Origin of the sequence: Streptomyces sp. NPDC014991, assembly GCF_043080665.1 — a bacterium.
In the GTDB taxonomy this organism is placed as follows: domain Bacteria; phylum Actinomycetota; class Actinomycetes; order Streptomycetales; family Streptomycetaceae; genus Streptomyces.
The window spans coordinates 55,242-166,670 of the sequence record NZ_JBIBVY010000018.1; the positions used below are offsets into that span (position 1 = coordinate 55,242).

Consider the following 111,429-nt stretch of genomic DNA (forward strand, 5'->3'; position numbering starts at 1 on the left):
CGACGCTCACGGCTCCCGCGGTCCGCCTGCCGGTAACGGGGCGGCCGGCAGCGTCCAGGGCAGTTCGATGCAGACCGTCTTGCCGCCCTCACGGGTGGGGCGGACACGGAGTCTGCCGCCGTGCTCCGCGGTGAGCCAGCGGATGATGACCATGCCGCGGCCGTTGTCCTGCTGCACGGCGGCGGGCAGTCTCTTCGGGAAGCGGGGATGACTGTCCGTTACGCCGATGCGCAGGTGCTCGTCCCGGTCGAGTGCGAGGGCGACCGTGAAGGTGGGTGACTGGCCGAGGGTGTGCTGCACGGCGTTGGTGGCCAGCTCCGAGACGATGAGCCGCACGGTGTCGGCCGTCTCGGTGTCCGAGGGCAGGCCCCACTCCGCGAGGGTGCCCACGACATAGGAGCGGGCGGCGGAGACCGAGGCGGGATCGCTCGGCAGAGTGACGGATGCTTCCAGATGGTCTGCCATGGCGACGTCGTCCCTTTCCCGCGGGACCGCGGTCCGACATACAGCGAATGCTTCGAGTACGGTCCCGGAACTGGTGCTTGTTCGCCAGACTGCCACCAACGGGTGGGTCAGGGGGAGCGATCCACCGGGATATGCATATATCTGTCGCTCGAAGCGGTGAACTCTGCGCTGCGAAACCGTATGTGGGCGGCCCGGAAGGAGTAAGGAGGAGCCCATGCAGAACGGTCCGGCAGTGCGCCGTCGCAAACTCGGCGCGGAACTGCGCAGGCTGCGAACCGGCGCCGGGTTCACGAGCGGCGAGGCGGCCCGGCTCGTCGGCTGGCACCAGTCGAAGGTGAGCCGCATCGAGACCGGCGCCAGCGGTGTGAAACCGGCCGATCTGCGGTTACTGCTGGACGCCTACGGCGTCCTCGACGGACACCTGCGCGAGTTGCTGCTGATGCTGGCGGGGTCGCAGGACGCGGGCGGGCGGCACCGCTGGTGGCACGCCTACCGCGGGGAACTGCCGCCCACGTACCGCGATTTCATCAGCCTGGAGTCGCAGGCGAGCGCCATGCGCACCCTGGAGACCACGGTCGTGCCCGGTCTGCTCCAGACCGCCGAGTACGCCCGCGCGGTGACCCGGGCGGCCGTGAAGGACCTGGACGAGGACCGGCTGGACACGCTGGTGGAGGTGCGTCTGGCCAGGCAGGACGTGTTGCGCGCGGATCCGCCGCTGACGCTGAGCGCCGTACTGGACGAGGCGGTGCTGCGCCGCGAGGTCGGTGGCCCCGGGGTGATGTCCCGTCAGCTGGAGCGGTTGATGGAGGCCGCCTCCCTGCCCCAGGTACGACTCCAGATCCTGCCCTTCACGGCCGGGGCGCATATCGGCCTCACCGGGCCTTTCGTTATCTTCTCATTTCCGAGCACTTCCGATCTGGATGTAGTCGTTCTCGACCAGTTGACGAGTAGCCTCTACCTGGAACGGAAAGAAGACCTGGTGGCCTACACCGAGGCCTTCCACACCCTTCAGTTCCACGCCCTTTCCCCCGAGGACTCGTTGGACTACATCGCCGCAATAGGTGATGGCGCGTAAGGAGGCACCATGCCCGCATCGCCTCGGAACGTCCCTGCCAGTACCGACCTGCACGACGTGCGCTGGCTGCGCAGCAGCTACAGCACGGGCGCCAACAACTGCGTGGAGACGGCCCGGCCGCGCTCCGGCCCCGGAGCCGGGCTGCTCGCCGTGCGCGACTCGAAGAACCCGGCCGGACCGGCGCTGCTCTTCTCCGTCGGCAGCTGGGCGGGATTCATCACCGCACTCTGATCGGAACCGGTCGCTTCCTCATCGTTCTCCGGCGGCACACGGCCGTGTCACGCCGACTCATGGTCGCGTCTCGCCGATGACTCGTACAGCGCGGTCGATCTCGGCCCCGGACAGGTCCGCGCGGGCGGTCAGCCGGAGCCGTGAGATGCCGTCGGGCACGGAGGGAGGACGGAAACAGCCCACGGACAGGCCCGCCGTACGGCAGTCGGCCGCCCAGCGCACCGCCTGCTCCGGGGACGGAGCCCGCACGGAGACCACCGCGGCGTCCGGACGTACCGCCTCCAGACCCGCGGCGGTCAGCCGTGCGTGCAGTTCCGCGGCCACCTCACGGGCTCGCCCCGCCCGTTCCGGCTCGCGTTCCAGCAGCCGCAGCGCGGCCAGCGCGGCACCGGCCGCCGCGGGCGCCAGACCCGTGTCGAAGATGAACGTGCGGGCCGCGTTGACCAGGTGGTCGATCACCCGGGCCGGCCCGAGCACCACCCCGCCCTGGCTGCCCAGCGACTTGGACAGGGTCGCCGTGACGACCACGTCACCGGCGCCGGCGAGCCCGGCCGCGTACGGCGCGCCCCGGCCGCCGTCGCCCAGCACACCGAGCCCGTGGGCGTCGTCCACGACCAGCCCGGCGCCGAACTCCCGGCACGCGGCGGCCAGCGCGGCCAGCGGCGCCCGGTCCCCGTCGACCGAGAACACCGTGTCGGAGACGACGATCGCCGCTCCCCCGTGCGTGCCGAGCGCCTTGCGCACGGCCTCCGGGTCGGCGTGCCCGACGACCTGCGTGCCGCCCCGGGCGAGCCGGCAGCCGTCGATGAGCGAGGCGTGGTTGCCCGCGTCGGAGACGATCAGCGAACCGTGCGGGCCGAGGGCGGTGACCGCGGCCAGGTTCGCGGCGTAGCCGGAGGAGAAGACCAGGGCCGCCTCGAACCCGCAGAACGCGGCCAGCGCGCGCTCCAGCTCGGTGTGCAGCTCGGTGGTGCCGGTCACCAGCCGGGACCCGGTGGAGCCGCCGCCCCAGGTCCGGGCGGCCCGGGCCGCTCCCTCGGTGACCTCCGGATGGTGGGCCAGACCCAGGTAGTCGTTGCTCGCCAGGTCCAGCAGCGGGGAATCGGCGGGGCGCGGGCGCAGGGTGCGGACGAGTCCGGCGCGGCGACGCGCCTCGGCCTGCTCGTCGATCCAGCCGAACGCCATGGGTCCTCCGGTGCTTTTGTAGGTAGCGGACAGACCTTAGCGGCACGACCAGCCGCCCAGTGTGTGGCAATACCCACACGGTGAACCGTCTCCGTTGTGCAAACTCTCCTTGGCCCCGGGCGGTCCCGTAGGACAGGATCGGGCCTCATGGACCTGCTGAACACGCTGGTGGACAAGGGGCTTCGGCGCGAGCTGCCGACCCGCGAGGAAGCGCTCGCCGTTCTGGCCACCTCCGACGACGACCTGCTCGATGTGGTGGCCGCGGCCGGCAAGGTGCGCCGGCACTGGTTCGGGCGACGGGTGAAACTCAACTACCTGGTGAACCTCAAGTCGGGCCTGTGCCCGGAGGACTGCTCGTACTGCTCCCAGCGGCTCGGCTCCGAGGCCGGCATCCTGAAGTACACCTGGCTCAAGCCGGACGAGGCCTCCGAGGCCGCCGCCGCCGGCCTCGCCGGCGGCGCCAAGCGGGTCTGCCTGGTGGCCAGCGGGCGGGGTCCGACGGACCGGGACGTGGACCGCGTCTCGGACACCATCAAGGCGATCAAGGAGCAGAACCAGGGCGTCGAGGTGTGCGCCTGCCTGGGCCTGCTCTCCGACGGTCAGGCCGAGCGGCTGCGCGAAGCCGGCGCGGACGCCTACAACCACAACCTGAACACCTCGGAGTCGACCTACGCGGACATCACCACCACCCACACGTACGCCGATCGAGTGGAAACGGTGCAGAAGGCGCACGCCGCCGGACTGTCCGCCTGCTCGGGTCTCATCGCGGGCATGGGCGAGACCGACGAGGACCTCGTCGACGTCGTCTTCTCGCTGCGCGAGCTGGACCCCGACTCCGTTCCGGTGAACTTCCTCATCCCGTTCGAGGGCACCCCGCTGGCCAAGGAGTGGAACCTCACCCCGCAGCGCTGCCTGCGCATCCTCGCGATGGTCCGGTTCGTCTGCCCGGACGTGGAGGTCCGCATCGCGGGCGGCCGCGAGGTGCATCTGCGCACGATGCAGCCGCTCGCGCTGCACCTGGCCAACTCCATCTTCCTCGGTGACTACCTGACCAGCGAGGGACAGGCCGGCAAGGCCGACCTGGAGATGATCGCGGATGCCGGGTTCGAGGTGGAGGGCGCCGACGAGGTGACGCTGCCGGAGCACCGGTCGGACGCCGGGGGCTGCCACGAGGGCGGCGGGGGCTGCCACGAGGGCGGCGTCTGCGGGCCGGCCACGGCCGCCGCTCCGGCGGCGCGGGAGCCGCGGACCGATCTCGTCGCCGTCCGCCGCCGGGGCGCCGGGACGGACCTCGCGCCCAATGCCTGACCTCGGCGTGGCGGAACTGCTGGAGCTGGACCGGCGGCATGTGTGGCATCCGTACGGACCGATGCCCGGACGTGCCGAGCCGCTCGTGGTGGAGGCCGCGAGCGGGGTCCGGCTGCGGCTGGCCGACGGCTCCGGCGAGCTGGTCGACGGCATGTCGTCGTGGTGGTCGGCCATCCACGGCTACAACCACCCGGTGCTGAACGAGGCCGCGCGCGAGCAGCTCGGCCGGATGAGCCACGTCATGTTCGGCGGGCTCACCCACGAGCCCGCCGTCCGGCTCGCGAAGCTCCTTGTCGACATGTCGCCGGACGGCCTGGAGCACGTGTTCCTGGCCGACTCGGGGTCCGTGTCGGTCGAGGTCGCGGTGAAGATGTGCCTCCAGTACTGGCGTTCGCTCGGCCGGCCGGGCAAACAGCGCCTGATGACCTGGCGGGGCGGCTACCACGGGGACACCTGGCAGCCGATGTCGGTGTGCGACCCGGAGGGCGGCATGCACGAGCTGTGGACCGGCGTGCTCCCGCGCCAGGTGTTCGCGGACGCGCCGCCCGCGGAGTACGACGAGTCCTACGCCGAGCAGCTGCGCGAGCTGGTCGCCCGGCACGCGGACGAGCTGGCCGCGGTGATCGTGGAGCCGGTGGTGCAGGGCGCGGGCGGCATGCGCTTCCACTCCCCCGCCTACCTGCGGGTGCTGCGCGAGGCGTGCGACGCCCACGACGTACTGCTCGTGTTCGACGAGATCGCCACCGGATTCGGGCGCACCGGCGCGCTGTTCGCGGCCGGCCACGCGGGCGTCAGCCCGGACGTGATGTGCGTCGGCAAGGCACTGACCGGCGGCTATCTGACGATGGCGGCCACCCTGTGCACCGCGCGGATCGCCGACGGCATCTCACGCGGCGAGGTGCCGGTGCTCGCGCACGGCCCGACGTTCATGGGCAACCCGCTGGCGGCGGCCGTGGCCTGCGCCTCCGTGGAGCTGCTGCTGCGGCAGGACTGGCTGTCGGAGGTCAGGCGCATCGAGGCGGGCCTGCGGGCGGGCCTGGCGCCGGCGCGCGAGCTGCCCGGGGTGCGGGACGTCCGCGTCCTCGGCGCCATCGGCGTCGTCCAGCTCGACCACTCGGTCGACATGCGGGCCGCCACCGACGCCGCCGTGCGGGAGGGCGTGTGGCTGCGCCCGTTCCGCGACCTGGTCTACACGATGCCGCCGTACGTCACCTCGGACGAGGACGTGGCACGGATCGCGCGCGCGGTGTGCGCCGCGGCGCGGGAGGGTTGAGATGCCGGTACTGGTGATCACGGGGACGGGCACGGAGGTCGGCAAGACCGTCACCACCGCCGCCGTCGCCGCCGCGGCGCTCGCGGCCGGGCGCTCGGTGGCCGTGCTGAAGGCCGCCCAGACGGGCGTACGGCCCGACGAGCGCGGGGACGCCGACGAGGTCGCGCGACTCGCCGGTCCCGTCACGGCCGCCGAACTAGCCCGCTACCCCGACCCGTTGGCACCGGGCACGGCGGCCCGGCGGGCCGGGAGGGCGCCGGTGCATCCGCACGAGGTCGCCGAGCGGGCCGCCAAACTGGCCACCGAGCACGATCTGGTGCTGGTCGAGGGGGCGGGTGGGCTGCTCGTCCGGTTCGACGCGGCCGGCGGCACGCTGGCCGACGCGGCCCGGCTGCTGGGCGCGCCGGTGCTGATCGTGGCGCAGGCCGGGCTCGGCACGCTCAACGCGACGGAGCTGACGGTGCGCGAACTGCGGCGCCGGGAACTGGAGCCGGCCGGCGTGGTGATCGGCAGCTGGCCCCGCTCCCCCGACCTGGCCACCCGCTGCAACGTGGCCGACCTGCCGGAGGTCGCCGGCGCCCCGCTCCTCGGCGCCCTGCCCGCCGGGGCCGGATCCCTGCCGCCCGCCGAGTTCCGCACGGCAGCACCGGCCTGGCTGGCTCCCCGGCTCGACGGCACGTGGGACGCGGAGGCGTTCCAGATCCGCGAGGCACCGTAACGGGGCCGGTGCTACGGGAGCGGCGGCCCCCGCAGACCCGGATGCGATGTGGATGCCGGTCGGCGGGATGCGCGGTGGGTTCCGGGGGAGACTTCCCCTGGGTTCGTCCCGTCCGGGAGGTTGCCATGCGGTTGCTGTCCACCCGTTCCGGCCAGGTGGCCCGGGGTGACGTCCGCCATCCGCTGTTCGCCCGTTGCTACGCCCGGGTCAGTGTGGGTGCCGAGACCCGGCTCGGGCTCGCCGGCGTGCGGGAGCGGCTGCTCGCCGGGCTGTCCGGCCGGGTGATCGAGGTCGGCGCCGGCAACGGACTGAGCTTCCGGCACTATCCCGGTACCGTCGCGGAGGTCGTCGCGGTGGAACCGGAGCCGCTGCTGAGGCGGTTGGCGCTGGAGGCCGCGCTGCGCGCCCGGGTCCCGGTCGACGTGGTCCCCGGCGTGGCGGAGGCCCTGCCGGCCGGGAGCGAGGCGTTCGACGCCGCGGTGCTGTCGCTGGTGCTGTGCAGCGTGCGGGACGTCGCGCGGGCGCTCGACGAGGTACGGCGGGTCCTCCGGCCCGGCGGCGAGGTGCGGTTCCTCGAGCACGGGCGGGGCGGCGGCCGGGCGGTGACCCTGAGCCAGCAGGCCCTGGACCGCACCGTGTGGCCCGCCCTGACGGGTGGCTGCCATCTGGCCCGGGAACCGGTCGCCGCCCTCCGCGCGGCAGGTCTCGAACTCGGCCCGTACCGGCGGCTGTCCCTGCCGCAGCACGGGCCGAGACTGCCGGTCCCGTACGGGGTGCTGGGTGTCGCCTGGCGGCCGGCCGAGCCGGACACACGCTGACGGGCAACCCCGCCAGGCGCTCGGCCGGCGGCCTCAGGCGTGTGCTCACCGGCAAGCCCCACGAGCGTCTCCCGACCGAGCCGCCCCGCCAGGCGCGCGGTCACCGGCAACCCCGCGGGCACCCCCGGACCGAGCCGCCCCACCGGGCGCACGCTGACCGGCGCCCCGCCAGGCGCTCGGCCGGCAGCCCCGCCAGGCGCGCGGTCACCGGCAGCCCCACCGGTGCCTGCTGCCGAGCCACTCCGCCAGGCACCCCCTGACCGACCTCCCCGCGAGGCGCGTTGTCATCGCAGCCCCGCCTGGCGCACGCTCACCGGCAGCCCACGAGTGCCTCCTGACCGGGCCGCCCGCCAGGCGCACGCTCACCGGCCGCCCCACCGGGCGCGCGGTGACCGTCACCCCCTCGGGTGCCCCCTCAGGGAGCCGCCCCACCGATGCCTGCTGCCGAGCCGCCCCGCCGGCCGCCTCCTGACCGGCCGCCGTCAGGCGCACGCTCACCGGCGCACGCCAGGCGCACGATCACCGGGAACTCCGCCGGTACCCCCGGACCGAGCCGCCGCACCAGTGCCCCTGACCGGCCTCCGTCAGGCGCCCGGACACCGGCCGCCCCACCGGGCGCGCGGTGACCGTCACCCCCCCCAACGGGTGCCCCCTCAGGAGCTGCCCCGCCAGGCGCCCCCGACCGGCCGCCCCGCCGGGCGCACGCTCACCGCGCCCCACCGCCGCGCCACGACCGAGCCCCACCTCAACCGGCACCCCCTGACCGGCTGCCCCACGGTGAGCCCCTGTCCGCGTCACCCCCGGGCACGCCCTGACCGGCCGCCCCGCCGGTGCGTCCCGACCTCCGTCCCACCGGCGGCTACCGACTGGCCGCCCGCCAGGCGCCCGCGCACCTTCGCGGCCCCCCTGACCGAGCCGCCCCACCGGGCGCACGCCCACCGGCCGCCCCGCCGGTGCCCCCTGACCGAGCCGCCCGCGCCGTGGGCCGGTCAGCCGCTCCAGCGGCGGAGTTGCCGCGCGATGTCGTCGACGCTCGCCGTGCCGTCCTTGACCAGCCGGGCGAGGTCTCTTACCTGCTCGGGTGTGGTGACGACCTTGACCCCGCTGGCCACCAGGTAGCCGTAGGCGACCGCCGAGGCGAACAGGGCGTTGGACCGCTCCAGGGCCGGGACGTGGATGAGCAGCTGGAGCAGCGACGCGGCCCGCGCGTGCGGGGTGTCGTAGACCGGTATGCCGAATATCTCGGCCCGGTGCCGGGCGACGGCGGCGACGAGGGCGCCCCAGTCGGTGACCTGCGGGTCCCCGGGGGTCTGCCGTTCGGCGAGCATGAGGAGCCAGGCCAGGTCGATGCGGAGATCGTTCAAGGGATCGGCGCCAGGATCAGTCGCGGTCTTCGCGGGTGCCGGTGCCGCGGGGTTCGGCGCACTCCTCGGCGAACGCGGACTCGTACTGCCTCATGAAGTCGGCGGCGGCCTCCACGAACGTACGGCCGGCCTCGCCGGTGTCCTGTCTGACCAGCTCTTCGATGTAGCGGTTCACGCTCATGCCGCGGGCCAGGGCGCGCTCACGGGCCGCGCGGGCGGTGCCCTCGTCCACGCGCACGTTCAGCTGGGTCTTCGCCATCCCTCGACGCTAGCGCCGGGACGCTAGCGCCGGCAAGGGGCGCACGGAAGCGCTGCGCCGGCCCGGCGAGTCCCTTACGCTCGCCCGGAACGGACGGTTCGGCGACCGGGAGGCGCTCGTGTCGACACCTGCTGCGCAGCACGCCGCCCCGGACGGCGGGGTCGCGGCCCGCGCCCGGGGGCTGACCAAGGTCTACGGCTCCGGCGAGACGGCCGTGCTCGCCCTGGACGCGGTGGACGTGGACATCGCGCGGGGCCGCTTCACCGCCGTGATGGGCCCCTCGGGCTCCGGGAAGTCCACGCTGATGCACTGCCTCGCCGGCCTCGACACCGTCTCGGCCGGCCGGGTGTGGCTGGGCGCCACCGAGATCACGGGGCTGAAGGAGCGGGAGCTGACCCGGCTGCGCCGGGACCGGATCGGGTTCATGTTCCAGTCCTTCAACCTCATCCCCACGCTGACCGCCGCCGAGAACATCACCCTGCCGATGGACATCGCGGGCCGTGAGCCCGACGCGCGGTGGCTGGACCAGGTCATCGACACCCTCGGGCTGCGGGACCGTCTCACGCACCGGCCGGCGGAGCTGTCGGGCGGTCAGCAGCAGCGGGTCGCGTGCGCGCGGGCGCTGGCCTCGCGACCCGAGCTGATCTTCGCCGACGAGCCGACCGGCAACCTGGACTCGCAGGCCGGCCGGGAGGTACTGGGCTTCCTGCGCGGCGCCGTGGACGACCTCGGGCAGACGGTCGTCATGGTCACCCATGACCCGGGCGCCGCCGCCCGCGCCGATCTCGTGCTCTTCCTCGCCGACGGGCGGATCGTGGACCAGATGGCCCGGCCGACGGCGGAGAACGTGCTGGAGCGGATGCGCGTCCTGTCCACGGGAGGTCCGCGGGCCGCCGACTCCTGCGGGGCCACGGGCCGGTCCGGCGCCGGCGGCACGGCCACGGAGGGCTGACCGGTGCTCAGGGCGACTCTGCGGAGCTTCCTCGCGCACAAGGGGCGGCTGGCGCTGTCCGCGCTGGCGGTGGTCCTGTCCGTGGCGTTCGTCGCGGGCAGTCTGATCTTCTCGGACACCGTCACCCGCACGTTCGACCGGCTGTTCGCCTCCACCGCCACCGATGTGACGGTCCAGCCGAGGGGGGACCTGCGGTCGGCCCGGGCGAGCGGGGCGGTGCAGACCGTGCCGGCCGCGCTGCGGGACCGGGTGGCGAGGGTCGCCGGTGTCGCGGCGGCCCGCGCGGACGTGTCGGTGCAGAACGTCGTGGTGGTCGACCGCCACGACAGGTCCGTCGGCCCGACCACCGGCGCGCCCACCGTGGCCGGCGCCTGGTACGCGACCGGCCGCAGCCCGGTGCGGCTGACCTCCGGCCATGCGCCGCGCGGGGCCGGGGAGGCGCTGCTGGACGCGGACACGGCCGGCCGGCGGCACGTGCGGATCGGGGACACGCTGACGGTGCAGGCGCAGCCGGGGACCTTCCGGGTCCGGGTCGTCGGCGTCGCCACCTTCACCACGACCAATCCGGGCGCGGCGCGGGTCTACCTGGACCCCGCGGTGGCGGGCCGGGAACTGCTCGGCTCGTCCGCGCGGGCGACCGGTATCTCGGTGGACGCTGCCGAGGGCGTGTCCGACGCGGACCTCGCACGGCGGGTCGGTGCGGCGATCGGCACCAGGACGTACGCGCTGAGGACCGCCGGTGAGCAGGCCAGATCGGCCGCGGCGGACCTCGGCACCTTCCTCGACGTGATCAAGTACGTGATGCTGGGGTTCGCCGGTGTCGCCCTGCTCGTCGGCGTGTTCCTGATCGTCAACACGTTCTCCATGCTGATCGCGCAGCGCACCCGCGAACTGGGGCTCCTGCGGGCGCTGGGCGCGGACCGGCGGCAGGTGCGGCGCTCGGTGCTCACCGAGGCACTGCTGCTGGGGCTGTTCGGCTCGACGCTCGGTCTCGCCGCCGGGATCGGACTGGCGTTCGGGCTGTTCCGGCTGATCAGCGCGGTCGGGATGAACCTGAGGAGCACCGAGATGGTGATCGGCTGGGGTACGCCCGTCGTCGCCTACGTGGTCGGTCTGGGCGTGACCTTCGTGGCCGCCTATCTGCCGGCGCGGCGCGCCGCGGCCGTCTCGCCGATGGCGGCGCTCGCGGATGCCGAGGTCGCCGGCGTGGGCAGGCCGTTGCGGGGCCGGGCGATCGCCGGGGCGGTGGTCGGCGCGGCCGGCGCGGCGGCGCTGGCCGGGTGCGCGGCGGCCACGCGGACCGCGCAGGCGGCCGCCCTGCTGGGACTCGGTGTGGTGCTTACCCTCGTCGCGACGGTGGTCGCCGGGCCGCTGCTGGTGCGGCCGGTGATCCGGGTGCTGGGCTCGGCCTTCCCCGCGCTGTTCGGCCCGGTCGGCCGGATGAGCCAGCGCAACGCGCTGCGCAATCCGCGCCGTACCGGTGCCACGGCCGCGGCCCTCATGGTGGGCTTGGCCCTGGTCGGCGGGATGTCGGTGGCGAGCGCCTCGATGTCGGCGTCCTTCGACCGGCAGATCGACCGGACCCTGGGCGCCGATTTCGTCGTCCAGAACGGCAACTTCACTCCGTTCACCGGGGCGATCGGGAACCGGGTGGCCGCGACGCCGGGTGTCGGGCTGGTCGTGGCCCAGCGGCTCACCCCCGTCGCCGTACGGCTGCCGGACGGCGAGCGGGTGAAGACGACCGCCGCCGGGTACGGCCCCGGCCTGGACGACGTCGCGCATGTCACCTACGCGCGGGGCGGTTCGGCGGCGGCCCTGGCCGACGGGCACCTCGCGATGGACGCCGACTACGCCCGGGACCACGGCGTGCGGGTCGGCGGTGTGCTGCCGGTGGAGTTCCCGGGCGGGCGCCGGGCGGAGCTGACCGTCGGCGCGCTGACCGACCAGCAGTCGGCCGAGTCCTTCGGCACCCAGGGCGGCGTCTTCTTCGGCCTGGGAACGCTGCGGACGTACCTGCCGAACGGGCAGGACTCCGCGCTCTACGTGAACGCGGCCCCCGGTACGAAGCCGGCGGACCTGCGGCCCCGGCTGGAGCGGGCACTCAGGACGTTCCCGCAGGTGCAGGTGCGTAACCAGGCCGACTACAAGGAGCTGGTGCACGACCAGATCGCCGTGCTGCTGTACCTCGTGTACGCGCTGCTGGGACTGGCGATCGTCATCGCCGTGCTCGGCGTGGTGAACACCCTCGCCCTGTCGGTGGTGGAGCGGACCCGGGAGATCGGACTGTTGCGGGCGATCGGGCTGGGCCGGCGGCAGCTGCGCCGGATGATCCGGCTGGAGTCGGTGGTCATCGCGGTGTTCGGCGCGGTCCTGGGGCTGACGCTGGGGCTCGTGTGGGGCGTGTGCATGCAGCAGGTGCTGGCGCTGCGCGGGCTGACGGCGCTGGCGATCCCCTGGGGCACGATCGTCACGGTCGTGGTCGGCTCGGCGGTGGTGGGGGTCGTGGCGGCCCTGCTGCCGGCGTTGCGGGCGTCGCGGATGAACGTGCTGGCGGCGATCGCCCACGAATGATCAGGTGACCTCGACTGATCACTTCCGCGTGTACGTGATGGAATCGTGCCCGGCTCGAGTCGTCTTCCGCTGAGGAGAGTTCATGCCGCGCCCGTTCCGGTTCGGAGTCAACCTGCTCACGCCCGCGCCCGCCGCCGAGTGGCGCGCCAAGTGCCGGCGGGCCGAGGAGCTGGGGTACGACGTGATCCTCGTCCCGGACCACCTCGGCATGACCGCCCCGTTCCCGGCCCTGGTGGCGGCGGCCGAGGCGACCGTGCGGCCCCGGCTCGGCACGTTCGTGCTGAACGCCGGCTTCTGGAACCCGGCGTTGCTGGCCCGCGAGGTGGCGACCACGGACGCGCTGACCGGCGGCCGGCTCGAACTCGGCCTCGGTACCGGATATGTGCAGGCGGAGCACGAGGCGGCCGGGCTGCCTTACGGTTCGCCGCGCGAACGGGTGGACCACCTGCGGCACACCGTGGAGGAGCTGCGGCGACTGCTCGGCTCCCCGGAGCACCAGCCACGGCCCGCCCGGTCCCGGGTGCCGGTGCTGATCGGCGCCAACGGCGACCGGATGCTGCGTCTGACCGCCGAGCACGCCGACATCGCGGCCTTCACCGGAGCCCGGCCCGGGAAGACGCCCGGCGCGCCGGTACCGCTCGGCGCCGGTGAGCTGGACGAGCGCGTGGCCCGCTACCTCGAACTGGCCGCGGACCGCCCGGCGCCCGCCGAGCTGAACCTGCTGGTCCAGCAGGTGGCCGTCACCGACGACCCCGAACCCGCGCTGAGGCCACTGCTGGAGCGGCGGCCCGGGCTGAGTCTCGACGACGCACTGGCCCTGCCCGTCGTGCTGGCCGGTCCGCTGGAGGACGTGGTCGCGAAGGTGCGGGCGCAGCGTGAGCGGTTCGGCTTCTCGTACGTGACCGTCCTGGAACCGGGCATGGAGGCGTTCGCACCGGTGCTGGCCCGGCTGCGCGAGGAGGAGTCCGCATGATGGAAACCCCGGTGCCGCGCGTTCGGTGACGCTCACGATGATCGTATGAACGATCCGCGTATACGCGCCGCCTCGCCCGACGACCTCGGCTCCGTCCTGGCCTTCTGGAGGACGGCCGCCGAGGGTACGAGCATCAGCGACGACCCCGCCGGCGTGGAGCGGCTGGTCGGCCGCGACCCCGGGGCACTCCTCGTCGCCGAGCTGGACGGAGAGCTGGTCGGCACGGTGATCGCCGGTTTCGACGGCTGGCGGTGCCATCTGTACCGGCTCGCGGTGCACCCGCGGTGGCGGCGGCAGGGCATCGGCTCGGCGCTGCTGGCCGCCGCCGAGGAGCGCTTCGTACGGCTCGGCGGCCGTCGCGCGGACGCCATGGTGCTGGTACGCAACGAGACCGCGCAGCACGCCTGGCAGGCAGCCGGATACGGGCCGGAGGAACGGTGGCGGCGCTGGGTGAAGCCGCTCGTCCACTGACCCCCGACGCTTTTTTGCCCATCCTTTACCCTGGAGGGAGCACTCGGCCCTCTATGAAAGGTTGTGAGCGTCCGCCCATGGGCGACCCTCCCCGTGCGCGACACCGCGCGTCCTCCCCTGCCCTGTCCGACCATGGGACGGGGGTGACCCGATGACCGAAGTGCTCCTCCTACTGGTGGCGATCGCGCTGTCGGTCGCCTGTGGCGCCTTCGTGGCGGCGGAGTTCTCGCTGACCACGGTCGAACGGGGCGAGCTGGAGCGGGCCGCCGCCCGCGGCGAGCGCGGCGCCGCGGGCGCCCTGAAGGCCGTACGGAACCTGACCTTCCAGCTCTCCGGTGCCCAGCTCGGCATCACCGTCACCAACCTGGTGGTCGGCATGCTCGCCGAGCCGTCCATCGCCAAGCTGCTCGCCGGCCCGTTCCGGGCGATGGGCCTGTCCGCCGGCGCGGCGAGTTCCGCGGCTCTGGTGCTGGGCACGGCCCTGTCCACGGTGTTCCTGATGGTCGTCGGCGAGCTGGTGCCGAAGAACTGGGCGATCTCCTCACCCCTGGCCGTGGTGCTGCGCGTGGGGAACGCACAGCGCTGGTTCAGCGCGGCCTTCCGGCCCTTCATCACCCACTTGAACAACACCGCGAACCATCTCGTACGGCGGTTCGGCGTCGAGCCCGCCGAGGAGCTGGCCTCCGCACGCGGGCCGCAGGAGCTGGCCGCCCTCGCCCGGCACTCCGCCAAGGAGGGCTTCCTGGAGGCGGACACGGCCGAGCTGTTCGTCCGCACACTGAACCTGGCCGACCTGACCGCGGAGAACGTGATGACACCGCGCGTCCAGGTCATCGCCCTGGAACTCCAGGCGACCTGCGAGGACGTGGCGAACGCGACCCGGGCCACCGGCCTGTCCCGGTTCCCGGTCTACCGGGGCGGCCTGGACTCCGTCGTCGGCACCGCCCACATCAAGGACGTGCTGGCCGTCCCCGCGGACCAGCGGCGGCACCGCACGGTCGCCCAGGTGATGCGCGAGCCGCTGCTGGTGCCCGAGTCCCTGACCGTCGACCGGCTGCTGGACCGGCTCGGCGGCCGGCGCACCATGGCCGTCGTCATCGACGAGTACGGCGGCACGGCCGGTGTGGCGACGCTGGAGGACATCGTCGAGGAGGTCGTCGGCGAGGTACGGGACGAGCACGACCCGCACGAGACGTCCGGTCTCGTCCCCGCCGGCGCCGACGACGAGGGCCGGGCCCTGTACCTGGTCGACGGTGCCGCCCGCGCCGACCAGCTCGCGCGCGTGGGACTGCGGCTGCCGGAGGGGCCGTACGAGACGCTGGCCGGCCTGGTCGCCACCGAGCTGGGCCGGATACCCGCGACCGGTGACAGCGTGCACGTCGCCGGCTGGCGGCTGGACGTGGCCGACGCCTCCGGCCGCCGGGCCGCCAGGGTGCTGCTGCACGCACCTCTGGACGACGAGAGCGCCGCCGGGAGCGCCGGTGGGAGAGCGGGCGCGCGGGCCGACGCGCGAAACGACGCAGGGGCCGACGCACGAGCAGGCGAGAGGGCCGGCGGGCGGACCGAGAAGAGGGTCGGCGGACGGACCGACGACAGGCCGGAGGGGACCCGATGACCGCGCTGCAACTGCTGATCGGCCTGGCGACCCTCGTCGTCAACGCCTTCTTCGTCGGCGCCGAGTTCGCGCTCATCTCCGTGCGCCGCTCACAGGTCGAGCCGCTCGCCCAGGAGGGCGACCGGCGGGCGCGGAGCGTGCTGTGGGGTCTGGAGCACGTGTCGGCCCTGCTGGCCGCCACCCAGCTCGGCATCACGCTGTGCACACTGGTGCTCGGTGTGGTCGCCGAGCCGGCGATCGCGCATCTGCTGGAGCCGGTGTTCCACGCGGCCGGCGTGCCGACGGGCGTCGGTCACGCCGTGTCCTTCGTCATCGCGCTGGCCCTCGCGACCTACCTGCACATGTTGCTCGGCGAGATGGTGCCCAAGAACATCGCGCTCGCCGAACCGGTGCGCAGCGCGCTGGTTCTCGGTCCTCCCCTGGTCGCGCTGTCCCGGGCACTCCGTCCGGTGATCTTCACGGTCAACGCCTTCGCCAACGGTCTGCTGAAACTGCTCCGGGTGGAGGCGAGGGGCGAGGTCGCGGCGACCTTCACCGACTCCGAACTGGCGGAGATCGTGAAGGACGCCAGCGAGGCGGGCCTGATCGACTACCGGGCGCAGGAACGCCTGCACGACGCACTGGAGCTGGGCAGCCGCCCGGTACGGGACGTGGTGGTACCGCTGGCACGCGTCGTCTACGCGCGCGTGGGCGTCACCCCGGAGCAGTTGGAGCGGCTGTCGGCCGAGTCGGGCTTCTCCCGCTTCCCGGTGGTCGACGCGGGCCGCCGCATCGTGGGCTACCTGCATGTGAAGGACGCGCTGGACACGACACCGCGGGACCTGCCGTTCCGGCTGAGCGACATGCGGTCCATCGCGCGCGTACGGGAGCGGACGCCGCTGGACGACGTGCTCACCGCGATGCGGCGCAGCCGCACGCACGTCGCGGCCGTACTCGGCGACGACGGCCGGCTGGCCGGCCTGGTGACCATGGAGGACGTACTGCGCCAGCTGTTCGGCCAGCCCGCCCAGACCTGACCCCGGCCCCGCGCCAGGGGCGGGGCCCCGGGGCGGCTGGGACGGACCCGACCGACCGGCAGGTATGGGGCCGGGATAGCATCGCCTCGCCATGCAGACGAATCCCGCTCCTCGCCCCTGTACCAGTCTGGTCGCCGTCGGTGACTCGTTCACCGAGGGCATGTCGGACCTGCTGCCCGACGGCTCCTACCGGGGCTGGGCCGACCTGCTCGCCGCGCGGATGGCCGCCCGCACCCCCGGGTTCCGGTATGCCAACCTCGCCGTACGGGGGAAGCTGATCGGGCAGATCGTCGCCGAGCAGGTGCCCCTGGCGGCGGCCATGAAGCCCGACGTCATCACCCTGGTCGGCGGGCTCAACGACACCCTGCGCCCCAAGTGCGACATGAACCGGGTCCGGGATCTGCTCACCGAGGCCGTGGAACGACTGGCGCCCTCCTGCGAGCAGCTGGTGCTGATGCGCAGCCCCGGTCGCCAGGGCCCGGTGCTGGAACGGTTCCGGCCGCGCATGGAGGAACTGTTCGCCTGTGTGGAGGAGCTGGCGGACAAGCACGGCGCCCGGGTGGTCGACCTGTACGGGGCGCCCGCGCTGGCCGACCCGCGGATGTGGGACGTGGACCGGCTGCACCTGACGGCGGAGGGCCACCGCCGGGTCGCCGAGGCGGTGTGGCAGACGCTCGGCCACGAGGCGGAGGACGCCGAGTGGCATGTGCCGATGGCGCAGACGCTCCCGCCCGGCTGGGTGTCCCGCCGGGTCGCCGACGCCCGCTTCGCCCGGCAGCATCTGCTCCCGTGGATAGGCCGCCGCCTGACCGGCCGCTCGTCGGGGGACGGCCGCCCGCCCAAGCGCCCGGAGCTGCTGCCGTACGAGGCACAGGCGTAGCTTCCTGCCGTCGCTCTCCAGGACGTGACGCGGGTCTCGTAGCTTCCGCCGAACACCCCCGTGGCGCTGGCCTGCACGAACCGCCAGTAGACTCTGGTCACGTGACTTCTGCGCCCGCCAAGCCCCGCATCCCGAACGTCCTCGCCGGACGCTACGCCTCCGCCCAGCTCGCCACGCTCTGGTCCCCCGAGCAGAAGGTGAGACTGGAGCGGCAGCTCTGGCTCGCCGTGCTGCGGGCCCAGAAGGACCTCGGCATCGAGGTGCCGGAAGAGGCGATCGCCGACTACGAGCGCGTCCTCGACACCGTCGACCTGGCCTCGATCGCCGAGCGCGAGAAGGTCACCCGGCACGACGTGAAGGCGCGGATCGAGGAGTTCAACGACCTCGCCGGGCACGAGCACGTGCACAAGGGCATGACCTCCCGCGACCTCACCGAGAACGTCGAGCAGCTGCAGATCCGGCTCTCGCTGGAGCTGATGCGCGACCGTACGGTGGCCGTGCTGGCGCGCCTCGGCAAGCTGGCCGGTGAGTACGCCGAGCTGGTCGTGGCCGGCCGCTCGCACAACGTCGCCGCGCAGGCCACGACCCTGGGCAAGCGTTTCGCGACCGCGGCCGACGAGCTGCTCGTGGCCCACGGGCGCGTGGAGGAGCTGCTGGCCCGCTACCCGCTGCGCGGCATCAAGGGGCCGGTCGGCACCGCGCAGGACATGCTGGACCTGCTGGGCGGCGACGCCGGCAAGCTCGCCGAGCTGGAGACCCGCATCGCCCGGCACCTCGGTTTCTCGCAGGCCTTCACCTCGGTCGGCCAGGTCTACCCGCGCTCGCTGGACTACGAGGTGGTCACCGCGCTGGTGCAGCTGGCGGCGGCGCCGTCGTCGCTGGCCAAGACGGTGCGGCTGATGGCCGGGCACGAGCTGGTCACCGAGGGCTTCAAGCCGGGCCAGGTCGGCTCCTCGGCGATGCCGCACAAGATGAACACCCGCTCCTGCGAACGCGTCAACGGCCTGATGGTCGTCCTGCGCGGCTACGCCTCCATGACGGGCGAGCTGGCGGGCGACCAGTGGAACGAGGGCGACGTGTCCTGCTCGGTGGTGCGCCGGGTCGCGCTGCCGGACGCCTTCTTCGCGTTGGACGGCCTGCTGGAGACCTTCCTGACCGTCCTCGACGAGTTCGGCGCCTTCCCGGCCGTCGTCGGCCGTGAGCTGGACCGCTACCTGCCGTTCCTGGCCACCACCAAGGTGCTCATGGGCGCGGTGCGGGCCGGTGTCGGCCGCGAGGTGGCGCACGAGGCGATCAAGGAGAACGCCGTGGCCACCGCGCTCGCCATGCGCGAGCAGGGCGCCGAGCGCAACGACCTGCTGGACAAGCTCGCCGCGGACGAGCGGCTGCCGCTCGACCGCGAGCAGCTGGCCGCGCTGATGGCCGACAAGCTGTCCTTCACCGGTGCCGCCGCCGACCAGGTCGCTCTGGTCGCCGGCCGGATCGAGGAGATCGTCGAGCGGCACCCGGAGGCCGCCGGATACACCCCCGGAGCGATCCTCTGACCCCCGCACCCCGCCCGTCGCGCGCTCCCCGCTTCACCCAGGCGGAACTGGAGGCCGCCCGCGACCGTCTCGTCCCGGACCTGGTCGCGGACGGTCTGCGGGTGCTGTTCTGCGGCATAAACCCGGGTCTGATGACGGCTGCGACCGGCCACCACTTCGCCCGGCCCGGCAACCGGTTCTGGCCGGTGCTGCACCTGTCGGGGTTCACCCCCCGGCTGCTGAAGCCGGCCGAGCAGCGGGAGCTGCTGTCGTACGGACTCGGCATCACCAACATGGTGGCGCGGGCGTCCGCCCGGGCGGACGAGCTGACCGCCGAGGAGTACGCCGAGGGCGGACGGCTGCTGACCGAGAAGGTGACACGGCTGAGGCCGAGGTGGCTGGCCGTCGTCGGAGTGACCGCGTACCGGTCCGCCTTCGGTGACCGTACGGCCCGGGTGGGCCCGCAGGAGCGGACGATCGGCGGCACCCGGGTGTGGGTGCTGCCCAACCCCAGCGGGCTGAACGCGCACTGGACGGCGGCCACGATGGCGGAGGAGTTCGCCCGGCTGCGGGAGGCGGCGGACGCGGACGGTCACGGCGGGTCGGCCTCCGTCACTATCCCTAGCAGCTGACAGGGCAGTTCCCTGTCCCAGCGGGACACCCCGAGGGCGACCCAGCGGTCCGCCCTCGGGGCCCGCCACAGCTGGACGTCCGGGACGTGTCCGCTCAGGCCGGCCCACGGCTCGGCGATGTCCTCGCCCGCCACGGTCCGATCGAACACGCTGTACAGGCTGAGGTGCTGCGGCTGTCCCCAGCGCTCGCCGAGCCGCTCGGCGAGACCGTCCCGGTCGGCCTCGTACTGCGCCTCCGTCTCCTCCCGCTCGCTGCCGTCGCCGTCCCCTCCGCCGAGGAGGTCCCCGCTCGTCCTCAAGGCGGCTATGTGGTAGCCGGGCCCGCTCTCGCCGTGCTCCGTCCTGCCGCGCGCCGCCGGGAACTCCCGGGCGCACAGCACGTCGATGAGGTTCAGACACGTCGCGATGTCCATGCCGTCCAGTAAAGCGGGCACCACTGACAATTGGCGGTCTGTCAGGTGTAGCCGCCCGCCGTCAGGCGTCCCGGCGCCGCAGGCTCCATCCGCCCGCCACCAGGGCCGTCGCCGTGAGCCCGCTCCACGGGCCGAGGGCGCCGTCCCAGGCGCTGTGCAGGGCCACTTGGCCGGCCCGGTCGGGGGGCAGGCCGGCGACGCCGCCGGACAGGTCGCCGACGACGAACAACACGACCAGCGGGAACGGGCTCGGCATCAGCCGCGGCGCGCCGCCGCGGAACTCCGCCGAGACGGCCGTCGTACCGAGGGCGGCCGCGGCGATCTGCCCGAAGCTGATGCCGAAGACCCAGTACAGCGGGTCGGAGTCGTCGGCGTCGGCCGGTCAGGCCGCCTCCTGCGGTGGTGCGGTGAACTCGGCGCCGGCCGCGGTCAGATCGGGGCAGGCCTCCTCCAGGACGGCCTTCCGGGCGGCGAGTTCGAGGACGGGCACGCCCGCCCCGGACATCAGCCGGCCGAGGTCGTCCACGCGCGCGTGCCGCACGGTCCGAGGGGACCGGCAGGTGCGCGCGGAGCTGCCGTTCGGCTGATCTACGCTGGCCGGGTGCCGGTCACCGTACTCCTCGTCGACGACGAACCCCTGGTCCGTGCGGGTCTGCGGGCCGAGTTGACGGCGCAGCCCGACTTCGAGGTGGTGGGTGAGGCGGCCGACGGCGCGGCGGTCGTCCCGCTGGACCGGCAACCGCGGCCGGACGTGGTCGCCACGTACGTACGGATGCCGCTGCCGGACGGGACCGAGGCCACGCGCGCGGTACTGCGCACGGTGGCCGAACCGCCGAAGATCCTCGTGGTGACCACGTTCGAGGACGACGAGTACGCGTACGAAGCGCTCCGCGCGGGCGCCGACGGGTTCCTGCTGGAGCGGGCCCGGCCGGCCGAGCGGGAGGCGGAGGTGCTGCGGCTGACGGCGCGGGGACCGTCGGACGCGGAGATCACCGCCCGGCTGTTCGTCGGCACCGAGACGGTGAAGTCACATGTGAGTGCCGTCCTGGCCGAGCCGGCAGCGCGCGACCGCACCCGGGCGGTGATCGCGGCCTACGAGTCGGACTTCGTGGAGCCGGGGTGAGCGAGTGGCGCCTGCCGTGGGCGGAACCGGGGACTCGCCGGGGCGGACCGGGCCGAGTACGATCCGGCCAACACGGCCGCGAGCTGGGAGGACGGACGGTGGGGCAGCTGACCGGCGGCGATCCTTCGCTGCTGCGACGGATCAATTCCGCGGTGGTGCTGCACGCGCTGCGGGCGACGGACTGCGCGACGCTCACCGAGATCACCCGCGTCACCGGGCTGTCCCGGCCGACCGTCGAGGGCGTCGTGGAGGGGCTCGTCGAGGGCGGCCTCGTCGTGGAGACGGTGGCCGACGAGGGCGGCGCGCGCCGGCAGGGCCGGCCCGCCCGCCGGTTCCGGTTCCGGGCCGAGGCGGGACACCTGCTGGGCCTGGAGATCGGGCCGCACCGGGTCGCCGCGGTGCTGTCCGCGCTGGACGGACGGGTGCTGGGCGCGCAGGCCAAGGACGTCGACGAGACCGCCCCGGCGGACGAGCGGCTCGACCGGCTGCGCGGGACGGTCGCCGAACTGCTGCGCCGGGCCGGCGTCGCGCGCGGTTCGCTGCGGGCGGTGGGCGTCGGCACGCCGGGCATCGTGGACGCGGACGGCACGGTACGGCTGAGCACGGCCCTGCCGCAGTGGACCGGCCTGAGGCTCGGTGAGCGGCTGAGCCGGTCGTTCAAGTGCCCGGTGCTGGTGGAGAACGACGCCAACGCGGCGGCCGTCGCCGAGCACTGGAAGGGCGCGGCGAGCGAGTCGGACGACGTGGTGTTCGTGCTGGCCGGGCTGAGCCCGGGGGCGGGTTCGCTGATCGGCGGGCGGCTGCACCGGGGGTACGGCGGGGCGGCCGGGGAGATCGGGGCGTTGCATCTGCTGGGGCGGGAGGTGACGCCGGAGACGCTGCTGTCCACCACCGACGAACCGCTGCACCCGCTGGACGAGCAGGCCGTCGCCGAGGTGTTCGCACTGGCCCGCGAGGGCGACCAGCGGGCGCGGGCGGCCGTCGAACGGTTCATCCAGCGGCTCGTGCACGACGTGGCCGCGCTGGTGCTGGCGCTCGATCCCGAACTGGTCGTGATCGGCGGCTGGGCGGCCGGCCTGGACGGTGTCCTGGAGCCGCTGCGCCGCGAACTGGCCCGCTACTGTCTGCGCCCGCCCCAGGTGGCGCTGTCCCTGTTGGGCGAGGCGGCCGTCGCCACCGGGGCGCTGCGCCTGGCCATGGACCATGTGGAGGAGCAACTGTTCGCGGTGGACGCCACGGTGACGGCCCGCCGCTGACCGACGGGCGGGCGCGGGCTGCGGGGATACCGGGTGCGCAGGGCGGGGCCGACGCATACGGTGACGCGGGGCAGCGAGCACGGTGGTCCGGCCGGCGTGCCGCTGCGCCCCGCCGGGTGCGGCGGCCCGGCCGTCGGGACGACAGGCGCGGTGATGGTGGTGCTGGGTGCGGCAGCCGACGACCGCGGCCCGCCGGGCTGGGCGGCGGGGCCGCCACGACGCCGGGCGCGGGACTGTCCTCGCCTGGCGCGCCGGATGCCGCCGGGACGCGGCGCGGGCGGTTACACGCAGCCGTGCGGGGGTTGTGGCCCCGGGCTGTGTGGGTTCGTGGGCCCGGGGTGGGGTCCGGGTGCGGGCCGGGTCAGGACGCCTGCCGCTCCGGGTCGTGGTGTATCTCCACGCCCGCCGACTCGCCGAAGGTCAGCCGGCAGGTGTCGGCGCGGTAGGTCGCGACCGACAGCGCGGCGGTACGGCCCTGGGTGAAGAAGCGGGTGGTGACGACCAGGACGGGCGAGCCGGGGAGCCGGTCGAGTTCCCTGGCGTCCTCCGCGCGCGCGGAGCCCAGCTCGACGGCCCGGTCCTCCCCCTCCAGCGACAGGTGCTGCAACTCCCGCAGCACCGCACGCGCGCGTGCCGTGCCGGACGGGGCGTCGATGGCGGTGAGGTCGGGCAGGGAGGCCGCCGGGATGTAGAGCAGCTCGGTGGCGACCTGCTGGCCATGGGACATGCGGGAGCGGCGGACGGTGTGGACGACCTCGTCCGGGCCTGTCTCCAGGGCCGCGGCGACGGCGGCGGGCGGCGGCGCCTGCACGCTGTCCAGGGGCTGCCAGTCGTCTCCGGCGGCGCCGGGCCAGGTGTGCTGTTCGGTGCCGACGGCCACGCCCACGCGCGGGGGCGCGACGGTCGTGCCCACCCCGCGGCGGCGTTGCAGCCGGCCCTCCAGCTCCAGCTGTTCGAGGGCCTGGCGGAGCGTCGCGCGGGCCACGCCGAAGCGGGCCGCGAGATCACGCTCGTTGGGCAGGATCTCGCCGACCGAGAACTCGGAGTCCAGTGCCTCGGTGAGCACGGTCTTGAGATGCCAGTACTTCGGCTCCGGCACCGTTTCCAGCTGCGTGGTCCCCACCCTGTCCTCCGCAAGAGCCGTGGTCCGGCGGCTTTTTAGCGCCCTTGTTTATTAAAGGTTGTTGCACTTCTCTGCGACCATAGGGCTGCCGTCACCCTTGGTCAAGACCAATCCTCGGTCCGGTGGGCAACCTGTGACGGACCCGCCGCGGAGCGTTCACGAGTCGTTCGCGCACGGCGGTGGGTGTGACATCGCGGCAAAACCCGCGTCGCACGGCGGAGTCACGACCGCACGGCAGAGCCCCCGCCGTACGACGGGGGCTCGCGGAGGGCCGGTTCAGCGGGCGGCGAGGGAGCGCAGCTTGTCCGGGTTGCGGACCACGTACACGGCCGCGACCCGGCCGTCGGCTATGTCCAGCTGGAACAGGCTGTCGGGCCGGTCGCCGGCGAGGATGAGCATGGCGGGGCCTGCGTTGCTCTCCACGAGCCGGAAGGCGAGCCCCGGCGGGCCGGACCGCGAGACGCCGACGAGGAAGCGGCCGACCTTGTCGGCGGTGTGCAGGATCCGCAGCGGCGCCTTGGCCTTGCCGCCGCTGTCGCCGACCAGCCGGACGTCGGGGGCGAGCAGGGACATCAGTCCTTCCAGGTCGCCCTCGACCGCGGCGGCGATGAAGCGCTCGGTCAGGTCCCGGCGCCGGGCGGGGTCGACGTCGTAGCGCGGGCGCCGTTCCGCCACATGCCGGCGGGCGCGGCCGGCGAGCTGCCGTACCGCCGCCTCGCCGCGGTCGAGCAGCGCGGCGATCTCGGCGTACGGGTAGCCGAACGCCTCCCTGAGCACGAAGACGGCCCGCTCCAGCGGCGAGAGCGACTCCAGGACGACGAGGACGGCCAGGGACACGGTGTCGGCGAGGACGGCGCGGTCGGCGGAGTCCGGGGCCGTGTCACCGAACTCGGTGAGGTACGGCTCCGGCAGCCACGGCCCGACGTACGCCTCGCCGCGCGACTGCACCTGCCGCAGCCGGTCGATGGCCAGGCGGGTGGTGACGCGCACCAGGTAGGCGCGCGGTTCGCGGACGTCCGTGCGGTCGGCCCGGTACCAGCGCAGCCAGGCGTCCTGGACCACGTCCTCGGCGTCGGCGACGCGGCCGAGCATGCGGTAGGCGACGCCCATGAGGAAGGGACGGTGCTCTTCGAAGACGTCGGTGGCGAGGTCTGCGGTCACGGCCCCATCTCATCCGACACACCGGTCGGTGTCCACCCGGAACCATGGGCTCCGGGAGCGGGGCCGGTTCGGGCGCGTGCCGGGGTGCCTGTCGGGAAGGGCGTGGGGGCTACCCGTCGGTAGTAATTGCTGACAAGCTGTCTACGGCGTCCGTCAGCAGCCCAGACGAGGAGCACCCCCATGTCCGCCACCGTCTCCTTCCCGGTCCCCGCTCCGCACGGCCCGAAGGACGTGACCGTGTCCTACGCGCGCGTGGGCCGCGGCGAGCCGCTGGTCCTGCTGCACGGCATCGGCCACCACCGGCAGGCCTGGGACCCGGTCGTGGACATCCTCGCCACCGAGCGCGACGTGATCGCCGTCGACCTGCCGGGGTTCGGCGCGTCACCGGCCCTGCCCGACGGCCTGGCCTACGACCTGCCCACCACCCACACCGTGCTCGGCTCCCTGTTCGAGGCGCTGGAGCTGGACCGGCCGCACGTCGCCGGCAACTCGCTGGGCGGCCTGCTCGCGCTGGAGCTGGGCCGGGAGAAGCTCGTACGCTCCGTCACCGCCCTGTCGCCGGCCGGGTTCTGGACGGAGGCCGAGCGGCGGTACGCGTTCACGGTGCTGCTCGCGATGCGCGGCATCGCCCAGCGGCTCCCGCTGCCGATGGTGGAGCGGCTGGCGCGCACGCCGGCCGGCCGGACGGCACTGACCAGCACCATCTACGCCCGTCCCGGCCGGCGTTCCCCGGAGGCGGTGGTCGCCGAAACCCTCGCGCTCGTCGGAGCCGCCGGCTTCGAGGCGACCCTGCGGGCGGGCACCACCGTCCGGTTCGCCGACACCCTGCCGGGCCTGCCGGTCACCGTGGCCTGGGGCACCCGGGACCGTATCCTCCTGCGCCGCCAGGGCATCCGGGCCAAGCAGCTCATCCCGCACGCCCGGCTGGTGCGGCTGCCCGGCTGCGGGCACTGCCCGATGAACGACGATCCGGCGCTGATCGCCCGGGTCATCCTGGACGGCAGCCGCTGACACCGGACCGGGGGAGCGGCGGCCGGCCGGAACGGGCCGTTGTTCACCCGGCGTTCGCGCGCGCGCCGCGGCGCCCCAGTAGGTGTGGCTCTGCACACCGGCCGGATCCCGTCCCTGGAGGCGCAGCCATGTCCCACCGTATGCTCCCCGGCCGCCGCAGTGTTCTGCGCGGCTCCCTCGTCACGTCGGCGGCCCTGACCCTGCCCGTCGGCCTCGGCGCGGCACCGGCGTTCGCCCGCTCCGGCCGCCCCGAGGCGGGCTGGGGCGTGCAGACGGGCGACGTGACCGCCGACTCCGGCCTGGTGTGGGTGCGTTCGGACCGGCCGGCCCGGATGGTCGTGGAGACGTCGGCCACCGAGTCGTTCCGCGACCCGCGCAGATGGCACGGCCCGCTGCTGGACGCCGGCACGGACTTCACCGGCACCACCCGGCTGCACGGTCTGCCGTCCGGCGAGCAGATCCACTACCGGGTCCTGCTCGCCGACCCCGACGACCCGCGCCGCACCGGCGAACCCGTGACCGGCACGTTCCGCACGGTCTCCCGGCGCCGCCGGGACGGCGTGCGCTTCCTGTGGTCGGGCGACCTGGCCGGCCAGGGCTGGGGCATCAACCCCGACCGCGGCGGCTACCGCATCTACGACGCGATGGCGAAGCTGGACCCCGACTTCTTCCTGTGCAGCGGCGACGCCGTCTACGCCGACGGGCCGATCGCCGCCACCCAGGCCCTGCCCGACGGCAGTGTCTGGCGGAACGTCACCACCGAGGAGAAGTCGAAGGTCGCCGAGACGCTCGACGAGTACCGGGGCAACTTCCGCTACAACCTGCTCGACGCCCATCTGCGCCGCTTCAACGCCCAGGTGCCGTCGGTCGTCCAGTGGGACGACCACGAGGTCCGCAACAACTGGTACCCGGGCGAGGTGATCGCCTCCTCCGACACCCGGTACACCGAGAAGAGCATCGACGTCCTCGCGGCGCGCGCCCGGCGGGCGTTCAGCGAGTACGCCCCGGTCTCCACGCTCCGTCCGGGCGCCCGTGAGGGCCGCGTGAACCGGGTGCTGCGCCAGGGCCCGCTGCTGGACGTGTTCGTGCTCGACATGCGCACCTACCGCAACGCCAACTCGCCGGACGACCAGACCGTCGACCCGCAGGGGATCCTCGGCCGGGAGCAGCTGGAGTGGCTCCAGCGGGAGCTGGCCCGGTCACGCGCGGTGTGGAAGGTGATCGCCGCCGACATGCCCATCGGGCTGGTGGTGCCGGACACGACGGAGAACCGGCCCGACTTCGAGGCGGTGGCGCAGGGCGACCCCGGGGCCCCGCTCGGCCGGGAGCTGCAGATCGCCGAACTGCTGCGGTTCGTCAAGCACCGGCGGATCACGGGCACGGTGTGGCTGACGGCGGACGTGCACCACACCTCGGCCCAGCACTACCATCCGTCGCGGGCCGCGTTCACCGACTTCGAACCGTTCTGGGAGTTCGTCTCCGGGCCGCTGAACGCCGGTGCGTTCCCGGCGAGCGCGCTGGACGGCACCTTCGGCCCCGAGCGGGTGTTCGTGAAGGCACCGACCGCGTCGAACGTCTCGCCCGCGGGCGGCTACCAGTTCTTCGGCGAGGTCGACATCGACGGGGGCAGCGGCGAGCTGACGGTGCGGCTCCGCGAGCAGGACGGCACGGTGCTGTTCACGCGGACGTTGCAGCCGGGCCGGGTCGGTCAGTAGCGGCGCGCGGGCAGGCCGGGCGGCCGGCGGACCGGCCGGCGAGCCGACCTCTGTAGAAAGTGCAACAAATAGGACGGAGCATGCTTTACCCATCGGTCACAATCAGTTCGTGATCACGCAACACCGTTCCTCCACAGTGGCTGCATGACTCCAGACATGCCTGACGTGACCCGGGCGAAGCACGGACGCCCCGTGCACCACTGGCGGCGGGACGTCGTCGAACTCGCCGCGCTGTTCACCGCCGTCGCCGTGGCGGACGCCGTGGCGAACCTGATCGGACACGGACCGGACGGACCGGCCCTGCTGGTGATGTCGGCCGTCGTGCTGGCCGCGACGGCGGGTTTCCACGTGTGGTGGTCACGCCGCCACGGACACGCGCCGCCGGTCGGTGATACCGGCGGCCGGCCGGCCGGCCCCTCGACACGGCCCGGCACCACGGCCGGCGAGGTCGCCACCGCCGGCACGCTGTGGCGGATGCGTACGACGGTGCGGGACGAGCCCGGTTCGCTGGCCGCGCTGTGCACGGCGCTGGCCGAACGGCAGGTGGACATCCTGAGCCTCCAGACGCACCCGCTGGCCGACGGCACCGTGGACGAGTTCCTGCTGCGGTCCCCGGGCACGTCGTCCGCGGCGGAGATCACCCGGGCGGTCTCGCAGGCCGGGGGTACGGCCACCTGGATCGAGCGGGCCGACGCCCACGACCTGGTCGACGCGCCCACCCGGGTGCTCGGGCTGGCCGCCCGCACCGCCCTGGATGCGGCCGAACTTCCCCTGGCTCTGCGCCAGTTGCTGGGCCGATGCACGATCCGGTCGCTGCCCGGCACCCCGGTCGGCGGTGGCCGTGGTCCGGAACCGGTGCCGGTCGGGGGCGTCCTGGAGGACACCGTGATGCGGCTGCGGGCACCGGAGGGCGGTGTGCTCACCGTGGAGCGGCCGTATCTGCCGTTCACCCCGACCGAGTTCGCGCGGGCACGGGCGCTGGTGGAGCTGGACAGCCGGCTCGGCCCGCGGATCCCGCGCGGTCAGGACGTGCTGACCCTGCCGGAGGGCAACGACATCACCGTGCGCCGGGTCGACACCGGTGACCTGGCCGCTGCCAGGGCGATGCACGAGCGGTGCTCGCCCCGCACCCTCGGCATGCGCTACCACGGCCCGGTCGGTGACGCGGACCGCTATCTGACCCACCTGCTCAGCCCCCGCTTCGGCCGGACGCTGGCCGCGCAGACCGCGTCCGGCCGGATCGTCGGCCTCGGGCACCTGCTGTGGGACGGCGACGAGACGGAGGTGGCGCTGCTGATCGAGGACGACTGGCAGCAGCGGGGCATCGGCGGGGAACTGCTCGGCCGGCTGGTGGCGCTGGCGGTGGAGGCCGGCTGCGAGAGCTTGTACGCCGTGACGCAGGCCTCCAACACCGGCATGGTCGCCGCCATGCGCGGCCTGGGCCTGCCCCTCGACTACCAGATCGAGGAGGGCACCCTGGTCATCACGGCCCGCCTGGACACCACAGCACTGACCACGACCTCCCGTACCCACCCACCACACCGCACCTGACGGCAGGGGCCGTGACGTCAGCGTGGCCGCCCACCGCACGTGAAGCGGCCGCGCGGGCCCGTGCGGGCGCGTCGGGGGGCCTACGGCCCGGCTGAGGCCGCCCGCCTGCCACGGGGCCGGCGCCTCGGCCGAGGCCACGGGCCTCGGCCAGGGGCCAAGGCGTCCTGGCCGCAGTCGCCTCACCCCGGACGGAGCCACTCCCCCGGGCCGGGGCGCCCCGCCCGGCCCGGACTCCCCCAGCCCTGTCCGGAGCCACCACGCCTCGGGCGCGGCGCCCCGGCCCGGGGGGACTCGCGGAACCCTGTCCGGAGCCCGGGCCCCCGGGGGCGCCCGCCGGACCACGCCGGTGTCCGGGCGCCGTGGGTCGACGGCGCCGTCAGCGCACCGCCTCCCGCACCGCCTCCCGCACCGCCTTCCGCGCCGTTTCCCGCATCGTCTCCCGCATCGTCTCCCGCAAGGGGACCGGCGCGCCGGTGGGGTCGCCCAGGGCCCGGTCCAGGTCGGTCCACAGGTCGTCCACGTCCTCCAGGCCCACCGACAGCCGCAGCAGCCGGTCGCTCACCCCCGCCCCGCGCCGGTCGTCGGCGTCGACGATGCGGTGACTGATGGAGGCGGGATGCTGGATCAGCGTGTCGACGCTGCCCAGGCTCACCGCGGGGGTGACGAGCCGGACCCGGGAGATCACCTCGTGCGGGTCGCCGTACACCTCGAAGGCGATCATCGCGCCGCCGAGCCGCGGATAGTGGACGCGGGCCACGCGTGGGTCGGCGGTGAGCCGGCGGACCAGTTCGGCGGCGTTGGCGGAGGCGGCCCGGACCCGTACCGGGAGCGTGGACAGTCCCCGCAGCAGCAGGTAGCCGGCCAGCGGATGGAGGACTCCCCCGGTGGCGAACCGTATCTGCCGCAGCCGGCCCGCGAACCCCTCGTCACAGGCGACGACTCCGGCGAGCACGTCACCATGGCCGCCGAGGTACTTGGTGGCGCTGTGCAGCACCAGCCGTGCGCCCTGCTCGGCCGGGCGTTGCAGCACGGGTGTGGCGAACGTGTTGTCGACGAGCAGGGGCACCGGACCGCAGGCGTCCGCGACGGCCCGCAGGTCGAGTTCGGCGAGGGTCGGGTTGGCCGGGGACTCGACCAGCACCAGGCCGGTGTCCGGGCGCAGCGCGTCACCGATGCCGGCCGGGTCGGTCCAGGTGACCTCCGTACCGAGCAGCCCGGCGGTCAGCAGGTGGTCGCTACAGCCGTACAGAGGCCGTACGGCGACCACGTGCCGCAGGCCCGTGCCGGGGAGCGCGAGGAGGACGGCGCTGAGCGCGGCCATGCCGCTGGCGAAGGCGACGGCGGACTCGGTGCCCTCCAGGCGGGCGAGGGCGGTCTCGAATCGGGCGACGGTCGGGTTGCCGAGGCGGCCGTAGACCGGCGGCCCGGACGGATCGGCGCCGTCGGCGGCGAAGGCGTCGATGCGGGCGGCCTCGGCGCGGCTGTCGTACGAGGGGTAGGTGGTCGACAGGTCGATCGGCGGGGCGTGCAGGCCCTGGCGGGCGAGATCGTCGCGGCCGGCGTGCACGGCCTCCGTGGCCAGGGCTCTCGATGCGGCGCGTACGTCGTCGTAGGCGCCGGTGCTCGCTGTGTCCATGGCCGGAAGGGTGAACAGTGAACGGTTCACCAGGGGCAGGCACCGTGTTACGTTCGGCCCATGTCCGATTCCGTCGTACTGGATCCGGTGGACCTGCATCTGCTGCGGTTGTTGCAGAACGACGCCCGGACCACCTACCGCGACCTCGCCGCGCAGGTGGGCGTGGCGCCGTCGACCTGTCTGGACCGGGTGACCCGGCTGCGCCGCTCGGGCGTGATCCTGGGCCATCGGCTGCGACTCGATCCGGCCAAGCTCGGGCGGGGGCTCCAGGCCCTGCTGTCGGTGCAGGTGCGTCCGCACCGGCGGGAGCTGGTGGGGCCGTTCGTGGAGCGTGTCCGGGCGCTGCCGGAGGCCCGGTCGGTGTTCCATCTCACCGGGCCGGACGACTATCTGGTGCATGTGGCCGTCGCGGACATGGCCGATCTCCAGCGGCTGGTGCTGGACGAGTTCACGGCGCGGCGCGAGGTGGCGCGCGTGGAGACCCGGCTCATCTTCCAGCAGTGGGAGTGCGGGCCCCTGCTGCCTCCCGGCCACGCCCAGAGCTGAATCGCACGTACGTGGTGACGTGGGGATCATCCTCGTACGAGGATGGACCGCATGTCTGAGACCAAGAGCCTGCTGCCCCGTCAGGTCGCCGACGCGTACGTGGACGACCTCATCGCCCTCGACCCGGTCACCGGTACGTATCTCGGCGTTCCCGAGAGTTCGCGGCGGCTGCCCGACTACTCACCCGCCGGTCAGCAAGCTCTGGCGGCGCTGATCCGCACCACGCTCGCCCGGCTGGACGAGGCGGAGCGGCAGCCCGGCGCGGACAGCGACGCGGAGCGGCGCTGCGGGCGGCTGCTGCGGGAGCGGCTCACCGCCGAACTCGCCGTCCTGGAGGCGGACGAGCCGCTGCGCGCCGTCGGCAACATGGGCACGCCCGGCCATGCGGTGCGCGAGGTGTTCACCATCATGCCGGTGCAGACGGACGAGGACTGGTCGGCGATCGCCGAGCGGCTGCGTGCCGTGCCGGGCGCGCTCGCCGGCTACCGGGCGTCCCTGGAACTGGGGTTGGAGCGCAAGCTGTTCGCGGCGCCCCGGCCGACCGCGACCTACGTCGAGCAACTGACCGAGTGGGTGGACACGGACGGCTCGGGCCGCGGCTGGTACGAGGACTTCGCCGCCGCCGGCCCCGAGGCGCTGCGCGCGGAACTGGACGAGGCGGCGCGTGCGGCGACCGGCGCCCTGCGGGAACTGCGGGACTGGATGCGGGACGTGTACGCGCCGGCGGTCGCGGACGCCCCGAACGTGGTCGGGCGGGAGCGGTACGCGCGCTGGGCCCGCTACTACAACGGCACCGACCTGGACCTGGACGAGGCGTACGCGTACGGCTGGGCCGAGTTCCACCGGCTCCTCGCCGAGATGAGGACGGAAGCCGAGAAGATCCTGCCCGGCGCCGCGACGCCGTGGGTGGCCCTCGCCCACCTCGACGAGCACGGCCGGCACATCGACGGTGTGGAGGAGGTCCGCGCGTGGCTCCAGGGCCTGATGGACAAGGCCATCGAGGACCTGGACGGCACGCACTTCGACCTCGCCGAGCGGGTGCGGAAGGTGGAGTCGCGCATCGCCCCGCCCGGCGGCGCGGCGGCTCCCTACTACACGGCGCCGACGGAGGACTTCTCCCGGCCCGGCCGCACCTGGCTGCCCACGATGGGCCAGACCCGGTTCCCGGTCTACGACCTGGTGTCGACCTGGTACCACGAGGGCGTGCCGGGGCACCATCTCCAGCTCGCGCAGTGGGCGCACGTCGCGGAGAACCTCTCCCGCTACCAGGCGACGGTCGGCGGGGTCAGCGCCAACCTCGAGGGCTGGGCGCTGTACGCGGAGCGGCTGATGGACGAGCTGGGCTACCTCACGGACCCGGAGGAGCGGCTCGGCTACCTGGACGCACAGATGATGCGGGCGGCCCGGGTGATCATGGACATCGGCATGCACCTGGAGCTGGAGATCCCCGCGGACTCGCCGTTCCACCCCGGTGAGCGGTGGACGCCGGAGCTGGCGCAGGAGTTCTTCGGCGCGCACAGCAGCCGGCCGGCGGACTTCATCGAGAGTGAGCTGACCCGGTACCTGACGATCCCGGGCCAGGCGATCGGCTACAAGCTGGGCGAGCGGGCGTGGCTGCTGGGCCGGGAGAAGGCGCGCGAGCGGCACGGCGACGCGTTCGACCCGAAGGCGTGGCACATGGCGGCGCTGTCGCAGGGTTCGCTGGGCCTGGACGACCTGGTGGACGAGCTGTCCCGGCTCTGACGGTCAGCCGCTCACGGCCTGGCCCCCTTCCGTGCTGATCACCTGCCGCGTGGCCCGGTCCGCCCCGTCGGTGGCCGGCCGGGCGACGCGGAGGGCCGGGCCGTCGGGGGCGCCCCGGCGTCCGGCGGGAACCGCGCGGCGACGGCCGCGTGGGCCACGCCGGTGGCGCAACCGGTGCCGACCGGGCCCGGGTCGACGGTGTTCACGGTGATCCCCCGCCCGGCGGGCGCGGTGGACGGGGAACGGGTGACCGAGGCGAGGGCCCTCGTCTGCCCGGCGTAGGCCCGGACGAGGAGCAGCACCGAGCGGGTGTCCCCGGCCCTGTGTGCGTCGTCGCGTGCCCGGCCCGGAGGCGACGCGCGCGCCGGGGTCGCCGAGCGCCCCGCGGACGGAGGCGGCGACCGCCTCGGGGCTGTCCGAGCCCCAGGGCATGGCGGTGCACGGTGGGGATGGACGCCGGCGCCGTAGGCGGCCGGCCGCCGGGCGACCGCGTGGCCGGTCCCGGAGTACCGGGAGGCGCCGGTGACGAGGGCGGTCTCGGCCGCGCGGGGCAGTCGGTCGCGGCCCGGTTCGGCGGGAACGGACCGGGCCGGTGGGTGCATGGGTGCTCGTCCCAGGGGCCTTCCGGGACGCCTCCCGAGTGAGCTGTGGGGACGCCACGGGCGGTGGGCCGGCTGTCCGGTCCGGGCGCGGGCCCGGACACAGGCCCGCCCGCTCGGCCGTACGGAGGCCCTGCGGTGGCGCGGGCGGGGTGGAGGCGGCTAGCTGGTGCCGGGGGCCGATGCGGAAGGCGGGCCGGGCATGCGCGAGAAGGGGCCGGGGCAGCAGGCGCTGGAGACACCGCGGGCGGCGGGGCTGGCCGGAGTCGTCTTCGCGCTGCTTCTGGCGGCGGCGATCGTCCTGGTCCGGCTGGGGATCCCCGGCGGGGCCGACGCGGTCGGCGCCCAGGGGTTCACGGACTCCGGGCGGCGCGACGCGCTGCGCACGGCCCTGGCGCTGGTACCGTTCGCCGGCATCTTCTTCCTGTGGTTCATCGGCGCGGTGCGCGCGCACGTCGGCGACGCCGAGGACCGGTTCCTCGCCACGGCCTTCCTCGGCAGCGGGCTGGTCTTCACCGCCATGATGTTCGGTGCCTCCGCGGCGGCGAGTGCCGTGCTCGCGGTGGCCCACCCCGCCGGCGCGCAGCCGGCGCCGGCCACGTCGGATTTCGGCCGCCACTTCGCGTACACGCTGATGACGGGGTACGCCATGCGGATGGCGGCCGTCTTCGTGTCCTCCCTGTCGGTGATCGGCCACCGCCTCGGCGTCCTGCCGCGCTGGCTCACGGTCCTCGGCGTCCTCACCGCGCTCACGCTGCTCTTCCTGTCGTCGAACGTGCCCTGGGCGGAACTCGTCTTTCCCGCGTGGTCACTGCTGATCAGCGTGTACCTCCTCGTGGCCGGCCGCCGTGACCGGCCCCGGCCGGTGACGGCCCGGTGACCTCCGCTCCCCCGGCGCCCCTCACTCGATCGGCGTGCTCCGGGCGCGGGCACCCCGGCCCCGCTCGCATGCTGGCCCGGGGGACGACCGCCGTCCGGAGCGGTACGCGCGAGCCGCGCGGGTGCGCACCGGACCTGGCCACCGGAAAGGGCGGAGCGTCGATGAGGCTCGTCGTCGATCTCAACAAGTGTCAGGGATACGCGCAGTGCGCGTTCCTCGCGCCCGACGTCTTCGCCATGCACGGCGAGGAGTCGCTGATCTACAACCCGCGCGCGGAGGAGGAGCAGCGGGAGCGGCTGGCGCGTGCCGTCGCCGCGTGCCCGGTGCAGGCGATCACGGCGGACGGGCTGGACGGCGCCGTGGGTGAGCCGGTGGCCGGTTCCGCCGGGGAGGCGCCCGATGCCCGCTGACCATGTGGAATGGCTCAGGCGTGAGGGCCGGATCGTGATCGTGGGCGCCTCGCTGGCCGGCCTGCGGGCCGCCGAGACGCTGCGCGCCGAGGGCTTCGCCGGCGAGCTGACCCTGATCGGGGACGAGCCGTACGAGCCGTACGACCGGCCGCCACTGTCCAAGTCCGTGCTGCTGGGCAAGGCGTCCCCGCTCCACACCGAGCTCCCGCACCGCTGGGAGATCGACGCCAAGTGGCGCCTGGGCGTCGCGGCGGCCGGGCTGGACCTGACGGCCAGGCGGGTCCGGCTGGCCGACGGCGACGAGGTGGAGTACGACCGGCTGCTCATCGCGACCGGCGTCCGCGCCCGGCCGTGGCCGAAGGAGGAGGAGGCCCGGCTGGACGGCGTCTGTCTGCTGCGTACGCGGGAGGACGCGGCCGACCTCTACCGGCGGCTGAAAGCCGGGCCGCGCCGGGTGTTCGTCATCGGTGCGGGGTTCGCCGGTTCGGAGGTCGCCTCGGCGTGCCGGGAGATGGGCATTCCCGTCACCGTGGCGGAGCGTGCGGGCGCGCCGCTGGTGGGCGCGCTCGGCGGGGTGATCGGCGCGGTCGCCGCCGGCCTCCAGACCGAGAACGGCGTCGATCTGCGCACCCATGTCACGGTGACCTCCCTGGAGGGGGACCCGGTCGGCAGGGTGCGGGCCGTCCACCTGTCGGACGAGAGCGTCGTCGAGGCGGACGTGGTCGTGGTCTCGCTGGGCTCGCTGCGGAACACGGAGTGGCTGGCCGGGTCGGGGCTGGGCGCCGGGCCGCGGGGCATCGCCTGTGACGCGGGGTGCCGTGCCTTCGACTTCCGGGGCATCGTCACGGACGACGTCTTCGTGGCGGGTGACGTGGCACGGTCCCCGCACGCGCTCTTCGGCTACCAGTTCCTCTCGCTCGAGCACTGGGGCAACGCCGTCGCCCAGGCCGAGACGGCCGCGCACAACATGATCTGCCACGGCACCGAGCGGCGCCCGCACCTGTGGATGCCGGCCTTCTGGTCCTCGATGTTCGGAGTGAACATCAAGTCGGTCGGGGTGCCGCCCATGGGTGAGCAGCTCATGATCACGCAGGGTTCGCTGGCCGAGCGCCGGTTCGTCGGGGTCTACGGCCACCAGGGCCGCATGATCGCCGCCGTGAGCTTCGACAACACCCGGTGGCTGGAGTTCTACCAGCGGCAGATCGAGCGGGGCGCGCCGTTCCCGGTGGAGTTCCCGACGATGGACCGGCGGCCTGAGGGCCTGCGGCCGGTGGCGGCCGACTTCCCCGACCCGTCCCTTCCCACCCACGGCCCCACGGTGACGCTCAGCGGCTACTCACCGGCCGACCAGCAACTGGTCTTCCACCCCGCCCGGCACTGACCGCCGCCGGCCCCGACGCTCCAAGGACCTGTCATGACGCAAGCCTCGCTGGTGCGCCAGATCACCGACTTCGCCAACCGCGCCGATCCGTATCCGCTGTACGAGGAGCTGCGCAGGACACCGGTCCTGCACGAGGAGGAGGGCGGCCCCTACGTCATCAGCTCGTACTACGACATCGAGGGCCTGCTCCACGATCCCCGGATCAGCTCCGACGCCGCCAACCTCGCCGCGGCCGGGGACGACGAGATCTCGCAGGCGGAGAACACCGGACTGCCGCCGTCCTTCCTGCGGCTGGACCCGCCCGAGCACGACCGGCTCCGGCGCATCGCCAACAGCGCCTTCGGGCCGCCGCACCGGCCGCGCCGGGTCGAGAACATGCGGGGCGAGATGGCGGCCATCGTCACCGGGCTGATCGACGGTCTCGCGGACACCCGGCAGATCGACCTGGTCGACGAGTTCGCCTACCCCTTCCCGGTGACGGTGATCTGCCGCTTGCTCGGCGTGCCCCGGGACGACGAGCCCCGGTTCCGCGCCTGGGTCGATCCGCTGGTCGCCGGCCTCGACCCCGAGACACGCAAGTCGGCGGACGCCGAGTTCGTGAAGGCGACCCAGGAGGCGCGGATGCAGCTCGGCATGTATCTGGCCGGTCTGGTCGAGGAGCGCACCAAGGAGCCACGGGACGACCTGCTGTCCGACCTGGTGCGCAGCCAGGGCCCGGACGGTTCCATGACGATGATGGAGGTGCTCAGCACCTCGGTGCTGCTGCTGATCGCCGGCCACGAGACCACCGTCAACCTGATCACGAACGGCATGCTCACGCTGCTGCGCCACCCGGACGTCCTCCAGCGGCTGCGGACGGAGCCGGGCCTGTCGGTGCGGATCGTGGAGGAGCTGCTGCGGTACGAGCCGCCGGTGCAGATCGTGCCGCAGCGCACCTGCATCGCCGACATCGAGGTGCGCGGGGTGACCATCCCCAAGGGCTCACGGCTGTGGCTGGTCCTGGCCGCGGGCAACCGTGACCCCGAGCGTTTCAAGGACCCCGGGCGCTTCGACCCGGACCGCGAGGACATCCAGCACCTCGGGTTCGGCAGCGGCATCCACAGCTGTTTCGGCGCCCCGCTGGCCCGGCTGGAGACCCAGATCGCCCTGACCGAGCTGGCCCGGCGGCTGGAGAATCCCCGCCTCACGGAGGATCCGCCGCCCTACCGGCAGAACGCGGTGCTGCGCGGCCCCCGGCATCTGAACATCGCCTTCGACGGGTGGGTCTGAGTTCCGCCGGCGGGCGTCAGCAGCCGCACTCGCCCGCCACGGGTGCCGTCAGCGGGTCGGGGTCGCGGCGGGCCGGCCCCTGCCGGGTCTCGTAGGCGAGGCCCTCACGCGCCCAGTACTCGAAACCGCCGAGCATCTCCTTGACCCGGTAGCCGAGTTCGGCGAGGGCGAGGGCGGCGCGGGTGGCGCCGTTGCAACCGGGGCCCCAGCAGTACGTCACCACCGGCACGGACCTGTCGAGGAGCCGGCCGGCCCGCTCGTGGACGAGCGCGACCGGCAGGTGGACCGCGCCGGGGATGTGACCCTGGTCCCAGGACTCGGTGGAGCGGGAGTCGACCACGACGAAGCCGGGGTCGCCGCCGGCCGCGAGCGCCTCCGCCACGTCGGCGACGTCGGCGTGGTGGGCGAGGCTCGCCCGGAAGTGGGCGGCGGCCTCGGCGGGGGCGGCGGGCGGGACGCGCAGGACGGGGTTCTCGTAAGCAGCGTTGATCATGGCGGGAAATCTACGATCCGTGAGCCGCTGTCTGAAGGGACGATCCACGGGCCTGCCCTTGCCCGGCCGGGGATTCCCTGCTATTCATCCCTGATGACCGCGTTTTCCCCGGACGCCACCGACTGGCGCATTCTCGAGGTCCTCCAGCGCGACGGACGGGCCGGCTACACCGAGCTGGCGCGCGCCGTGTCGATGTCGGCGAGCGCCGTCACCGAACGGGTCCGGCGGCTGGAGGAGGCGGGCGTCATACAGGGGTACGCGGCGGTGGTCGACCCCGAGCGGCTGGGCCTGCCGATCCTGGCGTTCGTGCGGCTGCGCTACCCCAACGGCAACTACCGGCCGTTCCACGACCTGGTGGCCGCGACGCCCGAGATCCTGGAGGCGCACCACGTGACGGGTGACGACTGCTTCGTCATCAAGGTCGCCGCGCGGTCCATGTCCCACCTGGAGGAGGTCTCGGGCAGGATCGGCTCACTGGGCTCGGTGACCACCAGCGTCGTGTACTCGTCCCCGTTGCCACGGCGACCGCTGGGCCGCTAGGCCCTCTCGTTCGGATCATGCCGGGCTCGCGGGTCCTGGTGCCGCGCCTCGCCGCATTGTCGTCGGTTGCCATGGCTCCGCCATGGCGCCCTCCTCCGCCTTGCGATGCACGGCACCAGGACCCGCTCCCTGATCCGGCCTGATCCGAACGAAAGACCCTAGGCCACTCCGTGCTGGCGCAGGGTGGAGCCCGATCTGCCCTTGACGACCTCCAGCTGGGCATGGATGCGGCGGCGCAGGTCGGCGACGTGGCTGACGATGCCGACGCTGCGGTCGCGTTCGCGCAGCGAGTCGAGGACGTCCAGGACCTCGTCCAGGGTCTGGTCGTCCAGACTGCCGAAGCCCTCGTCGATGAAGAGGGTGTCCAGGCGGACGCCGCCCGCCTCGTCGGTGACGACGTCGGCGAGGCCGAGGGCGAGCGCGAGGGATGCGAAGAAGGTCTCGCCGCCGGACAGGGTCGAGGTGTCCCGGGCCCGCCCGGTCCAGGCGTCGACCACGTGCAGCCCGAGCCCGCTGCGTCCCCGTCCGGCCCGGTCGTCGGAGTGGACGAGGGTGTAGCGGCCGGACGACATGCGCTGGAGGCGGACGGTCGCGGCGGCGGCGACCTGCTCCAGCCGGGCCGCCAGGACGTACGACTCCAGGCGCATCCTGCGTTCGTTGTCGGCGGAGTTGCCGGCGGCGAGCGCGGCGAGCCGGGCCACCCGGCCGTACTCCTCGCGCAGCGGGGCGAGGCGGCGTACGGCCTCGGTGGCGCGCGCGGAGAGGCGGTCCAGCTCGGCGCAGCAGCGGGCGGCGGCGTCGCGGGCGGAGGCGGCCTCGCGCAGCCGCCGTTCCGCGGTGGCCGCCGTCCGCTCGGCGGTGGCCGGGTCGGCGGGCGGCTGCTGGGCGGCCGCCGCGGCGCCGGGCTCGTCGAGGACCGCGCGGACGGCGGCCTCCTCCTGCTGCCAGGCGTCCAGGCGGTGTTGCAGCTCCCGGTGGGCGGCGGCGTCCAGCAGGGCCGCCGCCGCGGCCTGCGGCGTGTCGAAGCCGGCCCGGTAGGCGGCGTCGGCGAGGCGGGCGTCGGCGTCCTTCAGCCGCTGGGCGGTGTCCTCGGCGACGCGCACGGCGTCGGCGGCCTCGGCGAGCCGTGCCGCGAGCCGCTCCAGCTGTGCGGCGCGGGCGGCCACGCTGTCCGAGGTGCCGCGCGCCTGCGTCAACTCCGCTTCCAGCAGCGCCTGTTCGCGTTCCAGGGTGTCGCGCCGGGTGAGCCGGGAGGCGGCCCGTACGGCGGCCTGCTGGCGGTCGGCGAGGCGCTGCTCGCGTTCCTGGCCGGCGCGCCGCAGCTCCTCCTGGGCGGCGTGCAGGGCGGAGGCCGCGCGGCGGGCGCGGGCGTACTCCTCCTCCAGCTCGCCGGCCTCGGCGACGAGCCGGTCGGTGGGCGTCTCGCCGGCCTCGGCGGTGGCGGCGGCCAGCGCCTCGCGGACCTCACCGAGACGCCGCTCGTCCTCGGTGTGCTGCTCCTCGGCCCGCTGGTACGCGGCGAGGGCGCGGTCCTCGGTGTCCCGGTCGACGTGTCCGGCGGCCTTGCGGGCGGGGGCGGGGTGTGCGGTGGCTCCGCAGACCGCGCAGGGTTCGCCGGCGGTGAGGTGGGCGGCGAGTTCGGCGGCGATGCCGTTCAGCCGCTGTTCCTTGAGGTCGAGCCAGTGGGTGCGGGCGTCGAGGGCGCGACGCACCGAGGCCTCCGCACGCTGCCGGGCCTGTGCGAGGTCGGCGGCGAGCCGGTCGCGGGTGCGGGCCGCGTCGAGCCGCCGCTGCATCGGGGCGCGCTGGACGGCGAGCTGTTCGGCGCGGGTGGCGGCCTCCTGGGCGGAGTCGACGCGGGCCTGGAGCGCCGCGCGGTTGCCGTCCCATTCGGCGAGCCAGGCGTCCGCCTCGCGCAGGACGTCCTCGTCGGCGGTCTCCTGACGGTCGAGTCCGGCGCGCTCCTCGGTGAGTTCGGCGAGCCGCCGTTCGGCGCGCCGGGCCGCGTCGAGGCCGCCGAGTTCCTCGGCGGTCCGGCGGGCGGCGGTGGCGAGTCCGCTCGCGTCGGCCCCGGCGTGGGGGCCGGTGAGCTGACCGCGCGCGTGGGCCTCGGCCGCGGCGGCCCGGCGGTGGTCCACCTCGGCGGCGTCGCGCAGCTCCAGCGCGGGTTCGACGGCCTCGGCCCTGCGGGCCCGTTCCATGCGCTCGCGCGTCTCCCGGCGGGCACCGGCGCTCTCCTGGAGGCGTTCGGCGCGCCGCCGGGCCTCGGCGAACCTGTTCTGGAGGCGGGCGCGTTCGCGTATGTCGTCCAGGGCGCGGCGGGCTGCGGCGTGGGCGGACTCGGCGGCGGCGAGACGGCAGTGGGCGACGGTGAGGCGTTCGCGGGCGGTGCTGCGGGCGACGGCGGCGGCACCGAGGACGGCCTCGGCCAGGCCCGGGTCGCCGGGGGCCAGGCCGGGCAGGTCCATGGCGTCGCCTGCGGCCTGCTGCATGCGGTGGGCGTCGGCGAGGAGCGCCGCGTCGCCGTCGCGCACGCGCGTCTCGGTGGCCTTGCGGCGGTCGGCGAGCCGCTTCTCGACGTCGGCGAAGCGCCGAGTGTCGAAGAGGCGGCCGAGCAGCTTGCTGCGGGCCTCGGCGTCGGCGCGCAGGAAGCGGGCGAAGTCGCCCTGGGGCAGCAGGACGACCTGGCAGAACTGGTCGCGGCTCATCCCGAGCAGCTGGGTGATCTCCTCGCCCGTCTCCTGGTGGGAGCGGCTGCGGTCCTGCCAGACGCCGGCCGTGCTGTCGTACTCGCGCAGCCAGGTCTGGGCCTTGTCGACGGTGGTGCCCTTGCCGCGCAGCTTGGGCCGTTCCCAGGGGGGCTGCCGGGTGATCTCCAGGCGGCGTCCGGCGACGGTCAGGTCGAGGCGGACCTCGGTGCGGGTGCCCGGCGGGGCGTGGTCGCTGCGCAGGTGCGCGCCCTGGCCGCCGCCCTGCCGGGCGCCGGGGACGGAGCCGTAGAGGGCGTAGCAGACGGCGTCCAGGACGGAGGTCTTGCCGGCGCCGGTGGGTCCGTGGAGCAGGAAGAGGCCGGCGGCGGACAGGGTGTCGAAGTCGACGGTCCGGGCGCCGCCGAAGGGTCCGAAGGCGGTGATGTCGAGCCGGTGCAGCCTCACCGCGCCACCTCTCGTACGGCGTCGTCGGCGCGGACGGCGTCGAACGCGTCGCGCAGCACGGCCGTCTCGTGCTCGTCGGGTCCGGTGCCGCGCACGTGCGCGACGAAGTCCTGGGCGATCTGCTGGTCGCTGCGGCCGGCGAGCCGCCGGGCGTACGACGCCTGGGGGTCGTCGGGGGCCCGCTCGGGGTCGAAGACGAGGCTGAGGGTGTGCGGGAAGCGTGCGGTGAGGCGGGCCATGGGGTCGGCGGGCCGGGCCGGGTCGGTGAGGGTGGCCTCGATCCAGGCATCCTCGTGGCGGGTCAGCTCCGGGTCGGCGAGGAGTTCGTCCAGGGGGCCGCGGAGGCGGGCGAGCGGGCGCGGCACCGGGCAGTCGAGGCGCTCGGCGGTGACCGAGCCGTCCGCGTCCAGGTCGACCAGCCACATGCTCTTGCGGTGGCCGGCCTCGGAGAAGGAGTAGGCGAGCGGGGAGCCTGAGTAGCGCACGCGCTCGGTGATGGTCTGGCAGCCGTGCAGATGCCCGAGCGCCACGTAGTCGACGCCGTCGAAGACGCCGGCCGGTACGGCGGCGACCCCGCCGACGGTGATGTCCCGCTCGCTGTCGCTGGCCTGGCCGCCGGTGACGAAGGCGTGGGCGAGGACGACGGAGCGCGTGCCGGCCGCGCGGGTGGCGAGGTCGGCGCGGACCCGGTCCATGGCGGCGCCGAGCACGGCCTCGTGCCCGGCCTTGTCGACGGCGAACTCGTCCTTCACCAGGGCGGGTTCGAGGTAGGGCAGGCCGTAGAACGCGACGTCGCCGTGGGCGTCCTGGAGCACGACGGGGGTGCCGGCGGCGGACGGTTCGGTGCGCAGGTGGATGCCCGCGCGGTCGATGAGTCCGGCGCCGACGCCGAGGCGGCGGGCCGAGTCGTGGTTGCCGGAGATCATCACCGTGGGCACGCCGAGGTCCGCGAGGCGGTGCAGGGCGGTGTCGAACAGCTCCACGGCGGCGAGCGGGGGCACCGCCCGGTCGTACACGTCGCCCGACACGACCACCGCGTCCACCGCGTGCTCACGCACGGTGGTGACGAGGTGGCCGATGAACCCGGCCTGGGCCCCGAGCAGGTTCGCCCGGTGGAAGGCCCGGCCGAGATGCCAGTCGGACGTGTGCAGAAATCTCATGGGCCCCGAGACTATCGGCCAGGTCCGACATCACGGGCGGTTACTCCCGTACCAGCCCGTCACAACCCGCCCACCACAGAGGCGTTATGACCGATTCGCCGCAATAGTCAGGCATCTCCGTAGGCTTCGCCGCCCAGTTCGAAACCGGCCGTGCCCGCCGTCACATCGGCGAGCCACGCGCGGAAGGCGTCCACGTCGGCGTCCGGCAGGCCGATCTCCAGGGTGACGGCCTCGCCGTAGCGGACGTCCCGCACCTCGCGGCCGGTGGCCCGCAGGTCGTTCTGGACCTTGCCCGCGCGCTGGTGGTCGACGGTCACCGTGGCCAGGCGGAAGCGGCGCCGGGTGCGGGTGCCGAGCGCGTCCAGTGCCTCGCCGACGGCGCCGCCGTACGCGCGGATCAGTCCGCCGGCGCCGAGCTTGACCCCTCCGTAGTAGCGGGTGACGACGGCGACGACGTACCGCATGTCACGGCGCAGCAGCATCTGGAGCATGGGGACGCCGGCGGTGCCGCCCGGTTCGCCGTCGTCGCTGGCCCGCTGCACGGAGGCGTCGGCACCGATGACGTACGCCCAGCAGTTGTGGGTGGCATCGGCGTGTTCCCTGCGGACGGCCGCGACGAAGTCCTGCGCCTCCCGCTCGGTGGCGGCCGGGGCGAGGGCGCACAGGAAGCGGGAGCGGTTGATCTCGGTCTCGTGCACCCCCGCGCGGGCGACGGTGCGGTACTCGTCCTGCATCCCGTCAGCCTATGCGCAGCACGCCACCGGTCCGCCCCCGCGTCAGCGCGGCTGCTCCCCCTTCGCTCCGCGCGGCACCGTGAACGAGGTCAGCAGGGCCGCGCCGGGGGCCAGCGCGGGCCAGCCGGTGCCCCGCCAGGCGAGCACGGCGATCGCGGCCGTCGGGAACTTCGCCCGCAACCGGTCCAGCGTGTCGTCGAGGCCGTCCGCGGCGAGCGCCCGCACCAGGTCGGCCAGGCCCGGGTTGTGCCCGACCAGCAGCAGCGTCTCCACCTGAGGCGGCACCTCGTGCACGGCCTCCAGCAGCTCCGGCACGCCCGCCGCGTACAGCCGCCGGTCCAGGCGCACCGGCGGCGGGGTCCCCCACTCGGCGGAGGCCAGCTCCCAGGTCCGGCGGGCGCGGACCGCGGTGGAGCACAGGGCGAGGTCGGGCAGGGAGCCGGCACCGGCGAGGGCACGGCCGGCGGCCGGGGCGTCCCGCAGCCCCCGGGGCGCGAGCGGTCTGCGATGGTCCTCGACGCCCTCGGGCCACGCGGACTTGGCGTGCCGCAGCACCACCAGCCGGCGCAGCGGGCCCGCGCCCGCCCGTTCGATCACGCCGGGTTCCCGAGGTCGCGGAGGAGATCGAGGGCGAGCAGCCGGTCGGCGTGGGCGAAGGTCTCGAAGCGGGCGCCGTCGGGCAGGTCCGGGGCGCGCTCCACGTCCCGCAGCACGGCGAGCGACCGAGGCAGGTCGAGGTCGTCGTCCCAGGCGGCCCGCAGCCGCGTCCGGATGTCGTCGGGCACCGGCCGGGAGGGCCGCCTGGCCCATCCGGCCACGGTCCGCCGCCAGTGGGCGAGCTGTCCGGCGGCCCGGTCCAGGGCGGTGGCGTCCAGCCGCGCGGCTTCACGCCGGGGCACGGAGAGCAGCGCGAGCCGCAGGGCGGCGGGGTCGGCGAGGAGGGTGGACAGCGGCGGTTCGGGGCCGGTCCAGGCCACCGGCGCCACGGCCGCCACCGGCCCCTCGGTGCGGACGGTCGCGGTGTGGGGCCCGGTGACATGGATCACCTGGGCCTCCCCCAGCCCGGACGCGAGGTCCCGGCCGTCCTCGAAGGGGCGTATGGCGAGGTGGGTGGCGGCCGTGCGCAGCTCGGGCTGTTCCCGGGGTGCGGTGAGGATCGTCCAGACCGGGGTGCCGCCCAGCTCCAGGGCCCGCACGAGCAGGTCGGCGGTGAGCAGCACCCGCAGGGCCGTCGGATCGAGACCCGAGGCGTGGGCCTCGACCCGGGTCAGGGCGCGGCGGGCGGGAGCGGCGGCGACGGGCTCACCGGTTCGGACGTCGAGGATGCGCAGCACGGGGCGAGCGTAGGCGGACGGACGGCCGTATGCGGTCAGCTTGCGCCGATTCCGGTCATCGTGGCGGGGTACGGCGGGAATCCGCACCCCTGGGGGCGCTGTTGCCCCCACGTTCTGTTCCCACAGCCCGAGGAGGCGGCCGATGTACGGCGACGACGCGACGATCCGCAGGATCCTGACCGAGCTGGGCGACACCTGGGCCGTGGTCGGCCTGTCCGCGAACCGGAGCCGGGCCGCGTACGGGGTGGCGCGGGTGCTCCAGCGGTTCGGCAAGCGGATCGTGCCGGTGCACCCGAAGGCGGAGACGGTGCACGGCGAGCGGGGGTACACCTCCCTCGCGGACGTCCCCTTCGACGTGGACGTGGTCGACGTCTTCGTCAACAGCGCACTGGCCGGCGCGGTGGCCGACGAGGCCGTGGCGCGGGGCGCGAAGGCGGTGTGGTTCCAGCTGGGTGTCGTCGACACCGGCGCGTACGAGCGGACCAGGGCGGCGGGTGCGGAGATGGTCATGGACCGCTGCCCGGCGATCGAAATTCCACGCCTGAACTAGCCCGCCACACCCCTTGTCTCACCTTCTTCTCACAATTCGGCGCTGAATATTGACATTCGGAGTGGATCTCTGACCTGTGTGAACGCTGTTCCCAAGACCGACAAGATCCTGGGTCAAGTTTTGGGAAACAGTCTTCTGCTGAAGCGGAAAGACTTCCTAGCCTGTGGCGTCCTTGCTCGTTTGTTTCGTGTTCATGAACTGAGAGGCCACCTGACATGGTGAAAGTCGACCATGCCGTGCCACAGGCCACGACGGAGTCCGGCGGCCTGCGCCGCGACGTCGGACTGATCGGTCTGATGTGGGCCTCCGTCGGCTCCATCATCGGCTCCGGCTGGCTGTACGGCGCCGAGAAGGCGGTCGTCGTGGCCGGCCCCGCGGCGATCGTCTCGTGGGTGATCGGCGCGGTCGCGATCGTGCTGCTGGCGCTCGTGCACGCCGAACTCGGCGGCATGTTCCCGGTGGCGGGCGGCACGGCCCGCTACCCGCACTACGCGTTCGGCGGCCTGGCCGGCATGTCCTTCGGCTGGTTCTCCTGGCTCCAGGCGGCCACCGTGGCCCCGATCGAGGTCGAGGCCATGATCGGCTACGCCGGTCACTGGGAATGGGCGCAGGGTCTCCAGCACGCCGACGGCACGCTGACGGGCGCCGGTCTCACCACGGCCGTCCTCCTGATGGCGCTCTTCGTCGGGGTCAACTTCTTCGGTGTCCGGGCCCTGGCACACACCAACAGCGCCGCCACCTGGTGGAAGATCGCCGTCCCGCTCGGGGCGATCTTCGTCATCGCCGCGGGCAACTTCCACGCGAGCAACTTCACCTCGGAGGGCTTCGCGCCGTTCGGCGCCAAGGGCATGCTCGGAGCCATCAGCTCCAGCGGCATCATCTTCGCGCTGCTCGGTTTCGAGCAGGCGATCCAGCTGGCGGGCGAGAGCCGCAACCCCAAGCGTGACCTGCCCCGGGCGACCCTCGGCTCGGTCGCGATCGGCGCCGTGATCTACATCCTGCTCCAGGTCGTGTTCATCGCCGCGCTGCCGCACGCGTCCTTCGCGCACGGCTGGGCCAAGCTGGACTTCCCCGGCATCAGCGGTCCCTGGGCGGGCCTGGCGACCCTCGTGGGCCTGGGCTGGCTGGGCTGGGTGCTCTACATCGACGCGATCATCTCTCCCGGTGGCACCGGCCTGATCTACACCACCGCCACCTCGCGCGTCTCCTACGGCCTGGCCAAGAACGGCTACGCGCCGAAGGCCTTCGCCCGAACCGACAAGCGCGGCGTGCCGTGGTTCGGTCTGCTGATGTCGTTCGTCACCGGTGTGATCTGCTTCCTGCCGTTCCCGAGCTGGCAGGAGCTGGTCGGCTTCATCACCTCGGCGAGCGTGCTGATGTACGCGGGCGCGCCGCTGGCCTACGGCGTCTTCGCCGACCGTCTGCCGCGGCACGAGCGCCCCTACCGGCTGCCCGGCGGCAGGTTCGTCTCGCCGCTGTCGTTCGTGGTCGCCAACCTCATCATCTACTGGGCCGGCTGGGACACCCTGTGGCGGCTGGGCTTCGCGATCCTGCTCGGCTACGTGCTGCTGGGCTCCTACGCCTGGTACGCCACCCGCAAGCGGCTGCCCGACGCGCCCCGACTGGACTTCAGGGCCGCGCAGTGGCTGCCCGGCTACCTGCTCGGCCTGGGCCTGATCTCCTGGCTGGGCGGCTTCGGCGGCCGGGGCACCATCCCGCTGTGGTGGGACATCCTGGTCGTCGCCGCCTTCTCGCTGGGCATCTACTACTGGGCCAGGGCCACCGCGTCCAGCACCCAGGCGATCGAGCGCAGCATCGAGGAGGTCGTGGTCACGGACGCGCCCGCGCACTGACCGCGCTCACGCGTCCCCGCGCGGTGTCCCGTCGGCTCGCCTGACGGGACACCGTCATAATGCTGGGGTGACCTCTTCCTCCCCCCACTCCGGCTCGCCCGCCGTCTCCCGCTGTCCGGTCGTCATCGTGGGCGCCGGTCCGGCCGGGCTGACCGTCGGGAACATCCTGCGGGCCGCCGGCGTCGACTGCCTGGTCCTGGAGGCCGGCAGCCGCGCGTTCATCGAACAGCGGCCACGCGCCGGGGTCATCGAGGAATGGGCCGTACGGGGCCTGGAACAGCGCGGTCTGGCGGGCAACCTGACGGCTCACGCCCAGCGGCACACCGAGTGCGAGTTCCGCTTCGACGGCCGCGGCCACCGCTTCGCCTACGGTGAACTGACGGGCCGTCACCACTGGATCTACCCCCAGCCGTCGCTGGTGACGGATCTCGTGCGCGAGTACGCCGACGTGCGCGGCGGTGCCATCCGCTTCGGCGTGCGCGACGTCCGCCTGCACGACCTCGACTCCGACCGGCCCTCGGTCTCCTACACCGACCCGGACAGCGGCGAACGGCGGCTGGTGCGCTGTGACTTCGTGGCGGGCTGCGACGGGGCCCGCGGGGCGAGCCGGGCGGCGCTGCCGGAGCGGACGCGGATCTCCCGGCACGACTACGGCATCGGCTGGCTGGCGTTGCTCGCCGAGGCACCGCCGTCCTCCGACTGTGTGCTGTTCGGCATGCACCCCGACGGGTTCGCCGGGCACATGGCCCGCGGCCCGCTGCTGACCAGGTACTACCTCCAGTGCCCGCCGGGCGACGACCCGGACGACTGGCCGGAGGAGCGGGTCTGGGACGAACTCCAGCGACGCCTGCACGCCGCGGACCGCCCGCCTCTGACGCGGGGGCGGCTGCTGGAGAAGCGCGTGCTGGACATGCACAACTACGTGGTGGAGCCCATGGTGTCCGGGCGGCTCTTCCTGGCCGGTGATGCCGCGCACCTCGTCGCGCCGATCGCCGCGAAGGGCATGAACCTGGCGCTCAACGACGCGTTCCTGCTCGGCGACGGCCTGGTCGCCCACCTGACCCGGGGCGACGACACCGGCCTGGACGGTTACGCGGAGGCCTGTCTGCGCCGGGTGTGGGACTACCAGGAGTTCTCGCAGTGGCTCTCCGAGATCTACCACGGCATGTCCCACGGCGACCCCTACCGGGCCGGCACCGCCCGGGCCCGGCTGCGCCGGCTGTTCACCTCGCCGGCAGCGGCGGCGGCGTTCGCCGAGCAGTACCTCGGCACGGCCGGCGCGTACTGACCGTACGGCGGTCCGCCGCTCACCGCCGCACCCGCGCCGGCGCATGCCGGCCCGGGTGCGGCGGGCCGCCACCTGCTGGGGGCCCGGGGTCAGGCGACGCCCAGGCCCTCCCGTACGACCGCGCCCGGCAGTTCGGCGAGGGCCTTGCCCGGCACCAGCAGTTTGCCGCGCCGGCGGCCACTGCCGATCAGTACGTAGGGCAGGTCGACGACGGCCGCGTCCACCAGCACCGGCCAGCCGGTGGGCAGTCCGACCGGGGTGATGCCTCCGTACTCCATGCCGGTCTCGCCGGTCGCGGTCTCCATGGGGGCGAACGAGGCCTTGCGGGCGCCCAGTTGACGGCGTACGGCTCCGTTGACGTCGACCCGGGTGGTGGAGAGCACCACGCAGGCGGCCAGTGTGGTCCGGCCGGCCCGCTTGCCCGCGACGACGACACAGTTCGCCGACCGCTCCAGCAGGTCGCGGCCGTAGTGCTCCACGAAGACGGCCGTGTCGGCCCACTCGGGGTCGGTGTCGACGTAGAGGATCCGGTCGGCCGGGACAGCGCCCTGCCAGTCGCGTACGGCATCGGCGACGGGCGCGGTCAGCTCGTCCAGACAGTCCGGAGCGCGGGTGGCGGTGTCGAAGTCTCCGATGGGTGGGCGCATGGCCGCACGCTAGCAAGACCCGCCCGCGCGCCGTACCGGCGTCTCAGGGCACGGGCGGCACGGACACCGCCATCACCATCTCCATCGGCAGGTCGCCCCGGTTGGTGTACCGGTGCGGGACGTTGGCCTCGAAGGAGGCGCTCGCGCCCGCCGGAACGCGGTACTCCGTCCCGTCCACGACGAGTGTCAGTTCGCCCGCGGTGACGTGCACCAGCTCGACGGTGCCGCCGGGGTGCGGCTCGGAGGGGCTGCTCTCGCCCGGCATCAGCCGCCAGTCCCACATCTCCAGCGGTCCCGGCGCCTCGGTGCCGGCGAGCAGCCGGTTGTAGCTGCCGGCCTCCGTGTGCCACAGCCGTACGGCCCGTTCGGCGGGGACGATCCGGACCGTCGGGCCCTGTTCGTAGTCGAGGAGCGTGGTGACACTGACGCCGAGCGCGTCGCCGATCTTGACGACCGTGCCGATGCTGGGGTTGGTGCGGGCCTGCTCGATCTGGATGAGCATGCCGCGGCTGACCCCGGCCCGGGCGGCGAGCACGTCCAGCGTGAAGCCGCGCACGGCACGCCAGTGCTTGACGTTGCGCGCCAGGGACTGGGTCAGGAGTTCGAGGTCCGACACGTGGTGTCCAAAATCCGGGAAGTCGAGGTGACGTACAGCGCGGTGCAGGCACCGCACTACGGTGCGGTGCACCCGAGCGTTCACCGCACTGTACTGCGAGGCCGGGCCGGCCGGTCGCGTCAGGCCTCCGGTTCGAGTGCGGCCAGCCGGGCGACCACGTCCTCGTCCAGCTCCCCCAGCGCCCGCAACTGCTCCGGCGTCGTCCCGTCCGGGATCGGCACCGGGGCCGGGGTCCGCAGCGGCGGCTGCCAGCCGTCGCCGGCCGTCCAGCGCCGTACGACCCGGGCGGGCGCCCCCGCCACCACCGCGTGGTCGGGTACCGTGCCCCGGACCACCGCGCCGGCCGCCACGACCACGTTGCGGCCGATCCGCGCGCCCGGCAGGATCACCGCGCCGGTGCCGATCCAGCAGCCCGGGCCGATCTCGACGGGCTCCATCCGCGGCCACTGCCGGCCGATGGGCTGGTGCGGGTCGTCGTAGGAGTGGTTGGTGGAGGTGACGTAGACGTACGGGCCGAAGTAGCAGTCGCTGCCGATCGTGACCGTCGTGTCCGCGATGACATGACTGCCGCGGCCGAGAACCACGCCGTCACCGATGCGCAGGATGGGGTCCGGGCCGAGGTCCAGGTCCGGCATCAGGCCGGCGGTGAGGGTGACCTGCTCGGCGATGATGCAGTGGGAACCGAGCCGGATCCAGGGCTCGCCGAAGACCGTGCCGAGCGGGAAGGCCAGCCGGGTGGCTTCGCCGATCGAGCCGAAACGGTAGCGGCCGGGGTGCTCGGCCGTCACCGAACCCGCGCTGCGCACCCACGACCAGCCCGCGTGCACGGCGCGCTGCGCCAGCCGGCGTCGCCAGGAGGAGAACGTGTTCTTGCGCTTCGACACGGGCTCACGTTACTCACCGGTCACCCGGGGCGAGCGTGCGGACTCCTGTGATCTTCACCCCACCCGGTGTCGTACCGTGCCGGGTACTGCCGACACGAGGAGACGGGTGATGACGCACAAGGCGCTGATCGTGGGTATCGGGGGCAAGGAGCCCCGGGTGGATCCGGAGGCGTTCGTGGCGCCCACGGCCTCCGTCATCGGGGATGTCACGCTGCACGCGGGAGCGAGCGTCTGGTACGGGGCGGTGCTGCGGGGCGACGTGGAGAGGATCACCGTGGGCGCTCGGGCCAATGTGCAGGACAACGTCACGCTGCACGCCGATCCCGGGTTTCCGGTGACCGTCGGGGAGCGGGTGTCGATCGGGCACAACGCGGTGGTGCACGGGGCGACCGTGGAGGACGACTGCCTGATCGGGATGGGGGCGACCGTCCTCAACGGGGCGGTGATCGGGGCCGGGTCGCTGGTCGCCGCGCAGGCCCTGGTGCCGCAGGGGATGGTGGTGCCGGCCGGGTCGCTGGTGGCGGGCGTGCCGGCGAAGGTGAAGCGGGAGCTGACCGCGGAGGAGCGGGAAGGGGTCACCCTCAACGGCACCTTGTACGCGGAGCTGGGCAAGGCCCACAAGGATGTGCACCGGTAGGACGGGGGCGGCCCCTGTGCGCGGGCGGGTTCCGGGGCGGGTGCGCGGGCGCGCTCAGTCCCCGGCGGCCGCGGGTTCCGGTTCCCGCTCGGCCGGCAGCTGCGCCTTCTTCGCCTTGCGCTTCAGGACCAGCACCGACACCAGGCCGATCAGCAGGGCCGCCACCAGGCCCAGGTAGGAGAACCGCTTCAGCCAGTCCTCGGCGACCAGACCGACGTAGTAGATGACGGCCGTGGTGCCGCCGGCCCAGCAGATGCCGCCGAGGACGTTGGCGATCAGGAACTTCCAGTACGGCATGTGCAGGACGCCCGCGAGGGGGCCGGCGAAGATACGCAGAAGGGCGACGAAGCGGCCGAAGAAGACCGCCCACATGCCCCACTTCTGGAAGGACCGCTCGGCGGTGGCCACGTGGCCCGCGCCGAAGTGCCTCGGGAACCTGGCGCCGAGCCAGGCCAGCAGCGGGCGTCCGCCCTTGCGGCCGATCGCGTAGCCGATGGAGTCGCCGATCACGGCGCCGGCCGTCGCGCACACACCGAGGACGACCGGGTTGACACCCGAGTGCTGGGAGGACATCAGGGCCGCGGAGACCAGGACGATCTCGCCGGGCAGCGGGATGCCCAGGCTCTCCAGACCGATCACCAGGGCCACCACGGCGTAGACGGCGGCCGCCGGCACCGAGTCGAGCCATTCCTGGACGTGCACCGCCGGTACCTCCCCTGTCGCTGCCCTTGGCCTCCGGGTCGCCGCGTGTACAGCGCGCCCCCAGGAAGGCTACCTGGTCGGCGGTGAACGGCTACCTGCTCACGCCGCCCGGCCGCCCACCGTCCCGTCCCCGCCCCCTGCGTTTCCGGCCACCGCGATGTCCCACCGCGCACCGCGAGCGGCAGTCGTTCCCGGCGGGCCACCGGCCGGCAGACGTCGGTCAGGGGCGCAGCCGGTGGGCCGGCGCCCGTAGGGCCCGGCCGGGGCCGCCCGGCGGACGGCCCCGGCGCCGGTCAGCCCACCAGCGCCCGTACGGCCTGTGCTCCCGCGTCGGCGGTGACCGTGACCGGCGAGGTCGTCCGTGCGCCGACCGGCGGGGTGAGGTCGCCCCCGACCGGCCTGACGGCATCACCCAGTGTCACCAGCAGGTCCGTCACGTCCGCCACGTCCCCCGTCGCAGCATCCGCCGCACCGCCGGCCCCGCCCCGCCGCCGGTCCTCCTCGGCGTGCACCTGGGCGATCCGCGGCTCGGCCCCCTCCCCGGCTCCCGCACCATCGCGTTCCGGCTCACCGCGTGGGACGCCACCGTCCCCCCGCTGCCCGGGATCCGGCCCGGCGCCGCCCGGCGACGACGCCCCCGCCCCCGCCGTACCGCTCCCGCCGGACAGCCCCCGCCCGTCCGGCGCCCCGGGCGCCCCCTCACCCTGCGCCGCCGTACCGGAGGACCGCGGCGCCTCGGCGGCTTCCGGTTCCAGCACCCACCGCTGCTCCGGTGAACCGTCACGTTCGGCCACTCCCACCCGCGTGGGGGAACCGCCGGAACCCGGTGTGAGCGCCAGGCCCTTGTGCCGGCGGAGCAGGATCTCGCCGCGCACCGTGACGTCGTACGACACCTCGCCGGTGGCAGCGAGACAGCCGGCCAGCTCGGTGCGCCGCGTTCCGGGGTCGGCGGCCAGGCACAGGGACGGGTCCGCGGCGCTGCGCAGCAGTCCGTCGTCCCGGTACGACCACTGCTGCGAGGCGGCCGAGGAGCACGGCGCGAGCCGGACGCCCGCGCCCGCGGCGGCCCTGGGGCCGCGCACGTCCAGGCAGAGCCGGGAACCGAGGCCGCGCAGGGCACCGCGCGCAGTCTCCGCGGACTCACCGGCAGAGGCGGCGGAGGCGGCGGAGGGGGAGGCCACCGAGCGGGTGCCGGTGCCGCCCGGGTGTGCGGCGCCGCCGGCGGGGGCGGACCAGGTGGTGGGGGCGGGGACACCGTTGTCATCGGACCAGCTCCTGGCCGCGAGGACGGTGGCGAGCAGGGCGACGGAGGTCAGTCCGACCCCGACGGCCACGGCCGTGCGACGCCGGTTCTCCGGCCCGGTGCGGTGCCGGCCGCCGGTCACCGGGGGCGCGGCCCGCGTCTCCGGCGGGGGCGGCCATTCCTCGGGAGCGCCGCGGCCCGGACGGGAGTCGAGGTAGCGGCGGGCGCCCCAGCCGAGCACGGTCTCGGCGAGCAGGAGGTGCAGACCGCCGTCGAAGTGGCCGAGCTGTTCGGCGGCGTACCGGCAGTGATCGCAGACCGTCAGGTGCCGGCGCACGTCGGGCAGCAGGACGCCGCCGCGGCGGATCGGGACGTCGAGGAGGCGGTTGTAAAAACGGCATTCGCTGGAGGGTGCGAGTTCCCGGTGGGCGCGGACGCAGCCGGCGCGGAATTGCTCGCGTGCCTGTTCCAGGGCGGCGATCGCGGTGGCCGGATCGACCCCCAGCAGACCAGCCGGTATGTTTATGGGTTCGGCCTCGACCTCGATGTGCCAGAGGAGGCATTGCGAGGCGCCCGGAAGAGCCTGGAATGCGCGCGCGGCGAGCTGTCGGCTTTCCGGCGTTCCGGGGTTGGTCGCGCGAAGGCCCCGACCGCCCGTGGGTTTGCGCAATTCCGGCAGGGCGATACAGGCCGCCTCGTCCGCGGCCCAGGAGCGGACGGTGTCCCGGACGGCGACGAGCAACTGCGGCCGGAGTGCGCCGCCGAGCACGCCACCCGCCATGCGGCCGAGCACCTGGTGGAAGGCCGCGGTGGCCACCAGTTGGGCGGCGGGCCCGGCGGAGGCCAGGCAGACCACGGCGTGGTCGCGGGTGGGCCGCCAGTGCCTGGCCAGCAGCAGGGCGACGGCGTGATGGCGGGCGTCGCCGGGACCGGTCAGCCGGGCGACGAGAGCGCGGTCGGACTCCCCGGCCGGAGCGGGTGGGGGCGGGAACGGCGGGCGTGGGGGGTGAGGGGACGGCACGGAACCATTTCCTTTCCAGCCGCAGGAACGCAGGCGCAGGCGCGTCCTGTCGGAAAGCAGTACCTGATAGGTATGTACCTGAGAGCCGGCCCTGACATCGGCGTCTGCCTTTGCCTTCCCGCGGGGAGGCTCACCTTCGCACACGCGGGACACGGGAAACAAGAACTGTGAATACCCTCGGCGCCGACGTCGGTTTACCGCACAATGGTTACCGCCGGTATCCCCAGCGCGGGTCTCGTGGCATCTGCCAACTGGGCTGCCGTAAAGGCCGTATGGCGCATCAAATCCCCGACTTCCGGCCGCCGCCCCACAGTCGGCTGCCGGACTTCGCCGGGCGCGCCCTCATCCGCGCGCCGGACGGCGGGTGGGACACCGAGTGCGGTGCCGGCGTGGCGCCGGACACCGGTCCGGACCGGTGTCCGCATCCGGCCGCGCCTCCGCCCGGGCTCCACCCGGGTCGTCCTCCACCCCTCCCCGGCGCCGCTGTCGGTGCGCCGGGGAGCGGGCTGCGATCGCTGGTTCCCGCGTCAGCTGTTGGGCCGCAGCGTCCAGACGACGGTCATCTCGCCGGTCACGGCGCCGTCCGCGCGCCGGATCTCGATCGCCACCGGGAACTCGGGGCGCTGCCCGGCATCCAGTTCGGCGACGACGTCGGCGGCCGGGCGGCCCAGCGTCGCGGTCGCGGTGACGGCGCCCATCGCCAGCTTCCGGTAGGCGATCTCGGCGCGTACGGCGAGCGGCACGGCGCGCGAGAGCTGGTCCCCGAAGGCGGCCAGGACGATGGCGCCGCTGGCCGACTCCCCGAGGGTGAACATCGCGCCGGCGTGCGGGCCGCCCACGTGGTTGTGGTACGCGCCCTGGTCCGGCAGCAACACCACGGCCCTGTCGGCGGTGGTCTCCTGGAACTCCAGGTTCAGCGTCCGGGCCATGGGCACGGTGGCGGCGAGCATGTCGCCGATCGACATCTGGTCTGCGCTCATGCCGTCATGTTACTCACGAGTAGCCACAGCTGACCAGAGCCGGTTCCAGCGGTCGCCGCGGTTTCGCCGCGATCCTGACGAACACCGGTGACCGAACCGTGTCCCGCGCCGCACTAGGGTTACTGGCCATGTGGCCAGATCAGCAGCCGCCAGGGGGCGCGCAGAACCCGCAGCACAACCCGTACCAGCAGCCGGGTCACCAGCAGCCGAACCCGTACCAGCAGCCCGGGTACCAGCAGTACCCGCAGGCCGGCCCGTACGAGCAGCAGCCGCAGTGGGGACAGCCGCCCACGGCGTCCTCGCCGCAGCCGCCGCAGGGCGGAGGCGGCCGTACCAAGCTGGTCGCGATCATCGCGGCCACGGCCGTGGTGGTCACCGCCGCCGTGACCGGTTACCTGGTGCTGGGCGGAGGCTCGAAGAACGACGAGGCGGACAACGGCAAGGGCGGGCACAGCACGGCCCCGTCACCGACGGCCGACCCCTCCGACTCACCGACCTCCTCCACGACGGACAACCCGCGGGCGGGCGGGACCGAGAAGCCGACCGTCCCGGGCTGGAAGCTCGTGGTCAACCCCAAGTACGGCACCGCGTTCGACGTACCCGCCGACTGGGAGGTGGAGCGGCCCGGCAGCTTCTCCTTCTTCGAGGACCAGCAGAAGGGTGACGGCTCCCCGTACATCGGCTTCTCCGGTTCCACGTTCCTGAAGCCGGACTACTGCACCTCCGAGAGGGGCGGCACCAAGGAGTCGCACGCGCTCGTGGCCAGCGGCACGAAGGGCGAGAACGGCGCGAAGAACACCGCCGGGATCGCCCGCGGCGACTCGGCCGCGTTCGTGTTCGGCGGCTACACCGACCAGTCGGACGCCGCCAAGAAGTACCTGCGGATCGGCAAGGCCAGGGCGTTCACGACGGCGTCGGGCGTCAAGGGCAGTCTGGCGACGTCGTACGTCGTCGGCGTGCCGAAGAAGGACAAGTGCAGCACCGACGGTAAGGCCACGACGTTCGCCTTCAAGAACTCCAAGGGCAGCTTCGTGGCGTGGACCCTCTACGGCGCCAAGGGTGTCAAGGACGAGATCCCCGACGCCACCGTCGACAAGATCCTCGCCACGGTACGGCTGCACGGCGACCCCGTCGTGGAGTGACCGCGGGCGTCAGCCCGCCCGTGCCTCGCCCCCTCCCGGCCCCGCCGCGTCAACCGATGCCGAAGGCGCCGGCGGGGGGCTCGGGCGACGGTACGGCGTCGGCGTCCCCCACCGGCCGGGCCGAACCGATGAACTCCCTCACCGAGGCGCCGTGTTCGACCCGCGCCGGAAAGGCGTCCGCCGCGCTGCGCCGGGCCATCGCGGCGACGTCCAGCGGCCGGTGCGAGGCCACGACCACCGCGTTGCCGAACCGCCGGCCGCGCAGCACCGCCGGCTCGGCGATCAGCGCGAGTTCCTCGAACACGGCAGCCAGGTTCGCGAGCTGGGCCCGCAGGAAGCCGAACGGCGCCGCGTCGGCGAGGTTGGCCAGATAGACCCCGCCGGGACGCAGCACCCGCTCGGCCGCACGGACGTAGGCGAGCGTGGACAGGTGGGCGGGGACCCGGGACCCACCGAACACGTCGGCGACCAGTACGTCGGCATGATCCTCCGGAGCCCCCTCCAGCCAGGCCCGGGCGTCGTCGGCGTGCAGCACGACACCCGAACCCCGCGGCAGCGGCAGGTGCTCGGCGACCAGCTCCAGCAGCCCCCGGTCCGCCTCGACGACGTCCTGCCGTGAGCCGGGCCGGGTCGCCGCCACGTACCGGGGCAGCGTGAGGGCGCCGCCGCCGAGGTGCACCACGTCCAGCGGCGCACCCTGAGCGGCTACGGCGTCCAGCGCGAACCCCAGCCGGCGCGCGTACTCGAACTCCAGATACGCCGGATCGTCCAGATCGACGTACGACTGCGGCGCCCCGTCGACCGTGAGCAGCCAGGCCCGCTCCCGGTCGACATCGGGCATCAGCTTGGCGGTGCCGTGATCGGTGGCGCGGGACACGGGTATCTGCTCGGTCACCTGTTCATTGTGACGCGCCCCGGAGTACCGCGGGACCGTACCGGGACGGTCCCGCGGCTCCCGGCGGCACCCACGGCGCCCTTCATCCCACGGCGATGACGGTCCCCGCGCCCACGGTCCGCCCGCCCTCGCGGACGGCGAACCCGAGCCCCGGCTCCAACGGCACCTCCCGCCCCAGCTCCACGCTCATCTCCACGGTCTCCCCCGGCCGGGCGGCGTCCGCCCCGCCCAGGTCGACACGCCCCGCCACGTCCGCCGTACGGATGTGGAACTGCGGCCGGTAGCCGGTGGTGACCGGGGTCGTACGGCCTCCTTCACGTCCCGACAGCACGTACACCCGGGCCGAGAACCGCCGAGCCGGCACCACGCTTCCCGGCGCCGTCACCACGTGCCCCCGCCGGACGGCGTCCCGGGGAACGCCCCGCAGCAGCAACGCGACGCTGTCCCCGGCCTGTGCCCGGGTCATCTGCCTGCCGAAGGTCTCCAGCCCGGTCACCACCGTCCGGACGTCCGCGCCGAGCACGTCGACGCGGTCACCGACCCCCACCACGCCGCGCTCGACGGCACCGGTCACGACGGTCCCCCGCCCGGTGATGGTCAGCACGTTCTCCACGGACAGCAGGAACGGCGCGTCGAGACACCGCACCGGCGTCGGCACATAGGTGTCCACGGCGTCGAGCAGCGCCTCGACGGACGCCGTCCAGCGCGGGTCGCCCTCCAGCGCGCGCAGTCCGGAGACGCGTACGACGGGGACGGCGTCGCCCGGGTAACCGTGGGCGGTGAGCAGGTCGCGGACCTCCAGCTCGACCAGGTCGGTCAGCTCCGCGTCCCCCGCGTCGGCCTTGTTGAGCGCGACGACGACGTGGTCGACGCCAACCTGCCGGGCGAGCAGTACGTGTTCGGCGGTCTGCGGCATGATCCCGTCGAGCGCGGAGACGACGAGGATCGCCCCGTCGAGCTGCGCGGCGCCGGTGACCATGTTCTTGACGTAGTCGGCGTGACCCGGCATGTCGACGTGGGCGTAGTGCCGGGTGTCGGTCTCGTACTCGACGTGCGTGAGGTTGATGGTGATGCCGCGGGCGGCCTCCTCGGGGGCGCGGTCGATGCGGTCGAACGGCACGAAGGTGCCGGTGCCGCGCTCGGCGAGGACCTTGGTGAGGGCGGCGGTCAGGGTGGTCTTGCCGTGGTCGACGTGACCCATGGTGCCGATGTTCAGGTGCGGTTTGGTGCGCACGTAGGCCGTTGCGGACATGGCTGTACCTCGAAGCCTCTCAGCCGGGAAGAACGCGGGGACCCCTGGGACCCGCCGACCCTCCCCCTGCGGGGTCCGCCGGACTGTCCGGGGAGGGTCAGCTTCGGGCGCCGCCCGCGGCGGCCACGAGGAGCGCGACGGCAGCCTTCGGGGCATCCGCGACGGCGGATGCTGCGAGGAGGAAGGCGAACCGGGACATGCCGTCCATCATCACCGACGGTTTGTCCGGCGTCGAACCCTTTTCCACCGTGGGCGAGTTCCGACCATACGGCGATCACACACGTCCGTCGGTTAGTGTCACCAGATGCTCGATGCCAACCGCTCTGGCACCGCCACGGCCTCTCCCCGGGCCGCAGGCACGGAGCTTTCCGTCCCCCCGACCGCCCCCACGGCCGCGGCCGTCACCGCGGGTGTCCCCGTGGCCACGCCCGTCCCACCGCTGCCGCGCTCGAGAACCACCGCCCGCCGCACCCGCGTGCTGCGGTCCCCGCACGCCCGGCTCTCGCTGCTGTTCGCCCTGCTCGCGGGCGGGGTGGTGGCCGTGCTGCTGTACGAGCCGCAGCGGCTGCTGACGCACGGCTGGCCGCCGCAGCTCGGCGGGGTCGCGGCGGCCGTCGTCTTCTCGGCTGCGTACGGGTTGTGCACCGTGGCGTTCGTCCCGCGTCCCCTGCTGAACCTGGCCGCGGGCGCGCTGTTCGGCTCGCAGCTGGGGCTGACGACGGCGCTCGCCGGCACCGTGCTGGGTGCCGGGGTGGCGTTCGGGCTGGGCCGGCTGCTCGGACAGGACGCGCTGCGCCCGCTGCTGCGGGGCCGCTGGCTGAAGGCGGCCGACGGGCAGCTGAGCCGGCACGGGTTCCGGTCCATGCTGGTCGCCCGGCTGTTCCCGGGGGTGCCGTTCTGGGCGGCGAACTACTGCGCGGCCGTCTCCCGTATGCGCTGGCTGCCGTTCCTGCTGGCGACGGCCCTGGGCTCGATCCCGAACACGGCCGCCTACGCGGTCGCCGGCGCCCGCGCCTCGGCGCCGACGTCCCCCGCCTTCCTGATCGCCATGGGCTGCATCGCCGCACCGGCGCTGGCCGGCTCGGTGGTCGCCTGGCGCAAGCGCCACCAGCTGCGCGGCAGGTGAGCCGTGTCCGGCGGAGCGGGAACCGCCGTACCGGCGGGCGAGCCGTCCTGCCGGCAGCCGGCCGGCCGTACCGGCAGGTGAACCGTCCCGCCGGCCGATGGACCGTCCCACCTGCGACCGAGGAGACGACTCAGCCGGTTGCGGCAGTCAGGCCGAACAGGTCGACTCGGCCGAGGATGATGTCACGATGTGGCCCGGCATCGTCGCCGTGGCCGGCACGCTGCTCGGTGGCGCGCTCACCGGGCTGCCGCGCTTCGGGCACGAGCGGGCCGCCCGCGCCGGCCGCAGGGCGGACGCGCCGCGGTCGGCGCCGGGCGAGCTGGTGGCCGCGCTCGGTGACCACCGGCGGGCCATGCGGCACCGCGAGGATCCGCGGCTGAGCGGCGCGCGGGCGGAGGCCGTGGCGGCGGCCCGGGCGGCGTCCCGATGCCATCCGGTCCGCCGTCACCGCTCCCCTGGCCGCTGTCTCCGTGCTGGAACCGTCCCTGGCCGGACCGGCCCGCGGGGCCGCGCCAGCCGCGTTCGGCATCCGGGACGTGACCGACCACACCCTGCCGGCCGCCCGCCGCGAGGCGCGGCGACCGACGACCTGGTCGCCGCCGCGGGTCGCGCCCTGGCGTGACGGACCGGTGGGCGGCCTCCCGGCTCAGACTCCTTCCAGGATCATCGCGTTGGCGAGTCCGCCCGCCTCGCACATGGTCTGGAGGGCGTACCGGGCGCCGCGTCGGCGCATCGCGTGGACCAGCGTCGTGGTCAGCCGGGTGCCGCTGGCGCCGAGCGGGTGACCGAGGGCGATCGCGCCGCCGTGCACGTTGACCCTGTCGAGGCCGGCGCCGGTCTCCTGCTGCCAGGCCAGCACCACTGCGGCGAACGCCTCGTTGACCTCGAACAGGTCGATGTCGGCGATGCTCAGGCCGGCCCTGCGCAGCACCTTCTCCGTGGCCGGGATGACACCGGTGAGCATCAGCAGCGGGTCCGAGCCGGTCACGGCGAAGCTGTGCAGCCGGGCGAGCGGGCGCAGGCCGAGCCGGGCGGCGGTGTCACTCGACGTGATCAGGACGGCGGAGGCGCCGTCGTTGACGGGGCTCGCGTTGCCCGCGGTGACGTTCCACTCGATCTGCCCGAAGCGCTCGGCGAAGCCGGGGTCGTGGTAGGCGGGCCGGAGGCCGGCGAGGATCTCCGGGGTGCTGTCCGGGCGGACGCACTCGTCGCGGGCCACACCGTCCAGCGGCGCGATCTCGTCGTCGAACAGTCCGTCCCGCCATGCGGCGGCGGCCTTCCGGTGGGACGAGACGGCGAACTCGTCCATCTGCGCCCGGGTGAGGGAGTACTTGGCGGCGATGAGTTCGGCGCTGATGCCCTGCGGGACCAGGCCCTCCGGGTAGCGCTCGGCGACACCGGGCCCGAACGGGTCGGCGCCGGCGGGCACGTTGGACCACATCGGCACCCGGCTCATCGACTCCACACCGCAGGCGACGACGAGGTCGTACGCGCCCGAGATGACGCCCTGGGCGGCGAAGTGCACGGCCTGCTGGGAGGAGCCGCACTGGCGGTCCACCGTGGTCGCCGGGACCGACTCGGGGAAGCCGGCGGCGAGAACGGCGTACCGGGTGGTGTTCATGGCCTGCTCGCCGACCTGGTCGACGGTGCCGCCGATCACGTCGTCGATCAGCGCGGGGTCGATGCCGGAGCGCTCGACCAGGCTGCGCAGGGTGTGGGCGAGAAGCTGTACGGGGTGGACGTGGGCGAGGGAGCCGTTCGGCTTCCCCTTGCCGATGGGGGTGCGTACGGCTTCGACGATGACGGCGTCGCGCATGGGGCCGGCCTCCTGCGGTGATCGGACGGGCTACCGGTGAGTAGGAAATCCGGACTCACCATAACCCTGTGAGTTGGAAATTCCAACCCTCCTCTAGACTGGCCGCATGGCCGCCACGAAGGACCCGCGCCCCTGCTCCATCGCCGACGCCCTCGCCCTGGTCGGCGAGAAGTACTCGCTGCTCGTCCTGCGGGAGGTGTGCCTGGGCAACGGCCGCTTCGACCAGCTCGTGCGCAACATCGGCGCCCCGCGCGACATCCTGGCCACCCGGCTGCGCCGGCTCGTGGAGGCCGGCATCCTCACCAAGCGCCTCTACAGCGAACGCCCGCAGCGCTTCGAGTACCGGCCCACGCAGGCGGGACTGGAGCTGGAGCCGGTCCTCATGACCCTCAAGGAGTGGGGCGACCGCCACCTGCGCAAGGGCACCGACCTGCCGATGGCCGTCGAGCACGTCTGCGGCAACGAACTGGTCCCGGTGGTCACCTGCCAGGCGTGCGGGGACCCCGTGCGCCACGAGGACCTGACGGCCCGTCCGCAGACCCCGGGCTGGACCGTGGCGGGGCCGACGGCCGCCTGAGAGCGCTGTCCGGCCCCTGTTTCCGCGCTGTGAGCCTGGCCCGCTACGCTTCGGTCGTCACATGATCACCATTTCTCCCCAGCGCTTGGACGCCGTACCTCCATGTCTTGGTTCGAATCCCTCGTCCTCGGACTCGTCCAGGGACTGACCGAGTTCCTGCCCGTCTCCTCCAGCGCGCATCTGCGGCTCACCGCGGCGTTCTCGGGCTGGGAGGATCCCGGGGCGGCCTTCACGGCGATCACGCAGATCGGCACCGAGACCGCGGTGCTGATCTACTTCCGCAAGGACATCGGCCGGATCATCGCGGCCTGGTTCCGGTCACTGTCCGACCGGGCGATGCGCCGCAACCACGACGCACAGACGGGCTGGCTGGTGATCGTGGGCTCCATACCCATCGGCGTGCTGGGCGTGACCCTGAAGGACCAGATCGAGGGGCCGTTCCGCGATCTGCGGATCACCGCCACCATGCTCGTCGTCGTCGGCGTGGTCATCGGCGTCGCCGACCGGCTGGCGGCCCGTGACGAGACCGGCGGCCGGCACCGCGCGCCCAAGCAGCGCAAGACACTGGACGACCTCGGCGTCAAGGACGGCCTCGTCTTCGGCCTCTGCCAGGCCTGCGCCCTGATCCCCGGCGTGTCCCGTTCCGGCGCGACCATCAGCGGCGGCCTGTTCATGGGCTACCGGCGCGAGGCCGCGGCCCGCTACTCCTTCCTGCTCGCCGTCCCGGCCGTCCTCGCCTCCGGCGCGTTCGAGGTGAAGGACTCGCTCGGCGGGGGTCACGTGGCCTGGGGGCCGACCCTGTTCGCCACGGTGATCGCGTTCGCGTCGGGGTACGCGGTGATCGCGTGGTTCATGAAGTGGATCTCCAACAAGAGCTTCATGCCGTTCGTCTGGTACCGCGTCGTCCTCGGCATCGTCATCATCGCCCTGGTCTCGGCGGGCGTCCTGAGCCCGCACGCGGCCGAGTCCGCGAGCTGACCCCGGCCCGCGTGCGAACCACCCCCGCGGTTCCCTGGAGCGCTGTCCCGCGCCGGCGCCCGACTCCCCCGGTGGCACACCCGATGGAGACCCGCCCGGAGCGAGATCCCGCCCCGTCGCCGTTTCGGACATCTCCCGCGCGCCTCCGCTCCGCGGACGGGCACGGCATATGCCTTCTGGTCTGGGGGGATCGACGAGGTGCGGCATGCGGCGCCGGGCCCGGCGGTGACCGAGCGCATACCTGCTGTGTAGCCGTTCGGTGGCGCAGGGTCAGCTTCTGCCCCTAGGCTGGCCCGCATGTCCCCCGATTCCCCGCCCCCTGGTTCCGTGCGGTCCGCCGCCGAGGTCAACGACCAGATCCGGGCGTTGTGGCTGCGCGCGGGCGGCACCCTGTCGGTCCAGGAGCGCGCGGAGTACGAGCTGTTGGTGGTCGAGTGGGCGGCGGCGGTCCGCGGGCAGGTCGTCGAGGCGGCCTGATCCGCCGACTACGCCCGCAGGCGCGCCAGCACCTCGTCCGCCACCGGGTACGGCCGCTCCCCGGGCAGCAGCCTTCTCGCCCGCTCCTCTTCGCCCGCCCGCACCAGAGCATGGATCTGTGCGGCCAGTGGGGTGACGTCCCCGATGCCGACGATCCACTCGTCGGCGTACCGGACGGCCGCCTCCCCGCCCAGCCCGAGCTGCAACGACCGGTACGGCAGCGGGTTGTGGTGCAGATCGCGCTCCGGGTCCCACTGGACGCGGGCGGGGCTGCGGGCCAGCTCCCGCTTCCAGGCCGCCTGGTCCGGGTGCAGGGCGGCCGCGTAGTGGGACAGGCAGGCGTGCCGCAGGGCCCACTCGAAGCCCTCCCGCCTCACCTCGACGGCGAGGACCGTCTCCTGGCCCTCTTTGGTCCCCCAGCCGCAGCGGTACATCATCCACAGGAAAGACGGCTTGATCCAGGTCATCCGGTCCCGCTTCCAGGTGGACGGGAAGCGTCCGGTGCGGGCGGCCGGGCGGCCGATCCCGGGGCGGTAGGCCTGGTAGACGACCACCGTGGTCTCCGTGTGCCGGGCCCGGACACGGAACTTCGGCTCGTTCTCGACGGGTTGTTCGTTCACGGGGACAAGGTTCGGGTGCGGGCCGCACCGCGCACCACCGAATATCGGGCGCCCCTCTTGGCGTCGCGCCCCACGTGCCCAACACTGTGCCGATGACGCAGCGTGCGGAACTCGCGATCGTGATGGACCGGCTGGCCGTGGACGACCTGGTCACCGAGTACGCCGTGGCGGTGGGCGACGGTGACTGGACGGCGTACGAGGGGCTGTTCACGGCGGACGGGCGGGCCGACTACCGTTCGGCCGGCGGCATCGAGGGCGGCGCGGGACAGGTCGCCGGCTGGCTCGCCGAGAACACGGCACCGTTCGCCTTCCGCCAGCACCTGATCGTCAACCGCCAGGTGCGGTTCGGCCTCCTGGACCACGACACCGGTGACACCGCCCGGGTACGGGCCGACTACCTCACCCCGACGCGGTGGGCGGACACCGGCTCCCCCGCCGCGCCCGACCTGGTGTGCGGGGGCCGCTACGACTTCGCCCTGCTGCGCACACCGGAGGGCTGGCGGCTGCGCGAGGCCGTCGTGCACGAGAGGTGGCGCCGGCCGTCGGCCGATGAAGTGCCGGTCGAGAGGGCCTAGGGTCTTTCGTTCGGATCAGGCCGGATCAGGGAGCGGGTCCTGGTGCCGTGCATCGCAAGGCGGAGAAGGGCGCCATGGCGGAGCCATGGCAACCGACGACAACGCGGCGAGGCGCGGTGCCAGGACCCGCGAGCCCGGCATGATCCGAACGAGAGGGCCCAGGGCCGGGGAACCGGAGGCCGGTACGGCCCGCAGCCCGCGGGCCGGCCCGGCCGGGCGGCGCACCGATCGCGGAACCGCCTTGTCGGAGATCGGCTCCCGCACGCACACTGAGGCGTTCGCTGGGTAGGGAGGGTCCCTATGAGAATGATCGACCGCTGCCTGACCTCCCCCTGGCCGCGCTCCGGCGCCGCGGCCCTCGCGGGCGCCCTGCCCGTGCTCGCGTTCCCGGCGCCGTCGCTGTGGTGGTTCGCGTACGTCGCCCTGGTGCCGTGGCTGCTCCTGGCCCGTTCGGCGCCCACCGGGCGGCGGGCGGCCTACGACGGCTGGTGCGGCGGCTTCGGCTTCCTGGTGGCCGTGCACCACTGGCTGCTGCCGAGCCTGCACGTGTTCATCTTCCTGATAGCCACCCTGCTCGGTGCGCTCTGGGCGCCCTGGGGCTGGCTGGTGCGCCGGTTCCTCGGCGGGGTGCCGTCGCCGGGCCGGGGCGCCGCCGCGCTGCTGGTGCTGCCGTCGGCCTGGCTGGCGGTGGAACTGGTCCGCTCCTGGCAGGGTCTGGGCGGGCCGTGGGGCATGCTGGGCGCCAGTCAGTGGCAGGTGGGCCCGGCGCTGCGGCTGGCCTCGGTCGGCGGGGTGTGGCTGCTGAGTTTCCTGGTGGTGGCCGTCAACGTGGCGACGGCCGTGCTGGTCTCCGTCCGCGCCGCACGCGTGCCGGCCGTGGCCTCGCTGGTCGCGACGGCCGCCGTGGCCTCGGTCGCCTGGGCGTGGGCGCCGCGTCCGGAGGTCGACGGGCGGGTGCGGGTCGCCGTCGTCCAGCCGGGGGTCGTGGCCGGGCAGGACAGTGCCGAGAAGCGGTTCGACCGGGAGGAGCAGCTGACCCGGCGGCTCGCCGGGCAGGGCGTCGACCTGGTCGTGTGGGGTGAGTCCAGCGTCGGTTTCGACCTGGACGACCGGCCGGACCTGGCCCGGCGGATCGCGGCCCTCGCCCGGCGGACCGGCGCCGACGTGCTGGTGAACGTGGACGCACGCCGCTCCGACCGGCCCGGCATCTACAAGAGTTCGGTCCTGGTCGGCCCTCACGGGCTGACCGGCGCCCGGTACGACAAGATGCGGCTGGTCCCGTTCGGCGAGTACATACCGGCCCGTTCCCTGCTCGGCTGGGTCACCTCGGTGGGCCGGGCGGCCGGTGAGGACCGGCGGCGCGGCAGCGGACAGACGGTGATGAACGTGGGGCACGGGCTGCGGATCGGGCCGCTGGTGTGCTTCGAGACCGCGTTCCCGGACATGAGCCGGCATCTCGCCGGGGACGGCGCGGACCTCCTCCTCGGCCAGTCGTCGACCTCCTCCTTCCAGCACAGCTGGGCGCCGGAGCAGCACGCCTCGCTGGCCGCGCTGCGCGCCGCGGAGACCGGCCGCCCGATGGTGCACGCCACCCTCACAGGTGTGTCGGCGGTGTACGGCCCGGAGGGGCAGCGCCTCGGGCCGTGGCTGGGTACCGGCGCGGACACCGCCCGCGTGTACGACGTACCGCTCGCGCACGGTGTCACGCCGTACGCCCGCTACGGGGACTGGCCGGTGCCCACGGCGCTACTGGTGCTGGCCGTGCTGTGCGCGACCGAGTGGGCGCGGGCGCTCAGGCTGCGCCGCAGCGGTCCTGCACCGCTCGTACGACCCGTTCGCACAGTTCGTGAGTCGCCAGCGCGTCCCGGGCGCTGAGCGTCTTCCCGGCCCGGACGGCGTCGAGGAAGGCGAGGACCGCCTGCTCGATGCCGCGCTGCCGGGCCACCGGCACCCAGTCGCCGCGCCGGCGCACGGTCGGCTGCCCCTTGTGGTCGATCACCTCGGCGAGGTTGAGCACCTGGCGCTTGCTGTCCTGCCCGGAGACCTCCAGGATCTCCTCGCTGGAGCCGCTGAGCCGGTTCATCACGCCGAGCGCGGTGAAGCCGTCACCGCCGAGCTGGACGACGACGTGGTGGAGCAGCCCGTCCTCGACGCGGGCCCGGACGGTCACGTCGTCGACCGGGCCGGGCGCCAGGAAGCGCAGGGTGTCGAGGACGTGGATGAAGTCGTCCAGGATCATGGAGCGTGCTTCCTCGGGCAGCCCGATCCGGTTCTTCTGCATGAGGATCAGCTCGCGCGGGTGGTCCAGGCACTGCGTGTACCCGGGGGCGTACCGGCGGTTGAAGCCGACGGCCAGCGGGACACCGCGCCGGTCGGCGAGGTCGACCAGCCGTTCGGAGTCGGCGAGGCGGTAGGCGAGCGGCTTGTCCACATAGGTCGGCACGCCCGCCTCGAGCAGCCGGGTGACGATCTCCGGGTGGACGGCGGTGGGGGCGTGCACGAAGGCCGCGTCGAGGCCGGCGGCGAGCAGCTCGTCGAGGGTGGTGTGCCGTTGCTCCGCCGGCAGGTGCAGGGTGTCGGCGACCCGGTGGAGGGTGGCGGGCGTACGGGTCTGCACGTGCAGGTCGATCCCCGGCTGCGTGCCCAGCACCGGCAGGTACGCCTTCTGCGCGATGTCCCCGAGTCCGATGCAGCCGACCTTCACGTGCTCTCCCCTACCGCTCGCCGATGTGCGCGTCCCCGGCAGCATACGGCGGCTGCCAGTCGGCGATGCCGTCGAAGCCGCGCAGGAGGAGCGCGGGTCCGGCCCGCGACAGGGCCGCGACCACGGTGTCGCGCACGGCGACGACGGCACGGTTGCCGGCCATGTTCAGGCGGGCGGTCCTGACGGCCCGGCGGGCGATCGCGGTCGTGCGCGGCAGCCGGGCGGCGGTGTAGGCGGGCAGGTCCCCGGCGTGGTGGGCGAGGACGATCGCGTCCTCGACGGCCTGGTTGCCGCCCTGGCCGAGGGTCGGCGGCATCGCGTGGGCGGCGTCGCCGAGGAGGGCGACCCGGCCGGAGTGGAGGGCGGGCAGGGGCTCGGCGATGTGGTGGACGTCGTGCCGGAGGACGTCCTCGGGGCGGGCGGCGGCGATCACGGCGGGGACGGGGTCGTGCCAGTCGCCGTAGCGGCGCAGCAGTTCGGCTTTCTCGTCGTCCGGCGCCCGCTCCCCCGCCGGGGTCATGGCCGCCGCGTAGGCGTAGACGCGGCCGTCCCTCAGCGGGTGGGTGCCCCAGATCCGGCCGCGGCCCCAGGTCTCGTGCGAGGCGAACTCCACGCCGGGAACCGGGATCAGCATCCGCCAGGTGGTGAACCCCGCGTACACCGGCCCGGGATGGGCGGGGAACAGGGCGGCGCGCACGCGGGAGCCGATGCCGTCCGCGCCCACCACCAGTTCGGCCTCCAGCTCGCTGCCGCCGGTGCTCACGCGGGCGGGCCGGGCGCTGTCGCCGGGGTCGACGAGGGTGGCGGTGACCGCGGTGCGGACGGCGCCGGGTGGGAGCAGGGCGGCGAGCCGTTCGACGAGGGTGGTCCGGGGCAGCAGGACCAGCGGGCCGCCGAAGCGGGCTGCGGCGGCCTCGGCACTGGAGCGGGACAGCCAGCGCCCTTCCGGGGTACGCAGTCCGCCGTCGCCCTGCCAGGCCGCGAGGCCGCGGATCTCGTCGCCGATGCCGAGGACGTCCAGGGCGCGCAGGGCGTTCGGGGCGAGGGAGAGGGCCGCGCCGGCCGGTTCCAGAGAGCGGGCGCGCTCCAGCACGGTCACCTCCCAGCCGCGCCGGTGCAGGGCCGCTGCCGCGGTGAGACCTCCGATTCCGCCGCCGATGACGGCGGCGCGGGCCGGACGGGACCTGGGTGGCATGGACGGCCTCCTGACTACATCTGTAGTGAAAGCGAATTTACTACATCAGTAGTGAACTGGGTAGGGTCGGCTCATGGCCGAACGCACCCCCGGCGCCTCCCGCGCCGGCCTCGTCGCCGACACCGCGCTCACCCTGCTCGCCGAACGCGGCATGCGCGGGCTCACCCACCGGGCGGTGGACGAGGCGGCCGGACTGCCGCCGGGCTCGACGTCCAACGTGGCACGCACCCGCCAGGCACTGCTGGAACTGGCGGTACGGCGGCACGCCGAGCGGGAGGCGCGGCTGTTGACGCCGGAGGAGATGCCGGACCCGAGCGGCGGCCCCGACGCACTGGCCGAGGGCCTGGCGCTCGCGGTCCACCGCGCCCTGACCCGCGACCGCGCGCTGCTGATCGCCCGATACGAACTGGCCCTGGAGGCCACCCGTCGCCCCGAACTGCGTGCCTTCTACGACCGGACCGGTGCCGTCTTCAAGGAACGGCTGGCCGCGCTGCTCACCACCGCCGGTTCACCCGACCCGGCCCGCCATGTGCTCTCCCTCGTCGCCTGGGCGGACGGGCTGATGTTCTCGTGCGCGGCCGGTTCCTTCAGCGCGCGGGTACCGGATCCGGAGGAGATCCGCGCCGGGTTGCGGGAGTTGCTGGCGGGCATGCTCCGGCACAGCGACCCCCCGGCCGCGCCCGGCGGCGCGGCCCGGCCCGCGAACGCGCCGGGCACGGGGCGGGAATTGGCCCCCTGAGCGTCATCTCCGGTACCCGCAGCGCCGCCGTACGGGGCAGGAGATCACCCGTGCGGGGGGCGCGACCCCGGCTCTCCGGTGCCGGGCCGGGCGCCGACCCGGCAGAGTGGGCCGGGTGCATCGAACGACGACGACCGCAGCGCTCCTGGTCACCGTGGCCGTCTCGGCCCTCTCCGGCTGTGTGACGGTGCGGCATCCGACGGCGCCCGGGCCGCAGCCGGGAAGCGCCTCCTCACAGCCGGCGGCGCCCCGGCCGGACGGCAGCGCGGAACCCCGGGTGGTGCAGGCACCGGCACGGGAGGCACTGGAGACGACCGGACCGTCCCGGAACCCGGGAAGCTCCGGCCCGCGGGCGCCGCTCCGGACGCGGACCGCGCCCCCGGCCGCGCACCGGCCGCCGCTCCCGCCCGCCGCCCCGCACCCGGACCGGCCCCGGCGCCCGCGCGCCGAGGCGCCCGGCCGGCCCCCGTCCCTGCGGCTCCCGACCGGCACGGATATGTGCGCGCTGGGCGAGAGGTACGGCGGCTGGGTCAACGACAGCCCGCAGGCGGCGGTCTGCGAGCAGGCGTCCGGACACTGAGGCACCCCGGTGCCCGAGCGGACGTACGGGTACTGGGACGTCCGGTGTCCGAACGGCTGCCGGGGGGCTGTGTGCGTCAGCTGGGGCGTTGCCGCGGGGGTGACCAGCCGTCGTCTCCCGGGGTGCCGTCCTGGCCCAGCCGCAGCTCGAGCCGGCTGATCGCTGACCGCACGCCCGCGCCGTATCCGTCGTCCGCCAGGTGGCTCGCGGCGCGGCGGGCGCGGCGCAGGTGGCTGCGGGCAGCGTCGGCACGGCCCAGCTTGGCGTAGTCAGCGGCCAGGTTGAGGTGCAGGGAGGGCAGGAAACCCTGGACGCTGTCCGGGTCGCCGGCCGCCCGGCCGCCCGACAGCTCCTCGGCCGCCGACAACGCACGCAGGTCCCAGGCGAGTTCGTCCACCGGGTCGTCCTGGGTGTCCGCCAGGTAGTGGGCCAGGGTGCAGCGGTGCAGGGCGGCGCCGTCCTCGCCGATCTCCGCCCACAGGTCCAGGAAGCGGCTGCGGGCCTCCTCGCGGTCGCCGCCGTGGTGCAGCATCACGACCTGCCCGATCCGTGTCAGCACACCATCGGGCGCCGCCTGTTCCCGTCGCTCCGCCACCGCGTCCTCCAGGCCGTCGTCGGCTGTTCGTCCGGCCAGCCGTCTGCCCCGACGCTAACCGGCGCCGTCGGCGATCCACGGCAGGCCGCCCCGGAGGGCCGGCTGCGAGCCGTCGGCGGACCGCCGCGGCCCGGGTCCGGGCCGCGTCGCGAGTGCCGTCAGCCGAGGTCCGGGATCCGCCAGTCGACCGGCTCGTGGCCCTGGCGGGCGATCGCCTCGTTGATCTGGGTGAACGGGCGGGAGCCGAAGAACTTCCTCGCGGACAGCGGCGAGGGGTGCGCGCCCTTGACCACGGCGTGCCGGGTCTCGTCGATCAGCGGCAGTTTCTTCTGGGCGTAGTTCCCCCACAGGACGAAGACCGCCGGGTCGGGGCGGGAGGCCACCGCGCGGATGACGGCGTCGGTGAACCTCTCCCAGCCCTTGCCCTTGTGCGAGTTGGCCTCGCCGGCCCGGACGGTGAGGACGGCGTTGAGCAGCAGCACGCCCTGCTCGGCCCACGGCATCAGATAGCCGTTGTCCGGGACGGGCAGGCCCAGCTCGTCGCGCATCTCCTTGTAGATGTTCCGCAGGGACGGCGGGGTCCGCACGCCCGGGCGGACCGAGAAGCACAGGCCGTGGCCCTGGCCCTCGCCGTGGTACGGGTCCTGGCCCAGGACGAGGACCTTGACCCGCTCGTACGGCGTCGCCTCCAGGGCGGCGAAGACCTCCTCGCGCGGCGGATACACCGGACCCCTCGCCCGCTCCTCCTCGACGAACTCGGTCAGCTCCTTGAAGTAGGGCTGCTGCAGTTCGTCACCCAGAACCCCGCGCCAGGACTCGGGCAGCATGGCGGTGTCGGTCACGTCAACGTCCTCACGATGTGCGGTCACTTCCAGGCATCCGAACCTACAGGCGACCACTGACAACCGGTGTTCCGAGGGCGGTTCACCAGCTGGTCTTGCGGTGCAGCGTCCACATCATCATGATCGTCGACGGGTCGAGGGCCTGCTCGCCGCCGGAGATGTCGTCACTGGCCGCCACGAACTGCCGGCCCTGCCACAGCGGCACCAGCCGGGCGTCGTCCACCATGATCTGCTGAGCGCGCTCCACGTCCTTGACGGTCTGGGCGCGGTCGCTCTCCGCGCGCGCGTGGGGCAGCAGCCGGCCGGTGATCTCCTTGGCCGGGTAGGGCGTGCCGAGCGCGTTGTGCTCGCCGACGAACGGGGCGATGAAGTTGTCCGCGTCGGGGAAGTCGGGGAACCAGCCGCGCCCGAACACCGGGTACTCGCCCTTCTGGTAGCCGACCACGTAGCTCTTCCAGGGGCGGCTTCGAAGGGTGATGGTGAACAGGCCGGAGTCCTCCAGCTGCCGCTTCAGCTCCCGGAACATCAGGCCCGTCTCGGAGCCGTAGCGGTCGGTGGTGTACCAGAAGGTGAGCGGGACGCGCTGGGTGATGCCCGCGTCGGAGAGGACCTTGCGGGCCTTGCGGACGCTCGGGTCGCCGTAGTCGTCGAAGAAGCCGGTGGCATGGCCGGTCAGGCCCTTGGGGACCATCGAGTACAACGGGTCGACGGTGTCCTTGTAGACCTTGTGCGCGATCGCGCCACGGTCCACGATCTGCGCGATGGCCCTGCGCACGGCGGGCTGCTTGGCCCAGGGGTCCTTGGGGTTGAACACCAGGTAGCTGATGTCGGTGCCGGCGCCGTCGACCAGTTGCAGGTCCCCGGTGTTGTGCTGCTGCAGGGCGAGGATGTCGTCCGCGGCGAGACCGCGGTAGGTGACGTCGATCTCCTTGTCCCGCAGCGCCTTGACCATGGCGGCGGAGCCCTGGAAGTAGCGGATGGTCACCGCGTTGTTCTGCGGCTCGGCGAAGCCCCGGTAGTTGCCGTTGCGGACCAGGACGGCCTTCTCGCCCTCCGCGTACGACTCGAGCTTGTACGGGCCCGAGCCGTGGACCGAGGTGTCCTTGCGCAGGGAGGTCGCCGGGTAGTCGTCGGGGTCGACGATCGACATGGCGGGGGTGGCCAGCACGAACGGGAAGGTGGCGTCGGACTTGTTCAGGTGGAAGACGACCTCGCGGTCGCCGGAGGTCTCGACGCGGTCCAGGCTCCCGAGCAGCCCTGCGGGGCCACCGGAGGCATTGATGGTGCGGATGCGGTCGATGGAGTGCCGTACGGCCTCGGCGGTCAGCGGGTCACCGTCGGAGAACTTCATGCCGGCGCGCAGCTTGCAGCGGTAGGTGCGACTGCTGGAGTCGGTGAAGGCGCAGCTCTGGGCCGCGTCCGGCTGGGGGGTGGTGGCCCCGTTCGGGTAGGCGAGGAGCGTCTGGAAGATGTTCCGGTACAGCTCCCAGGAGCCGTCCCAGGCACCGGCCGGGTCCAGCGTGCTGGGGGCGCTGGTGGTCCCCACGACGATCGGACCCTGACTGTCGGGGTCGCCGTCGGACAGCAGGCCGCAGCCGGCCACCAGGGATATGGACGCGATCGCCGCGACTCTCCGCAGGAATCGGTTCCGGTTGAACACGTGCACGCTCCTCGATCCGCCGTACCAAGGGTCGGCAGACCATACCGCAGCGTCCGGCCCCCTGAACCTCCCCGGGAAGGGGCGTTCTTGATCGACTGGGCGATGACGACGTTGTCAGTCCGCTGTGCGGATCTTCGACGGCGTTCCGGGCGCCGATCCGTCCGAAAATCGGCGCCCGGAAGGAATGATCAGTGCACGCCGGCGTTGAGGAAGATGCCGCCGTCCACGACGAGCGTCTGACCGGTGACCCAGTCGGACTGCGCGGAGGTGAGGAACGCGGCGGCGCCGCCGATGTCGGAGGGCACGCCGAGCCGGCCGAGCGGGTAGGGGGCCGCGGCCTCCTCCTCGCGGCCCTCGTAGAGGGCCTGCGCGAACTTGGTCTTGACCACGCCGGGGGCGATCGCGTTGACCCGCACCCTGGGCGCGAACTCGTGCGCCAGCTGCTGGGTCAGGTTGATCATGGCGGCCTTGCTGATGCCGTAGGCGCCGATGAACGGCGACGCCGAGAGGCCGGCGATCGAGGCGATGTTGACGATCGCCCCGCCGTTGTCCTTCTGCCAGGCGTGCCAGGTCTTCTGGGCGAAGCCCAGCGCGGAGACCACGTTGGTCTCGAAGACCTTGCGGGCGACCTCCAGGTCGAGGTCCGCGATGGGGCCGAAGACCGGGTTGGTGCCCGCGTTGTTGACCAGGAAGTCGACGCGGCCGAAGGCCTCCATGGTCCGCTGGACGGCCTCGCTCTGGTGGTCGAGGTCGTGGGCCTTGCCGGCGACGCCGATGACCCGCTCGGCGCCCAGCGTGCCGACGGCCTCCTTCAGGGCGTCCTCGTTGCGGCCGGTGATGCACACGCGGTCACCGCGGGCGACCAGCGCCTCGGCGACGCCGTAGCCGATGCCGCGGCTCGCGCCCGTGACGAGGGCGACCCTGCCGGACAGCTCCGGGAGTTCAGTCATGTTCGTGCTACCTCTGAATCCCTTAGTTGAGCGGTCCGCCGGCCACGTACAGCACCTGGCCGGAGACGAAGCCGGCCGCCTCGCCGGTGAAGAAGGCGATGGCGTTGGCGATGTCCTCCGGTTCGCCGACGCGCTGCACCGGGATCTGGGTGGCGGCGGCCTTCTTGAAGTCCTCGAAGCCCATGCCGACGCGGTCGGCGGTGGCCTTGGTCATCTCGGTGGCGATGAAACCGGGCGCGACGGCGTTGGCGGTGATGCCGAACTTGCCCAGCTCGACGGCGAGGGTCTTGGTGAAGCCCTGGAGACCGGCCTTGGCGGCGGAGTAGTTGGCCTGGCCGCGGTTGCCGAGCGCCGAGGAGGAGGACAGGTTGACGATCCGGCCGAAGCCCGCGTCGACCATGTGCTTCTGGACGGCCTTCGTCATCAGGAAGGAGCCGCGCAGGTGGACGTTCAGGACGGTGTCCCAGTCGGAGACGCTCATCTTGAACAGCAGGTTGTCGCGGAGCACGCCCGCGTTGTTGACGAGGATCGTCGGGGCACCCAGCTCCGCCGCGATCCGGGCGACGGCCGCCTCGACCTGCGCCTCGTCGGAGACGTCCGCGCCGATCGCGACGGCCGTGCCGCCGGCCGCGGTGATCTTCTCGACGGTGTCCTTGCAGGCGGCCTCGTCGAGGTCGATCACGGCGACCGCGTGACCCTCGGCGGCCAGTCGTACGGCGGTGGCGGCGCCGATGCCGCGCGCCGCGCCGGTGACTACCGCGACCCGCTGTTCAGTGGTGGACATTGCTGCTTCTCCTCGCCCTTGAGAGAACTGCCGGGACTCCGGGGGAGAGCCCCTCATGCGGTGAGCGACCGCTTAGTACCTTCAGCACACGTGACGCTAGAAGCCCTGGCACCCGGTGTCAACGGCACACCCGGCCGGTGTGATCCATTACCTCACCAGGAGGTCCAGCAACCGTTCCGTCTCGGCGGCCGGGTCGGCGGTCAGCCCGGTGTGCACGGGACCGGGCTGGACGACCGTGGAGCGGGGTGCGATCAGCCAGCGGAACCGGCGCCCGGCGTCGTCGTGGGCCGCCTGCCCGGCCTCCGCCCCGCCCGCGCACACCCTCTCCACGGCACCGAGCGCCGCCCGGACCCCGGCGACGTCGGCCCGCGGGTCCAGCGCGAGCAGCCGCGCCTCGTCCAGGTGGGTCCGGGCACCGACGTACGCCTGGGCGCGGCAGTACACGACCACGCCCGCGTTGACGCACTCCCCGCGCTCCACCCGGGGGACGACCCGCAGCAACGCGTACTCGAACACGTCCCGGTCGCCGCCCTGGCCCGCGCGGGTGATGTGCCGCTCGGTGACATGACCGGCCATGTGGATGTGGCGCTCGCTCACTTGCCCTCCTCCGTGCCGATGCCGGTGATGCGCCCGGCGATGACGGCCGCCCGCGCGAGCAGCGGCCGGACGTAGGCCCGGCGCAGGTCGTCCGGGGTGTCGAAGCCCGGCTCGCCGACGAGCCAGGCGTCCGGGATCTCCGCGGCGACCTCGGCGAGCAGGTCCTCGGTGACCCGGGGTGCCAGCTCGGCCGCGGCGCCGCTCACGTCCGGGGCGAACCGGGCGAGGGCGTGGTCGCCGGCGTCGTAGGGGCGGGCCGCGGAAACCTCGGCCGAGGGCCAGTTGTGGTGCCAGATCATCGTGGCACCGTGGTCGATGAGCCACAGCTCGCCCCGGTGCACGAGCAGGTTGGGGTTGCGCCAGGAGCGGTCGACGTTGTTGATCAGCGCGTCGAACCAGACGATCCGGCCGGCCTCCTCGGGGCCCACCGGGAAGGCGAGCGGGTCGTAGCCGAGGGCGCCGGAGAGGAAGTCCATGCCGAGGTTGGTGCCGCCGCTGTGGCGGAGCAGGTCCTGCACCTGCTGGTCGGGCTCCCCGAGCCCGAGGACGGGGTCCAGCCCGACGGTGACCAGGCGAGGCATCCGGAATCCGAGGCGCCGGGCCAGTTCGCCGCACACCACCTCGGCGACCAGGGTCTTGCGGCCCTGTCCGGCGCCGGTGAACTTCATGACGTACGTCCCGAAGTCGTCGGCCTCGACGAGCCCCGGCAGCGAGCCGCCCTCCCGCAGGGGCGTGATGTAGCGGGTCGCGGTGACTTCCTTGAGCATCGCCCCAGGTTACTGGGGTGGACCGGCGTGCGGCCGCTACCCGGTGCACCGTCGCGGCCCACACCTTCGCCGGTCACCGGACGGCAGGGATCCGGGCGCTCGTCTGAACGGCCGCCACCGCACGGCCGTACCCCATGACGGATCAGGAAGAGGCTCCACGGAAGGGAATCCCCACATGACCAGCGCTTCGCTCCCGCCGGAAACGGCACCGGCACCGGCCCGCCGAACCGTCATGGCGGCGGCCGGAGCGGCGGGGCTCGCCGCCGCACTGAGCGCCTGCGGCTCGGATGACGGCTCGTCCGGCAGCACCGGCACCGGGGCCGGGGCCGGCGCCGCAGGGTCCTCGCAGGACAGCGGTTCCCCGGCCGGTGGCAAGGCGCTCGCCAGGACGTCGGACATCCCCGAAGGCGGCGGCAAGATCTTCAAGGACCACGGTGTCGTGGTCACGCAGCCGACGGCGGGCACGTACAAGGCGTTCTCGTCCAAGTGCACCCACCAGGGGTGTGCGGTGGGCAGCGTGGCGAACGGCGTGATCGTCTGCCCCTGCCACAACAGCCACTTCTCCGCGGAGGACGGCAGTGTGAAGAAGGGCCCCGCGACCCGGGCACTGCCCCCGGCGAAGATCACGGTCTCCGGCGACGAGATCGAACTGGCCTGACCCGGCTCGGGCCCGCCCGCGCACCCGCCCGGTGCCGCCGAGCACACGCTGCGGTGCGGTGGTGCGGCAGGGGCGCGGGGCGGCCACATCCGGGGACGAGCACAGGCCGGACGGTTCCCTTTCCTGACGGGATGCCAGAGGATCACCGCAGCAGGGGGCGTTCCTCCGGCACGACATGGGAGAACAGGGGGCCGCATGGCCGTCGCACAGCAGCGCCGAGGCCGCAGGATCATGATGACGCCCGGCGAACTGGACGAGTTCCTCACCGCCCAGCGCACCTGCCGGGTCGCGACCGTCTCGTCCGACGGGACCCCGCATGTGAGTGCGCTGTGGTTCGCCTGGGACGGCACCTCACTGTGGCTGTACTCGGTGGTCCGCAGCCGGCGCTGGTCACAACTGCGCCGCGATCCGCGGGTGGCGGTCGTGGTCGACTCGGGCGAGGAGTACGACCAGCTGCGCGGGGCCGAGCTGTCCGGCCGGGTGGAGTTCGTGGGCGAGGTGCCGCGCAGGGGCGAGCTGTGCGCCGAACTCGACACGGCCGAGACGCTGTTCGCCCGCAAGAACTTCGGCCTGGACGACATGCCGCACGACGGCCGGCACGCCTGGGCCCGGCTGACCCCGGAGAAGATCGTGTCCTGGGACTTCCGGAAGCTGGGCGGGGCGTAGGACTCAGCCCAGCTTCAGTGCCGCCGCGCGCAGCGCGTCCACCGCCGCGCGGATGGAGGGGCGGCGGTCGGCGTCCGCCCGCCAGACGACGTACACGTGCCGCCGCATCCGCTGCTTGAGCGGCAGCAGGACCACCCCTTCGGGTACCGGGTGGCGGCCCAGCAGCGGCGCGATGCACACACCCAGGCCGGCGGCCACGAGCCCGAGCTGGGTGTGGGTCTCCCCCGCGCGGTGACCGACGATCGGCTCGACGCCCTTGGACCGCAGGGTGAACATCAGCCACTCGTGACAGAACTCGCCCTGGCCCCAGGTGATCCACTCGTCGTCGGCGAACTCGGTGAGGTCGACCTCGTCCCGGTCCGCGAGCGGGTGCCCGGCCGGCATGGCGACGTCGGCCGGGTCGTCCAGCAGGGCGGCCTTGACCAAGCCGTCGGGCACGGGCATCGGCTTGTTGTACCAGTCCAGGACCACCGCGAGGTCGAGGTCGCCGCGGACCACCCCGGCGATGCCCTGCTCGGGCTCCAGTTCGCTGGAGCGCACCCGCAGCCCCGGGTGCTCGGTGCGCAGGGCGCCGAGCGCGTCCGGGAAGAGTCCCCGGGCCGCGGTCGGGAACGCCGACAGCCTGAGTTCGCCGACGACCTGGCCGCGATGCGCCTCCAGGTCCGACTCGGCCAGCTCGACCTGCGACAGGATGCGGCTCGCGTGCTCCGACAGCAGCCGGCCGGCGTCCGTGAGCCGTACGCCCCGGCCGTTCCTGGCGAGGAGCTGCTGGCCCACCTCCCGCTCCAGCTTGCTCAGCTGCTGCGAGACCGCGGAGGTGGTGACGTGCAGCGCGTCGGCCGCCGCGCTGACCGAGCCGTGCCGGGCGAGGGCGTCGAGGGTGCGCAGGCGCTCCAGGTTCAACATGTAAGTGATTCTAAGAGGTACCGGGTGGAAAATCTCGATTGTGCTACGAGATCCGATGCCGCATCGTTGAAACCATGAGCACGGTCACCGCACCCCGAACCCGGCCCGCACGCCCCGCCCGCCCCCACGTCCGCCTCGACTGGAGGCTGCGCTTCGGCGCCCTGTCCGCGATCTGGGGCTTCAGCTTCCTGCTGATCAAGGTGGGGACCGACGGGTACGCCCCCTTCCAGGTCACCCTGGGACGGCTGGTGTTCGGCACGGCGGTGCTGATGGCGGCGATGGCCGTGAAGCGGCAGCGGCTGCCGCGCGGGGCCCGGCTGTGGGGGCACATGGCGGTCGCCGCGTTCCTGCTGAACGCGCTGCCGTTCTCCCTGTTCGCCTACTCGGAGCTGACGATCCCGTCCACGCTGGCCGGCATCTGCAACGCCACGTCGCCCCTCTGGGGCATGGCCCTCTCCCTGGTCGCCCTGTCCGAGGACCGGCCGACCCGGGTGCGTGTCGCCGGCCTCGGGCTGGGCTTCCTCGGGGTCCTGACGGTGCTGGGAGCCTGGCAGGGCTTCCACGGCCTGGACGCGAAGGGAACGGCGATGGCGCTTCTCGCGTCGTTCAGCTATCCGGTCGGGTGGATCTACGTCCGGCGGACGCTGGCCGGCACCGGTAACTCACATCTGGCGATGACCGGGGGCCAACTGCTGCTGGCCACGGTGCAACTGGCCGTGGTGACACCGCTGTTCACCGACATGCCGCAGCGTTTCGCGCTCGTGCCGCTGCTGGCCGTCGCCGCGCTGGGCGCGCTGGGCACCGGGCTGGCCGTGCTGCTCCAGTACGGGCTGGTCGCCGAGGTCGGCCCCACCACCGCCCAGATGGTGACGTACTTCATCCCCGTCATAGCCACGGCCGCGGGAGTGGCGATCCTCGGGGAGTCGCTCCACTGGAGCACTCCGGTGGGTGCGGTGATCGTGCTGGCGGGTGCCGCACTCACCCAGATACGCACGAAGAGGGCCTGAGCGGCCGGGACCCACGGACGCGTACCCGTGCGGGGGCGCGTACCCGTGCGGGGCGCCTGTCAGTGCGGGCACCCCACCCCGGTGCCCGCGCCACTTCGGCGGCCCCCAGGGTCTTTCGTTCGGATCGGGCCGGACCCGCGAGCCCGGCATGATCCGAACGAGAGGGCCTAGCCATAGGTCCGCGCCGGTGACGGGCGTACCGCTGCCGCCACCGCGTCCGCCAGCGGGATGACCTCCTCCTCGGTGAGCGGGGAGACAGTGATGCGGATGCCCGGTGGTGAGGCCAGGCGGAAGCGGGCGCCCGGGGCCGGCGCCCAGCCGGCCTGGACGAGGCGGGTGACCGCGCCCGTCTCGTCGGGGACCGGCACCCAGACGTTCATGCCGCTGCGGCCGTGCGCGGCGACCCCGCGCTCCGCCAGCGCGCCGACCAGGGCGTCCCGGCGGGCGCCGTACGCCCGCGCCACCGCCGCCCGGTCGATCGCGCCGTGGGTCCAGAGATGCGCCACGGTCCGTTGCAGCAGCAGGCTGACCCAGCCGGGACCGAGTCGCTGGCGGCCCCGGACCCGGTCGACGGTGAGGGGGTCCCCGGCGAGGACGGCGAGGCGCAGGTCGGGACCGTAGGCCTTGGCCGCGGAGCGGACGAAGGCCCAGTGCCGGGTGGCGCCCGCGAGGGGGTGCAGCGGGAGGTCGACGATGCCGTGGCCGTGGTCGTCCTCGATGAGCAGGGTTCCCGGATGGTCGCGCAGGACCGCGCGCAGGGCACGCGCGCGCGTGGCGGTCACGGAGGCGCCGGTCGGGTTCTGCGCGCGGTCGGTCACGATCAGGGCGCGGGCGCCGGACTCCAGGGCGTGCCGCAGCTCGCCGTCGAGCGGTCCGTCGTCGTCCACGCCGACGGGGGCCGCGTGCAGGCCCAGGGCGGGGATCAGGTCGAGGAGGCCGCCCCAGCCGGGGTCCTCGACGGCGACCGTGTCCCCCGGTCTGAGATGCGCGGTCAGGACGCGTTCGACGGCGTCGAGGGAGCCGGAGGTCACGGCCAGCGGGTCCGCGGGAACCCCGTCGGCGTCCAGTTCGGCGCGGGCCACGCGCGCGAGGTCCGCGTCGACGGGGTCGTCGCCGTACAGGACGGGCCGCCGGCCGGCCACCTCGGCCGCGGCGGTGAGGGCCGGGGCGAGGCCGGGCAGCAGAGCCGGGTCCGGGTTGCCGGTCGACAGGTCCCGGCCCCCGGCGGGCACCTCCACGCGCAGCTGCTCACGTCCGGTGGTGGCCGGCCGGGGGCGGATGCGGCTGCCCCGGCGGCCGGCCGTCTCGATCACCCCGCGCTCGCGCAGGCTGCGGTAGGCGGCGGCGACCGTGTTCGGGTTCACGCCCAGCCGGGCCGCCAGCTCCCGCATGGGAGGCAGGTGCTGGCCCGGTCGCAGCTCTCCCGTGCCGACCGCGCGTTCGACGTCGGCCGCGATCTCGGCTGCGCCGCGCCCACTGATCCGATATTCTCCTAGCACAAAGAACATTATGCACTAGTGCAATACATCGCGCGACCCCGCGCGACACAGACCGCCATGGAGGGCACCGTCATGCAGGGCACGACCGAGGACACCAGGGCCGCCGCCTACACGCCGACCGACCGGACCGTGCCGACGCGCTCCGCGGACCGGGCGTCGTACGACCGGGAGCTGGTGCACGCGATACTGGACGAGGGGTACGTCTGCCATCTCGGCTTCGTGCGGGACGGGGCCCCGGTGGTACTGCCGACGCTGTACGGCCGGGTCGGCGAGCGCCTCTACGTCCACGGCTCCACCGGCTCCCGGCCGTTGCGAATGACCGGCCGGGCCGACCCGGGCCTGCCGGTGTGCCTGACGGTCACCCACGTCGACGGGCTGGTGCTGGCCCGCTCCGCCTTCCACCACTCGATCAACTACCGCTCGGTGGTGGTGCACGGCACCGCCCACGAGGTCACCGACCCCGAGGAGCGGCGCCTCGCCCTGGACGCGCTGGTGGACCACGTCGTCCCGGGCCGGGCCGCCGACTCCCGGCCCGCGAACAAGAAGGAGCTGGCCGCCACCGCGGTGATCCGCCTGGATCTGGAGGAGGTCTCGGCCAAGGTCCGCACGGGCGGCGCCAATGACGAGCCCGAGGACCTCGGCCTGCCGCACTGGGCCGGGGTCGTCCCGCTCCGCAAGGGGTACGGTACACCGGTCCCCGACGCCGACCTGGCACCCGGCACCGGTCTGCCGGACTACCTGACGGCGCGGTGACGGCGCGGCCTCACACCGGGACCGGCTCCGGCCGGCCGGCTCCGCGGGCCTCGCCCACGGCGAGGCCCACCACGGCGCCGAGCAGGAGCAGGGTGCCGGCCACGGTGGTCACCGTGAGCCGCTCGCCCAGCAGGACGACGGCGAGAACGGTGGCGGTCACCGGTTCCAGCAGCATGATCACGGAGACCGTGGCGGACCGTACGACTGCGGCTCCCGCGAAGTAGAGCGCGTACGCGAGGGCCGTGGGAACGGCGGCGACGTACAGCAGCAGCCCCAGCAGCAGGGCCGGGTGGGCGGTGTGCGGGAGCAGACCCTCGTGCAGCGCGAACGGCAGCAGGCACAGGGTGGTCACCGCGAAGGCGCCCACGGTGGTGCCGGAGGCGTCGGAGTCCCCGTCCCGGCCCCACCACCGGGTGAGCAGGGTCATGGCGCCGTAGCCCGACGCCGAGACGAGCGCGAGGAGCACACCGGCCGGACGGACCGTCGCGGCGGAACCGCCGAGAGTCAGCACGGCCAGCCCGGCCGGCGCGCCCGCCACCGCCACGACACCGCCGGCGCCGAGCCGCTCGCCGAGCAGCAGCCGGGCGCCGAGCGCGATGAGAACGGGACCCGCGCCGAGGGTGACGACGGTGGCCACGGCCAGTCCCGTGGAGGCCACGGCGGCGAAGTAGGCCGTCTGGAAGACGGCGAGCCCGATCCCGGTGACCACCGCGCGGACCATCCTGCGGCGTACGGGTACCGGTACGGGTACGGCTTCGCCCGGCCGGACGCGCGGGCGCAGCAGACGGCCGGCCGACAGGAGGGCCAGCCCCAGCGCACAGCGCCAGAACGACAGGCCGAAGGCGCCCATGTCACTGGCCCGGAAGACCAGCGAGGCGGCGGCGCCGGCGGTGCCCCAGGCGGCACCGGTGATGATCAGGTAGAGCAGGCCACGCCCGACGGGCAGGCCAGAAGCAGCGTTCGACAAGGGAATCTCTCCGCAGAAACGCACGCGAGGTGCGGAAGCTCGGGGCGACCCGCTTCGGCGGGACGCACGGACTTCGTCTGCGGGCAGCACCGTCCGGTCCGGCGCGGATGCGCGGGACCGATCTCCCGGAGGCCCGCCTCAGGCGGCCGGAGGCGGAAGGACGAGTGCGTTCGACGGCATGGGGGAACCCTATGCGCCGGTACCGCGGGCGGACAACTCCCGTTCCGAACCGCCGGGGGCGACCGGCTCCGGGCCGCCCTTGGCGGGGGCCGACGTCTGGGCGATGAACGCACCGGCCAGGACGACCGCGCCGCCGACGACCTGGGGCGCGGAGAGGTGCTCGCCGAGCAGCACCCAGGCCAGCACGGTCGCGATGACCGCCTCCAGGCAGGCCACGACGCCGGCGACCTGCGGCGACAGCCGCCGCACCGACAGCACGCCGGTGACGTACGCCAGGACCGTGGCCATCAGGACGATCCAGGCCAGCAGCGCGAGAGCCGGCACGGCGGTGCCGTTCAGCCGGGCCGAACCGGCCAGCACCGACCAGTCCATGCCCCAGGGGCGGGCGACGACCGTCAGCACGGCGGCGCCGACGAGGAGTCCGTAGGCGATGACGCCGAGCGGATCCGGCGCTTCGGTACCGGCGTCGCTGCCCTGGTCGGACAGCACGAAGTAGCCGACCTGGCAGCAGGCGGCGCCCAGGGCGAGGAGCAGGCCCAGCGCGTCGAAGCTCAGGCCCGTCCACACCTCCACCACACAGGCGAGACCGCCTGCCGCCAGCACCACACCGGCCGCGGCGGCGCGCGTCACGGGCCTCCGCTGCACGAACCGCACCCAGCCCAGGACCAGCGCGGGGGCCAGGTACTCGATGAGCAGTGCCACGCCGACCGGGATGCGGGAGAGCGCGGCGAAATAGCAGGCCTGGACACCGGCGACGGCGAGCAGCCCGAACCCGGCGAGCAGCAGGGGCCGGCGGCGCGGCAGAGCGCGGTGCCGCACGGCGAGCGGCAGCATCATCAGGGCGGCGCCCGCCACCCGCAGCCACACCACGTGCAGCGGGCCGAGTCCCGCCTCGATCAGCGGCTTGGCGGCCACCCCGGACCCGCCGAAGGCCAGCGCCGAGGCGAGGGCGAGGCCGAGCCCAGCGCCCTTGCCGGGGCGGTCCTGACTGCTCACAGACGTATGCACCGGCACATGATGGCAGGCGACGACAGCAGCGTCACCCGTGTTGACACCTGTCTCAGGTGGTGGACGGCGGGAGAGTCCCGGGCGGCCCCGCCGCCGTCTGCGGACGACGGCGGGATGGGGGAGCGGCCCCCGCCGCCGTCGGCCTACTCGTCGGCGCCGGGCCCGGCCCGCGCGACCAGCTCGGGGGCGGAGATGCCGGCGCGCGAGAGCACCTCGGCGGCCCGGGACCCCGGGTCCGTGACGAGCGCCGCGAGCAGGTCGGTGCCGGCGACCCGGAGCGCGCCGCGCCGCCGGGCCCGCCCACGGGCGTCCGCGAGGGCGGCCGACGCGGCGGGAGACCACCCGGCGGCCTCCCTGGCCCCACCGCCGTGTCCGGCCGGATCGGCGTACGCGACCGGATCCCCGCCGCTCACCGGATCCGGGTCGTCAGCGGGGTCGGCGGCGTCCGCCGGTGCCGGTACGACGGTGATCGGTCCGGAGTCCTCCACGCTGCCCTGCCAGCGCAGCCCGTAGCCGATGCTGCGCTGGACGAGGTAGCCGAGGAGCCGGGCGAGCCGGGCGGGTTCGCCGACGGCGGCACGGACCTCGGAGTCGTGTTCGAGCAGGGAGTGGAGCAGATGGGCGGTGTCGGTCTGCCGGTCCCCGTCCCGGACGGCCCTGCGACGGGCACCGGTGACCACCACTGCCAGCTCGGCACCGAGCACAGCGGCGCCGTCCGGGTGCGGAACCGGCTCGTCGTGGGCGGTGCGGTGGGCTGTACGGGTGTGCACGTCCTCTACCCCATCAGCCGGACGGGGGCGGGTCATCCACGGGGGGAACCATTCTCGCGTCCCACACAGAGTGGACATCGGCGACCGGAATGTCATCCTTGCGGAGGAGATCCAGCGGGCACTCATCATGCGGCGCACGCGGACCGTCCGTGCGCCCCGACCACACCGGTTCCCCGGGATCGCCCTGACGGCCCGTCAGTACGCCGAGGCCCCGCGCGGATACCGCACGGGGCACCCGGGCACGTACGAGCGTCACTGCTCGTCGGCGAGGATCAGGTACAGCTTCCTGCGGGCGTCGTTGATGACGGCCAGCGCCTTCTCGCGCTGCTCCTTGCTGCCGGTCCTGAAGACCTGCCCGAAGGCTTCCATCAGTCCGGAGCCCGCCTGGCGGATCTCACCGAGGGCCTCCCAGTCGACCCCGCGCGAGGCCTCCTCCCAGGGCGCTTGCGCCCCCTCCTCGGCGGCGCCGCGTCCACTCTCGGTGAGGGAGAACAGCTTCTTGCCGCCCTCGCTCTCGCTGGTGATCAAGCCCTCGTCCTCCAGCAGCTGCAGGGTGGGATAGACCGAGCCGGGGCTCGGCTTCCACGCGCCGCCGCTGCGTTCGGCGATCTCCTGGATCATCTCGTAGCCGTGCATGGGCCGGTCCTTGAGCAGGGCCAGGATCGAGGCCCGCACGTCACCGCGCCGCGCCCGCCCCCGCCCTCCGCCCCGGCCTCGTGAGCCCCAGGGGCCCGGCCCGAAGCCGGGGCCGCCGGGACCGAATCCCGGACCCCCCGGCCCGAAGGGCCCGAAGGCGGCCCGCCGGCCCTCGAAGCCGCCCATGCCGCGGCGGCCGGGGCCCTCGTGCCGATGTCCACGCTCGAATCCGTGGGTACGCATCGCATTGACTCCATTCCATCGATGATCTGTCACGTCTGCATCGCTCGTCGTTCGCGATGCCTCAACGATATATCGGAACAATGGGTGCGACAACCCCTCGTCTCAAGGCCGGGTGCGCCGGTTCAGTGAGACGCCGACCGCCGGGTCCGCTTCGACGAACCTGCCGTGATCCGTCGAACCGGCCGGACGGATCCGCCGTCCCGAGCACCTGATCCAGCGAGCCGCGCCACGGTGCCCTGACAGGTCGGGGGCGAGTCCTCGTCCTGACCCATGGGCCAGGTCGAGGACTCGTTCGCGGCACCTCAGTCGAGACAGGACTCGTCGCCCTCGACGTCCTGCATCACGATGCACGACTCGTTGTCGTCATCCGCGGGCAGCAGTCGCACGCGTACCGCGCCGAGCGCGACCAGCCGTGCGCACGCGGCCTCGAGAGCGGGGAGGCGCTCCTCACCCACGAGCCGGTGCGGCCCGCACGTCCAGATGCAGCCGGTTCTTGACGACCTCGCCTTCGGGACCACGCCCGAGGGATCACTGCAGGCCAACCCAGGTGGCGAACCCCGCCGGCGGCGGCGCGACGCACCCCGACACCTCGCACCAGAAACGAGCGACGCGCCACCACAGTGGGACGTGCTGTTCACCGGGATTCCGATTTCATCGCCGCACGGGTCGAGGTCCGGCGTGACATGGGTAGCGCCTCACGGACCAGATCGCCCCGGACGGGACACGTGCGGTGTTCGAGGTTCGCTGTCACAGGCCAGGTGGCTCACAGCCCGAAGGCGCCGCCCTCGACGAGGATGAGCAGGCCGACCGCGATGAGGACCAGTGGGAGCAGGATGTGGCCCCAGCGGCTCAGGGCCTCGGCGATGACCGGGCGGGTGGTGAAGAACCTGCCCGCGAAGCACCACACGCCGACCAGGACCAGGAAGACGACCGCGTACAGGCCCATGCCGCCGACACCGGCGGTGGCGAACACGGGAACGTAGACGCCGATGTTGTCGCCGCCGTTGGCGAAGGTGACCGCGGCGACCTCCAGCGCCTTCGGGCCGCCCTCCTTGGCCCGGTCGTCGCCGTCGCCCGCGCCGTCGCGGCGGTCACGCCACGCCCGCCAGGCCGCCCTGACACCGAGCGCCAGCGGGAGCAGACCGAGGTAGGGGACGGCCGCCCCGGGCAGGAAGGTGGCGCCGAGAGCGGCGGCGACCGCGACCGCGAGGATCGCCGCGAAGCCGAGGTACTGACCGAGGACGACGTGCCGGGCCGCGCCGCGCTGCCCGGCGCCCTGGGCGAAGAACAGGGAAAGGATCAAGATGTCGTCGACGTTCGTGACGGCGAACAGACCGACCGCCTGCCCGATGACACCCACACCCACGAACCGGCCCGCCCCACTCGGTGACACCTACGGGGCGACCTTATGCGAGGCTCATGGGCCGCGGGCAGGGGGCCGTGCGTGGAGCGGCCGTGGGCCGGTGGCCGGCCGCAGGCGCTAGCGTCAGCGGCATGCGTATGCGAATCGTGGATGCCTTCACCGACCGCCCCTTCGCCGGCAACCCGGCCGGAGTCCTCCTGCTGGACGACGTCTTCCCCGACGACGACTGGCTCCAGAACGTCGCCATGGAGGTCAACCACGCCGAGACGGCGTTCGCGCACCGGCTGCCCGACGGTGGTGAGGCGGACTGGGCGCTGCGCTGGTTCACGCCCGTCGCCGAGGTCGCGATGTGCGGCCACGCCACACTGGCCACCGCCCACGTGCTGCACACCACCGGCGCCCACACGGGTTCCGTGCGGTTCGCCACCCGCAGCGGTGTCCTCGTCGCCACGCCCGCCGCCGACGGGTCGATCACACTCGACTTCCCGACCGCCCCTCTCACCCCCGTCGAGCTGCCGTCCGGAGTCACCGAGGCGCTGGGCGCGGCGCCGGTGGCCGCCTTCGACACCGGGCCGAACGTCGGTGACCTGCTGGTGGAGCTGGCCGACGAGAAGACCGTCCTCGGCCTCTCCCCCGACCACAGGGCCCTCGGCGCGTTCTCCTCGCGTGGCGTCATCGCCACCGCCCGCGCCGACGACCCGGGCCGGGGCTACGACTTCGTCTCCCGCTGCTTCTTCCCGAACGTCGGTATCGACGAGGACCCGGTCACCGGCAGCGCCCACACCGCGCTCGCCCCGCACTGGTCCGCGCGTCTCGGCCGTGACGACCTGACCGGACTCCAGGCCTCCCGCCGCACCGGACTGGTCCGCACCGGGCTGCGGGGCGAGCGGACGCTGCTCACCGGCCGCGCGGTCACGGTCATCGACGGCGAACTGCGCGCCTGACCGGCCCCGCCGCCGGTGTTCACGCCGTCGGCAGCCAGCCCACCTTGCCGGCGAGGAGGGCGTAGCCGACGAACGCGCCGATGTCGAGCAGCGAGTGCGCGACGACCAGCGGTCCGACCCGGCCCCAGCGGCGGTACAGGTACACGAACACCACGCCCATGACCATGTTGCCGAGGAAGCCGCCGATGCCCTGGTAGAGGTGGTAGGAGCCGCGCAGGACCGCGCTGGCCACCAGCGCGGTTCCCGGGGTCCAGCCCAGCCGGCCCAGCCTGCGCAGCAGGTAGCCGACGACGATGACCTCTTCGAGGATCGCGTTCTGGAGGGCGGAGAGGATCAGCACCGGGTACTTCCACCACACGTCGGGCAGGGCCTCGGGGACGACGGTGAGGTTGAAGCCGAGGCCGCGGGCGGCCAGGTAGAAGGCGATGCCGGTGCTGCCGATCACGGCCGCGACGCCGGCGCCCCGGGCCAGGTCGGGTCCGGGGCGGGTGCGGTCGAAGCCCAGCGTCCGCAGGCTCGCGCCCTCGCGCAGCAGCAGGTGCGCCACCAGGGCCACCGGCACCAGGGCGCTGGCGATGCCGAAGAGCTGCCATGCCAGGTCGAGCCACGGACGGCCGGGCGCGGCCGAGGCGTTGAGGGTGGCCGCCTGGTCCTTGAGGCCGCCCGGCCGGGTGACCGAGCCGATGAAGCTGATCAGGGCGGACACTCCGCTCGCCCCGAGCGAGAGTGCGAGCACGAGCAGTGTCTCGTCCCGCAGCATCCGCCGCGGGTCCCGCGCCCGCGCCGGGGAACCGGCCACCGAGTCAGCCTCCACCTGCACCCCTGCCTCCAGCCGCCTCACGGGCCCCCGGCCTACCTTCGCCCGGCAAGGATCGCAGAAGACACCGCGGGTGACGCCCACCGGGCCCACTGCGCGAGGGGCCCCGCGGGTGCCTGCCCCGGGGCGAGAGCCGGCGCCCTGCCCAGGGGCCCGGCGTCCTGCGCGATGACGTTCGGCGTCCTGCGCGGGAGCCCGCGGTGTGAGGGCGGGGCGTCAGCCGAGCGGGACCGGGTCCGGCAGACCCACCGGCCACGTGTGCACCGGCTCCCCGACGTGCATCAGCTCGGTGTACCGCCGGGTCGTCGCCGCCAGGGCCGCATCGCGCGACATCCCCTGTTCCAGCGCCCGGTGGAACGTGGCCGACTGCCAGGACGCGCCGTTCACCCGGCGCCGGCAGCGTTCCTCGATCACTCCCAGGTACAGGTCCCGGTCCGCGGCCTCCACGCCCCACGCGTCCAGCCCGGCGGCGGCGAGCGGCAGCAGCTCGTCGCGGACCAGTGTGACCGCGTCGACCTCGCCCGTGCCGCCGTACCGGCCCCGCCGGGGCCAGACGAAGCGGGCGTCGATGCCGTGCCGGCACGCCGCGTCGAAGTTCGCCTCGGCCGCGGCGAACGGCAGGCGCGTCCACACCGGCCGGGGCTCCTCGGCGAGGGCGCGGACGAGGCCGTAGAAGAAGGCCGCGTTGGCGATGATGTCGGTGATCGTCGGCCCGGCTGGCAGCACCCGGTTCTCCACGCGCAGGTGCGGGACACCGTCCGCGATGCCGTACACCGGCCGGTTCCACCGGTAGATGGTGCCGTTGTGCAGGACGAGTTCGGCGAGCTTGGGCACCCCGCCGGCCTCGATCACCTCCAGCGGCTCCTCGTCGTCGCAGATCGGCAGCAGAGCCGGGAAGTAGCGCTGGTTCTCCTCGAACAGCTCGTACGCGGACGACACCCAGCGCTCGCCGAACCACGTCCGCGGCCGTACGCCCTGCGCCTGCAGCTCGGGCGGGCGGGTGTCGGTGGACTGGGTGAACAGCGGGGGCCGGGACTCGCGCCACAGCTCGTGACCGAAGAGGAACGGCGAGTTGGCGCCGACGGCGATCTGCGCGGCGGACGCGGCCTGCGACGCGTTCCACACGTCGGCGAACCGGCCCGGGGTGACCTGGAGGTGCAGCTGCACGGAGGTGCACGCGGCCTCGGGGACGATGGATTTCGACGTGCACACCAGGTGCTCCACGCCTTCGATGTCGAGCCGGAAGTCCTCCCCGCGCGCGGCCACGATCTGGTCGTTGAGCAGGGTGTAGCGGTCGACCTCCGAGAGGTTGGAGGAGACCAGGTCGTCGCGGCCCAGCGTGGGCAGGATGCCGATCATCACGATGCCCGCGTCCACCTCACCGGCCTTGCGGTCGGCGTAGGCGAGGGAGGTCCGCAGCTCCTCGGCGAGTTGGTCGAACACCCGGCCGCCCAGGCGGTGCGGGGCTATGTTGACCTCCAGGTTGAACATGGCGAGTTCGGTCTGGAAGTCACGGCTGGCGATGCGCTCAAGTACCTGTCCGTTCAACATTTTCGGCATGCCGTCACGGCCGGCGAGATTCAATTCGATCTCGACACCCATGAGGTTCTTGGGACGGTCGAATCGCTTCTCTGCCAGCAGTCGCTCCAACCCCGTCAGGCACTTCTGGAGCCTTTCGCGGTAGCGCTGGCGATCGGACAGGTCGAACTGCCCTGCCACGACCTTCTCCCCCATGGAAGTGTCCCTCCTCGGACGGGCGGGCCGACGATCCGTTCGCCGGGCTCCCACGTCAGGTGGGATGATGCCCAGCCGAAGCGATCGATAACGTCCCGTGTCGGCCCGCCGCCCGCTACTCTGTCGGAATGTTCCCCGCGGCACATTCACGGGGCATGCCGCAGCTCGCACCTTCGGGTGCCCCGTACGCCTCGTGAAAAACGCCGACGACATTCGGCCGACCGCTACCGGAGCGTACGACGAGGTCAGCGGCGAGGGTTCGGCCGCGAAATCGGGATTTTCTCCGCGAATCAGCGGCCCAATTCCGCCTTGCCCGTCACGCGGAAATGGGATAGCCGAAACACCGGCCGAACACGCGTCGTATAAACTCCGTCCACAAGGCACAAGGTTGGCGCCCTCGGTCCTGGTTCCTGCCGCGTTTCTGCCGTCACGGTTGACGGGCGACAGACAGAGCCGCACCCTCGTTCACACCCGACCAGGGCCCCCACCTCTCCGGCCTTCCGTGAGCAGACAGCGCTGTCCGCCCCACCCTCCTCGCGCCGCCGCGCCTGTCGAACGAGAGGCGACCCACCATGCCGTTGCATGTTCCCCCTGCCCCCGCGCCCGCCCTGCGCTCCGTCCTCACCGCCCTCGGTTCCCCCACCGCGGTCCGTGAGGCACGCACCCCTTCCCTGCGTGCCGCGCAGGGCCCCGCGACACCCGAACTCCCTTTGCCTGTGCACGTGTTGGACCGGATCACCGCGCAAGGTCTGTCCGCGACGCGGCTGGCCGGCTGGCGCTTCCTCATCCGGTGCGGCGATCGCGCGGTGGCCGCGGCCGAGACCATGCTCACTCCCGACGGCTGGGCCTTCTCACACTTCTTCGAGGGCCCTTACGTCGCCTCCACCGAACGCGCTCTGCACCAGGCCGAGGCGCTCCAGCACCCGTATCAGGCACGGCTGCTGTCCCTCCCCGGTCTGTACATGCTCACCCTGTGGCTGCACGACGACTGCACCGGTGACGGCACCGAGGGCCATCCGGCCGCCGGTGACCTGCTCGTGCCGCTCGCCCCGGCACCGCCCGGCATCCCGGCGCACCGCCCGTTCCGGGTGGCCGAGCTGCTTCCGGTGCTGACCCATCGGGCGACTCCCCTCCCGCTGCTCGGCTCGCCTGCCTGACCGACGCCCGCGTACCCCGCCGCCCGGTAGGGAAGCGGGGTACGACTCTTTTTTTCCGGGGACACCACCGGGACGTCCGTGATGGGTGTCTGGCACGGACGTTCGAGATTGGCATATGCCAGCGGATCGCTTCCGGATGGACTAGCCCTATCCGGTCAGTGCGAACCACCCAAAGGGACAGTGCAGTTGGCTGAACCGACCGGGCGGGTGACGCGTCATGAACCTGTGAGAAGCGGTGCCGTGAAATCCCTGCGGAACGAAGCCCAGAGGACAACACTGGAATCCGACCGACTCATCACCACGGGGGACGGACATGACCACGACCCAGCGAGAGATCCCGCCCATGTGCCAGCACCAGCCACCGTGCCCGACAGCCGAATCCGCCGACCGGGAGTCCGCCCGCCTCACGGCACACCACCCGGAGCAGGGGTGGAGCCTGCTGTGCAACGGCGTCCTGCTCTTCGAGGACACCGGCGAGCTGCTGCCCGACGGCCGCGTGATCGCCCCGCACCGCCCGCTCGGTGCGGAGCAGGTGCTGACCGCCGCCTGAGAACGGCACGACAACCGAGGGGCCGGCCGTACCCACCGGGTGCGCACCGGCCCCGACGCATGCCCGTGAGGGTCAGGCCGTGACGCCCCCGGGCACGTAGTCGAACCAGTCGAAGGCCGCCCGCCCCTCGGTGACGTACATGCCGATGACACGGCCGGTGAAGCCGGTGGCCACCTGGGTCGACAGATAGCGGCCGTCGAGTTCGGCCAGCCGGACGGTCCCCTCGCCGGTCCCGACGGTGAAGACGAGGGTGTCGGGACCGTCCTGCGGTCCCGGGTGACGGCTCGCGCGGATGTCGACGGCCAGGGTGAGGGGGCCCGCCGGCACCGGCTGTTCGGCGACCGTCCGGCGCAGGGGGCCGATGCGCGCGATCACCACCGCCGTCCCCCCGCTCACCTCCAGGTCGTAGTGGTGTGCCTCGTCCAGCCGGACGGACAGCCCGGCCCGCGTCGCCCCGGGCTCCAGCAGCGCGGCCATCCGGCAGTCGTGGTGCTGCTGGCGGCGGCCGACGAAGGTGTGCCCCGGCCGGTCGAGGCTGTCACCGGTGGCCGTCAGGACGAGCCGGCCGGGCCGTTCGGTCAGCGACCAGCAGCCCTCGGGCCTGCGGTGCGGGGATATCCAGTGCGGCGCGAGTCCCGGACCGGTGAAGTCGTCCCGCACGGGTGGCTGTTCGACGGGTGCCCAGGCGGGCGGCGCCGGATGCCGCTCCCGCACCCCTCCCGCCCGGGGCCAGCCCTCGGACCACTCCACCGGCACCAGGAAGGTCTCCCGGCCGAGCACGTGGAACCCCGGGAACCAGCCGCGGGGCCGGGTGCCCAGCAACACCATCCACCAGCCGCCGTCGGCCGCCTGCACCAGGTCGCCGTGCCCGGTGCACTGGACGGGCAGGCCGGTGCCACGGTGGGACAGCAGCGGGTTGCCCGGCGCCGGTTCCCAGGGGCCGCGCGGCGAGCGGGCGCGCGCGACCGACACACCGTGCCCCAGTCCGGTGCCGCCCTCCGCGAGCAGCAGGTACCACCACTCGCCGATCCGGTACAGGTGCGGGGCCTCGGGGTCCGCGAGACCGGTTCCGGACCACATCGGCAGCGGCCCCTCCAGCACCTTGCCGGTGCCCGGGTCGATCCGGGCGACCGTGACCCCGGCCATCGCGCACCAGCAGTTGCCGTCCTCGTCCCAGGCGAGATCGGGGTCGATGCCCGGCAGGTCGATCCACACCGGGTCGGACCACGGTCCCTCGGGGCGGTCGGCGGTGACGAGGAAGGTGCCGCCCGCGCCGACGGCGGTGGTGATCACGTAGAACCGTCCGTCGTGGCAGCGGATCGTCGGCGCGTAGATGCCGCCCGAGGCCGGGACGTCGTCGGACAGGGCGAGCTGCTCCGGCCGGTCGACGACGTTGCCGATCTGACGCCAGTGGACCAGGTCCCGGCTGTGGAAGAGGGGCACGGCGGGGACGTACTCGAAGCTGGAGCACACCAGGTAGTAGTCGTCCCCGGCTCTGCACACGCTCGGGTCGGGGTGGAAACCGGGGAGGACGGGATTGTCGTAGGTCCGCATGCTCGCTCCCGAAGGGGTCCGAAAGTTTCGAATCAGGCACCGAATTCTATCGAGGACCCATGGCCGCCGAGGGCGGAACGGCTCTGCGAAATGATCGTCGTGCGGCCGGGGCGGCCCTTGCGGGTGTCCGGCCGGACGCGACGCAGACGGGCATCCTTCGGGGAGCGCGACGCCCGGTGGTCGCCGGCCGTCCGGCGTGCCGGTCCCCGCTCCCCGCGCGTCCGTCCCGCCGGCTGTCACCGGCCCCCGCTTCGTACGGTCTCCGCGCTCGCGGGTCATTCTTAACGCAAGCTTGACGCCGTCCGAGCCCTGATCCACAGGCCTCGACATCACGCTCCGCTTACGCTGTTGCCGCCGTCCCGCGTGATGGCTGAAAGAGCTGAGCCGCACGTCAGGAGCACGCCGATGGTCACGACCGAGCGCCCTCCCAGTACCAGCCGACTGCGCGCCTGGATGCTGGAGGGACTGTCCGACATGGGCAAGGGCGGTGGCCACACGGGACCGCACGCCCAGCCCGGGTCTGCGCACAAGGGGCAGCGCTGGTGGCGGGTGATGTGCCTGACCGGTGTCGACTACTTCTCCACCCTCGGATACCAGCCGGGCATCGCTGCGCTGGCGGCCGGTCTCCTCTCCCCCGTGGCGACCATCGTGCTCGTCGTCGTCACCCTGGCCGGCGCTCTGCCGGTCTACCGCCGGGTGGCCGAGGAGAGCCCGCACGGCGAGGGCTCCATCGCGATGCTGGAACGCCTGCTGTCCTTCTGGCAGGGCAAGCTGTTCGTGCTCACGCTGCTGGGCTTCGCGGCGACCGACTTCCTGATCACCATGACGCTCTCCGCCGCCGACGCCTCCACCCACCTGGTGGAGAACCCGCATCTGACGAACGCCCTCCAGGGCAAGCAGATGCTGATCACGCTGTTCCTGGTGGCGCTGCTCGGCGCGGTCTTCCTCAAGGGCTTCCTGGAGGCGATCGGGGTCGCCGTCGCCCTGGTCGGCGTCTACCTCGGGCTCAACGTCGTCGTCGTGATCGTCGGCCTGTGGCACGTCGTCACCGCCGGCCATCTGGTCACCGACTGGGCCGGCGCCCTGACCACGGAACACGGCAACGTCTTCGCGATGGCCGGCGTGGCACTGCTCGTGTTCCCCAAACTCGCCCTGGGCCTGTCGGGCTTCGAGACCGGTGTCGCCGTCATGCCGCACGTCCAGGGCGACCCGGGCGACACCGAGCAGCGGCCGGCCGGCCGGATCCGGGACACCCGGAAGCTGCTGACCACGGCCGCGCTCATCATGAGCGGCTTCCTGATCGCCACCAGCTTCATCACCACGCTGCTGATCCCGGAGCCGGAGTTCGAGCCCGGTGGCGGCGCCAACGGCCGCGCGCTCTCCTACCTCGCGCACGAGTACCTCGGCGGCATCTTCGGCACGGTGTACGACGTCTCGACCATCGCCATCCTGTGGTTCGCGGGCGCCTCCGCCATGGCCGGCCTGCTGAACCTGATGCCGCGCTACCTGCCCCGCTACGGCATGGCCCCGCACTGGGCGCGTGCCGTGCGCCCGATGGTCATCGTCTTCACGCTGATCGCGTTCCTGGTGACCTGGATCTTCGACGCCGACGTCAACAAGCAGGGCGGCGCCTACGCAACAGGTGTCCTGGTGCTGATCAGCTCGGCCGCGATCGCGGTGACCATCGCCGCGCGCAAGGCGGGGCAGCGGGGCTGGACCATCGGGTTCGCGGCGATAGCGGCGGTGTTCCTCTACACGACCGTGGTGAACGTCATCGAGCGTCCGGACGGCGTGAAGATCGGTGCCTGCTTCATCGCGGGCATCATCCTGGTCTCACTGCTGTCCCGGCTCGCCCGCGCCTTCGAACTGCGGGTGACCAGCGTAACGCTGGACCCGCTGGCGGAACGGTTCATCCGGGACATGGCCAGCCGGAAGATGCGTTTCATCGCCAACGAGCCGGACAGCCGCGACAAGGCCGAGTACCGCGAGAAGATCGAACAGATCCGGGTCGACAACGACATGCCGGAACAGGAGGACTTCGTCTTCGCGGAGGTCACCGTGACCGACCCCTCCGAGTTCGAGACGGGTCTGACCGTGCGCGGCGAGGTCCTGCACGGCCGTTACCGCGTGCTGACGCTGGAGCACTCCTCCATCTCCAACGCCCTGGCCGCACTTCTCCTCCACGTCCGGGACGTCACCGGCTGCACCCCGCACATCTATTTCGAGTGGACCGAGGGCAGTCCGTTCACCAACTTCCTGCGCTTCTTCCTCTTCGGCCAGGGCGAGGTCGCCCCGGTGACCCGGGAGGTACTGCGCGAGGCGGAACCGGATCGGACACGCCGGCCGCGGGTGCACACCGGGTGAGGGCAGGGCCGCGGCCCCACCGCGGTCCGGCCCGACCGGTCCTGCCCGGCCGGGCAGGGGCTCACGGCCGTGGACGCGCCGAGCCGGTCACCCCGCGTCGTCCCCGCTGTATCCGGCGGCCGACCCCAGGTCCGCGGTTCCCGCCGCCCGGGCCTATGGTGACCGGCATGCAGTCCTACACGATCGGCCAGGCCGCACGGCTGCTCGGCGTCAGCCCGGACACCGCGCGCCGCTGGGCCGACGCGGGCCGGATGACCACCCACCGCGACGAGTCCGGGCGCCGCCTCATCGACGGGCGGGACCTGGCCGCGTTCTCGGTCGAACTGGCCCGGGCGGGCGGCGGCAGCGGCGAGGAGGACACCTCCCACACCTCCGTGCGCAACGCCTTCCCCGGCATCGTCACCGCGATCAAGCTCGGTGACGTCGCCGCCCAGGTGGAGATCCAGGCGGGCCCGCACCGGCTCGTCTCGCTGCTCACCCGGGAAGCCGTGGAGGAACTCGGCCTCGAGGTCGGCATGGAGGCCACCGCCCGGGTGAAGTCCACCAACGTGCACATCGACCGGGTCTGACCTTTTCCGGACTAAGGGCAACCGGACCTCCGTTCGATGTGTGCGGGGTGAATGCGGGATCATCTGGATCGTGACCTCTATGCCTCCGTCCGAGCCCAGCGCTACTGAGAGCGATCGGATCAAGGTGTGGTACCGGTTTGTGCCGCGCGAAGGCTGGCTCCCCCACGACACTGAAGGGCTCTGGGCCACTCGCCTGAGCGGAGACACCGCCAGGGTGGAAAGCGTCCCCTTCCTGCAAGACGGGGTGGCTGAGGGCGAGGTCGTGCGGTTCGTGACAGACGCCGACGGACTCCACTGGGCGAAGGAACGGGTGGAGGGATCAGGCAACTGCACGGTCCGGGTCTTGCCCGTTCCCTCCGGCCCACTGGGGAGAAGTGCTCGGGCTGTGCACGAGCGGCTGTCGCCGTTCGGCCTGGGCGGTGAGGTCTTCAGCGAGGAGTTCCCGTTGGTCGCCCTCACCGTGCCGGCCGAGGCAGACATTGGTGGGATCAAGACGTTGCTTATCCGCGGCCAGGAGGATGGGTGGTGGCACTTCGAAGTCGGTTGTGTCACCGATGCATGGCGCAACGCGTAGTCCGGTCGGCGAGAACGGCCCCGCTGGGGGCGGGGCCGGTGGGTGCTTTCGGGGGTGCATGGTGGTCAGCTTCGTAGCTCGGGTTCTCCCGGCTTCGGACGCGGCAGTGGCGCAGCGCCGGTGAAGACGGGCATGCCGAGGTCGACCAGTTGAGGGCGTCCGTCGGTGGGGGGGTCTTGAGACTGTTGAGCTTGGCCATCGCTGCGTCGAAGCTGACCTGGAGTCCCTCGACCTCGCCGAGCCAACCGTTGGCTCGGGCCTCTCGGATGCGTTCGCGGAGGTTTTGGATGATCTCGACGAGGCGGGGCTTCTGGCGGGGTCCATCTGGAGGACGGGGCAGCGGATGCAGGCGTGCTCGCGCTTGCAGGGGTTCCGTAGGGGCGCCCGCAGGTGCCGAGCGACACTTTTCGAAGTTCGAGGTGCTGCTGGAAGTTGCGCCACTCCGCAGTGGTCGGTTCGCGGTATTCCTCTTGGGGGCGCTCGGCTCGACGCCGGTCGAGGCAGCCTCGGTAGGTCCGCACCAGGTCGTCCTGGAAGACGGCGAGGTAGGCCTGGGTGGTGGTGACCGGGGCGGAGCTGTATCCACCCCCAAGCGTCGGGCGAACGCACATGCAAGCCACCAACCGCGAGCGCGCTGCTCATGCGATGCGACAGGCAACTTACAGCTGGCAGATGCGGCAGTATCATCGCCGCACGGCCGATGCCCGCCCACCGAACCGAGGAGTAGATCGTGAAGAGCCGTTCCGTGCGCCGGGCCCGGCGGATGCTGAAGCCGGCCGGCGCGGGGGCAGCCGCCCTGATGGCACTCAGCGCCTGCTCCTCCTCCGTCTCGTCGACCGACCGGGCGGACAAGCCCGCCCCGGCGCTGTCCGGCCCGGTCACCGTGTTCGCCGCCGCCTCCCTGAAGGAGAGCTTCACCGCGCTGGGCAGGCAGTTCGAGAAGGAGCACCCGGGTACCAAGGTCAGCTTCAGCTTCAACGGCAGCGACAGCCTGGCCTCGAACATCACCGGCGGCGCCCCGGCGGACGTCTTCGCCGCCGCCAGCCCCAAGACGATGGCGATCGTCACGGACAGGAAGGACACCGCCGGCACCCCGGCCATCTTCGTCCGCAACCAGCTGGAGATCGTCACCGTGCCGGGCAACCCGCACAAGCTGTCCTCTCTGAAGGACCTCGCCGGACCCGGCCTGAAGGTCGTCCTGTGCGACAAGTCGGTGCCGTGCGGCGCCGCCGCCCAGAAGGCCCTGGCGGCAGGCAGGGTGAAGCTGACCCCCGTCTCCTACGAACAGGACGTCAAGGGCGCCCTGACCAAGGTGGAGCTGAAGGAGGCCGACGCGGCCCTGGTCTACAGGACCGACGTGAAGGCCGCGCACGGCAAGGTGGAGGGCGTGGAGTTCCCCGAGTCCGCCGACGCGGTCAACGACTACCCGATCGCCGTGCTGAAGGACGCGCCGAACGCCGGGGCCGCCAAGGCTTTCGTCGCCCTCGTGCGGTCCGCCGAGGGCCAGAAGGTGCTGAGCGCGGCCGGGTTCCGCAAGCCGTGACCTCGCTCGACGAGCCCGGCACCACGACCGGCTCCCGCCCGGTCCGGCCACGGCGCCGCCGCGCCGGCACCGGGGGCCGGCGCGGGGTGCCGTTGCCGCTGCTGCTGCCGGGCCTGCTGGCCCTGGCGTTCCTGCTGCTGCCGCTGCTCGCCCTGCTCGTCCGGGCCCCCTGGCGCAGCCTGCCGGACCAGCTGGCCGGCGCCGAGGTGTGGCAGGCGCTCCAGCTGTCCCTGGTCACCGCCACCGCGGCGACCGCCGTGTGCCTCGTCCTCGGCGTACCGTTGGCCTGGCTGCTGGCCCGCACGGACTTCCCCGGCCGGGGCCTCGTGCGCGCCCTGGTGACGCTGCCCCTCGTTCTGCCGCCGGTCGTCGGCGGCGTGGCCCTGCTGCTCGCCCTGGGCCGCAACGGCGTCATCGGCCAGTGGCTGGACTCGTGGTTCGGGGTCACCCTGCCGTTCACCACCGCGGGCGTCGTGATCGCGGAGGCGTTCGTGGCCATGCCGTTCCTGGTCATCAGCGTGGAGGGCACGCTGCGCGCCGCCGACCCCCGCTACGAGGAGGCGGCCACCACGCTGGGTGCCTCGCGCTTCACCGCGTTCCGCCGGGTCACGCTGCCGCTGATCGCCCCCGGGATCGCGGCGGGCGCGGTACTGGCCTGGGCACGAGCGCTCGGTGAGTTCGGCGCGACGATCACCTTCGCGGGCAACTTCCCCGGCCGCACCCAGACCATGCCGCTCGCGGTCTACCTCGCCCTCCAGAACGACCCCGAAGCCGCCGTCTCCCTCAGCCTCGTCCTGCTCACGGTGTCCATCGCCGTGCTGGCCGGCCTCAGGAACCGCTGGACGCCCACCTCATGAAGAACACCGGCCCCGAGCCCCCGGACGCCTCCGCTCACGCAGGGAGCCCAGGCGTACCGGCGACCACCGACAACCGCACCCCGGACGTACGCGCGGCAGCCGACGGTGCTCGCGCCCCACAGGGGCCACCGGCACCAGGCGTCGAGAGCCGCCCGGTCGGTCCGGGCGGGAACCCGCATCCGGCCGGAGGACGGCGACCCGCTCTTCACCCGCGCCCGGAGACCGCCCGGACCGCCCCAGACGGAGGCCTGGACGCCCACCTCGTCGTCGACCGCCCCCCGTTCCGCCTGGACGTGACCCTGACGGCCGCCCCAGGGGACGTCATCGCCCTGCTCGGCCCCAACGGCGCCGGCAAGACCACCGCCTTGCGCGCTCTCGCCGGTCTCACCCCGCTCACCGACGGCCACCTGCGTCTGGACGGCATCTCGCTGGAGCGCACGCCCCCGGAGTCCCGCCCGGTCGGCGTGGTCTTCCAGGACTACCTGCTCTTCCCGCACCTCTCCGCTTTGGACAACGTCGCCTTCGGCCCCCGCTGCCGGGGTGCGGGGAGGTCCGAGGCCCGCGCGCAGGCAGCGGCCTGGCTGGAGCGCATGGGCCTGGCCGGCCACGCGGCCGCCAGACCGCGCCGCCTCTCCGGCGGCCAGGCCCAGCGCGTCGCGCTCGCCCGCGCCCTCGCCACCCGTCCCCGGCTGCTGCTCCTGGACGAGCCGCTGGCGGCCCTGGACGCCCGTACCCGCCTGGAGGTCCGCGCCCAGCTCCGCCGTCACCTGGCGGAGTTCGAGGCGGTCTGCGTACTGGTCACCCATGACCCGTTGGACGCCATGGTGCTCGCGGACCGGCTGGTGGTCGTGGAGCACGGGCGGGTCGTGCAGGAGGGCACGCCCGCCGAGATCGCCCGCCACCCGCGCACGGACTACATCGCCCAGCTCGTGGGCCTCAACCTCTATCGCGGGCAGGCCGCGGGCCACACGGTACGGCTCGACGCCGGGCCCGCGATCACGACGACGGAGCAGCTGTCGGGACCGGTCTTCGTGGCGTTCCCGCCGTCGGCCGTGACCCTCTTCCGGGACCGGCCCGTCGGGGCCAGCGCCCGGAATGTGTGGCGATGCGAGGTCGCGGGCCTGGAGACGCACGGCGACCGGATCCGCGCCGACCTCTCGGGCGGGCTTCCGCTCACGGCGGACCTGACGACGGTCGCCGCGGCCGAGCTGGACCTGCACCCCGGTGCACCGGTCTGGGCGACGGTCAAGGCGACGCAGACCCACGCGTACCCGGCCTGACACCCTCGCCCACTACGGTGAGGGGCCATGACTCTCAGCATCCGCAACCAGTTGCCCGGCACCGTCACCGAGGTGCACCCCGGCGAGGTGATGGCGACCGTCGGTGTCCGCCTGACCGGGGGCCAGAACCTGACGGCGGCCATCACCCTGGAGGCCGTCGAGCAGCTCGGTCTCGCCCCGGGCTCCTCCGTGCACGCCCTGGTGAAGTCGACGGAGGTGTCCCTGGCCACCAACCGGGTCACGGGCCTGTCGATCCGCAACCAGCTGCCCGGCGCGGTCACCCAACTCGTGGTCGGCGACGTCATGGCCTCCGTGAAGGTCACCGTGGACGGCGGCGAGCTCACCGCCGTCATCACCAGGGACGCGGCCGAGGACCTCGGCCTCTTCGTGGGCTCCGACGTCATCGCCCTGATCAAGGCGACCGAGGTCTCACTGGCGACGGCATAGCGGAAACCCGAGGGTCCCGCCCGGATGCCGGGCGGGACCCTCGGGCGCGGCTCGCTCAGTCCTCGTACGCGTCCAGCGGCGGGCAGGAGCAGACCAGGTTGCGGTCGCCGAAGGCCTGATCGATGCGGCGCACCGGCGGCCAGTACTTGTCGGCGGCCGAGACGCCCGCCGGGAAGACGGCCTCGTCGCGGCTGTAGGCGTGCGTCCACTCACCGCCGAGCGCGGCGGCGGTGTGCGGGGCGTTGCGCAGCGGGTTGTCCTCGGCGGACCACGCGCCGGAACCGACCTTGTCGATCTCCGCGCGAATGGTGATCATCGCATCGCAGAAACGGTCCAGCTCGGTGATGTCCTCCGACTCGGTCGGCTCGATCATCAGCGTGCCGGCCACCGGGAAGGACATGGTCGGGGCGTGGAAGCCGTAGTCGATCAGACGCTTGGCGACGTCGTCGACGCTCACGCCGGTCGCCTTGGTCAGCGGGCGCAGGTCGATGATGCACTCGTGCGCGACCAGGCCGCCGGGGCCCGTGTACAGGACGGGGAAGTGCGGCTCCAGGCGCTTGGCGATGTAGTTCGCCGACAGCACGGCCACCTGCGTGGCCCGCTTCAGGCCCGCACCGCCCATCAGGCGGACGTACGCCCACGAGATGGGCAGGATCCCCGCGCTGCCCCACGGGGCGGCCGAGATCGGGCCGACGCCGGTCTCCGGCCCCGCGGCCGGCTGGAGCGGATGGTTGGGCAGGTACGGTGCCAGGTGCTCGCGGACGGCGACCGGGCCGACGCCCGGACCACCCCCGCCGTGCGGGATGCAGAACGTCTTGTGCAGGTTCAGGTGGGAGACGTCACCGCCGAAGTGGCCCGGCTTTGCCACGCCGACCAGGGCGTTGAGGTTGGCGCCGTCGACGTACACCTGGCCGCCGGCGTCGTGGACCCGGGCGCAGATGTCGGCGACGTGCTCCTCGAACACACCGTGCGTGGACGGGTAGGTGATCATCAGCACCGCCAGCTCGTCACGGTGCTTCTCGATCTTCGCCCGCAGGTCCTCGATGTCGATCTCGCCGTCTCCGGCGGTCTTGACGACGACGACCTTCATGCCGGCCATCACGGCACTGGCCGCGTTGGTGCCGTGCGCGGAGGACGGGATCAGGCAGACGGTCCGCTGCTCGTCGCCGTTGGCGCGGTGGTAGCCCCGTACGGCGAGCAGACCGGCCAGCTCGCCCTGCGAACCGGCGTTCGGCTGGAGCGAGACCTTGTCGTAGCCGGTGACCTCGGCGAGACGCTCCTCCAGCTCACGGATGAGCGTCAGATAGCCCTCGGCCTGCTCGGCGGGCACGAAGGGGTGCAGCTGCCCGAACTCCGGCCAGGTGACCGGCTCCATCTCCGTGGTCGCGTTGAGCTTCATGGTGCACGAGCCCAGCGGGATCATGCCGCGGTCGAGCGCGTAGTCACGGTCGGCCAGCCTGCGCAGGTAGCGCAGCATCGCGGTCTCGGAGCGGTACTGGTGGAAGACCGGGTGGGTGAGATAGGCGTCGGTGCGCAGCAGCGCCTCGGGCAGGGTGTCCTCGGCGACCGGGTCCAGCGCCTCGACGTCGGCCTCGACACCGAACGCCGACCAGACGGCGGCCAGCTGAGCCCGGCCGGTGGTCTCGTCGCAGGCCATGGAGACGAGGTCGGCGTCGACCAGGCGCAGGTTGACCCCCTTGTCCCGGGCGGCGGCGACGACCTCGGCGGCCCTGCCGGGCACGCGCGCGGTGACGGTGTCGAAGTAGGCGCCGTGGACGATGTCGACCCCGCCGGCCTTCAGGCCCGCGGCGAGAACCGTGGCGTAGCGGTGCGTGCGGCGGGCGATGGTCCGCAGACCCTCGGGACCGTGGTAGACGGCGTACATGCCGGCCATCACGGCGAGCAGCACCTGCGCGGTACAGATGTTGCTGGTGGCCTTCTCACGGCGGATGTGCTGCTCACGGGTCTGCAGGGCCAGGCGGTAGGCCTTGTTGCCGTCGGCGTCGACGGAGACCCCGACCAGACGGCCGGGCAGGCTGCGCGCGAACTTCTCCTGTACGGCCATGTAGCCGGCGTGCGGCCCGCCGAAGCCCATCGGCACACCGAAGCGCTGGGTCGTACCGACGGCGATGTCCGCGCCCAGCTCGCCCGGGGAGGTCAGCAGGGTCAGCGCGAGCAGGTCGGCGGCGACCGTCACCAGAGCGCCCAGCTCGTGCGCCTGGTCGATGACCGCCTTGATGTCCCGTACGGCACCGGAGGCGCCCGGGTACTGGATCAGCACGCCGTTGATCTCGCGCTCGGCGATCCCGGCCGGGATGCCGTCGCTGAGGTCGGCGACGACGACCTCGACGCCGGCCGGCTCGGCACGCGTCTCGATCACGGCGATGGTCTGCGGCAGCGCGTCCGCGTCGACCAGGAACAGGCCCTTCTTGTTCCGGCCCATGCGCCGGGAGAGCGCCATCGCCTCGGCGGCGGCGGTGCCCTCGTCCAGCAGGGAGGCACCGGAGGTGGGCAGGCCGGTGAGGTCGGCGACCACCGTCTGGAAGTTCAGCAGGGCCTCCAGGCGGCCCTGGGAGATCTCCGGCTGGTACGGCGTGTAGGCCGTGTACCACGCCGGGTTCTCCATGACGTTGCGCAGGATGACGGGCGGCGTGAACGTCCCGTAGTACCCGAGCCCGATCATCGAGCCGAGGACCTGGTTGCGGTCGGCGAGGGAGCGCAGCTCGGCGAGCACCTCGGCCTCGGTGCGGGCGTCCGGCAGGTCGAGGGCGTCGGCGTTCTTGATCACGTCCGGGACCGCGGCGGCGGTCAGCTCGTCCAGCGAGCCGTACCCGACCTGCGCGAGCATCTTGGCCCGCGCCTCCTGGTCAGGGCCGATGTGGCGCTGCTCGAACGGGATACCCGCTTCGAGTTCGGAGAGCGGAATGCGATGGGCGGTCATTGCGGAGGCCTCCTGGTCTGACGCGACCTTCGAGGGGCACCCCTGTACGGATACCCCGACGGCCTCCCCCTCTGTCATCTCGACCTGAGAGCTTCACCGGGCCCTCCGCGGGCACCGGCTTTCACCGTCGGTGAGAGCGGACGCCGTGCACACCCGCCCTGCTTTCCAGAGTGACCTCGTCCGTGCGGTACGTGAGCCTGAGAGATTCCGGGGAGGATTTGCTCCTTCGGCGCCTCCGATGTGGTCGGAGGACTCTCCCGCGCGGGGTCAGCAGCCGCTGTCAGCCTACCAGCGGGGTCAACGCCTGAGCCCTCGAGTGGCCGCCTCCCTGAATGTGCCCTTTCGTAGTGCTTACGGATGAGTTGCGACCATGTGGAGAGAGAGGGACCGTGCGAACCGACATCGATCCGCGCAACCTGATCGGCCGCAAGGTGTTCGACGTCAATGGCGCCAAGATCGGCACCATCGACGAGGTGTACCTCGACGACGCGACCGGCGTGCCCGAGTGGGCTGCCGTACGCACCGGTCTCTTCTCCCGGGACGCCTTCGTCCCCCTGGAACCCAGCGAACTCCTCGACGGCACGCTGCACGTCCCTTTCGACCGCGCCCTGATCAAGGACGCCCCCGACTTCGGCGTGGGCCGGCACCTCTCCCCCGACCAGGAACTCCAGCTCTACCACCACTACGGCCTGGACACGGCGCCCCCGCCCGAGGTCCCGGACCATGATGTCGGCACCCTGGCACCACCGGAGGAACCCCGGCCCACACCGGGCCCCTGACCCCCGCCGACGGGGTGCTCGACACCGGGCGCGCCCACGAGGTCATCCCCTCCTGAGGCACCCGAGGCCCGCTCGTCGTCCGACGGCTGCCGTACGTCCCGGCCCGCGCAGGCACCCTGTCCCGGGGACGGTGCCCCGCGTGGGTCACCGCTCGGCCGGCCGGGAACGCCGGTCGGGTGGGCGGGGCCGGCCGCCGTGACCAGCGGCAGCGGCTCAGCCGGCGCCAGCGCGGGATCGTCGACCCGGAACGTCCGTACCCGCCCCGGCTCGGACTGCGGCGTCTCGAAGCGCACGGTGACCCGGCCCAGCCCACTGCCCTGCACCCACCCGTGTCCCCAGTGGTCGTGCCGCACGTCCTGCCCGGCCCGCCACTGCCGCTCGGCCGGCTCCGCCTGCTCCGCCGGGGCCTGCGGCACGGCCTCCTCGGCGAGGTCCACCGCCCGCTCCCCCGCAGCCTGCGCGAACAGGTCCTCCTGCGTGTAGTCGGCGAGCCCGGACACGCCGACACCGAGCAACCGCACCCCGCCCGTGGTGTCCACGGACTCCAGCAGTCGCGCCGCCGCCTCGCGGATGACCGTGGGATCGTCCGTGGGGCCTCTGAGCGTCTCGGAACGGGTGAGGGTCGAGAAGTCGTACCGCCGCACCTTCAGCACGATGGTCCGCCCGGACAGCGCGGCCTCGCGCAGCCGCCGTACACACCGGTCGGCCAGCCGCTGCACCTCCAGGCCGACCCGCAGCCGGTCGTGGATGTCGACGTCGTACGTGTCCTCCACGGACACCGACTTGGTCTCCCGCTCGGCCACCACGGGCCGCTCGTCCCGGGCCAGGGCCATGGCGTACAACGCGTGCCCGTGCGCCTTGCCGAGCATCCGGACGAGTTCGTCCTCGCCCGCCTCGGCCAGCTCCCCGACCGTGGTGATCCCGGCCCGGCGAAGATGGTCCCCGGTGGCCGGGCCGACCCCGGGCAGGGTCCGCACCGGCATCGGCCCCAGCAGCGCCCGCTCGGTCCCCGGCTCGATCAGCACCAGGCCGTCCGGCTTGGCCTGCTCGGAGGCGATCTTCGCGAGCATCTTGGAGGCGGCCAGCCCCACCGACCCGGTGAGCCCGGTGACCGCCCGGATGTCCGCGCGGAGCCTCTCCCCGGCCCGCCGCGCCGACTCCTCGTCCCAGGCGGCTCCCCCGGCCTCCAGGTCCACGAACGCCTCGTCCAGGCTGAGCGGCTCGATCAGCGGTGACAGCTCCCGCAGCAGTGCCATCACCTGCTCGCTGACCGTCCGGTACAAGGTGAAGCGCGGCACCAGATAGGCGGCGTTGGGTGCCAGCCGGCGCGCCTGCCCCATGGGCATCGCCGAGTGGACCCCGAAGACCCGTGCCTCGTACGACGCGGTGGCCACCACCCCGCGCGGTCCGAGCCCGCCCACCACGACGGCCTTCCCGCGCAGGCTCGGCTTGGACGCCTGCTCCACCGAGGCGAAGAAGGCATCCATGTCGAGATGCAGGACCGTGGGCGCGTTTCTCACATCTCCGATGCTGCACCACGGCACTGACAACGCGGTGACGCGCATGGCCCCGCACGGGATCCGGCGTCAGACCGCCCGGTTGCGGCGCCGCGCCAGCTCGTCCGCGGGGTTCTGCCCGACCAGGGTCTCCCCGGTGTCGATGCGCTCGCCGTGCAGCTGGGAGAGCGCGCTCTCCACGTCCCGCCACACCACGCCGACGGCGATCCCGAAGACACCCTGACCGCCCTGGAGCAGGGCGTGGACCTCGTCCGGCGACGTGCACTCGTACACGGTGGCGCCGTCGCTCATCAGGGTCATCCGCTCCAGGTCGAGGAAACCGCGTTCCCTGAGGTGCTGAACGGCCGTGCGGATGTTCTGGAGCGACACCCCGGTGTCCAGGAACCGCTTCACGATCTTCAGGACGACGACGTCCCGGAAGCTGTACAGACGCTGGGTGCCCGACCCGTAGGCGGGCCGCACGCTGGGCTCGACCAGGCCGGTGCGGGCCCAGTAGTCGAGCTGGCGGTAGGTGATGCCGGCGGCCGCGCAGGCCGTGGGCCCGCGGTAGCCGATCTGCTCGGACGTCATGGACGCCACCCCTTTGCCGTCCGGCACCGCCGTCGGCAGCTGCGGAGCGTGCTCGGCCGCGCTGCCGGGACGGGGGTATCCCCCGCTCGAGCGCAGCCGCGAGTCCGGGGGCGGGTACGGACCGCTCTCCCCGAAACCGCGTCCGGGGGCACCCCCAGCCGTACCGTCGCCGCTGGTTCTCACGCCGACCTCCGTCCTTGACCTGCCTTCTCGACGGTAGGCAGTCACCAGGGGTGCGTCAACGATCGCCACACTCGGCACGCCGAGTGATAATCACCCAAGGAGTGGTTTCCCGTGTCCCACCGCGGGGAAAGGCTAGCCGAATGCGCTCGCGGGAAGCCGTAGGACGCTCTCACCGGCCGGAGGCAATTGCCGGGGCAACGGACCCGCGCAGCCGCCCACCGTCCCGGAGGAACCCGGTGTCCGGCAGGCCGACGCCGCGTCTCACTGGCTGCTGGTGCCGAAGTCCTCGGGCGAGATCTGGTCGAGGAACTCGCGGAACTTCTCCACCTCGTCCTCCTGCTCGTCCGGAATGGCGATGCCCGCGTCGTCCAGCACCGTGTCACTGCCGTAGATAGGCGTTCCGGTGCGCAGGGCCAGCGCTATGGCATCGGAGGGACGGGCACTGACCTCGACCCCGCTGGCGAACACCAGTTCCGCGTAGAAGACCCCTTCCCTCAGGTCGGTGATGCGGACTTCGGTCAGCTCCTGGCCGACGGCCTCCAGCACGTCCTTGAACAGGTCGTGGGTCAGCGGTCGCGCGGGGGCCATGCCCTGCTGGGCGAAGGCGATCGCCGTCGCCTCCCCCGGCCCGATCCAGATGGGGAGGTAACGATCGCCTCCCACTTCGCGCAGGAGCACGATCGGTTGGTTGGAGGGCATTTCGACCCGGACACCTACGACATCGAGCTCGTTCACACAGCAACCCTAGGCCGTGCCCGGGACGTTTGGGTAGTCGGGCCGGGAACAGGTGCCCGATCCGGCCGCCCGGACACCCCACCGCTCCCCCGTCCCGGCGCCGGTCAGCCGGGGCGCAGCCGGTCCCCGCGCGGGTTCCGGCGAAGCTGCGGTCTCAGGGCAGGCGCACGCCGAGGGCGGTCTTCACGAGAGCGGCGTGCAGCTTCGTCGTGAGCGCCGCCAGTTCCTTCGTACGAGCCTCGGCGAGTGCCCTGGTCTGCGGGTTGCGGTGGCGCCTGAGCGGGGCCACCACCTGGTCCACCAGCCCCGCTTCACGGTCCGCGGCGGCCTTCATCACCCGAAGGTGACGCGGCTCGATGCCGAAACGGCCCAGCTCGGCGATGAGCGCGGCCACGGTGACCGCCTCGGCGTCGTACGCCCCGTCCTCCAGAGGAGCGATGAGCCCGTAGGACTCCCACTCCTTCAGTTCCGCCTCGTCGGTGCCCGCGGCGGCCAGCAGCTCGGCCTTGCCGACCCTCGCCACCGTGTGCCTCTCCGGCGGCTCCGGGCCGTCCTCCGCGGTGCGCTGGCGCCCGACCAGGGGCAGCGGGGCGGCCTCCCCCCGCTCCAAGGCGTCCAGGTACTCCCGGATCACCTTGAGCGGGAGGTAGTGGTCCCGTTGCATCCGCAGGACGTGACCGAGACGCTCGACGTCCCCGGCGCTGAACTTGCGGTACCCCGACGGGGTCCGCTGCGGCTCGATGAGCCCCTCCGACTCCAGGAAGCGGATCTTGGAGATCGTGACTTCGGGGAACTCGTCGCGCAGCACGTTCAGCACCGTGCCGATGCTCATCAGCGCACTGGCCCTGGCGGCGGTACCGCTTCCGGCACCACCGCTCGGTGTTCGCAGCATGGACCTTCCCTGGGGGTCCCCCCGGACGTCGGTCCGGGGGTGGGTCAGATGCCCTGCCGGCTCGCGTAGAACACCAGCCGGTACTTGCCGATCTGCACCTCGTCACCGTTCGACAGCGCGACCTGGTCGATGCGCTCCCGGTTGACGTACGTGCCGTTCAGGCTGCCCACGTCGGCCACCGTGAAGGAGCCGTCCGGGGAGCGCCGGAACTCCACGTGCCGCCGGGAGACCGTCACGTCGTCCAGGAAGATGTCGCTCTGCGGATGCCGGCCGGCCGTGGTCAGGTCGCTGTCCAGCAGGAAGCGGCTGCCCGAGTTCGGACCCCGGCGCACCACCAGGAGCGCCGAGCCCAGCGGCAGCGCGTCCACCGCGGCCTGCGCCTCCGGGGAGAGCATCGGCAGCGGCGTCTGGCCGGTCGCCTCGGAGTCGTAGGCCTCGAGGCCGGAGATCGAGATCGTGGACGTCGTCTCGGAGGCCCGCTCGGGTGCCACTCCGGGGCGCAGCGGCGCGCCGCAGTGGGAGCAGAACCGGGCGTTCTCCGCGTTGCGGTTACCGCACCTCGTACACACCAGGACCGACATCGACGGATCCTCCTGCCGCGGCTGCCCCGCCGGGGCGTTGGACGCGTACGGGCCGGAGGCGAACCCTCCACCCGCACCTGAGGTTGACGGTTGCCCGAAACCTATGCCGCCGGACTGGGAAGGGTCAACAGACGCCGCGCCCTGACCACCGGAAATGTCACCGCCCGGACCAGCGACCTGGTCCCGGAACAGCGGGCGCCGGCCCTCCGCGTCAGGCTGCGCGCGATGACGGGCGGTGGCGTTGTCGCCGCCCTCTCGCGCGCTCTTGCCGAACAACTTCGCAAACAACTTCACGGGCGATTCCCCTTGACCGAAACAGACCCGCCCGTGGGGCAGGACGAACCCTGATTGCCTACACCGGCCGAGCCGGACATCCTCACAACGTCCGTATCCACCAAACAGTTTCCATCACGCGTCACCTCTTCGGTGCGCCGACCCCCCGCAAGCTCATGCCCGTGCGCGACAGCCGCCATGCACCGCCGGTTCACCGGGAGGACGACCGAGCGTAGTCAGGCTGCTTCACGTGCCGCAAGGCAGCCACGACGATCTTGTCCGACCGTTCCACGGTCGCCGTGGCCTGCTCCTTCTCCAGGGTCTGCACCACGCCTCCGGGGATGTTGAGCGCCGGCTCGAGGTCCTGCGGCTTGCCGATGACCTTGAAACGATACGGGGCGTTGATCTTGTTCCCGTCGACGCTCACGCTCTTGCCGGAGTCGGTGAAGTAGGTGCCGGCGACCACCCGGACCCCGTTGACCTGGATCGCCTCCGCGCCGGCCGCGCGCAGCTCCTGGATCGCGTCGAGCAGCATGTCCGCCTGGACCGTCCCCTTCGTGTCCTCGATCGTCATGGTGATGCCGGGACCCTGCGCCGCCACGGTGCCCGCCAGGATGCCGAGTTGCCTCTTCTTCTCGGCGGTCTGCCTGCGTGCCTCCGCGGCCTGGTCGGAGCTGCTCTGAAGCTCCTGACGCTGCTTCTCGAGTCCCTGCTTCTCGTCCTCAAGACGCTGAGTACGCGAGTCCAGTTCATCGAGGATGCGTACGAGATCTTCCTGACGGGCGCCGCGCAGCGCGCTGTCGGTGTCGCTGTTGGACGCCACCTGGACGGCCAGGCCGAAGCCGAGGCCGAACAGCAGCACCGCGACGATGAGTTGGGCGCGGGTGAAGCGCGGCGGCCACAGACCCTGGACGAGTCGCTGCCGTCCGGTCAGCGGCTGCTGGGCCTGCTCCCCGGCCGGCTGCCCGGCCCCGGGCACGGACGCGGGCACCTCGGCCGGCAGCTCCCTGCGCAGCCCGTGCTCCGGCAGCCGGCTCTCCGGCTGGTCGTTCCGGTCGTTCCGGTCGTTCTGTTCACTCATCGGTGTCACGCCCGGAAGACGTGTCGCCGGATCGCCGCGGCGTTGGAGAAGATCCGGATGCCCAGGACCACGACGACGCCCGTGGACAGCTGCGCGCCGACGCCCAGCTTGTCACCGAGGAAAACGATCAGCGCGGCGACGACCACGTTCGACAGGAACGACACCACGAAGACCTTGTCGTCGAAGATGCCGTCGAGCATGGCCCGCAGTCCGCCGAAGACGGCGTCCAGCGCCGCGACGACGGCGATCGGCAGATAAGGCTCGACGACCGCCGGAACCTCGGGCCGGACCAGCAGGCCGGCCACGACTCCCACGACGAGACCCAGTACGGCGATCACGATGTGCCCTTCTCGCTGTTCTCGTTGCTCGGCTGTGCTGTACGCACGATCACACTCGGTGCGGCGGGCAGCCGGACGTCACCCTCCGGGGAGATGGTGGCGCGGATGCCGTAGTTCTCCACCAGGGCATGCAGGTACAGGCCGTCGGCGCTGTTCTGGAACGTGGTGCCGAGCCTCTGCCGGTCCCCCACCGCCAGCACCGTGTACGGCGGCACCAGCGGCCTGTTGTCGACCAGGATCGCGTCGCCCGCGGCCCTGATCGCGGACAGGGCCGTCAGCCGCTGCCCGTTGATGGAGACCGCCTCGGCCCCCGACGCCCACAGCCCGTTGACCACGCGCTGCATGTCGCGGTCACGCAGCCGGCCGGTGTCGGAGAAGCCCGACGTCTCCCGCGGATTGGCCCCGTCCCCGCCGCTGGTTGCTTCCTTGGCGTCGTTCACGACGAGCCTGACGCCGGGCCCGTGCACGGCGGTCGCGCCGGACAGCACGCCCACCAGGTCCGCCGCGGCGCTGCCGCCGCTGGACCTCAGGGCCGCCCGCTGGCGCGCGCCGACGTCGTCGCGCAGCTTGTCGACCGTGCTCTCGAGCTTGTCCGCGTCCGCGGTCTCGCTGTCGACGCGGTCGATCAGTTCCTGGCGT

At 73.2% G+C, this 111,429-nt stretch carries 109 protein-coding genes, 3 pseudogenes and 1 riboswitch (1 of these 113 cut by a window edge); of the genes and pseudogenes, 55 read left to right on the forward strand and 57 right to left on the reverse strand.

The window, feature by feature from the left end; genetic code table 11:
• Positions 1-6: 6 nt before the first annotated feature.
• The gene (locus ACF1BE_RS25495; RefSeq protein ID WP_392201344.1) at positions 7-465 is read right to left on the reverse strand and encodes an ATP-binding protein; all 459 of its coding nucleotides are present in this window, start codon (positions 463-465) and stop codon (positions 7-9) included.
• 214 nt (positions 466-679) lie between these two features.
• Here ACF1BE_RS25495 and ACF1BE_RS25500 point away from each other — a divergent pair, with 214 nt between their 5' ends.
• Together ACF1BE_RS25500 and ACF1BE_RS25505 are read left to right on the forward strand one after the other, a co-directional pair.
• A complete protein-coding gene (locus tag ACF1BE_RS25500) occupies positions 680-1,540 on the forward strand; it encodes a helix-turn-helix domain-containing protein (protein WP_392201345.1) in 861 nt (286 codons plus the stop codon).
• A 9-nt stretch (positions 1,541-1,549) separates the two neighbouring features.
• Entirely contained in the window at positions 1,550-1,771 is a 222-nt protein-coding gene (locus ACF1BE_RS25505) for a DUF397 domain-containing protein (RefSeq protein ID WP_392201346.1), read from the forward strand.
• A gap of 57 nt (positions 1,772-1,828) precedes the next feature.
• Here ACF1BE_RS25505 and ACF1BE_RS25510 read toward each other — a convergent pair whose 3' ends face one another.
• On the reverse strand, positions 1,829-2,956 hold the full coding sequence (locus tag ACF1BE_RS25510) for an 8-amino-7-oxononanoate synthase (RefSeq protein ID WP_392201347.1): 1,128 nt from the start codon (positions 2,954-2,956) through the stop codon (positions 1,829-1,831).
• A gap of 147 nt (positions 2,957-3,103) precedes the next feature.
• Between ACF1BE_RS25510 and bioB the strand changes: the two genes are divergently transcribed.
• The 4 genes from bioB (at position 3,104) to ACF1BE_RS25530 (ending at position 7,073) form a co-directional block, all read left to right on the forward strand.
• Entirely contained in the window at positions 3,104-4,264 is a 1,161-nt protein-coding gene (bioB, locus tag ACF1BE_RS25515; RefSeq protein WP_392201348.1) for a biotin synthase BioB, read from the forward strand.
• Positions 4,257-5,537 carry an adenosylmethionine--8-amino-7-oxononanoate transaminase gene (locus ACF1BE_RS25520; protein WP_392201349.1) on the forward strand — a complete coding sequence of 427 codons (1,281 nt, stop codon included), beginning with the start codon at positions 4,257-4,259 and terminating at the stop codon, positions 5,535-5,537. Before bioB ends, ACF1BE_RS25520 begins: the two co-directional genes overlap by 8 nt.
• A gap of 1 nt (position 5,538) precedes the next feature.
• Positions 5,539-6,255 carry a dethiobiotin synthase gene (gene bioD / locus ACF1BE_RS25525; RefSeq protein ID WP_392201350.1) on the forward strand — a complete coding sequence of 239 codons (717 nt, stop codon included), beginning with the start codon at positions 5,539-5,541 and terminating at the stop codon, positions 6,253-6,255.
• 125 nt (positions 6,256-6,380) lie between these two features.
• Positions 6,381-7,073 carry a class I SAM-dependent methyltransferase gene (locus tag ACF1BE_RS25530; RefSeq protein WP_392201351.1) on the forward strand — a complete coding sequence of 231 codons (693 nt, stop codon included), beginning with the start codon at positions 6,381-6,383 and terminating at the stop codon, positions 7,071-7,073.
• Between the two features lie 989 nt (positions 7,074-8,062).
• Here ACF1BE_RS25530 and ACF1BE_RS25535 read toward each other — a convergent pair.
• Both ACF1BE_RS25535 and ACF1BE_RS25540 read right to left on the reverse strand, forming a co-directional pair.
• A complete protein-coding gene (locus ACF1BE_RS25535; protein WP_392201352.1) occupies positions 8,063-8,437 on the reverse strand; it encodes a fic family toxin-antitoxin system, toxin component in 375 nt (124 codons plus the stop codon).
• A 16-nt stretch (positions 8,438-8,453) separates the two neighbouring features.
• Positions 8,454-8,696: a toxin-antitoxin system HicB family antitoxin gene (locus ACF1BE_RS25540; RefSeq protein WP_392201353.1), complete on the reverse strand. Its 243-nt coding sequence runs from the start codon at positions 8,694-8,696 to the stop codon at positions 8,454-8,456.
• A 118-nt stretch (positions 8,697-8,814) separates the two neighbouring features.
• On the opposite strand from ACF1BE_RS25540, the gene ACF1BE_RS25545 reads away from it, so the two are divergent.
• From ACF1BE_RS25545 to mug, 9 genes are all read left to right on the forward strand, one after another.
• Positions 8,815-9,648, forward strand: coding sequence for an ABC transporter ATP-binding protein (locus tag ACF1BE_RS25545; protein WP_392201354.1), 834 nt, complete (start codon positions 8,815-8,817; stop codon positions 9,646-9,648).
• A 3-nt stretch (positions 9,649-9,651) separates the two neighbouring features.
• A complete protein-coding gene (locus tag ACF1BE_RS25550) occupies positions 9,652-12,219 on the forward strand; it encodes an ABC transporter permease (protein WP_392201355.1) in 2,568 nt (855 codons plus the stop codon).
• An 82-nt stretch (positions 12,220-12,301) separates the two neighbouring features.
• The gene (locus tag ACF1BE_RS25555) at positions 12,302-13,192 is read left to right on the forward strand and encodes an LLM class F420-dependent oxidoreductase (protein ID WP_392201356.1); all 891 of its coding nucleotides are present in this window, start codon (positions 12,302-12,304) and stop codon (positions 13,190-13,192) included.
• Between the two features lie 45 nt (positions 13,193-13,237).
• Positions 13,238-13,663: a GNAT family N-acetyltransferase gene (locus ACF1BE_RS25560; protein ID WP_392201357.1), complete on the forward strand. Its 426-nt coding sequence runs from the start codon at positions 13,238-13,240 to the stop codon at positions 13,661-13,663.
• A 151-nt stretch (positions 13,664-13,814) separates the two neighbouring features.
• Positions 13,815-15,278: a hemolysin family protein gene (locus ACF1BE_RS25565; RefSeq protein WP_392201358.1), complete on the forward strand. Its 1,464-nt coding sequence runs from the start codon at positions 13,815-13,817 to the stop codon at positions 15,276-15,278.
• A complete protein-coding gene (locus tag ACF1BE_RS25570; protein ID WP_392201359.1) occupies positions 15,275-16,294 on the forward strand; it encodes a hemolysin family protein in 1,020 nt (339 codons plus the stop codon). Before ACF1BE_RS25565 ends, ACF1BE_RS25570 begins: the two co-directional genes overlap by 4 nt.
• Positions 16,295-16,385: 91 nt before the next feature.
• Entirely contained in the window at positions 16,386-17,174 is a 789-nt protein-coding gene (locus tag ACF1BE_RS25575) for an SGNH/GDSL hydrolase family protein (RefSeq protein ID WP_392201360.1), read from the forward strand.
• Between the two features lie 101 nt (positions 17,175-17,275).
• Entirely contained in the window at positions 17,276-18,718 is a 1,443-nt protein-coding gene (purB, locus tag ACF1BE_RS25580; RefSeq protein WP_392201361.1) for an adenylosuccinate lyase, read from the forward strand.
• A gap of 47 nt (positions 18,719-18,765) precedes the next feature.
• A complete protein-coding gene (gene mug, locus ACF1BE_RS25585; RefSeq protein ID WP_392201451.1) occupies positions 18,766-19,329 on the forward strand; it encodes a G/U mismatch-specific DNA glycosylase in 564 nt (187 codons plus the stop codon).
• Here the strand turns inward: mug and ACF1BE_RS25590 are convergent.
• The 3 genes and pseudogenes from ACF1BE_RS25590 to ACF1BE_RS25600 all read right to left on the reverse strand — a co-directional run.
• Positions 19,290-19,742, reverse strand: coding sequence for a hypothetical protein (locus tag ACF1BE_RS25590; RefSeq protein WP_392201362.1), 453 nt, complete (start codon positions 19,740-19,742; stop codon positions 19,290-19,292). The genes mug and ACF1BE_RS25590 overlap by 40 nt on opposite strands.
• 61 nt (positions 19,743-19,803) lie before the next feature.
• Positions 19,804-19,998: a hypothetical protein gene (locus tag ACF1BE_RS25595; RefSeq protein ID WP_392201363.1), complete on the reverse strand. Its 195-nt coding sequence runs from the start codon at positions 19,996-19,998 to the stop codon at positions 19,804-19,806.
• A gap of 126 nt (positions 19,999-20,124) precedes the next feature.
• Positions 20,125-20,286, reverse strand: a pseudogene (locus ACF1BE_RS25600) (ABC transporter ATP-binding protein); the annotation flags it as partial.
• A gap of 57 nt (positions 20,287-20,343) precedes the next feature.
• On the opposite strand from ACF1BE_RS25600, the gene ACF1BE_RS25605 reads away from it, so the two are divergent.
• Positions 20,344-20,865: a response regulator gene (locus ACF1BE_RS25605; RefSeq protein WP_392201364.1), complete on the forward strand. Its 522-nt coding sequence runs from the start codon at positions 20,344-20,346 to the stop codon at positions 20,863-20,865.
• 98 nt (positions 20,866-20,963) lie between these two features.
• Positions 20,964-22,121: an ROK family transcriptional regulator gene (locus ACF1BE_RS25610; RefSeq protein ID WP_392201365.1), complete on the forward strand. Its 1,158-nt coding sequence runs from the start codon at positions 20,964-20,966 to the stop codon at positions 22,119-22,121.
• A gap of 361 nt (positions 22,122-22,482) precedes the next feature.
• Here ACF1BE_RS25610 and ACF1BE_RS25615 read toward each other — a convergent pair whose 3' ends face one another.
• A complete protein-coding gene (locus ACF1BE_RS25615) occupies positions 22,483-23,244 on the reverse strand; it encodes a GntR family transcriptional regulator (RefSeq protein ID WP_392201366.1) in 762 nt (253 codons plus the stop codon).
• 276 nt (positions 23,245-23,520) lie between these two features.
• On the reverse strand, positions 23,521-24,405 hold the full coding sequence (sigJ, locus tag ACF1BE_RS25620; protein ID WP_392201367.1) for an RNA polymerase sigma factor SigJ: 885 nt from the start codon (positions 24,403-24,405) through the stop codon (positions 23,521-23,523).
• 180 nt (positions 24,406-24,585) lie between these two features.
• Between sigJ and ACF1BE_RS25625 the strand changes: the two genes are divergently transcribed.
• From ACF1BE_RS25625 to ACF1BE_RS25635, 3 genes are all read left to right on the forward strand, one after another.
• The gene (locus ACF1BE_RS25625; protein WP_392201368.1) at positions 24,586-25,416 is read left to right on the forward strand and encodes an alpha/beta fold hydrolase; all 831 of its coding nucleotides are present in this window, start codon (positions 24,586-24,588) and stop codon (positions 25,414-25,416) included.
• Positions 25,417-25,544: 128 nt separating this feature from the next.
• Positions 25,545-27,131, forward strand: a complete 1,587-nt coding sequence (locus tag ACF1BE_RS25630) for an alkaline phosphatase D family protein (protein ID WP_392201369.1) — start codon at positions 25,545-25,547, stop codon at positions 27,129-27,131.
• A gap of 144 nt (positions 27,132-27,275) precedes the next feature.
• Entirely contained in the window at positions 27,276-28,682 is a 1,407-nt protein-coding gene (locus ACF1BE_RS25635; protein WP_392201370.1) for a GNAT family N-acetyltransferase, read from the forward strand.
• 376 nt (positions 28,683-29,058) lie between these two features.
• Here ACF1BE_RS25635 and ACF1BE_RS25640 read toward each other — a convergent pair whose 3' ends face one another.
• Positions 29,059-30,318, reverse strand: coding sequence for a trans-sulfuration enzyme family protein (locus tag ACF1BE_RS25640; protein ID WP_392201371.1), 1,260 nt, complete (start codon positions 30,316-30,318; stop codon positions 29,059-29,061).
• Between the two features lie 60 nt (positions 30,319-30,378).
• Here ACF1BE_RS25640 and ACF1BE_RS25645 point away from each other — a divergent pair, with 60 nt between their 5' ends.
• Both ACF1BE_RS25645 and ACF1BE_RS25650 read left to right on the forward strand, forming a co-directional pair.
• The gene (locus ACF1BE_RS25645) at positions 30,379-30,864 is read left to right on the forward strand and encodes an Lrp/AsnC family transcriptional regulator (protein WP_392201372.1); all 486 of its coding nucleotides are present in this window, start codon (positions 30,379-30,381) and stop codon (positions 30,862-30,864) included.
• 51 nt (positions 30,865-30,915) lie between these two features.
• The gene (locus ACF1BE_RS25650) at positions 30,916-32,607 is read left to right on the forward strand and encodes a DUF885 domain-containing protein (protein ID WP_392201373.1); all 1,692 of its coding nucleotides are present in this window, start codon (positions 30,916-30,918) and stop codon (positions 32,605-32,607) included.
• Positions 32,608-32,610: 3 nt separating this feature from the next.
• On the opposite strand, the pseudogene ACF1BE_RS25655 reads toward ACF1BE_RS25650, so the two are convergent.
• Positions 32,611-33,209: pseudogene (locus ACF1BE_RS25655) on the reverse strand (hypothetical protein).
• Between the two features lie 199 nt (positions 33,210-33,408).
• On the opposite strand from ACF1BE_RS25655, the gene ACF1BE_RS25660 reads away from it, so the two are divergent.
• From ACF1BE_RS25660 to ACF1BE_RS25675, 4 genes are all read left to right on the forward strand, one after another.
• Entirely contained in the window at positions 33,409-34,086 is a 678-nt protein-coding gene (locus tag ACF1BE_RS25660) for a hypothetical protein (protein WP_392201374.1), read from the forward strand.
• A 161-nt stretch (positions 34,087-34,247) separates the two neighbouring features.
• A complete protein-coding gene (locus tag ACF1BE_RS25665) occupies positions 34,248-34,496 on the forward strand; it encodes a ferredoxin (RefSeq protein WP_392201375.1) in 249 nt (82 codons plus the stop codon).
• Positions 34,486-35,877 (forward strand): NAD(P)/FAD-dependent oxidoreductase, encoded by a 1,392-nt coding sequence (locus ACF1BE_RS25670; protein ID WP_392201376.1) that lies wholly within the window; start codon positions 34,486-34,488, stop codon positions 35,875-35,877. Before ACF1BE_RS25665 ends, ACF1BE_RS25670 begins: the two co-directional genes overlap by 11 nt.
• A gap of 33 nt (positions 35,878-35,910) precedes the next feature.
• Positions 35,911-37,146, forward strand: a complete 1,236-nt coding sequence (locus ACF1BE_RS25675) for a cytochrome P450 (RefSeq protein WP_392201377.1) — start codon at positions 35,911-35,913, stop codon at positions 37,144-37,146.
• Between the two features lie 16 nt (positions 37,147-37,162).
• Here the strand turns inward: ACF1BE_RS25675 and ACF1BE_RS25680 are convergent, their stop codons facing one another.
• On the reverse strand, positions 37,163-37,639 hold the full coding sequence (locus tag ACF1BE_RS25680; RefSeq protein ID WP_392201378.1) for a rhodanese-like domain-containing protein: 477 nt from the start codon (positions 37,637-37,639) through the stop codon (positions 37,163-37,165).
• Between the two features lie 93 nt (positions 37,640-37,732).
• Between ACF1BE_RS25680 and ACF1BE_RS25685 the strand changes: the two genes are divergently transcribed.
• Positions 37,733-38,179 (forward strand): Lrp/AsnC family transcriptional regulator, encoded by a 447-nt coding sequence (locus ACF1BE_RS25685; RefSeq protein WP_392201379.1) that lies wholly within the window; start codon positions 37,733-37,735, stop codon positions 38,177-38,179.
• A gap of 158 nt (positions 38,180-38,337) precedes the next feature.
• Here the strand turns inward: ACF1BE_RS25685 and ACF1BE_RS25690 are convergent, their stop codons facing one another.
• The 5 genes from ACF1BE_RS25690 to ACF1BE_RS25710 form a co-directional block, all read right to left on the reverse strand.
• Entirely contained in the window at positions 38,338-41,334 is a 2,997-nt protein-coding gene (locus tag ACF1BE_RS25690; protein ID WP_392201380.1) for an AAA family ATPase, read from the reverse strand.
• A complete protein-coding gene (locus ACF1BE_RS25695) occupies positions 41,331-42,494 on the reverse strand; it encodes an exonuclease SbcCD subunit D (protein ID WP_392201381.1) in 1,164 nt (387 codons plus the stop codon). The genes ACF1BE_RS25690 and ACF1BE_RS25695 overlap by 4 nt, the downstream gene beginning before the upstream one ends.
• A gap of 107 nt (positions 42,495-42,601) precedes the next feature.
• Positions 42,602-43,228, reverse strand: a complete 627-nt coding sequence (locus ACF1BE_RS25700; RefSeq protein ID WP_392201382.1) for a YigZ family protein — start codon at positions 43,226-43,228, stop codon at positions 42,602-42,604.
• A 42-nt stretch (positions 43,229-43,270) separates the two neighbouring features.
• Positions 43,271-43,825, reverse strand: a complete 555-nt coding sequence (locus ACF1BE_RS25705) for a SixA phosphatase family protein (RefSeq protein ID WP_392201383.1) — start codon at positions 43,823-43,825, stop codon at positions 43,271-43,273.
• Positions 43,822-44,562: a hypothetical protein gene (locus ACF1BE_RS25710; protein WP_392201384.1), complete on the reverse strand. Its 741-nt coding sequence runs from the start codon at positions 44,560-44,562 to the stop codon at positions 43,822-43,824. The genes ACF1BE_RS25705 and ACF1BE_RS25710 overlap by 4 nt, the downstream gene beginning before the upstream one ends.
• Positions 44,563-44,704: 142 nt before the next feature.
• On the opposite strand from ACF1BE_RS25710, the gene ACF1BE_RS25715 reads away from it, so the two are divergent.
• From ACF1BE_RS25715 to ACF1BE_RS25725, 3 genes are all read left to right on the forward strand, one after another.
• Positions 44,705-45,112, forward strand: coding sequence for a CoA-binding protein (locus ACF1BE_RS25715; protein WP_392201385.1), 408 nt, complete (start codon positions 44,705-44,707; stop codon positions 45,110-45,112).
• Positions 45,113-45,327: 215 nt separating this feature from the next.
• Entirely contained in the window at positions 45,328-46,965 is a 1,638-nt protein-coding gene (locus tag ACF1BE_RS25720; protein ID WP_392201386.1) for an APC family permease, read from the forward strand.
• A gap of 67 nt (positions 46,966-47,032) precedes the next feature.
• The gene (locus ACF1BE_RS25725; RefSeq protein ID WP_392201387.1) at positions 47,033-48,253 is read left to right on the forward strand and encodes a 4-hydroxybenzoate 3-monooxygenase; all 1,221 of its coding nucleotides are present in this window, start codon (positions 47,033-47,035) and stop codon (positions 48,251-48,253) included.
• 89 nt (positions 48,254-48,342) lie between these two features.
• On the opposite strand, the gene ACF1BE_RS25730 is transcribed toward ACF1BE_RS25725, so the two are convergent.
• The 3 genes from ACF1BE_RS25730 to ACF1BE_RS25740 form a co-directional block, all read right to left on the reverse strand.
• A complete protein-coding gene (locus ACF1BE_RS25730; protein ID WP_392201388.1) occupies positions 48,343-48,900 on the reverse strand; it encodes a YbaK/EbsC family protein in 558 nt (185 codons plus the stop codon).
• A 43-nt stretch (positions 48,901-48,943) separates the two neighbouring features.
• Positions 48,944-49,516: a helix-turn-helix domain-containing protein gene (locus ACF1BE_RS25735; RefSeq protein WP_392201389.1), complete on the reverse strand. Its 573-nt coding sequence runs from the start codon at positions 49,514-49,516 to the stop codon at positions 48,944-48,946.
• A 119-nt stretch (positions 49,517-49,635) separates the two neighbouring features.
• Entirely contained in the window at positions 49,636-50,400 is a 765-nt protein-coding gene (locus ACF1BE_RS25740; protein ID WP_392201390.1) for an acyltransferase, read from the reverse strand.
• A 109-nt stretch (positions 50,401-50,509) separates the two neighbouring features.
• Between ACF1BE_RS25740 and ACF1BE_RS25745 the strand changes: the two genes are divergently transcribed.
• Positions 50,510-51,037, forward strand: coding sequence for a gamma carbonic anhydrase family protein (locus ACF1BE_RS25745; RefSeq protein WP_392201391.1), 528 nt, complete (start codon positions 50,510-50,512; stop codon positions 51,035-51,037).
• A 54-nt stretch (positions 51,038-51,091) separates the two neighbouring features.
• Here the strand turns inward: ACF1BE_RS25745 and ACF1BE_RS25750 are convergent, their stop codons facing one another.
• The 3 genes from ACF1BE_RS25750 to ACF1BE_RS25760 all read right to left on the reverse strand — a co-directional run bounded on the left by ACF1BE_RS25750 (position 51,092) and on the right by ACF1BE_RS25760 (position 54,983).
• Positions 51,092-51,739 carry a DedA family protein gene (locus ACF1BE_RS25750; protein WP_392201392.1) on the reverse strand — a complete coding sequence of 216 codons (648 nt, stop codon included), beginning with the start codon at positions 51,737-51,739 and terminating at the stop codon, positions 51,092-51,094.
• A 293-nt stretch (positions 51,740-52,032) separates the two neighbouring features.
• Positions 52,033-54,003 (reverse strand): RICIN domain-containing protein, encoded by a 1,971-nt coding sequence (locus ACF1BE_RS25755; protein WP_392201393.1) that lies wholly within the window; start codon positions 54,001-54,003, stop codon positions 52,033-52,035.
• Positions 54,004-54,530: 527 nt separating this feature from the next.
• A complete protein-coding gene (locus ACF1BE_RS25760; RefSeq protein ID WP_392201394.1) occupies positions 54,531-54,983 on the reverse strand; it encodes a DUF4442 domain-containing protein in 453 nt (150 codons plus the stop codon).
• Positions 54,984-55,111: 128 nt separating this feature from the next.
• Between ACF1BE_RS25760 and ACF1BE_RS25765 the strand changes: the two genes are divergently transcribed.
• Positions 55,112-56,125, forward strand: a complete 1,014-nt coding sequence (locus ACF1BE_RS25765) for a hypothetical protein (RefSeq protein WP_392201395.1) — start codon at positions 55,112-55,114, stop codon at positions 56,123-56,125.
• Positions 56,126-56,174: 49 nt separating this feature from the next.
• Here the strand turns inward: ACF1BE_RS25765 and ACF1BE_RS25770 are convergent, their stop codons facing one another.
• Entirely contained in the window at positions 56,175-57,020 is an 846-nt protein-coding gene (locus ACF1BE_RS25770) for a spermidine synthase (RefSeq protein ID WP_392201396.1), read from the reverse strand.
• Between the two features lie 82 nt (positions 57,021-57,102).
• On the reverse strand, positions 57,103-58,272 hold the full coding sequence (gene tuf / locus ACF1BE_RS25775; protein WP_392201397.1) for an elongation factor Tu: 1,170 nt from the start codon (positions 58,270-58,272) through the stop codon (positions 57,103-57,105).
• Between the two features lie 304 nt (positions 58,273-58,576).
• On the opposite strand from tuf, the gene ACF1BE_RS25780 reads away from it, so the two are divergent.
• The gene (locus ACF1BE_RS25780; protein ID WP_392201398.1) at positions 58,577-59,398 is read left to right on the forward strand and encodes a TVP38/TMEM64 family protein; all 822 of its coding nucleotides are present in this window, start codon (positions 58,577-58,579) and stop codon (positions 59,396-59,398) included.
• Positions 59,399-59,528: 130 nt separating this feature from the next.
• On the opposite strand, the gene ACF1BE_RS25785 is transcribed toward ACF1BE_RS25780, so the two are convergent.
• Both ACF1BE_RS25785 and ACF1BE_RS25790 read right to left on the reverse strand, forming a co-directional pair.
• Positions 59,529-59,741 (reverse strand): hypothetical protein, encoded by a 213-nt coding sequence (locus ACF1BE_RS25785; protein ID WP_392201399.1) that lies wholly within the window; start codon positions 59,739-59,741, stop codon positions 59,529-59,531.
• A 303-nt stretch (positions 59,742-60,044) separates the two neighbouring features.
• Entirely contained in the window at positions 60,045-61,214 is a 1,170-nt protein-coding gene (locus tag ACF1BE_RS25790; protein ID WP_392201400.1) for a thiolase family protein, read from the reverse strand.
• Between the two features lie 106 nt (positions 61,215-61,320).
• Between ACF1BE_RS25790 and ACF1BE_RS25795 the strand changes: the two genes are divergently transcribed.
• The 3 genes from ACF1BE_RS25795 (at position 61,321) to ACF1BE_RS25805 (ending at position 63,246) form a co-directional block, all read left to right on the forward strand.
• Entirely contained in the window at positions 61,321-61,791 is a 471-nt protein-coding gene (locus ACF1BE_RS25795) for a winged helix-turn-helix transcriptional regulator (RefSeq protein ID WP_392201401.1), read from the forward strand.
• A gap of 102 nt (positions 61,792-61,893) precedes the next feature.
• Positions 61,894-62,769, forward strand: coding sequence for an undecaprenyl-diphosphate phosphatase (locus ACF1BE_RS25800; RefSeq protein WP_392201402.1), 876 nt, complete (start codon positions 61,894-61,896; stop codon positions 62,767-62,769).
• Positions 62,770-63,066: 297 nt separating this feature from the next.
• On the forward strand, positions 63,067-63,246 hold the full coding sequence (locus ACF1BE_RS25805) for a hypothetical protein (protein ID WP_392201403.1): 180 nt from the start codon (positions 63,067-63,069) through the stop codon (positions 63,244-63,246).
• Between the two features lie 8 nt (positions 63,247-63,254).
• Here the strand turns inward: ACF1BE_RS25805 and ACF1BE_RS25810 are convergent, their stop codons facing one another.
• A complete protein-coding gene (locus ACF1BE_RS25810; RefSeq protein ID WP_392201404.1) occupies positions 63,255-63,866 on the reverse strand; it encodes a DUF4291 domain-containing protein in 612 nt (203 codons plus the stop codon).
• A 92-nt stretch (positions 63,867-63,958) separates the two neighbouring features.
• Here ACF1BE_RS25810 and ACF1BE_RS25815 point away from each other — a divergent pair, with 92 nt between their 5' ends.
• On the forward strand, positions 63,959-64,441 hold the full coding sequence (locus ACF1BE_RS25815; protein ID WP_392201405.1) for a nuclear transport factor 2 family protein: 483 nt from the start codon (positions 63,959-63,961) through the stop codon (positions 64,439-64,441).
• Positions 64,442-64,741: 300 nt separating this feature from the next.
• On the forward strand, positions 64,742-66,316 hold the full coding sequence (gene lnt / locus ACF1BE_RS25820; RefSeq protein ID WP_392201406.1) for an apolipoprotein N-acyltransferase: 1,575 nt from the start codon (positions 64,742-64,744) through the stop codon (positions 66,314-66,316).
• Here the strand turns inward: lnt and ACF1BE_RS25825 are convergent.
• Positions 66,234-67,145: a Gfo/Idh/MocA family protein gene (locus ACF1BE_RS25825; RefSeq protein ID WP_392201407.1), complete on the reverse strand. Its 912-nt coding sequence runs from the start codon at positions 67,143-67,145 to the stop codon at positions 66,234-66,236. The two genes, lnt and ACF1BE_RS25825, sit on opposite strands and share 83 nt — an antisense overlap.
• Positions 67,146-67,155: 10 nt before the next feature.
• Complete coding sequence (locus tag ACF1BE_RS25830; protein ID WP_392201408.1) at positions 67,156-68,340, reverse strand: FAD-dependent monooxygenase; 1,185 nt, start codon at positions 68,338-68,340, stop codon at positions 67,156-67,158.
• A gap of 73 nt (positions 68,341-68,413) precedes the next feature.
• Between ACF1BE_RS25830 and ACF1BE_RS25835 the strand changes: the two genes are divergently transcribed.
• The gene (locus ACF1BE_RS25835; protein ID WP_392201409.1) at positions 68,414-69,079 is read left to right on the forward strand and encodes a TetR/AcrR family transcriptional regulator; all 666 of its coding nucleotides are present in this window, start codon (positions 68,414-68,416) and stop codon (positions 69,077-69,079) included.
• A 115-nt stretch (positions 69,080-69,194) separates the two neighbouring features.
• Positions 69,195-69,659, forward strand: coding sequence for a hypothetical protein (locus ACF1BE_RS25840; RefSeq protein WP_392201410.1), 465 nt, complete (start codon positions 69,195-69,197; stop codon positions 69,657-69,659).
• A 76-nt stretch (positions 69,660-69,735) separates the two neighbouring features.
• Here the strand turns inward: ACF1BE_RS25840 and ACF1BE_RS25845 are convergent, their stop codons facing one another.
• From ACF1BE_RS25845 to ACF1BE_RS25875, 7 genes are all read right to left on the reverse strand, one after another.
• The gene (locus ACF1BE_RS25845; protein ID WP_392201411.1) at positions 69,736-70,254 is read right to left on the reverse strand and encodes a hypothetical protein; all 519 of its coding nucleotides are present in this window, start codon (positions 70,252-70,254) and stop codon (positions 69,736-69,738) included.
• Between the two features lie 158 nt (positions 70,255-70,412).
• Positions 70,413-71,096 carry a uracil-DNA glycosylase gene (gene ung, locus ACF1BE_RS25850; RefSeq protein ID WP_392201412.1) on the reverse strand — a complete coding sequence of 228 codons (684 nt, stop codon included), beginning with the start codon at positions 71,094-71,096 and terminating at the stop codon, positions 70,413-70,415.
• Positions 71,097-71,178: 82 nt separating this feature from the next.
• Positions 71,179-72,756 (reverse strand): ABC transporter substrate-binding protein, encoded by a 1,578-nt coding sequence (locus tag ACF1BE_RS25855; protein ID WP_392201413.1) that lies wholly within the window; start codon positions 72,754-72,756, stop codon positions 71,179-71,181.
• Between the two features lie 188 nt (positions 72,757-72,944).
• Positions 72,945-73,706, reverse strand: a complete 762-nt coding sequence (locus ACF1BE_RS25860) for an SDR family oxidoreductase (RefSeq protein WP_392201414.1) — start codon at positions 73,704-73,706, stop codon at positions 72,945-72,947.
• 22 nt (positions 73,707-73,728) lie between these two features.
• Positions 73,729-74,490, reverse strand: a complete 762-nt coding sequence (fabG, locus tag ACF1BE_RS25865; protein ID WP_392201415.1) for a 3-oxoacyl-ACP reductase FabG — start codon at positions 74,488-74,490, stop codon at positions 73,729-73,731.
• A 147-nt stretch (positions 74,491-74,637) separates the two neighbouring features.
• A complete protein-coding gene (locus ACF1BE_RS25870) occupies positions 74,638-75,087 on the reverse strand; it encodes a DUF3037 domain-containing protein (RefSeq protein ID WP_392201416.1) in 450 nt (149 codons plus the stop codon).
• The gene (locus tag ACF1BE_RS25875; protein ID WP_392201417.1) at positions 75,084-75,854 is read right to left on the reverse strand and encodes a HipA family kinase; all 771 of its coding nucleotides are present in this window, start codon (positions 75,852-75,854) and stop codon (positions 75,084-75,086) included. Before ACF1BE_RS25875 ends, ACF1BE_RS25870 begins: the two co-directional genes overlap by 4 nt.
• 175 nt (positions 75,855-76,029) lie before the next feature.
• On the opposite strand from ACF1BE_RS25875, the gene ACF1BE_RS25880 reads away from it, so the two are divergent.
• Positions 76,030-76,512 (forward strand): Rieske (2Fe-2S) protein, encoded by a 483-nt coding sequence (locus ACF1BE_RS25880; RefSeq protein ID WP_392201418.1) that lies wholly within the window; start codon positions 76,030-76,032, stop codon positions 76,510-76,512.
• A gap of 195 nt (positions 76,513-76,707) precedes the next feature.
• Complete coding sequence (locus ACF1BE_RS25885; protein ID WP_392201419.1) at positions 76,708-77,178, forward strand: pyridoxamine 5'-phosphate oxidase family protein; 471 nt, start codon at positions 76,708-76,710, stop codon at positions 77,176-77,178.
• 3 nt (positions 77,179-77,181) lie between these two features.
• Here the strand turns inward: ACF1BE_RS25885 and ACF1BE_RS25890 are convergent, their stop codons facing one another.
• On the reverse strand, positions 77,182-78,084 hold the full coding sequence (locus ACF1BE_RS25890; protein ID WP_392201420.1) for a LysR family transcriptional regulator: 903 nt from the start codon (positions 78,082-78,084) through the stop codon (positions 77,182-77,184).
• A gap of 74 nt (positions 78,085-78,158) precedes the next feature.
• Between ACF1BE_RS25890 and ACF1BE_RS25895 the strand changes: the two genes are divergently transcribed.
• Positions 78,159-79,091, forward strand: a complete 933-nt coding sequence (locus tag ACF1BE_RS25895; protein ID WP_392201421.1) for a DMT family transporter — start codon at positions 78,159-78,161, stop codon at positions 79,089-79,091.
• A gap of 167 nt (positions 79,092-79,258) precedes the next feature.
• Here the strand turns inward: ACF1BE_RS25895 and ACF1BE_RS25900 are convergent, their stop codons facing one another.
• Positions 79,259-80,590: an aminotransferase class I/II-fold pyridoxal phosphate-dependent enzyme gene (locus ACF1BE_RS25900; RefSeq protein ID WP_392201422.1), complete on the reverse strand. Its 1,332-nt coding sequence runs from the start codon at positions 80,588-80,590 to the stop codon at positions 79,259-79,261.
• Between the two features lie 72 nt (positions 80,591-80,662).
• Here ACF1BE_RS25900 and ACF1BE_RS25905 point away from each other — a divergent pair, with 72 nt between their 5' ends.
• A complete protein-coding gene (locus ACF1BE_RS25905) occupies positions 80,663-81,343 on the forward strand; it encodes a pyridoxamine 5'-phosphate oxidase family protein (RefSeq protein WP_392201423.1) in 681 nt (226 codons plus the stop codon).
• 10 nt (positions 81,344-81,353) lie between these two features.
• On the opposite strand, the gene ACF1BE_RS25910 is transcribed toward ACF1BE_RS25905, so the two are convergent.
• The 6 genes and pseudogenes from ACF1BE_RS25910 to ACF1BE_RS25935 all read right to left on the reverse strand — a co-directional run bounded on the left by ACF1BE_RS25910 (position 81,354) and on the right by ACF1BE_RS25935 (position 86,540).
• Positions 81,354-82,310, reverse strand: a complete 957-nt coding sequence (locus ACF1BE_RS25910; protein WP_392201424.1) for a DMT family transporter — start codon at positions 82,308-82,310, stop codon at positions 81,354-81,356.
• Positions 82,311-82,499: 189 nt separating this feature from the next.
• Positions 82,500-83,504, reverse strand: coding sequence for a DMT family transporter (locus ACF1BE_RS25915; protein ID WP_392201425.1), 1,005 nt, complete (start codon positions 83,502-83,504; stop codon positions 82,500-82,502).
• Between the two features lie 137 nt (positions 83,505-83,641).
• A complete protein-coding gene (locus ACF1BE_RS25920; RefSeq protein WP_392201426.1) occupies positions 83,642-84,268 on the reverse strand; it encodes a Clp protease N-terminal domain-containing protein in 627 nt (208 codons plus the stop codon).
• Between the two features lie 252 nt (positions 84,269-84,520).
• Positions 84,521-85,147 carry a PadR family transcriptional regulator gene (locus ACF1BE_RS25925; protein WP_392201427.1) on the reverse strand — a complete coding sequence of 209 codons (627 nt, stop codon included), beginning with the start codon at positions 85,145-85,147 and terminating at the stop codon, positions 84,521-84,523.
• Between the two features lie 302 nt (positions 85,148-85,449).
• Positions 85,450-85,768: pseudogene (locus tag ACF1BE_RS25930) on the reverse strand (VOC family protein).
• 142 nt (positions 85,769-85,910) lie between these two features.
• Positions 85,911-86,540 (reverse strand): cadmium resistance transporter, encoded by a 630-nt coding sequence (locus ACF1BE_RS25935; protein WP_392201428.1) that lies wholly within the window; start codon positions 86,538-86,540, stop codon positions 85,911-85,913.
• Between the two features lie 101 nt (positions 86,541-86,641).
• Here ACF1BE_RS25935 and ACF1BE_RS25940 point away from each other — a divergent pair, with 101 nt between their 5' ends.
• The gene (locus ACF1BE_RS25940) at positions 86,642-87,454 is read left to right on the forward strand and encodes a PhzF family phenazine biosynthesis protein (protein WP_392201429.1); all 813 of its coding nucleotides are present in this window, start codon (positions 86,642-86,644) and stop codon (positions 87,452-87,454) included.
• A 19-nt stretch (positions 87,455-87,473) separates the two neighbouring features.
• On the opposite strand, the gene ACF1BE_RS25945 is transcribed toward ACF1BE_RS25940, so the two are convergent.
• Together ACF1BE_RS25945 and ACF1BE_RS25950 are read right to left on the reverse strand one after the other, a co-directional pair.
• The gene (locus ACF1BE_RS25945; protein ID WP_389582921.1) at positions 87,474-88,274 is read right to left on the reverse strand and encodes a CPBP family intramembrane glutamic endopeptidase; all 801 of its coding nucleotides are present in this window, start codon (positions 88,272-88,274) and stop codon (positions 87,474-87,476) included.
• Positions 88,275-88,487: 213 nt separating this feature from the next.
• Positions 88,488-90,005, reverse strand: coding sequence for a glutamate--cysteine ligase (locus tag ACF1BE_RS25950; RefSeq protein ID WP_392201430.1), 1,518 nt, complete (start codon positions 90,003-90,005; stop codon positions 88,488-88,490).
• Positions 90,006-90,577: 572 nt separating this feature from the next.
• Between ACF1BE_RS25950 and ACF1BE_RS25955 the strand changes: the two genes are divergently transcribed.
• The gene (locus tag ACF1BE_RS25955) at positions 90,578-91,162 is read left to right on the forward strand and encodes a hypothetical protein (protein ID WP_392201431.1); all 585 of its coding nucleotides are present in this window, start codon (positions 90,578-90,580) and stop codon (positions 91,160-91,162) included.
• A gap of 343 nt (positions 91,163-91,505) precedes the next feature.
• Entirely contained in the window at positions 91,506-91,712 is a 207-nt protein-coding gene (locus tag ACF1BE_RS25960; RefSeq protein ID WP_392201452.1) for a DUF5999 family protein, read from the forward strand.
• Positions 91,713-91,784: 72 nt separating this feature from the next.
• Here ACF1BE_RS25960 and ACF1BE_RS25965 read toward each other — a convergent pair whose 3' ends face one another.
• Positions 91,785-93,266: a glycoside hydrolase family 43 protein gene (locus ACF1BE_RS25965; RefSeq protein WP_392201432.1), complete on the reverse strand. Its 1,482-nt coding sequence runs from the start codon at positions 93,264-93,266 to the stop codon at positions 91,785-91,787.
• 405 nt (positions 93,267-93,671) lie between these two features.
• Here ACF1BE_RS25965 and ACF1BE_RS25970 point away from each other — a divergent pair, with 405 nt between their 5' ends.
• The 7 genes from ACF1BE_RS25970 (at position 93,672) to ACF1BE_RS26000 (ending at position 100,900) form a co-directional block, all read left to right on the forward strand.
• The gene (locus tag ACF1BE_RS25970; protein ID WP_392201433.1) at positions 93,672-95,630 is read left to right on the forward strand and encodes an amino acid transporter; all 1,959 of its coding nucleotides are present in this window, start codon (positions 93,672-93,674) and stop codon (positions 95,628-95,630) included.
• 167 nt (positions 95,631-95,797) lie between these two features.
• The gene (locus ACF1BE_RS25975) at positions 95,798-96,199 is read left to right on the forward strand and encodes a molybdopterin-binding protein (protein WP_392201434.1); all 402 of its coding nucleotides are present in this window, start codon (positions 95,798-95,800) and stop codon (positions 96,197-96,199) included.
• A 79-nt stretch (positions 96,200-96,278) separates the two neighbouring features.
• The gene (locus tag ACF1BE_RS25980) at positions 96,279-96,773 is read left to right on the forward strand and encodes a DUF4265 domain-containing protein (protein ID WP_392201453.1); all 495 of its coding nucleotides are present in this window, start codon (positions 96,279-96,281) and stop codon (positions 96,771-96,773) included.
• 763 nt (positions 96,774-97,536) lie between these two features.
• Positions 97,537-98,316, forward strand: a complete 780-nt coding sequence (modA, locus tag ACF1BE_RS25985) for a molybdate ABC transporter substrate-binding protein (protein ID WP_392201454.1) — start codon at positions 97,537-97,539, stop codon at positions 98,314-98,316.
• A complete protein-coding gene (gene modB, locus ACF1BE_RS25990) occupies positions 98,313-99,173 on the forward strand; it encodes a molybdate ABC transporter permease subunit (protein WP_392201435.1) in 861 nt (286 codons plus the stop codon). The genes modA and modB overlap by 4 nt, the downstream gene beginning before the upstream one ends.
• A complete protein-coding gene (locus tag ACF1BE_RS25995) occupies positions 99,170-100,453 on the forward strand; it encodes an ABC transporter ATP-binding protein (RefSeq protein WP_392201436.1) in 1,284 nt (427 codons plus the stop codon). Before modB ends, ACF1BE_RS25995 begins: the two co-directional genes overlap by 4 nt.
• Positions 100,454-100,480: 27 nt before the next feature.
• A complete protein-coding gene (locus tag ACF1BE_RS26000) occupies positions 100,481-100,900 on the forward strand; it encodes a molybdopterin-binding protein (protein ID WP_392201437.1) in 420 nt (139 codons plus the stop codon).
• A 55-nt stretch (positions 100,901-100,955) separates the two neighbouring features.
• Here the strand turns inward: ACF1BE_RS26000 and gcvP are convergent, their stop codons facing one another.
• Entirely contained in the window at positions 100,956-103,841 is a 2,886-nt protein-coding gene (gene gcvP, locus ACF1BE_RS26005; RefSeq protein ID WP_392201438.1) for an aminomethyl-transferring glycine dehydrogenase, read from the reverse strand.
• Positions 103,842-104,016: 175 nt separating this feature from the next.
• Positions 104,017-104,111: riboswitch (glycine riboswitch) on the reverse strand.
• Between the two features lie 119 nt (positions 104,112-104,230).
• Between gcvP and ACF1BE_RS26010 the strand changes: the two genes are divergently transcribed.
• Positions 104,231-104,620 carry a PRC-barrel domain-containing protein gene (locus ACF1BE_RS26010; RefSeq protein WP_392201439.1) on the forward strand — a complete coding sequence of 130 codons (390 nt, stop codon included), beginning with the start codon at positions 104,231-104,233 and terminating at the stop codon, positions 104,618-104,620.
• Here the strand turns inward: ACF1BE_RS26010 and ACF1BE_RS26015 are convergent.
• The 8 genes from ACF1BE_RS26015 to ACF1BE_RS26050 all read right to left on the reverse strand — a co-directional run.
• Positions 104,524-106,140: a DNA polymerase IV gene (locus tag ACF1BE_RS26015; protein WP_392201440.1), complete on the reverse strand. Its 1,617-nt coding sequence runs from the start codon at positions 106,138-106,140 to the stop codon at positions 104,524-104,526. The two genes, ACF1BE_RS26010 and ACF1BE_RS26015, sit on opposite strands and share 97 nt — an antisense overlap.
• A 66-nt stretch (positions 106,141-106,206) precedes the next feature.
• Positions 106,207-106,890, reverse strand: a complete 684-nt coding sequence (locus ACF1BE_RS26020; RefSeq protein ID WP_392201441.1) for a MerR family transcriptional regulator — start codon at positions 106,888-106,890, stop codon at positions 106,207-106,209.
• Positions 106,891-107,151: 261 nt separating this feature from the next.
• Entirely contained in the window at positions 107,152-107,625 is a 474-nt protein-coding gene (locus ACF1BE_RS26025; protein WP_026253112.1) for a bifunctional nuclease family protein, read from the reverse strand.
• Between the two features lie 154 nt (positions 107,626-107,779).
• On the reverse strand, positions 107,780-108,517 hold the full coding sequence (locus ACF1BE_RS26030) for a MerR family transcriptional regulator (protein ID WP_392201442.1): 738 nt from the start codon (positions 108,515-108,517) through the stop codon (positions 107,780-107,782).
• A gap of 44 nt (positions 108,518-108,561) precedes the next feature.
• Positions 108,562-109,392, reverse strand: a complete 831-nt coding sequence (locus ACF1BE_RS26035) for an FHA domain-containing protein (RefSeq protein WP_392201443.1) — start codon at positions 109,390-109,392, stop codon at positions 108,562-108,564.
• A 190-nt stretch (positions 109,393-109,582) separates the two neighbouring features.
• Positions 109,583-110,452: a DUF881 domain-containing protein gene (locus ACF1BE_RS26040; RefSeq protein ID WP_392201444.1), complete on the reverse strand. Its 870-nt coding sequence runs from the start codon at positions 110,450-110,452 to the stop codon at positions 109,583-109,585.
• A 5-nt stretch (positions 110,453-110,457) separates the two neighbouring features.
• Complete coding sequence (locus ACF1BE_RS26045; protein ID WP_003988855.1) at positions 110,458-110,790, reverse strand: small basic family protein; 333 nt, start codon at positions 110,788-110,790, stop codon at positions 110,458-110,460.
• Positions 110,787-111,429, reverse strand: partial view of a DUF881 domain-containing protein gene (locus ACF1BE_RS26050; protein WP_392201445.1) — the 3' portion only. Its footprint extends 275 nt past the window's final position; 643 of the gene's 918 nt are visible here — the last part of the coding sequence; its start codon lies beyond the right edge, outside the window; it ends in the stop codon at positions 110,787-110,789. The genes ACF1BE_RS26045 and ACF1BE_RS26050 overlap by 4 nt, the downstream gene beginning before the upstream one ends.

Bases quoted from the DNA above. Each gene is read 5' to 3' on its own strand.
- bioD (WP_392201350.1), top strand. From the start codon at position 5,539: ATGCCGGTACTGGTGATCACGGGGACGGGCACGGAGGTCGGCAAGACC.
- ACF1BE_RS25795 (WP_392201401.1), top strand. From the start codon at position 61,321: ATGGCCGCCACGAAGGACCCGCGCCCCTGCTCCATCGCCGACGCCCTC.
- ACF1BE_RS25540 (WP_392201353.1), bottom strand. From the start codon at position 8,696: ATGGCGAAGACCCAGCTGAACGTGCGCGTGGACGAGGGCACCGCCCGC.
- ACF1BE_RS26000 (WP_392201437.1), top strand. From the start codon at position 100,481: ATGACTCTCAGCATCCGCAACCAGTTGCCCGGCACCGTCACCGAGGTG.
- fabG (WP_392201415.1), bottom strand. From the start codon at position 74,490: ATGTCCACCACTGAACAGCGGGTCGCGGTAGTCACCGGCGCGGCGCGC.
- modA (WP_392201454.1), top strand. From the start codon at position 97,537: ATGCTGAAGCCGGCCGGCGCGGGGGCAGCCGCCCTGATGGCACTCAGC.
- ACF1BE_RS25885 (WP_392201419.1), top strand. From the start codon at position 76,708: ATGGCCGTCGCACAGCAGCGCCGAGGCCGCAGGATCATGATGACGCCC.
- ACF1BE_RS25940 (WP_392201429.1), top strand. From the start codon at position 86,642: ATGCGTATGCGAATCGTGGATGCCTTCACCGACCGCCCCTTCGCCGGC.
- ACF1BE_RS25660 (WP_392201374.1), top strand. From the start codon at position 33,409: ATGCGCGAGAAGGGGCCGGGGCAGCAGGCGCTGGAGACACCGCGGGCG.
- ACF1BE_RS25965 (WP_392201432.1), bottom strand. From the start codon at position 93,266: ATGCGGACCTACGACAATCCCGTCCTCCCCGGTTTCCACCCCGACCCG.
- ACF1BE_RS25645 (WP_392201372.1), top strand. From the start codon at position 30,379: ATGTCCGATTCCGTCGTACTGGATCCGGTGGACCTGCATCTGCTGCGG.
- lnt (WP_392201406.1), top strand. From the start codon at position 64,742: ATGAGAATGATCGACCGCTGCCTGACCTCCCCCTGGCCGCGCTCCGGC.
- ACF1BE_RS25520 (WP_392201349.1), top strand. From the start codon at position 4,257: ATGCCTGACCTCGGCGTGGCGGAACTGCTGGAGCTGGACCGGCGGCAT.
- ACF1BE_RS25650 (WP_392201373.1), top strand. From the start codon at position 30,916: ATGTCTGAGACCAAGAGCCTGCTGCCCCGTCAGGTCGCCGACGCGTAC.
- ACF1BE_RS25495 (WP_392201344.1), bottom strand. From the start codon at position 465: ATGGCAGACCATCTGGAAGCATCCGTCACTCTGCCGAGCGATCCCGCC.
- ACF1BE_RS25975 (WP_392201434.1), top strand. From the start codon at position 95,798: ATGCAGTCCTACACGATCGGCCAGGCCGCACGGCTGCTCGGCGTCAGC.
- ACF1BE_RS25680 (WP_392201378.1), bottom strand. From the start codon at position 37,639: ATGATCAACGCTGCTTACGAGAACCCCGTCCTGCGCGTCCCGCCCGCC.
- ACF1BE_RS25875 (WP_392201417.1), bottom strand. From the start codon at position 75,854: ATGCTCAAGGAAGTCACCGCGACCCGCTACATCACGCCCCTGCGGGAG.
- ACF1BE_RS25685 (WP_392201379.1), top strand. From the start codon at position 37,733: ATGACCGCGTTTTCCCCGGACGCCACCGACTGGCGCATTCTCGAGGTC.
- ACF1BE_RS25805 (WP_392201403.1), top strand. From the start codon at position 63,067: ATGTCCCCCGATTCCCCGCCCCCTGGTTCCGTGCGGTCCGCCGCCGAG.
- ACF1BE_RS25730 (WP_392201388.1), bottom strand. From the start codon at position 48,900: ATGCGCCCACCCATCGGAGACTTCGACACCGCCACCCGCGCTCCGGAC.
- ACF1BE_RS25880 (WP_392201418.1), top strand. From the start codon at position 76,030: ATGACCAGCGCTTCGCTCCCGCCGGAAACGGCACCGGCACCGGCCCGC.
- ACF1BE_RS25980 (WP_392201453.1), top strand. From the start codon at position 96,279: ATGCCTCCGTCCGAGCCCAGCGCTACTGAGAGCGATCGGATCAAGGTG.
- ACF1BE_RS25590 (WP_392201362.1), bottom strand. From the start codon at position 19,742: ATGGACATCGCGACGTGTCTGAACCTCATCGACGTGCTGTGCGCCCGG.
- ACF1BE_RS25925 (WP_392201427.1), bottom strand. From the start codon at position 85,147: ATGCGTACCCACGGATTCGAGCGTGGACATCGGCACGAGGGCCCCGGC.
- ACF1BE_RS25700 (WP_392201382.1), bottom strand. From the start codon at position 43,228: ATGCAGGACGAGTACCGCACCGTCGCCCGCGCGGGGGTGCACGAGACC.
- ACF1BE_RS25640 (WP_392201371.1), bottom strand. From the start codon at position 30,318: ATGGACACAGCGAGCACCGGCGCCTACGACGACGTACGCGCCGCATCG.
- ACF1BE_RS25665 (WP_392201375.1), top strand. From the start codon at position 34,248: ATGAGGCTCGTCGTCGATCTCAACAAGTGTCAGGGATACGCGCAGTGC.
- ACF1BE_RS25835 (WP_392201409.1), top strand. From the start codon at position 68,414: ATGGCCGAACGCACCCCCGGCGCCTCCCGCGCCGGCCTCGTCGCCGAC.
- ACF1BE_RS25505 (WP_392201346.1), top strand. From the start codon at position 1,550: ATGCCCGCATCGCCTCGGAACGTCCCTGCCAGTACCGACCTGCACGAC.
- ACF1BE_RS25555 (WP_392201356.1), top strand. From the start codon at position 12,302: ATGCCGCGCCCGTTCCGGTTCGGAGTCAACCTGCTCACGCCCGCGCCC.
- ACF1BE_RS25960 (WP_392201452.1), top strand. From the start codon at position 91,506: ATGTGCCAGCACCAGCCACCGTGCCCGACAGCCGAATCCGCCGACCGG.
- ACF1BE_RS25790 (WP_392201400.1), bottom strand. From the start codon at position 61,214: ATGCGCGACGCCGTCATCGTCGAAGCCGTACGCACCCCCATCGGCAAG.
- ACF1BE_RS25530 (WP_392201351.1), top strand. From the start codon at position 6,381: ATGCGGTTGCTGTCCACCCGTTCCGGCCAGGTGGCCCGGGGTGACGTC.
- ACF1BE_RS25860 (WP_392201414.1), bottom strand. From the start codon at position 73,706: ATGACTGAACTCCCGGAGCTGTCCGGCAGGGTCGCCCTCGTCACGGGC.
- ACF1BE_RS25995 (WP_392201436.1), top strand. From the start codon at position 99,170: ATGAAGAACACCGGCCCCGAGCCCCCGGACGCCTCCGCTCACGCAGGG.
- ACF1BE_RS25565 (WP_392201358.1), top strand. From the start codon at position 13,815: ATGACCGAAGTGCTCCTCCTACTGGTGGCGATCGCGCTGTCGGTCGCC.
- ACF1BE_RS26030 (WP_392201442.1), bottom strand. From the start codon at position 108,517: ATGCTGCGAACACCGAGCGGTGGTGCCGGAAGCGGTACCGCCGCCAGG.
- ACF1BE_RS25765 (WP_392201395.1), top strand. From the start codon at position 55,112: ATGTGGCCAGATCAGCAGCCGCCAGGGGGCGCGCAGAACCCGCAGCAC.
- ACF1BE_RS25760 (WP_392201394.1), bottom strand. From the start codon at position 54,983: ATGAGCGCAGACCAGATGTCGATCGGCGACATGCTCGCCGCCACCGTG.
- ACF1BE_RS25695 (WP_392201381.1), bottom strand. From the start codon at position 42,494: ATGAGATTTCTGCACACGTCCGACTGGCATCTCGGCCGGGCCTTCCAC.
- ACF1BE_RS25715 (WP_392201385.1), top strand. From the start codon at position 44,705: ATGTACGGCGACGACGCGACGATCCGCAGGATCCTGACCGAGCTGGGC.
- ACF1BE_RS26040 (WP_392201444.1), bottom strand. From the start codon at position 110,452: ATGAGTGAACAGAACGACCGGAACGACCGGAACGACCAGCCGGAGAGC.
- ACF1BE_RS25675 (WP_392201377.1), top strand. From the start codon at position 35,911: ATGACGCAAGCCTCGCTGGTGCGCCAGATCACCGACTTCGCCAACCGC.
- ACF1BE_RS25830 (WP_392201408.1), bottom strand. From the start codon at position 68,340: ATGCCACCCAGGTCCCGTCCGGCCCGCGCCGCCGTCATCGGCGGCGGA.
- ACF1BE_RS25780 (WP_392201398.1), top strand. From the start codon at position 58,577: ATGCTCGATGCCAACCGCTCTGGCACCGCCACGGCCTCTCCCCGGGCC.
- ACF1BE_RS25815 (WP_392201405.1), top strand. From the start codon at position 63,959: ATGACGCAGCGTGCGGAACTCGCGATCGTGATGGACCGGCTGGCCGTG.
- ACF1BE_RS25570 (WP_392201359.1), top strand. From the start codon at position 15,275: ATGACCGCGCTGCAACTGCTGATCGGCCTGGCGACCCTCGTCGTCAAC.
- ACF1BE_RS25635 (WP_392201370.1), top strand. From the start codon at position 27,276: ATGACTCCAGACATGCCTGACGTGACCCGGGCGAAGCACGGACGCCCC.
- gcvP (WP_392201438.1), bottom strand. From the start codon at position 103,841: ATGACCGCCCATCGCATTCCGCTCTCCGAACTCGAAGCGGGTATCCCG.
- ACF1BE_RS25670 (WP_392201376.1), top strand. From the start codon at position 34,486: ATGCCCGCTGACCATGTGGAATGGCTCAGGCGTGAGGGCCGGATCGTG.
- ACF1BE_RS25720 (WP_392201386.1), top strand. From the start codon at position 45,328: ATGGTGAAAGTCGACCATGCCGTGCCACAGGCCACGACGGAGTCCGGC.
- ACF1BE_RS25800 (WP_392201402.1), top strand. From the start codon at position 61,894: ATGTCTTGGTTCGAATCCCTCGTCCTCGGACTCGTCCAGGGACTGACC.
- ACF1BE_RS25630 (WP_392201369.1), top strand. From the start codon at position 25,545: ATGTCCCACCGTATGCTCCCCGGCCGCCGCAGTGTTCTGCGCGGCTCC.
- ACF1BE_RS25895 (WP_392201421.1), top strand. From the start codon at position 78,159: ATGAGCACGGTCACCGCACCCCGAACCCGGCCCGCACGCCCCGCCCGC.
- ACF1BE_RS25970 (WP_392201433.1), top strand. From the start codon at position 93,672: ATGGTCACGACCGAGCGCCCTCCCAGTACCAGCCGACTGCGCGCCTGG.
- ACF1BE_RS25560 (WP_392201357.1), top strand. From the start codon at position 13,238: ATGAACGATCCGCGTATACGCGCCGCCTCGCCCGACGACCTCGGCTCC.
- ACF1BE_RS25905 (WP_392201423.1), top strand. From the start codon at position 80,663: ATGCAGGGCACGACCGAGGACACCAGGGCCGCCGCCTACACGCCGACC.
- bioB (WP_392201348.1), top strand. From the start codon at position 3,104: ATGGACCTGCTGAACACGCTGGTGGACAAGGGGCTTCGGCGCGAGCTG.
- ACF1BE_RS25745 (WP_392201391.1), top strand. From the start codon at position 50,510: ATGACGCACAAGGCGCTGATCGTGGGTATCGGGGGCAAGGAGCCCCGG.
- ACF1BE_RS25575 (WP_392201360.1), top strand. From the start codon at position 16,386: ATGCAGACGAATCCCGCTCCTCGCCCCTGTACCAGTCTGGTCGCCGTC.
- ACF1BE_RS25595 (WP_392201363.1), bottom strand. From the start codon at position 19,998: ATGCCGAGCCCGTTCCCGCTGGTCGTGTTGTTCGTCGTCGGCGACCTG.
- ACF1BE_RS25510 (WP_392201347.1), bottom strand. From the start codon at position 2,956: ATGGCGTTCGGCTGGATCGACGAGCAGGCCGAGGCGCGTCGCCGCGCC.
- tuf (WP_392201397.1), bottom strand. From the start codon at position 58,272: ATGTCCGCAACGGCCTACGTGCGCACCAAACCGCACCTGAACATCGGC.
- ACF1BE_RS25955 (WP_392201431.1), top strand. From the start codon at position 90,578: ATGCCGTTGCATGTTCCCCCTGCCCCCGCGCCCGCCCTGCGCTCCGTC.
- ACF1BE_RS25625 (WP_392201368.1), top strand. From the start codon at position 24,586: ATGTCCGCCACCGTCTCCTTCCCGGTCCCCGCTCCGCACGGCCCGAAG.
- ACF1BE_RS25890 (WP_392201420.1), bottom strand. From the start codon at position 78,084: ATGTTGAACCTGGAGCGCCTGCGCACCCTCGACGCCCTCGCCCGGCAC.
- ACF1BE_RS25950 (WP_392201430.1), bottom strand. From the start codon at position 90,005: ATGGGGGAGAAGGTCGTGGCAGGGCAGTTCGACCTGTCCGATCGCCAG.
- ACF1BE_RS25500 (WP_392201345.1), top strand. From the start codon at position 680: ATGCAGAACGGTCCGGCAGTGCGCCGTCGCAAACTCGGCGCGGAACTG.